Origin of the sequence: Psychrobacter sp. M13, from assembly GCF_030718935.1 — a bacterium.
Lineage (GTDB): Bacteria > Pseudomonadota > Gammaproteobacteria > Pseudomonadales > Moraxellaceae > Psychrobacter > Psychrobacter immobilis_G.
In genome coordinates this window covers 2,824,973-2,940,315 of sequence record NZ_CP132194.1, presented here as the reverse complement: position 1 = coordinate 2,940,315, position 115,343 = coordinate 2,824,973, and the positions used below count along the sequence as shown (strand labels likewise).

The window sequence follows — 115,343 nt, the reverse complement described above, 5'->3', positions numbered from 1 at the left end:
AGCAAGCGGTTGCTTATCGTCAGATATCACTGTTGCTACGTCGTCCACCAGGTCGTGAAGCTTATCCTGGAGATGTATTCTATCTTCATTCACGTTTACTTGAGCGTGCATCACGCGTCAACGCAGCGTATGTAGAGAAGTTCACTAATGGTGAAGTGGTTGGTAAAACAGGTTCTTTGACTGCATTGCCGATTATTGAAACTCAAGCGGGTGACGTATCTGCATTCGTACCAACTAACGTAATTTCAATTACTGATGGTCAGATCTTCTTAGAGTCAAGCCTATTTAACTCAGGTATCCGTCCAGCAGTTAACGCTGGTATCTCGGTATCTCGTGTTGGTGGTGCAGCGCAAACGAAGATCATTAAGAAATTATCTGGTGGTATTCGTACTGCACTGGCTCAGTATCGTGAATTAGCAGCCTTTGCTCAGTTTGCATCAGATCTTGATGATGCGACGCGCGAACAGTTGGATCATGGTGAGCGTGTGACTGAACTGATGAAACAAAAACAATATCAGCCCATGTCTATCTCTGAGCAAGCCGCTGTTATCTATGCTTCAAATGAAGGTTTCTTAGCAGACGTACCTGTCGATAAGATTGGCTCTTTTGAAGAAGCTTACTTGCGTTATATGCACGATGAGCAATCTGACTTAATGAATGAGATTGATGAAACAGCAAACTATAATGATGATATTGCTGGTCGTTTAAAATCATCTGTTGAGACTTTTAAACAAAACCACAGTTACTAGTTTAGCAGTTACTAGGTTAATAGTTACTGAGTTAACAAATACTAAGTTAGTAAATACTAAGTTAACGGGTTAAGCTAATCTAGCTGATAGTAAGGATAGTGGCACGTTTTTTAAATCCGTGTCACTACCTATAAGCAGCAGCATATAATTGCGTAGTGTTATTTAATAGTAGTTGTGTTTTTTATTTAAATAGTGCGTCAATGCTTTTTAACCCTCTTATATTGGAATCATTATGGCAAGCTTAAAAGAGATACGTGCCAAAGTCACCAGTATTAAAAGCACCCAAAAAATTACTCGTGCTATGCAAATGGTAGCGGCGAGTAAGATGCGCCGAGCTCAAGAGCGCATGAGTGTGGGTCGCCCGTATGCCGATAGTATGCGCCGGGTTATCTCGCATTTGGTGCATGCCTCATCAGACTATAAGCATCCGTATATGGTAACGCGCCCAGTTAATAAAGTGGGCTATATTGTTATCACCTCAGATCGAGGTCTAGCGGGTGGTTTGAATATTAACTTATTCAAAGCTTTATCAAAAAATATTCAACAGTATCAAGACCAGTCCGTAGACGCTGAGTTTGCCGTTATTGGTTCTAAAGGCGTCAGCTTTTTTAAGAGCTTTGGTGGTAAAGTTACTTCAGCTGTGACTGATTATGGCGATAAGCCAACCTTTGAGCAGATTAACTCGCCCGTGCAAGCAATGCTTGATGATTACAATAAAGGCAATATAGACCGTATCTATGTGGTTTATAACCAATTCATCAATGCGATGACTCAAAAGCCTACAGTTAATCAGCTGGTACCATTACCAGAGAATGCTTTAAACGGCGAAGAGAGCGGTATAAAAACCGAACTGAGCTGGGATTATATCTACGAGCCTGATGTCAAAACTTTGATTGATGAATTGCTTGGGCGCTATATCGAATCGATCGTCTATCAAGCGGTTATGGAAAACATTGCTTCAGAGCAGTCATCACGTATGGTTGCAATGAAAGCGGCAACCGATAATGCTGGCGACTTAATCAACGATTTACAACTGGTTTATAACAAGCTGCGTCAAGCGGCGATTACCCGAGAGATCTCGGAAATCGTTGGCGGTGCTGCTGCTGTTTCATAATTGATCCTCTTTATGAGATATGAAACCCCTATATATATAGAAGTTAAAGGAGAACGCAATGAGTAGCGGTCGTATTGTACAGATTATTGGCGCGGTTCTTGACGTTGAGTTCAACCGTAACGAAGTTCCACAGATTTATGATGCCCTGCAAGTTGATGGCACCGAAACCACTTTAGAAGTACAGCAGCAGTTGGGTGATGGCATCGTACGTACGATTGCTATGGGCTCAACCGAAGGCCTCAAGCGCAACCTACCGGTTACTAACACTGGTGGTCCAATTTCTGTGCCAGTAGGTGTTGGTACGCTAGGTCGTATTATGGATGTTCTTGGTCGTCCTATCGATGAAGAAGGTCCTGTCGTTGCTGATGAGCGCTGGTCTATTCACCGTGACGCGCCAAGCTATGCTGACCAATCAAACAGCACTGAGCTTTTAGAGACAGGTATCAAGGTAATTGACTTACTTTGCCCGTTTGCTAAAGGTGGTAAAGTTGGTTTGTTCGGTGGTGCGGGTGTCGGTAAAACGGTCAATATGATGGAACTGATCAACAACATCGCATTGAAACACGAAGGTCTATCAGTTTTCGCTGGTGTTGGTGAGCGTACTCGTGAAGGAAATGACTTCTATCACGAAATGCAAGACGCTGGTGTTGTCAATACCGAAGACTTTAGCAAATCTAAAGTAGCGATGGTATACGGCCAGATGAATGAGCCACCGGGTAACCGTTTACGTGTTGCACTGTCTGGTTTGACTATGGCTGAATATTTCCGTGATACGAAAGATCCTGCTACTGGTAAAGGCCGTGACGTATTGCTATTTGTTGATAATATCTATCGCTATACACTAGCCGGTACTGAAGTGTCAGCACTGCTAGGTCGTATGCCATCAGCAGTTGGTTATCAGCCAACGCTAGCGGAAGAGATGGGTATGCTTCAAGAGCGTATCACGTCAACTCAATCAGGTTCTATTACTTCAGTTCAAGCGGTCTATGTACCAGCCGATGATTTGACCGATCCATCACCTGCTACGACTTTTGCTCACTTGGATGCAACGGTTGTATTGAGCCGTGATATCGCATCACAAGGTATCTATCCTGCAGTTGATCCATTGGATTCAACCTCACGTCAGCTTGATCCACAAGTGATCGGTGAAGAGCATTATAATGTCGCTCGTGGCGTACAGGAAGTATTGCAGAGCTATAAAGAATTGAAAGATATTATCGCCATTCTCGGTATGGATGAGCTGTCAGAAGAAGATAAACTAACCGTTTATCGCGCACGTAAGATTCAGCGCTTCTTATCACAGCCATTCCACGTTGCTGAGATCTTCACCGGCGCACCTGGTAAATATGTCCCACTACGCGATACCATTGCTAGCTTTAAAGCGATCATCGCGGGTGAATATGATGATTTACCAGAGCAAGCTTTCTATATGGCAGGCGGTATCGATGAAGTGGTCGCTAAAGCTGAAAAAATGAAATCTACCGCAGCATAAGTCGTTACGACATTAAGCGAGTGCATAAATTATGATCTATGTACTCGCTTATATTGTAGATTTATAACTGCAGATTTTATAGCTGCTTTTAGAACCGTTTTTAAAACATGGAGTTTAGTATGGCAACGTTACAATGTCGCGTCGTAAGTGCCCGTGAAGAGTTATATTCAGGGGAGATTAGTATGCTGATCGCCACTGGAGTTGAAGGTGAAATCGGGATATTGCCAGGCCACACGCCACTTATTACTTTGCTAAAGCCAGGCGCAATGCGCGTACAAACAGCAAATGGTGAGGAAGAAGTTATCTATGTTTCAGGCGGTGTTTTAGAAGTTCAGCCGCAGATGGTAACTATCTTAGCAGATACGGCTATGCGTGCGCACAACCTTGATGAAAGCAAGATCGTTGAAGCTCGCCGTCAAGCGGAGCAGATGCTAGTTAATCAGTCTGATACGCTGCAAACTAATGCTGCACTAGCATCTCTTGCAGAGTCAGTAGCGCAGTTGCAAACTATCCGCAAGTACCAAAACCGCAGCTAACCTCGTTACTAAGTTAAGCTCGTTACTACTTCGGTAAAATATAACTAGCGTTTTTTATAAAAGACAGTCCACTAAGGGCTGTTTTTTTATGGTATCTCTATAACTATTATTGATATTCATCGGATGACGCTCAAGCGGTAGCAAATAAGCGTTTTTAATAAAATTTACTAGCAGTATCCTTAATATTTCGTTATATTATCAAGCAGATAATTTTGCTATAAATACTAGAAAATGACTGCTCAATCATTAATAAATTTATAATAGGGATTATTTATATTAGAATAATGTCTATATGGCAGCTTATATTGAATATATTAAAAATATTGGACGTATACTAAAGTTTTAATCTGTATTGTTTATAGGTTTTGTTAGTAACAATAGGCTATAGTATAGGAAGCCCTATGCTTTGTACTGCAACAAGTAACGATAACTTAAGCTAGTAAGTCAATACAAATACCAACATAAAGGCATGAATAGTCATAGAATAAATCGTGCTATTTTATTGTGCTGTTAATATTTATGAGTTAACTTTTTTATTTTAATTAAGATGTATTAGAGGACACCAAAATGACAACAAATGATGACGATAATACCCCTCGAATTTTGATTGTTGAGGATGATGAGCGTCTGGCCATGTTGACACAAGATTATTTGGTCAAAAACGGCTTAGAAGTGGCAATTGAGACCGATGGTAACCGCGCTATCCGTCGTATTGTAAGTGAACAACCTGATTTAGTAGTGCTCGACGTTATGCTACCTGGTAGCGATGGCTTGACGGTCTGCCGTGAAGTACGTCCTCATTATCAAAATCCTATTTTGATGTTGACGGCGCGCACCGAAGATATGGATCAAGTACTAGGTTTAGAGATGGGCGCTGATGATTATGTTGCCAAGCCTGCACAACCACGAGTATTGCTTGCTCGTATCCGTGCCTTGTTGCGTCGCTCTGAAAATGCGCCATCAGAAGATGTGCCGCAGCGTTTGGAGTTTGGTGAGCTAGTAATCGATAATGGCGGTCGCTCGGTAATGCTTGGTGAAGAGCTGGTCGACTTTACTAGTGCTGAATATGATCTATTGTGGCTATTAGCTTCTAATGCAGGTCGTATTTTGTCACGCGAAGATATCTTTGAGCGTCTACGCGGTATTGAATATGATGGTCAGGATCGCTCTATCGATGTGCGTATCTCACGTATCCGTCCAAAAATCGGCGATGATCCTGAAAATCCAAAACGCATCAAGACCGTACGTAGCAAAGGCTATCTATTTGTAAAAGAAGGTAACTAAGCCTGTTTAGCGGTTTAAAATAGATCACTGATTGTTCATTAATTAAAAAACCAGCGCTATGCTGGTTTTTTTAGGGCTAAATTTTAACTTTTTAACCTTATTATTAGTATTATATGGTTTAATTAGCTGCTATAAATAAAAAGCGCTCTATTTTTATCTCATTCACATTCAACCGTTTGGTCACGACACGTATGTCATTAGTCTCTTCGTTAAAACACAGTATCTTCGTTCGTATCTATGGTGGACTCTTGATTGTCTGTCTATGTGTGGCTTTGTTTGCACAACTTTTGATGGATACTATCAATAAAGAGCGAGTCCAATCTTATCGCGAAAATATGGCTACGGGTGCGTTTTATTTGGTGAGTGAGGGGATTTCTCGGCAAGAAAGCGAGTCTCAGCGTGAATATTGGTTATCAGATGCCAGTAGTCTTTTCGGCTCAAGCTTTCGCGTGCTACCGATTGAAGAAATAGATTTTAGCTCAAGTGAGCTGCGTCGTTTTGAAGATGGAAAGACGGTTGTACGTTATGTGGCTCAACCAACTTTCGCTGATGTTTATCATCGCCTGCCAGATGGTGAGAGTGTATTGACGGTCAGAATATCACAAGTGACCGAGCAGCAAGTACGCGCTATGGCAGTGTTTTTATTAGATGATTTATCCTACTATGCAAGAATATCGGAAAAACGTGACCGTCTGACCCAGCTATCAGAGAAATTTGCCTTTCCGCTGACATTGAAGGGTATTAATACCTTAAATTTGGATAGCGATCAGTTAGCCCGTTTGCGCCGTGATGAAGTGGTGATTTTGTTTCAAGATACCAGCAGTAGTCAAGGCAGCTCTTCGATCAAAATTATTGTGCCATCTGAGATCAATGATATGGTCGTGATGATGGGACCTGTACCGCTCTTTAATTGGTTTCCACTGAATCTCATTATCAGTATGGTACTGATCAGTATGTTCTTAATCAGTTTGGGCGTCTATGCGCTTATCTTCCCCCTTGAGCGCAAATTGCAGCTGATCCAAGTTGGCGTTAATGAGGTTAGCGAAGGCAATCTCGATATTCAGGTGCAAGTGATAGGTCAAGATGAAATTGCACGGCTGTCAGCGACTTTTAATGCCATGACATCGCATATTAAACGCTTGATTGAATCTCAGCGTGAGCTGACACGCGCGGTGTCTCATGAATTGCGTACACCCGTTGCTCGTATCCGCTTTGCCGTCGATATGCTTGCTGATACTGAGGATGAAGACTCACGGTTTCAACAGCGTGATTTTATTGACGAAGATATCGAATCTTTGAATGGTCTAATCGATGAAATCTTAACCTATGCTAAATTAGAGGAAGGCTCGCCTAAGCTTGACCTAGAGTCTGTGAATTTAAAAGAGCTGATAGAGCAGGTCGTGCGTGAGACGAATGCTTTAGGCAAAGATATTAAGATCGTGGGGAACCCGCCTAATGCAAAAGTAACGGCTATTGCTGATCGTCGCTATTTACATCGCGTCATTCAGAACTTGGCTGGTAACGCTCTGCGCTATGCAGAGACGACAATTGTTATTAGCGCTGGAGTCAAAAAAGGTGACGCTTTTGTGATGGTTGAAGATGATGGGCATGGTATTCCGGAGGCGGATCGCGAAAAGGTATTTATTCCTTTTGCCCGCTTAGATGATAGTCGTACCCGCGCTTCTGGTGGCTATGGATTGGGCTTATCGATAGTATCACGCATTGCTTTTTGGTTTAATGGTATTATGAGTGTAGACGAGAGTCCTGATCTTGGCGGTGCTCGCTTTACTATGACTTGGCCGATAAAACCTCTGACCCAAACTATTTCAGCTGATCAAATCACTCAAGATCAAAGCGAGAGAAGTTTTGAGAGCTAGTTCAAAAATTTTGCAGCTTATGCATAAAACTATAAAATAGGAGGGTAATTAATGCCTTATTTATTTGGTGCTCTAGTACTTTTGAATGCTATTACCTTAGGGTATTACTTATTTTTACAGCAGCCAAGCGCCACCGATAGCCTACAAAAGGCGCAATCTGAAATTACCCAGCCCTTGGTTTTTGCGAATAGCGCGGCTTATATTCCACCGCCTATTGGGGAAAGAGAGTAGTAAGTATCATTGCTAAGTGTACAGGTTAAGGCTGCTGAGCTAAAAGTAAGTTAGTATTTTGCTGGTAGGTTGATCTTGAGCAGCTATGTTAGCGTAAGTTTACCTTTATTCGCCTTTGATAACGTTATCAGGGTTAGGTAAGGTTTTAGTATCAATAGCTGCTGTATCATCGTCTGTGACTTTAGATATTAGAGGAATACGGACGCAGACTTGCAAGCCGCCATGCGGATGATTAGTAGCTTCGACTTTGCCATGATGTAGTTCAGCAATACGATTCACAATCGCTAGTCCCAATCCGCTACCTTGAGTGGTACGAGCCGTCTCACCGCGCTCAAAGGGCTGCATGATGCGCTCTAGCTGATCCTCTGCTACCCCATCACCGCAATCACGCACACAAATCACTAATTGCTCTTGCGCTTCTTTGTTCATATCGCTCTCGCTAATTACATCTTCATCTACTACGATTTCAGTTTCAATAAATGTCGGGACGATAGTCGCAGATAGATAAATCGGTGGTTTACCGTAGCGATTGGCATTATTGACTAAGTTTATGATTAGGCGCTTGATTGACAAGGGGCGTATCGGTACTGCTTTATCGCAATCAGACTGATAAACAAACTTCATCGGCGCAAACTGCACCATAATCTCTTTAAATATCGTATCTAAATTGGTTAGACGAACAGGCTCATCAGAACCATCTTTCATAAAAGAGATGAACTGCTCAAGGATCGCATCCATATCTTCAATGTCGTAAATAAGACCTTCACGAAAAAAGTCATCAGGCAACATCTCTGCAGTCAGACGCATCCGTGTCAATGGCGTACGTAAGTCATGAGAGATACCTGCCAACATAATAGTGCGCTCTTTTTGTGCTTGATTGAGCGTCGTAAATAGCCTATTGAACGCAGTATTGACTTGACGGATTTCGGTTGGCCCATTATCAATCGGTAAAGTTGTTGCATGCCCCAAACGAATATAGTTAGTTGCCGCACGTTGCAAGTGCCGCAGCGGTCGATTGAGCTGACGCGCCAATAAAATAATAGTTAACAGCGTCAATATTGGTAGCCCAAGTAAGAATAAGAATAATAGTACAGGACTATATTGGGAGTAGTAAACAACAGATTCACGTATCCAAAAGCTAGTGTCACGGCTATCTTGTATCCAAATCTGCGGGGTAGGCTTGAACTTAAAGTAGACCTCTACTGGACGCCCCAGCTGCGCGCTGATCTCACGCTGTAATACATCGGTAAATAATCCTACAAAAGCCTTGTCTGAAACTTCTGGAAAGTCGTTAGGATTATTTACCACAACGACATGCGAGTGGTTATAAACCCAGCGTTGTACTTTCAAATCATCTTGCCAGTCTTGTTTTACGCTATTTATTAAGCGCAGCTCGCTCGTTAGATAACGAGCATGACTCTTTAGCTCAGGCAGATAAAGGCTTCGCCAAAAAAACCAGATGCTCAAGCCAACACTGATAATGACAATAAAGGCGACCACCAAAGTCGTCTTCCAGCTGTTAGAGTAAGAGCGAGAAAATAAGCTTTGGCGACGTGTACGTGAGCTTGGAGGTGTCATATCAGTGGTGGCTCTAGCAAGTCAATAGTAGCCTAAAGTATAGTGCAATAGCCCTTATTGTGCCATGAGACATTCAAGGTTTTCATAAAGCATAAGGCATAACACAGACTTCGATAAGCTGATGTTATAAAAGCATTAAATAAACACAGTTTAGGTGTTTAATCAAAAAATACTATGTTATAATTACGCCCTTTTTGGTATACCTGCGAAAGAGAGAATTCACATGGTTGTTATTCGTTTAGCACGGGGCGGTGCCAAGAAACGCCCGTTTTATCAAGTAGTAGTTGCTGATCAACGCCGCGCGCGTGATGGCCGTTACATCGAAAACATTGGCTTTTTTAATCCGCTAGCTAAAGATTCAGAAGAGTCTGTACGCGTTAACATGGAAGCGTATCAGTCTTGGATCGACAAAGGCGCACAGCCTTCAGATCGCGTTGCATCAATAGTTAAGTCTTACACTAAAGCTGCTGCTACCACTGAAGCTACGGCTTAAGTAGTAAACGCAGAGCTTATAATATAAACAGCTGATTTAACAATGTTAACTAAGCTTTTATAGTATTTAGCTTGCATTAATACAGTTTTTGAAATACTGCGTAACTGGTTAATCCAAGTGCGCTATTAACTGTTTATTGCTGCTGTAAGCTTATTGTTGCGATAAAAATTTATTGTTTTGATAAGTAGTTGCTAGATTTTATAGTAGTCATTACTTATTGTTTATTATCATTTATAAAAAGCTAGGTTCGCCGCTATGTCATCTGCTCCAGATCCTAAAGCCTTGATGAAAATCGCTCAGCTCAAAAAGCCTTATGGCATAAAAGGCTGGGTATGGGTATTTAGTGAAACGGATAATCGCGAAGACATCTTTGCTATGCAGCCGTGGTGGATGAAAACTGCCACTGGTATGCAGCCATTGACTGTCAAAGCGTGGCGTCAGCAAGGATCGGGAATTGTTGCTCAGTTTGAGCAAGTACCTGATCGTAATGTGGCTGAGACTATGAACGGAGTTACCGTTTGGGTCGAAGACGTATTACCAGAGACGGCGGCAGATGAGTATTATTGGTCAGACTTGGTGGGCTTGAAAGTCATCAATGAACAAGACGAGTATTTGGGCGACATCACTGAAATGTTTGAAACGGGTGCTCACGATATAATGCGAGTAGCGGTTACCTCAGACAGTTTAGATAATGAAGAGCGCCTGATACCTTGGCATAAGCAAACGGTTATGCAAGTCGATATGGCTAGCAAAACGGTAGTGGCTGCTTGGCCAAGCGACTATTAATACGCATCAATATTTATCGCTATAGGATTTAGATGTATTTTGCCGTGATTAGTATTTTTCCTGAGATGTTTGCCTCGATTCGTGATTTTGGTATTACGGGACGAGCTAGCGCTCAAGGTCAGGTCACGATTGATTGCATTAACCCACGCGATTATACCGCTGATAATTATCGCCGTATCGACGAGCGCCCCTATGGTGGTGGTCCTGGTATGGTAATGATGGCAGAGCCGCTAGCACAAGCGATTGATGATGCTCGCGGCCGTGCTACTCAGCATGGTTGTCGTATTGATGCGGCGCATTGCCCAGTGATCTATATGTCCCCACAAGGACAGACGCTGAGCGAGAATAGTGTGCTTGAGATGAGCGATTACGATGGCATGATTATATTATGTGGTCGTTATGAAGGCATTGATGAGCGCCTGCTTATGCATTACGTCGATAGTGAAGTGTCTATTGGGGATTATGTCCTTACAGGCGGTGAACTACCAGCGATGGTGCTGATGGATAGTGTGATACGTCGTCTGCCTGATACTATGGGCGACGATCAGTCCGCAATACAAGATTCGTTTGTCGATGGTTTGCTGGACTGCCCACATTATACTAAGCCACATGAGTATGCTGGTATGAGCGTTCCTGATGTACTACTTTCAGGTCATCATGCTAATATCGCCAAATGGCGTTTTGGTCAGCAAGTTGCTCGAACCCAAGCGCGTCGGCCAGACTTATGGCAAGCGTTCACGCCAAATGCTCAGCAAGCGAAATGGCTAAAAGCTCTAGCGAAATCTGATAGCAATAGCCATTAAATAAATGATAGCAATAACGGCTTTAAAAGTTAATTTATAAGTTTTATATAATAACTGAACAGGTCATAAAATAATGGCCGTTTACCAAACCCTTATCCTGTATGTGACTATTTTTTAATTATACTTTTTATTATGAAGTTTAACTATAGATGATTCAGATACAATCCATTATTACAAACAGGTGATATGCGCATAGCCTCTATTATCTAATGTGAGGAGATAACTCTCATGAGCAACAAACATCCATTAGTGCAAAGTGTTGAAAACTCTCAATTGCGTGAGCATCCGAAATTTAGCCCTGGCGACACGGTTGTCGTACAAGTAAAAGTTCGTGAAGGCGAACGTGAGCGTTTACAGGCTTTTGAAGGTGTAGTAATCGCTAAGCGTAACCGTGGTCTAAACTCAGCATTCACCGTGCGTAAAATTTCAAGCGGTGTTGGTGTTGAGCGTGCATTCCAGTTGCATTCACCTATTATCGATAGCATCGAATTGAAACGCCGTGGTGCGGTTCGTCGTGCGAAACTTTACTACTTACGTGAGCGTTCTGGTAAATCAGCACGTATCCGCGAAAAGTTGGGCGCACGTCCAGCGAAGCCTAGCGCTCAGAAAAAGACTGATGCCGGCGTTCCTGATGCTGTTGATACTGCACCAGGTATCTAAGCTGAGATCTGCTACAAGCCCTTATTTATAGGTTTATTATATTAATAAGTAGGCGTACCAAAAAAGACAAAACCCCAGTTTGTGCTAATGCCAAACTGGGGTTTTTGTATCTATAACTTAAGATAGTAGACTTTAAATTACATTGAGTTTTAATCGTTCAACACGACCTAAGTAAAAATGCTCTCTAATCAATAGCCGCTATAGGGCTACTTTGATCTTTAGATTTGCTGTGATTACGCAAACGGATATAAACGGTTTTGGTTACGGTAGCGATGACTTTTTGCTGAGTATCAACAATCTCAGTTTTATAATTACGAAATACTGCTTCGCCATCCTCGGCCAGCTTGCGAATTTGAGCAATTTCATCGTTGGGTATTTTTATACGGGCAGTGACTTTGGTCTTACCTGGCGCTATAAACTCAATGTGCGAGCTTTTATCCCAGACTACATAGCTGCCACCAAGCTGATGCAATAGCATAGTCATATAAAACGGGTCGATCATCGAATATAAGCTACCACCAAACTGGGTACCGACAATGTTTTTATTAAGCGCATTTAGACCCATGCTGACCACACATAGCCCTTGATCTAAGTCAACATGCTCAACCTTAATGCCAGCGCCGACATAAGGCGCGTAGCTGTTAATACGCAGCTTCAATAAATGGGGAGATAGTAGCGGCATGATATTCTTTTTAGTTTTACGCTTAAAGGTTTCAAAATTCTTCGGTAATAGGCTCATACAGATATCCTGTGGTATTTTTATAATTATCGCAAGGGTTCAACACGCCCTGAGCTTTTGTACGCTCTAAGCTGATAAAAGAGGTCTATAATAATTAATAATGGAATTATCTACCAGTCTTAATGCGTAACTGGTTTAAAAGCAGGGAAATAATTATGTCTCATAATAATAATTTAACTACTACGCAAAGCGATATTAATACTGACAGCGCTTGTGAGTTATGTGCTCGTACTGAGTTGCCACTGACTCGCCATCATCTTATCCCACTGGCACGGCACAATAAAACTCGGACCCAGCGCCATTTTAGCCGCGTAGCAATGAAAACCGATATTGCTATGCTCTGTCGACCTTGCCACAGTCAAGTGCATCGACTGTTCGATAACCATGAACTGGCGAGCTACTATCACAGCGTTGAGCGTTTGCAAGCACATAGTGAAGTAAAAAAATTTATCAATTGGGTAAAAAAACGTCCAGCGGGTCTAAAAATAAGAGTTAGACACTAAACTATATTTTATCGGCCAGTGTTTAAGATATCCATAATGTTAGTGTTGATACATTTTGTATCTTTTTAACGGCTAATTTGGCATATGCTGCTCGAATCTGAAAACCTTGTAACTTACAATAGCTATCAATTTGTGTTGGGCGGCTCATTTGTTTACTAAAACAAATAATCGTCTGCCGCACTCAAATAGTTCTTATTTTGATAGCTTACTTTGATAAATGGTTTCAGACGTTATAAGGTGGTGTGATGAGTAGTACTCAAGATTCGGCTGTCGAGCATAGTCTCCAGCAACCCAATTCCTCTGATAGCAATCACGATGGTAACAACAACCCTAGTAATAACGATTCTAATGAACTACCTGACAGTTATCCAAATCTGCACAAACCAAGCGCTAGTTTCAAAAACCGCGATGCTTATCTAAAGCATGAATTGCAAATCATGCAGCCTAAACGCTGGCGAGTTAACCTACCTTTTCGTGACTACCGCTTTGAATATGAGGATACTATTCCTGCGATGGCAGCGACTATCGGCAAAGTCGTCATGGTTGGTGCGATTGCGGCTACTTTTGCAGGGCCACTCGGATTGAGCGAGGCCTTTGTATTAGAAAACGTTCGTTATGAATTACTGATTGTCGCTGTTTTTGTCTTTTTATTCTCAGGCTTATTATTACCGACTGCTAACTTAGCAGGGACTCATGGCCCGTTAATTCCGCTCATTCCTATTGTCGTCGCTGCCGGTGGTCATCCGATGGCCTTTGGCTTGCTCATTGGTGCATTTGGGCTGCTATTAGCCATCAGTAAAGGTGGAAGTCTGCTGGCAAATTTAACGAGTAAGGGAGTGTGCGGCGGTTTACTACTATACCTAGGCTTTATTGGCACCACCTCACAAGTTAAGAATCTATTTGCATGGGCAGAGGGCATTGGTATGTCGCATATTGCCTTTACCGTAATTTTGCTAACCATCGTGCTTTATGCGGTGTTAGAAAATTACCAGAAGCGTTGGCTTGCCGTACCGCTCAGCTGTCTACTGGGTGGCGGCGTGGCGTTTGCTATGGGTGCGCCATTCGAGTTTAAAACTGCTCCAGGCTTGCCGCATATGAGTCCTGCTTATTGGTGGGGTGAGAACACAGGCTGGATGCTAGGGTTGCCAACGGTTGAGAGCTTTATCGTAGTACTTCCTTTTGCTGTACTGGCTGTCGCTATGTGGTCGCCTGATTTTTTGGGTCATCAAGTGTTCCAAAAGATAAGTTATCCAAAACGGACTGAGCGCGTGCTAATGGATATTGATGATACGATGACCAGTGCTTCTATAAGACAAGTAGCTGGCTCAGTACTTGGTGGTGCTAACTTTGCGTCATCGTGGGGAACTTATATTGTTCCTGCGGCGATTGCTAAGCGTCCGATTCCTGCTGGTGCGGTATTAACCGCGTTGTTCTGTCTGATTGCTGGTCTTTGGGGCTATCCGATGGATTTAGCGATTTGGGAACCTGTGATGTGTGTGGCCTTAATCGTTGGCGTCTTTATTCCGCTACTAGAGGCTGGTATGGAGATGACGCGCGAAGGTAAAACCACCCAGTCAGCAGCGATTGTGGTGTTTGCTTCAGCTTTAGTTAATCCAGCATTCGGTTGGTCGATTACCTTGCTACTAGATAATTTGGGCTTAATTGGTTCCAAAGAGCGTAGTGCCAACTTATCCAAAATGAGTCGCTGGATAATACCAGCAGCCGTGTTTATTATTCTAACGGGTGTTATGGCTATCGTCGGTATGCTGCCAGGTATTCCTGCGCTAGTAGCCAGCTTCCGTCATTAGTATTCTGTTACCAAATGACGTCTCCTAACTTCTAAAAGTCAGCCTAGCGCTGGCTTTTTTGTGCTTGCAATTTAAGCAAAATTACCCCATAACTAAGCGTAACCCAGCGTTTTTATGAGTATTATTAATTATGGCCAAAGCTCCAGAAGTAACTACTGTTAATAATAACAGCGTCAATAATAGCAATAATAATGACAAAGAGGATCGGAAAGTCCGTCTAAAACATCTCATCAAACGCCTGCCTAATTTGCCAGGGGTATATAAGATGCTGGGTAAAAATGGTGATATTCTCTATGTTGGCAAGGCAAAATCACTTAAAAGTCGGGTTAATAGCTACTTTGCTAAGACCATCGACCATCCGAAAACTCGTGCATTAGTTGCCCGTATTGATAATATCGAAACGATCATTACCCGTAGCGAGACCGAAGCGCTATTACTTGAGCAAAATTTAATCAAAGAATATCGTCCGCCTTATAACGTGATGCTACGTGACGATAAGTCTTATCTCTATGTCTTTATTTCAGCAGATAAACCTTATCCACGATTGGCTTATGGACGCGGTAAAGGCAATCATCAAAAAGGCAAATTCTTCGGCCCGTTTCCCTCAGCTCATGCTGCAAAAGAGACATTAGTGCTGATGCAAAAGATGTTTCAGATGCGCCAATGTACCAATACCTTTTTTAAACAGCGTAAACGTCCTTGCCTTGAGTATCAAATCAAGCGCTGCCGTGCGCCTTGCGTCGGTCTGGTAACGCCAGAGGACTATATCGAAGATGTTAATAATACTATCCGCTTTTTAAAGGGTGATTCTAGCGACATTCATAGTACGCTGATTGAAAAGATGGAAGGCGCAGCTGAAGAGCTAGATTTTGAAAAGGCGGTGTTTTATCGCGACCAGCTATCGATGCTACGCGAAGTGCAAGCAAGACAAGCTGTCTATACCGTGCAAGGCGAGGCGGATGTGATAGCTATTGATAGTCAAGCGGGCATGACTACAGTTAATGTGCTGACAGTACGTGGCGGTCGCGTGCTAGGTGGCAAAAACTACTTCCCTGATGTCGATAGTAGCGAGCCGCTAGCAGATAACCTATCCGCCTTTATTATGTCGTTTTATTTTCAAGTGACCGACGACTTGCCTGCGGAGATTATCTTAAGTCATGAGTTACCTGATCAGTTGGCGGTTGCTGAGGCCTTGGCAACTCATTTTGGTAGCAAAGTGGTTATCAAAACCAGCGTCCGTGAGCATCGTGCCGAATGGCTGGATCTAGCGACTCTTAACGCTCATAACGCCCTAAAAACTAAATTAGGCGATTATCTGGAGCTGCATGCGCGTTTTGGCGCGCTCAAAGATGTGCTGACTACGGTAACGGATCGAGTCATCGACCGTATTGAATGTTTTGATATCTCGCACACGATGGGTGAGGCAACAATTGGTAGCTGCGTGGTGTTTGATCAGGGCGGCTCGCGTAGGCGTGATTATCGTCAATATGCGATCCATGATATCGTCGGTGGTGATGACTATGCAGCGATGAAACAAGTACTGACTCGCCGCTATAAGAAGCAGCCGTTACCCGATTTATTATTGATTGACGGTGGTAAAGGTCAGCTGAGTATGGCGAAAGAAGTGCTGATTGAGCTGGATATGCTTAACGATACTTTGCTGGTCAGTGTCGCAAAGGGAGAAGGGCGTAAAGCCGGGCTTGAGGTATTACATTTCTTGAACCACGAGCCGTTAGATCTACCGATGGATAGCAAGGCTTTGCATTTACTGATGCATATTCGTGATGAAGCGCATCGCTTTGCCATTACTGCGCATCGTAAAAAGCGTGATAAGCGTCGCTCGTCTTCAGTGTTAGAAGTGATACCAGGGCTAGGTGAAAAGCGCCGCCGTGATTTGCTTAATCACTTTGGCGGCTTGCAGCAGTTGTTAGGAGCGTCGCAGCAAGAGCTGGCAGGCGTAACAGGTATTGGGCCTGTGCTCGCCAAGACGGTTTATAAGGTGTTGCATGAGTAGGTTTTTGATTATATGACTTTTAATGAAATCTGACATTTTGTAGACTGGTGCTTTAGCCTTGAAAAACATCAAAAAATTGCACTGCAATTTCAGTTTCGCAAGGTAAACTCTTTAAATAAAGTTTCCTTAAATCGTAATAACTCACTGAAAACCAGACTACAAATATTAGGGTATAATCCGTTATTGGTGCGCAGAGCGCACCCTACGCCAAATTGTGCCGAAAATTATGATTTTAAAAAGTCGCTACTGTCGAAAGCTTAGCGACTTTTTTCTCTCTTATAACTCACAAATTTAAAGTCCAAACCACTTTTATCATCGTTCATCTGCTCAGACTCTTGAGCAGCTTTAAAGTCGCTTGGCAGCTCAGGGTAAAAAGCATCGCCATCATTGATTTCAGTAGCTACATGAGTCAGCTCAATACGGTCGGTATACATCATTGCATTGCCAAATACTTGCTCACCACCGATCACCCAAATCGTTTCCAAATGCGCGCCATGCGCAAGGCTGGCGGCTTGGGTCAAAGCATCATCCAAATTATGCACAACATAAGCATTATCGCAGTTTTCTAAACCCTTTTTCTGAGCATAATCCAACTGACTCGTGATAATGAAGCTAATGCGTTTTGGTAGCGGTTTACTGTTCATTGACTCAAAGGTTTTACGGCCCATGATGACAATACCTTTAATGTCACTATCGCTATTGGCAGTCGTCATCTTTTTAAAATGTTGCAAATCGGCTGAGATATGCCAAGGTAGGTTATTGTTTTTACCGATACAACGATTGCTACTAATAGCGGCGATTTGGGCAACTTCGGTGTTGGCATAGCTCATAAAATGTCCTTTTTGCTTATTGAAAAATCACGTCAAAACAGTGTAAAAAATAGCTTTTATACTGCAACTTTAGCCTTGATAGCAGGATGCGACTCATAGTTTTCAACGCTAATATCTTCGTATCTAAAGTCAAGAATATCTTTTACATCAGGGTTTAACTTTAAAGTAGGAAGCATCATTAGTGAGCGCGATAGTTGCAACTCTACCTGTTCGCGGTGGTTTTGATAGATATGACAATCACCACCTGTCCAGATAAACTCACCGACCTCTAAGTCACAAACCTGCGCGACCATGTGGGTGAGTAGCGCATAGCTGGCAATATTAAACGGCACACCTAAGAATAAATCGGCTGAGCGCTGATAGAGCTGACAAGACAGTTTATTATCCGCGACAAAGAATTGAAATAGGGTATGACAAGGTGGCAATGCGACCTGATTGGCCTCAGCTGGATTCCAACCTGAGACAATCAAGCGCCGCGAATTAGGATTGGTTTTTATCTGCTCAATGACGTCAGTGATTTGATCAACACCATCCTGATTGTATCCAGTAGCTGTTTTACTAGCGCCATAATTACGCCATTGATGACCATATATAGGCCCTAAATCACCTTCAACGCGATTAAAGTGCGCAGTCTGCTCACCCGTTGCCCATTCATTCCAGATACGTACGTTATTCTGTTGTAAATAATCGACATGAGTGCTACCACTCAAAAACCATAGTAGCTCATAAGCGATGGACTTAAAGTGTACCTTTTTGGTGGTCATTAGCGGAAAGCCCGCCTGTAAATCAAAGCGTAATTGTGCGCCAAAATGACTTAACGTACCTGTACCCGTACGATCGCCTTTTTCAGTACCTTCAGCTAATACTAGCCTTAATAAATCAAGGTAAGCCGCTTCATTCTTCGTAGTAATCATGACTTTTCAAATTCCATAATCTTTGGTTTTAATATGACTTACTTTCAATGTCATTTACTTTTGATGTTACTCAATTTCAAGCTACCTCAGTTTCAAAACATCTTAATAAGCCGACTGGCGACCCCAGTCATAAATATCGCGCTTGTAAGCGTAAATAATTAAGAAAATGCCGATGACAATCATTGGCGCACTTAGTATTTGCCCTTTAGTCACCCAGCCTAAAAGAATAAACCCTTGATCAGCATCGGGCTGACGGAAGAATTCGACGATGAAGCGACTAAAGCCATAACCGAGCATAAAGACACCAGTGACGGCCATACGTGGACGCGGCTTGCTTGAGTACCACCACAAGAGTAGGAACAGTAGTAGGCCTTCGGTTAGCGCTTGATAAAGCTGTGAGGGATGGCGTGGCAGTAGCGCTTGGCCATTGACCTCAGTGACTAGCTGTTGAAGCGCAGGATTGGTCTGTAGTAATGCCAAATCAGCTTGCGCCGCTTGCGGAAAATAGGTCAGCCAATTATAGCCGCCATCAGAGACACGTCCCCATAGCTCGCCATTGATATAGTTACCTATACGACCGAATAATAACCCTGTCGGTACACAAGGTACGATAAAGTCGAGCACTTGAAATGGGGTCTTTTTATATTTACGGGCAAAATACAACATGCCAAGACCAACGCCAATTAAGCCGCCGTGAAAGGACATGCCGCCTTCCCAAACTTTAAACAGATAAGCTGGGTTTTGTAATAATTCACCGAATTGATAAAATAAGACGTAGCCGATACGACCGCCTAATATCACCCCAAGCGCACCAAAAAACACTAAGTCTGAGACCATATCTGTCGACCAGTTATCGCGTTTGGTGCTGCGATACCAAGCCAAACCGTAAGCGGCTGCAAAGGCCAACAAATACATTAAACCGTACCAGTGTACTTCGACTGGGCCCATAGACAGGGCTACGGGATCGTACTGGGGATGAATGATCATAAAAGTGTCTTAAATAGGGTAGTAAAGTGCTGACTATAATAGCAAAATTCGACTTGAACGAACACTAGCATAATGCAATGAATAGCAAAGGCTATAAAAAACCGCTAGTATAGAAAAACGGCTCTTAAATTTTGAGGAAGTATTTATGCAAAAGCTTCAATCAACAAAGATTTTGACTGTAATGAATACAAAAAATCAGCCACTCATTAATGATAAACGATTGGCAGCAGTGCTCTTGTCTAGCGTTGCGCTGGCTATGATTAGCCCTAGTATCCAAGCTGCTAACAGCCAAGTTGAGCAAGTCACTATCTATCAGGGTCTTGCTAGCGTTACTAGAGCACTGCCTATCAATGGCAGCGGCGAGCAAACGCTGGTATTCTCTTGTTTATCACCATTTATAGATAAAGATAGTTTGAGCGTGCAAGCAGCTGCTAACGTCAATATCGGTGAAGTCAGTATTGAAGACTTGAGCGGGGAGCAGGCGGCGCAGTGTCAGTATCAAGGCGATGCCAAAGTACAAACTGGACAAGATAATCTAGCAGATATTAATGCCGAATTAGAAGCCGCTTATTTAACTAAAGTCTATTTGCAAAACTTAGCTAAAGTGACGCAAATCAGTATCGATGGTACGCTTGCTAATAATGTGCGCGACTTAGATACTCAGGCCACTGCTATTAATAAGAAAATATTAGATATTCAGCAGCGCCAAGCTCGGGCGCAGGATGCTCTCAATCAGCTGATGGCTGGCAGCACGACCTCTACTCGTAATAATGTGACCCAAGTCAGTGTACGTACAGCCAGTCGCAGCCCAAGTTCCGTTAAGCTACATTACCAAGTGCGCGGTGCGAGTTGGCAGCCGACCTATCAGGCGCGGCTTAACACTGAGAGTGAGCAGTTGGCTATTACCGCATCGGCTGTCATTGCTCAGCAAACGGGTGAGAACTGGATCAATGTGCCCCTGACGCTAAGCTCTGTGAATCCTAATAAAAATACCACGGGTCAATTGCCTAATGTGCCGCGATTAGGGCTGTATGAAGAAAATAATAAAACCGTTAGTGTGCAGCCGATGATGGAACCTGCTTATGCTCCCGTACCTGTTGTGGTCTCTGGACGAATGTCTGAGGCTGATGCAATGGATGCTGGTATGGCGCCGCTACCTAGCTTTACCGTAAGTAGTCAGAATAAAAATGGCATTATTGAATATAAGCTACCACAGCGTATTAGTATTCCTAGCGATGGTCGCCGCGTGCGGACTTTGCTGGATGAGCAATCAGGTCCTAGTAAGGTTTGGGTTCGTAGTACGCCAAGCGCTGAGCTGGCAGGCTATTGGTATGCGTCAGCACCGTTCTTGACCCCAGCTTGGGTGGATGGCTCCTTGCAGTTGTACCGCGACGATAACTACATCGGTCAGTCGCGCTACAGCTATCAGCTGCTAAAAGAGCAAGGGATCGGTTTTGGTATTGACCCTAATATGATCGTCAAGCAATTGGATAATGAAGACAAGCAAGGCGACCAAGGCGCATTTAATCGCACCCAGACTTTAACCAAAACCCAAGCTTATCAGTTTACCAATCAGCACACTCGCCCTATTCGCCTGCAAGTATTAGGTAGTGAGCCGATCAGTCGTGATGATGACCTCAAAGTCAATGCGACCTATACACCACCAGTGACTGAGCGCGATTGGAATGATAATAAAGGCATAGTCGCTTGGGAATTTAACTTGCCAAGTCAGCAGTCGCAAACGGTGCAAAGTACCTATCAGCTGAGTTATCCTGCTAAAAAAACGTTAACAGGCAACTATTAAAATAAACAACTAAACAAGGATAACTATGTGCATCGTCGCCATTGCTTGGCAGCTGTTTGATGAACTACCACTGGTACTATTGTCTAATCGTGATGAGTTCCTTGAGCGTCCAACTCAGGCTTTACACCAGTGGTCAGATCAACCAGTCTACGCGGGTCGTGATAGCCAAAGTGGTGGCACTTGGCTAGGCGTCTATCGACAAAAGCAGCAACAATCGTATCAACAACAACATCAAGTCACTGCTAAACAAAATGGACGTTGGGCCGCGGTATTGAACTTTCGTGATGGCGTGCAAGCAAGTGCAGATGAGCGCTCGCGCGGTGAATTAGTCACCAACTTTCTGACCAGCGATTTATCACCAATGGCTTTTGCAAGGCAAATAAATTTGCAAAATTATGCAGGGTTTAATTTGATTATTGGCAACGATAAGCAAGCGGTTATTGTCAATAATCGCGGCTATGCGCCAACAGCGCTACACTCAGGTCTGCATGTGTTCTCTAATGGTCAGCCTGATGAGGGTTGGTTTAAAACTGAAAAATTGCGCGGACGTTTAAGACAAGAAGTATTGCCGTTAATAGGTGAGGATAGCCGTTTAGATTATTGGCAAGATGCTGCCCTTGACGTGATGTCTGATAAGACATTGGCACCTGAGAATAAATTACCTAAAACAGGTGTAGCAAAGCCAATTGAGCAAGCATTATCATCAGTGTTTATCGCACCGATAGTTTTAAACGATACCGCTATAAAAATGCCAAGCTATGGCACTAGAACGCAAAGTATTTTAACTCTACGCTGTACAAAAGCTGATGAGTCAGAACTAAAAGCTCAACTTATTAGTCGTGAAACGACCGATCTTTAAATTATGTTTAGATTTATAAGATGAATCAAGCCGTAGGGTACGCTCCATCGCACCATTAATAGTAGGCGTAGCGCACCCTACAAAAGCTAAACGAGTCGAGCACTTTTAGTCATATATTTTGGGTTTGATATATAATTCTTGAATTGTGCTCTCAGCATTAGACATAAAAAAACCTCTGTTAAACGCTAAAGATGCTAGCGCCTAACAAAGGTGTTTTTACTTTATAAATCAAATCATCTATTTATTCCATCAGTAAATGATTGTCCTGTTCTGGGATAATCAGCTCTTGCTTTAGCGGTAGCTCACGTACTAGCTCCTGTAAAGCTCGGCGATATACTCCGCGTTTAAAGTGAATCACTTGTCCGAGGGGATACCAGTAGCTGACCCATTGCCAATGGTCAAATTCTGGCTTGCCTTCATCAAAGCGGATGTGTTGAGTGTTCAGCTCATCTAAGCGCAGCAAAAACCACTTCTGTTTTTGCCCAATACACAAAGGGTGTTGTCCATGGCGCACGTAACGATTGGGCAAACGGTAACGTAGCCAATCTTGGGTAACTGCCAGTAAGTCTACATGACGCGGGTGTAATCCGACCTCTTCCCAGAGCTCTCGATACATCGCATCCATTGGCGTCTCCCCACGGTCAATACCACCTTGAGGAAACTGCCAAGCGTTATGACCAATGCGTTTTGCCCATAGCACTTGTCCTTGTGTATTCGCCAAGATGATGCCGACATTGGCGCGAAAGCCGTCTGCATCTATCATAGCGTAACCTTTTAATCATTTAAAAGATCTCGTTTTTACAGGGTATAAACAGTAGTCATAATTATTATTGGGTGACTACTATAGCTACCTGATAAAAATGAGTTTCATTACTGCTATTAAACCAAGAAACCATCAAAATGTGTAACAATATTTTGCTATAAAATGTTTCACGACTATGTATGGTGATAATAATTGAATCAGGATTGCTATCTAAAAGTAGCGATTATCTAAACAGGTAATAGTAGATAATTTTAGCTATGACAATTGAGCTATAAAAACAGCTTTTAGCTTGTGCTAAACTGAACACCTAAAATTTCAGCACTAATTTTACTTTATATGAGTAGAGATTTAAAAAAAGGATAGTTAACAATGGCAGAGTCAAAAGCAAGCGTTACTTGGCAAGAGAGCAAAGCTTTTATGGGCGTATCGCCATCAGGGCATAATGTACAGATAGATGCGGATAAAGAAAAAGGCGCGAGTCCAATGGAGCTGATATTGCTCGGACTTGGCGGCTGTGCGAGTTATGATGTGGTATCGATACTACAAAAGTCACGTCAAGAGGTAACGGATGTGCGTTGTGAGTTGACCGCTGAGCGGGCCGAAACTGTTCCCGCTGTTTATACCGCTATCCATATGCATTTTGTAGTCACAGGTTCTGATATAGCAGACAAGCAAGTCGAAAGAGCGATTAGACTTTCTGCGGAAAAGTATTGCTCGGCTAGTCGTATGCTGGTGCAAGGTGGCGTAAATATCACTCATGATTATGAAGTGATTGCAGGGTAGGGGTCATTGAGATTATGAATATGCTTTTTGGATTTATCTCTGATACCGCAGCGTCAGCAATATGGGCAATGCTAGTTGCTAGTTTATTGCCGTGGTTGGTTTCTCTAGCGGCTAAGGTGTTTGGCGGATTTAAGATCAGGAACAATGCCAATCCTCGTGATTTTATGCAAAATGCCACGGGGTTAGCAGCAAGAGCTAATGCCGCTCAACAAAACAGTTATGAGACGCTGCCGATATTTCTGGCAGCAGTGTTAGTTGCGATGCTATTTTTTGTGCCACAGTCCATTATCAATATTTTAGCTTGGTTATATGTGCTGATCCGCATTGGCTACTGCGTCGCTTATATTACTAACTTGCCGATGTTTCGCTCAATACTTTGGGTATTATCGATGGTATGTAGTTTGATGTTGTTCTATCTAGCAATTCGCATTAGTGTTTAAGACTTTGGCAATCTTTTAATGCTAAAACGCTGTAATTTTAATAGTTATAGTGGCTAACGATTCAAAAAATTCTTATTATAAAAGTGATTATTGTTGCAAGCTAGTTTTCAGCGTTTCAATAATAGCTACTCTATTTCTCTCGCGCTTAATCTCATTCCATAAAGGCTGCGCTTCAACGTAGCCTTTACTCAGCATACCGAGCCACTGCTTATAGCGACCGACTAGTACCACATCGTTTTTTGCGGCGCCCTCTAAGAATTTAATCTGATGATTCAATAGCACTTGCCAAGATAACTCAGCATTATCAATCAAATTATTCCCAGTCGACTTTTCTACTTGCGCTAGTAAATCTGGGCGTGTCACTGCTCCTCGACCTAACATCAGATGCTGAGTTGCTGACTGCTGCATACAGTTTAGGGCTTGTTCGCTATTCCAAATCTCACCATTAGCGATGACAGGTATATCGAGGGCATTAAAGCTCTGAATCTTATCCCAATAAGCAGGTGGCTTATAGCCTTGGGTTTTGGTGCGTGCATGAATAGTCAGCCAATCTGTACCGCTAGCTGCGATAGCGCCGCGAATATCATCCATTCTACTAGTATCGGTATAGCCGAGACGTATCTTGGCGGAGACTGGAATATCGTTAGGCACGGCTTGACGTACCGCACTGATAATCTCGTACATTACCTCAGGTTCATCCAACAATACTGAGCCACCGCGATGGCTATTGACGGTCTTAGCGGGACAACCAAAATTAATATCGATAGCAGGGGCGCCAAGCTCACAAGCATAGGCAGCATTCTCTGCCATCAGTTGGGCTTCGCTACCAAGCAATTGGATATGAATAGGCGTACCTGATGTCGTCCTAGCATCATTATGTAATTCTGGCACGAATCGATAGAAGACATGCGCAGGCAAGACATGCTGAGTCACGCGAATAAACTCACTCACTGACCAATCATAAGGGCGACCTAAATCAGCGGCAATCTGCGTTAATATTTGCCGCATGAGAGGATCGGTCAAGCCTTCCATTGGCGCTAGGAGACGGACGGGGTTGGCGAAGAATTTATCGGAAAATGACATTGCGTTCATAGGGTGTGATATAAAAAGGTATGATAGCTTATCTCAATTTATTTGTGTTGATTTGAGTTCATAGTTTTTAATAACCTTACTTCAAACCTTGTAGTTGACTACTAACTGAATACGATATTAATCCATAAATTAAAAGGAAAAATTAAGATGAATAATTTTTTAGCAATAAATGAGTTTCTTAATGAGTGGAGAAATACGATTAACTTTAAAGTTGAACCTGTTGGTCATCTTTTTTTCTCAGCAAGAGTAACTTATGACTCTATTAAATATGGTGTTCAAAGGGAAAACTGCACAGTACGTGTACACAGAAATGGAATTAATGATGGTGATATTGAAATTTTTGAATGTGGTGATTTTCAAAGCAAATCACATCATTTAGGTTTTACGGATAATTGGCAAGACTACTCATATGACAAGATAGACGGATCAATTATTGTGGACGGAAAATCAGAGAAAATGGGTGGCAAGTATAAAGTAAGGATTTGTCCAAATGGTATCGAACCAAGATTATAATTTCCTAATAACTTTTCATAATGGAAAACCTTATGAAAAGTTACAGTTGGCGTAGGCTGGGTTTTTAACCCAGCTACAAGACTTTGCAAAGTATAAATGCTGGGTTAAAAACCCAGCCTACAAAGAATCAAGCTCAGTTTAAAGAACTTTGAATATATCTAACCAAACCTAACTCCCATAAATAACCTTTTTACCCGTCTGCAATCCTGATATCAGCGGTTGAATATTAGCAATATCTAAGTTCACTTGTGCGCGGGTACAAGCCACATATAGCAAGCGCAATTCCTCAGGACTAATCTTAATACCGTTAGTTGTGACATCATAATAAAAGTCATCATCTAATTGCACTTTACCCCATTCCAGCCCTTTAGCTTTATGCGCGGTTGAGATGACATAATCAGCATTTTCAATTTTAGTAAGACTATTTACTGCTTGAGTTAATACCTTAGTACCATGATCATCGACTAGCTTGACTAAAGTCTTAAGATCGCTACCCTCAGAGGTCTCAGAATACTCTTGTACATCTGACCAGTTATAAAAATAAGCCAGCTCAGGCACGCCATAAGCCGACTTACCATTTTTCAAATTTTCAGCCGCTTGACAGAACTTTAGCATCCGCTCGGTATCCGCTTGTAATGCCACACGATGGCCTAATTTTAGACCCGTTAATAATTGCGACATCGCCGCCGCATTGGTGCGACAGAGTATCGCGTCCTTTTTGCTATGAACCAATCCTTTTACCGTTGATGACTGTTTATTCGGATTGCCTATTAATGGCACATCTTCTTGCAAGGCTTTTAATAAAGTATTAGCAACCTCAGCAATAGGATCACCAAAACGAAACGACTGGGTTAATAAAGTCTGCGGCAGTGGCAGCTTTTTCATCGCATTGACCGCACCGCGCCATTCATAAATCTGCTGATGCGCGTCGCCAACATAAATCACTTGTTTGGACTGTTGGGTTAAGATACCCATCATCAGTGGATCAGCATCCTGCGCTTCATCAAACAGAATAAAATCAGCGGGAATACTTGGCTTAGATAATGCCCACAATTTCAGATAAATATCATGACCGATACCCGCTGGATGACGCGCATCTATCGACTGTAGCCAGCGCTGCTCAACGGCAGGATAGAGCATCTCACGCAGTTGCTCAGCATCTGACTCATCTAGCCATTTAGGAAAGTCGATATGTCTTGGCGCAGGATAGCTGGCATGGGTGCTACAAAAGTTACTCACCGCATCGCTGACAAAACGAGCCAGACGCGCTGGCGTCAAAGTAATATATTTATTAACGCCGTCCATTTGCCGCCGCACTTGCACGGGTCGCAAGCCCAAGTCATCGCCCAAGCGCTTCGGTGAAAATCGCGGTAATGATAGTTTGGCGGTGATATCGCGCGGTACATGGCGATAGGCCAAGGAGTGAAAGGTGCGACAATCCACATGACCTGGAAATTTTGAGCGCGCATCATTGGAAATAGCTTTATTAAAAGCTAAGTATAATCCGCGACCGCGCAGGCGCTCACCAATAAGCTTGAGTGTGGTCGTCTTACCTGCACCTGCATACGCCACCACCTTAAACGACTTGTGATCCATCGCCATATTGAGCGCAGCAAGCTGCTCATCGGTTGGACTACTCATATAAGCGGGCATGGATGCAGACATAAAAGCTACCTAAAAATTTTGAAACATATAAGAGTTAAAAGTATTAAGCATAAAAGCTATAGCGCTAAAAAAAGCCAAGGTATAAACAATGGCTGGTAAATATTAAATAAATTAAAAGTTATGAGTTTGTGAGCCTAGTGTTTTTTAGTTCAGTATTTTCTCAGCCTAGTATAAAGGATATTAGCGGTTAATAACGTCTCAATTAACTACTCATCAGCTAAAACTGCACTGGTTTCTATCTTAGCTTTATCTTTGATTAGCAATTTTGCTAACAATAGACCCAGCTCAAACAGTAGCCACATAGGAAAGGCGAGCATCAACATCGATATCCCATCAGGCGGCGTCACAACCGCAGCGACACCAAAACAGCCGACAATGATATAACGGCGTTTATCCTCTAGGCTGTCAATGGAGACAATACCGACCAATATCAATAAAAAAGTCACTACTGGTATCTCAAAAGTCAGTCCAAACACCATAAATAGCTTGAGTGCAAAGCTTAAGTAGCTATCGATATCGGTCATTGGTAAAACATTTTGCGGGGCGAACATAATAAAGAACTTTAATACCCCTTTGAGCACAATAAAGTAAGCAAACGCAACCCCAGCATAAAACAGCATTATCGAGGATAGCAGCACAGGTACGGCTATTTTCTTCTCTTTTTTATACAGGCCAGGCGCGACAAACGACCATATCTGATACAAAATATAAGGCATCGCCACAAATGCCGCGACAAATATAGTTAGGCGAATAGGCGCCATAAAGTTAGAAGTGATATCAGTGGCGATCATCGTGGAGTTAGCGGGTAATTGCGCTACTAATGGATTGGATAAAAAGTCATATAGCTCACGCGAAAAGCCTACTAATGCCAAAAATATAATTAATACCGCGATACATATTTTGACTAAATGTGCGCGTAGCTCAATCAAATGCTGAGTAATCGGCATATCACCTAGTGTATCTAACATCTCTTTGGGTTGCTCACTAGGCGCAGAGCTTTCTGACTTTTCTAGCTTTTGCTGGCGGCTTTTTTGGCGTTTAAATAGACTCATTTCTCAGCCTGCTGTGTCTCTAAAGTAGTCTTGCTACGAGTGCTATCGGCAGTATCATTAGTGTACAACAGTATATCCGCTTTATAGTTGGGTAAATAGGGCGCTGCTGGCAGACGACGTACTTGATCATAAGCGCCTAGTCGAAACCACATGTTCTCCCAAGGACGTGTCATTAGTGGTGGTTTATCGATAACGACAGTTTGGCCATTAATTTTATTTTCATTTTGATGGCTGTCTTTTGTAGCAGTTTGATCATTAGCTTGATTGTCAGCCTGATCATTTGCTTGACTGCCAGACAGTAACGACTCTGATGTCTTCTCTAGGTCATCAGGAGCATCGCTATCATAAGCATAGGAGAATTCTGCAGGCGAGTTTTGCTGCTCTTTATTCAGCGTAGTAAACTGATCCGCTTTAATACTATCGTTTTGCGAGTTTTCAAAAGACTTGAGACTGCCACGCATTTGGGCCATCTCATTAGCCATATCGGATCGAGTCTTGCGAATACTGGCCAACTCATCTTGCATCTGCTGCCTAGTCTCGGCTAGATCCAATTCAGCTTCTATCTCAGACTGAATCGTCGTAACAGTACGACGCAATTTGGCATACCATTGCCCAGCAGTACGCGCTGCTTGTGGCAATTTCTCAGGGCCCAAGACAATCAAGGCAATAACACCGAATAAGAAAATCTCAGAAAAGCCAATATCAAACATAAGGGTTAAGCATCACTATTTATGACAGTCGCAAACAGCTTACACTCTGTGCTGATCATCAGTAGGCGCAGGGCTGATTTCGATATCATCAGTGGTATGAGCAGGCGTAGCGTGAGGGTCAGTAGGTATGCCAGCATCATGATCGAGGACACGGTGTTTTTTGGCGTGTTCAACCTCTTCATCTTTTACCGCTTCTTTAAAGCCTTTTACCGCGCCGCCCAGATCTTTGCCAGCATTTTTCAGTTTAGAGGTGCCAAAGACTACAACGACGACGACTAACAGAATTAACCAATGTGTAATGGAGAAACTACCCATAACGTTGTCCTTATTATCTTGATAAAACCAGTAACCAAAACTTCAGGTCAGTAGTCCTATATTATAACGCGTACTGACCATAAAAAGGCAAAAACAACGTTACGGTTGTTGGGTTGACTGAATCAATAGCTTAGATGATCGATTAACCCTAAGTAGTTTAATGGATTAATTAGACACTTTAATGATTAGCGAGCCGCTTTTTCATCAATACCTGAGAGACCAAAACGGCGTCCTAACTCATTCAATACTGCATCAGATTCGATATCGAACCAAGCTAAGCTCACTAGAGTATGAAACCAGACGTCCGCGACTTCATAGATAAGCTCATCACGCGCGGCATCATAGTCAGCTTTATCGGCTTGCTCATTGCTATGTGCAAAGTCCTTGGCGGCAATAATACTTTCCGTCGCTTCCTCGCCTACTTTTTCTAGGATTTTATTGAGACCTTTAGCATAGAGACTGGCCACATAAGAGCTATCGCTATCGGCTTGTTTGCGTTCAGCCAAAACGGTATCGAGCTGTTGAAGGACTGAGCGATTGATAAGCGCTTTGGTTTTATCATCTACCGTTTTATTATCTACAGATTGTCCAATAGTGCTTTTATTATCGTCGGCATCATCCTTACTACCATAAATGTCGCTGGGATCTTTTAAGACCGCATCAACCGTTTGCCATTTTGGCGTAGACCCTGATAGATCTAGGCGCTGATAAAAACAGGACTCACGACCCGTATGACAGGCGATACCACCTATTTGAGTCACGCTAAGCACGATCACATCAGCGTCGCAGTCTAAGCGAATATCATGAACTTGTTGTGTGTGTCCAGAGGTCTCTCCCTTATGCCAAAGCTTAGCTCGCGAGCGTGAATAATAAACAGCAGTCTGAGTCTGCGCGGTCAATTGTAGTGCCTCGGCATTCATCCATGCCATCATCAGAATGCGCCCTGACGCGTGATCTTGGGCAATGGCAGGAATTAAACCGTCTTGATTAAAAGTGATAGTAGTGAGCCAATCAGGAGTAGCGAGAATAGAGGAAGTCATAAAAATAATCTTATAAGAATTATGAAATAGGGGTGGTTTATATAACGATGATACTGTGAAAACCAACTGAAAGCGAGACCGGAGCAGCGCCTCATTAAACAAAACTAATACTAAATGTGCATATCGTTGGCGCAGGTATAAAATTCAAAACTAGCGGTGGCAAAATCACAACACTTCTGCTAAAATAGCGCCTCCCACCTCGAGGCAAATAGAGGTTTGGTAGTTATCGATATAATTACTAACTTAATCAACTATTTGACGACCAGGTTCTAACACAGAAAAAGAGGCAACTCATCATGAAAAATAAGATGAAAACTAGAAGCGGTGCAGCTAAACGCTTCAAAAAAACAGCAAATGGCTTCAAGCGTAAGCAAGCATTTAAGAGCCACATTTTGACCAAGAAATCAGCTAAGCGTATTCGCCAGTTGCGTGGTCTTAAGATGGTGGACAAGTCTGACGAAGCAGCAGTTCGTCGTATGTGCCCATACATCTAATTGACTAAAGTCACTTTTGGGCTATTATCATTTTTATCTAATATAAAAGTAGTAGTACAAAAGTTATCTGACTTTGCAATCTATCGCCTAACAGCAATTAATATCGCTTACTGTATTTAAAGAATCTTGGAGTAAATTATGGCCCGTGTAAAACGTGGTGTACAGGCAAATCGCCGTCACAAAAAAATCTTAAAACGCGCTAAAGGTTATTATGGTGCTCGCTCACGTGTTTATCGCGTAGCAGTACAGGCAGTTACTAAAGCTGGTCAATATGCTTATCGTGACCGTCGCAACAAAAAACGTACTTTCCGTCGTCTTTGGATTGCACGTATCAATGCTGGTGCACGCTTAAACGGTTTAAGCTATAGCCGCTTTATCAATGGCATGAAATTGGCTAACATCGATATCGATCGTCGCGTACTTGCTGACATCGCTATGCATGATGCAGCGACTTTCACTGCACTCGTTGAAAAAGCAAAAGCGGAACTGGCATAAATATTAATCTTTTTTGATGCTCCGTTGATGAGTGTTAAAGACGAGATTGATATTGATTAATACTCTACTATTAATAAAAGCTACCGCTAGTCGGTGGCTTTTTTTATAGTTATTGTTTGAATATTCAAATTATTTCTAAGTAGATAATTTGCCATATTCACTCAAACCCTCAATACGTTGTTTAAATCAGGAATAATGCGTCTTATGACTACCCCTGCTGCTACCGATTTGTCGGCGTTACCGACTCTACCATTAGAGCTCAATCAGCTGACTGAAGCTCAGCTAATCGAGTTTGCAAGTCACGCCCAAATGCTTATCAATCAAGCAGATGATGTGCCCGCATTACAAGAGCTGCGTGTGCAGTTTACGGGTAAAAAGAGCCTATTAACGGGCTTCTCAAAGCAGATGGGTAAGCTTGGCGCTGACGACAAAAAGACTTATGGCGGTTGGTTGCACGGGGCCCGCACTAGTATCCAAGAAGCATTGACTGAGCAGCAGCAACAGGTAGAGACTCAAGCGCTAAACGCTAAGCTTGCCAGCGAGAGCATTGATATTACCTTGCCAGCTCGCGGTAGTGCGAAAGGTCATTTGCATCCTGTCACTATGATCACTCAGCGTATGCAGCAGTTTTTTGTACAGGCGGGTTTTAACGTAGCGACAGGTCCTGAGGTTGAGAGCGACTATTATAATTTTGAAGCACTAAATATTCCCTCGCATCATCCTGCGCGCGCGATGCACGATACTTTTTATTTTGATGCGCATTATCTACTACGTACGCACACCAGTCCTGTACAGATACGGACTATGGAGCAAAGCGCTCCGCCGATTCGCATTATCTGCCCAGGTCGCGTGTATCGTAATGATTCAGACCAGACTCATTCGCCAATGTTTCATCAGTTAGAAGGCTTGATGGTAACCGAGTCGAGCACCTTTGCTGAATTAAAAGGTTTGATTAGTGAATTTCTAGAAGCGTTCTTCGCCAAAGAGTTGACCGTTCGTTTCCGTCCGTCTTTCTTCCCATTTACTGAGCCATCCGCTGAGGTTGATATCTTAGATGACAATGGTAAGTGGTTAGAGGTGATGGGCTGCGGCATGGTGCACCCACAAGTGCTAACCAACTGTGGTATCGATGCTGAAAAATATACTGGATTCGCTTTTGGTATGGGTATTGAGCGCTTTGCGATGCTGTATTACGGTATAGATGACTTGCGTTTATTCTTCCAAAATGACGTACGATTTTTAAAGCAGTTTGGCTAGATTTTTGTTTTTAATATTAATACGTCTACCTTTATTCTAAAATTCTGATCCGAGATACTTATGAAAATTAGCGAACAGTGGCTACGTCAATGGGTGAACCCCACGAATACTAGCGAAGCGTTGGCCGAACAATTAACGATGGCAGGACTAGAGATTGATGATCGTTATGCGGTTGCTCGTGCCTTTAACGGCGTTGTCGTCGGTGAAGTCATCAGCGTCGAGCAACACCCTGATGCTGATAAGCTGAGAGTAACGCAAGTGAATGTTGGAGGAGATGAGCTTCTTCAAATCGTTTGTGGTGCTCCAAATGTAGCGGTTGGTATGAAAGCGCCTGTCGCCACTATCGGTGCAGTATTGCCTACCAGCGATGGCAGTAATGGTAAAGCGGGTTTTCATATCAAAGCCAGCGAGCTGCGCGGCGTCGCCTCAAATGGTATGCTTTGCGGCGCCTCTGAGATTGACCTAGTAGACGATATTGATGGTCTATTAGCACTGCCTAGCGACGCTCCTGTTGGTACCGATATCCGCGAGTATTTAGGCTTAGATAACCAAATACTTGATATCTCAATCACCCCTAATCGCGGTGATTGCTTTAGCGTCCGTGGTATCGCGCGTGAGATTGCAGTCACCAATAGTATGACTATGCAGCCACCAGAGATTACTATGGCCAATGATGATGCCGCTAATAGTAGCTTTGCTACACCTACTGTCGTTATTGATGCTATAGAGCAATGCCCACGCTACTTATTGCAGGCTATTAGCGATATCGATCGTAGTATAGCTACCCCAAAATGGCTGGCGGATAGACTAGTGCAGTCGGGCCTACGTAGCCATAATTTTTTAGTCGATGTGACCAACTATGTGCTGATGGAATTGGGTCAGCCCTTGCATGCTTTTGATGCCGATACGATCAAAGGTAGCATAATAGTGCGTTTGGCTGAGTCTCAAGAGAGCCTTACCTTACTCAATGATCAGACTGTGACCTTAAATGGTGATGAGCTGGTGATTGCTGATGATGAAGGGGTGTTGGCACTAGCAGGTATCATGGGTGGCAAACGCAGTAGTGTCACTGATAGCACGACTAATATTGTGCTTGAGAGCGCTTTTTTTAGTCCGCTTGCTATCGCCGCACGCGCGCGCCGCTTTGGTCTGCATACCGATGCCTCGCAGCGTTTTGAGCGTGGGGTTGACTTTGAGTTGCCAGCTTTAGCGCTAGCACGCGCTACTGATTTAATTACAACTATTGCAGCTGGTAAAGCTGGCAAAATTGTAACAGTTGAGCAACTCGATCAGTTGCCTGCGCGCAAGGCTATTATCTTACCTATTACCAAAGTAGCAGAGGTGCTAGGTATTGAGATTGCAGTAGATACTATGGTGCGTATCTTGACGCAATTAGGATTTGCAGTGGCGCAGCAAGATAATACGCTGATCTGCACGCCGCCATCGTATCGTTTTGATATGAGTATAAGCGAAGATCTAATCGAAGAGTTGGCGCGTATCTATGGCTATGACAATATACCTAGCGTGCTACCTCATCTACAAGTCAGTATGAACTATGACGATACGGCAGATTTGACCCATGAGATGAAATTGGCGTTAGTCGATATTGGTTATATGGAAGCGATTAGCTTTAGTTTTAGCGATGCTAAATTAGAAGCTATGATAGATGATGAAGCGTTAGGGGCAGTATTACCACTCGCTAATCCGATCTCCAGTGATCTAGCGGTGATGCGTCGTACGCTTTTATCAAGCTTGCTACCTTGTGTGCAATATAACCTTAATCGTCAGCAGTCTCGTATTCGATTCTTTGAGACGGGTTTAAGCTTTGTTGGGCAAAACATCAGCGAGTTAGTGCAGACGCCTAGTATCGCTCTGGTTGCTGTTGGCAATGTTTGGGATGAGCAAGCTTATCAAAACCGTGCTACCGACTTCTATGATCTAAAACACGATATTGAGCAGCTGCTACCAGTGCAGACAGATAGCGCTCGCATCCGCTATGAGCGTAGTGATTTAGACTTTTTACACCCAGGGCAGGGCGCGAAGCTCTACATAGATGATCATTATATTGGCTGGCTTGGGCAGCTACACCCTAATACCGCAAAGCAGCTGGATCTACCAGTGACTTGGGTAGCACAATTGGCCTTAGCACCATTATTGGCGTTGGCACGCGAACAGCAGCTGATTGCGACGCCGAGCAAATTCCCACAGGTTCGCCGTGATATCGCAATCTTAGTCAATAGTGATATTAGTGTGCAAGCCTTGCAAGCTACGATACGTAGCGTGGCAGGCGAACTACTAAAAGATATGTGGCTGTTTGATGTATATCAGGGCGACAAGGTACCAGAAGGCCAACGTTCATTAGCCTTTGCTTTAACGTGGCAGGACCCTACGCAAACTTTATCTGATGAATCAATCAAAGCCGCTACTGATAAAGTAGTGACAGCTTTAAGCTCAAAACATAATGCACAATTGCGCGATAGCTAAAGTTGATTTTAGCAAATTTATCATTAGCTTTAGCGTTATAAAAGTCTTATCTGTTACAGGATAAAATCATAAAGGCGCTAAGTGATAACAGTAACTTGTTATTAATAAAAGGTTTTATTGTATCTTTTATTAAAAACTAGGCAAAAATCATTTATAATAGCCAAGCTGTATTTAATAATACGCCAGCTTACTCACATAAATTAGTTATAGCAGATATTAGCCACACTATAGCAAAACAGCATAGGAGTCATACTGTGAGCACTTTAACCAAATCCGATATGATCGAGCATTTGATGAGCCGTCTGAACATCACTCGTCAAGAAGGACGTTGCTTGGTAGAGAATTTTTTTGAGGAATTATCAGAGAGTTTAATCAAAGGTAAAGAGGTCAAGCTTTCGGGTTTTGGTAACTTTGAGCTCAAGGACAAAAACAGTCGTCCAGGTCGCAATCCTAAAACGGGCGAAGCGGTTGCAGTATCCGCTCGTCGCGTGGTTACTTTTAAGACAGGACAAAAATTCCGTCAAAAGGTAGACGAGCGTTTGCTTGATGAGTAGCTATTACTGCTAGTCTATAAGATTGCTATTATAAAAAAAGTAATAAAAACTAACGAGGTGTTAAGCTATATATTAAAGCTTAACGCCTCGTTTTTTATGAAGCTATCAAAACCTCTATGAAAAGTAGTTTCAATACTTTAGTATTAAAACTATGTTAGACAAATAGTTAAGAAGTATCGAACTAACTAGCCGAATTGGGTCCACAAATGAATAATAGCCAAGTATTTCAAAAAAGTGCTCTAGGACGTGAAAAGATCAAAAATAAAGAATTAGATATATTGCCACGTCAGGCTCGAACTTTGCTGTTTTTAATTGACGGGGAAAGTCACTATGACAGCTATCTTAAGTCTTTGGATAGCAGTGAGATATTTGCCGAGTCGGGCGGAGTAGCCGTACTTTTTGAGCTATTGCAAGATTTGCAATATATAGAGGTTGCGTCCAGTGATCAAGGTGAGCCTACAGAGACAAGCTTATTCGCAGCATCTGAAACAGCGACACTCTCAGATGAGGATGCGCAACGCGTGCAGAATATAGAAGTAAATGTAGCGGCAGGCTTTGAGACTGAGATTGAGACAGAACCTAAAGAGTTATCAGACGATGAAAAGCATTATTATGATAAAAATTTTAATGCCGATTTTGAAAGTAAAAGAGCAGAATTAGCTGCTTACATTGAACAAAAAGCACCAGGTCAAGAAGCTTGGGTGTATATGCTCAGTTTAGAAAAATGCGATAATATTTTACAACTGCAAGCCTTGGTACAACATATGCAAAGCTCTGCTAATGATAATTTGGCTGATGGTATACAAAAGTTTTATGAGACCTTAAATTGATAGTTGGACTCTACCGTATTGGTATACTTAGATATAACATATAAAACAGCCTTTATATAAGAGATAGAACATGAGCCAAAATAATATCGATGCCCATATCTTAATAAGTATGACTTACGCCAGTCGCGCAAACTCCGATGTATCTGCCGAAGACTTTAATGAAATCCTCAAACAAGCTCAAGAAAATAATGCTGCCAATGGTATAACGGGCATGCTTACTTTCAATAAAGATTATTTTTTGCAGACTATTGAGGGGCCAAGAGCACAGATCAATAGATTGCTGTATGGACTGATTGCTGATCAGCGCCATTATGATTTACAGCTACTAGAAACCCGCGAGATAAAACATCGTGAATGGGCAAAATGGTCAATGAACTATGCCTCGCCAACCGAGCAAAATGCTGCCGTTTATCTCAAATATTCGACCACAGTCAATTTTAACCCGTACCTATTGAATGCTGAATCAGCAAATAATCTAATGCGTGAGTTAAGTTCGATATAGGTATTAGGGTCTGTTGAACATTTGATCATGGCACTGACAGAGACTATTTTTTAGGCGATTCTAGATTAAAAATATCTAGTTTAGCATTCTAATCGGATCTTTTTGATGACGAATCGACAAAAAAGAGTTCTGTCCTTGCAGGCTGATGCTAAAATCGCTTTATTCGTTGTAAAAATCTAGCCAAGGCATCTGCATTACCTGCGATTTTTACCTAGAATAGACCTATTTTAGCTATCAGCAGTGCTCATTTATGAATGTTCAACAGACCCTAGGCAGTACTCATGAATATCAGGCATAAAAAAAGAGAGCGTAAGCTCTCTTTTTTATAAAACTTTTATAAGTAGTAACTTATTGAGCAGGCTCAACAACTACAACTTCGTCAGCTGCGTTAGCGGCTTCAGTATTGCTAGCCATATCTACGCTAGTAGTAGTGCCGTCCATAGGAACTTCAGCATCCATCTCGTCAGTTGCAGTAGCAACTTGTGCGTCAGCAATATCAGCTTCAGCAGCCATAGCAGCTTCAGCAGCAGCAGGATCTACAGCTTCACCGTCAGCTGAGCCTTCAGCTAATTCTTCTTGCGCGTCTTGTACTTCTTCTTGTGCGTCAGATAAATCTTCAGCAGCGTTTTCAGTATTGCTATCACAAGCTGTTAAGCCCATAGAAGCAGCCATGATACCAGCAAGTGCAAGTAGTTTAATATCCATAATATTCTCCAAAAAATGAAATGATAAGTAGACATAACTAAAGGTTGAGCCTTCAATTTATTTTGAAGATCAACTACTCTTAGTCACAGCTACTCAGCTTGCACGCATTCTATATGTTTTTTATGAAAATGAAAAGACTTTATATTAAAAATTAACAGTATAAATGTAACTGAATTGTACTAACTGTAGATAGGTCAAAATTTATTACAGTTTTATCAACTAATATAAGTATAATCCAGTAAAATTAGTTAGTTATATAGCTAACTTGTACTTTGATTTATAAATTGAGAACTGATTTAAAATAGAGTTATAACTATACTCAACATATAGTAGCAACATTAGAGGGTAATATTATGAAATGGCAAGGTAGAAGGGGTAGCTCTAACGTTCGCACCAGTCGTGGTGGCGGTAAGATGATAGGTGGTGGTATCGGTGGCATTATCATTGCAGGCATTCTGTGGCTAGTATTTGGCATCAACCCGATGACAGCGCTACAGACAGGGCAAGTCGTTGCTGGTGGCGGTAGTAACACTTCCACTGAGCCTGCAACTAGCGATGATCGTGATACGCAGTTCGTAAAAGTAGTATTGGCTGATACCGAAGCGGTATGGGGTCAAATATTTCAAGAGGGTGGGCAGACTTATAAAGAGCCTGAACTGATCTTGTTTGATGGTCAAGTCAATTCAGCTTGTGGCAGTGCAACCTCTGCAACAGGACCCTTTTATTGTCCTGGTGATCAAACCGTTTATCTTGATACTTCCTTTTTTGTAGAGATGCGTCGCAACTTGGGCATTAGTGGTGATCAGCAAGGCTCAGGCGATCAAGAAAATAGCGGTAAAGCAGGGGATTTTGCGCAGGCTTATGTGATCTCGCACGAAGTCGGTCATCATGTACAGACTTTACTAGGTATTAGTCAGCAGGTGGCTGAAGCTAGTCGGCAAGTGACTCGTGCGCAAGCGAATAAGCTATCGGTATTGCAAGAGCTACAAGCAGATTGTTTTGCTGGGGTTTGGGCGAATCGTAATCAGGAGCGAGTGCAGTTCTTGGAAGCAGGGGATATCGATGAAGCTATTAATGCGGCAGGTCAAATCGGTGATGATCGTCTAGCGCAAGCGGGTGGCGGAGCAGTTGTGCCTGACAATTTCACTCATGGCACCAGTCAGCAACGGGTGCAGTGGTTTAGCCGAGGGCTTGATAGCGGTGATATTCAATCCTGTGATACGTTTAGTGGTGCGCTGTAGTTATCTTTACTGATACTCGATAAATAAGTTAGCGCTAGTTTTTTCGAGCTTAGCTGTCGTCTATACAATAAAAATCTTATAAAAAATAACCCCGCTATATTGATAGCGGGGTTATTTTTTATGAGGATTAAAGATTAGTTCTTAGTTTTGTCATAGATGTAACCACCAGCACCACCAATAGCAGCACCACCTAACGCGCCACGAGCGATATCTTTACTATCGCCACCACTTTTAATCAAAGCACCAGCAACAGCACCAGCAGTAGCTGCTTTAGTCGTATTACTTACGCCACTATTATAACCACCAGTAGAGTTACAACCCGTCATGATTAAAGCTGAGCTTGCAATGGTTGCCATTGCGATAGATTGAGCTAATTTCATATTATCACCTATAAGTTTTGTCAAATATTTAATTTAGAGTATCACATATTGAGCATGCGAGTATCTTCTTAGCGCTTATAGTAGCCTTTATATATGCATCTGGTCGTAGTAGAAACGCTAAGCTTTGCAAATAGACTGTTAACGATGTTTCCCTACTGTGACGTCAGTAGGGTATTCACTTATTCATCTTGTATTTGTATTGATAATACGCTAATTGATTCTATGATGTCATAAAAATCGTTTTAATAAAAAAGACTGCAATAATGCAGTCTTAGATATAGGTTAAGTCAAGTGTAAAGGAATTAGTTCTGTGATTTGCGCTTCATTTGCTCAAAGAACTCATCATTTGTTTTCGCCTCTTTTAGACGATCTAATAAGAATTCAGTCGCTTGTACACCATCCATCGGCTGCAATAGCTTGCGCAGGATCCAGACTTTACGTAACTTGTCTTCACTGAGCAAACGCTCTTCGCGACGAGTACCTGATCGCTTGATATTGATCGCCGGGAAAACGCGCTTTTCTGCCAAATCACGCTCAAGAGTAATCTCTTGGTTCCCTGTGCCTTTGAACTCTTCAAAGATTACGCTATCCATCTTACTACCCGTATCAATCAGAGCGCTGGCAATAATCGTCAGGCTGCCCCCTTCCTCAATGTTACGTGCGGCACCAAAAAAGCGTTTTGGCCGCTCAAGCGCATTGGCGTCAAGACCACCTGTCAGTACTTTGCCTGATGATGGGATGACCGTGTTATAAGCACGAGCCAGACGAGTAATAGAGTCGAGCAAAATAACCACATCTTGCTTATGCTCAACAAGACGTTTGGCCTTTTCAATGACCATTTCAGCGACTTGTACATGGCGCTGCGGCGGCTCATCAAACGTTGAAGCGACGACTTCACCACGAACGGTACGCACCATCTCAGTAACTTCTTCTGGGCGCTCATCAATCAAGAGCACGATCAAATAACACTCAGGGTTGTTGCGGGTAATGGCTTGAGCGATGGTCTGCAAGAGGACGGTCTTACCCGCTTTAGGCGGCGCAACAATGATCGAGCGCTGACCTTTACCGATAGGTGCGATTAAATCAATGATTCGACCGGTTAGATCTTCACTAGTACCGTTACCAGATTCAAGCTTAAGATGCTCAGTGGGAAATAATGGGGTCAAATTCTCAAAGATAAGCTTGTGACGCGAGCGATCTGGAGTATCAAAGTTGATCTCACCCACTTTGAGCAGCGCAAAATAACGCTCAGAATCTTTTGGCGGGCGAATAGTGCCCGCGATGCTATCACCTGTCTTAAGACTAAAACGGCGAATCTGACTTGGGCTGACATAGATATCATCAGGACCTGCCAAATATGAGCCTTCAGATGAGCGCAAAAAGCCAAAGCCATCAGGGAGTACTTCTAATACGCCATCACCATAAATGGCTTCACCGTTACGGGCGTGAGTTTTTAGAATAGCAAATATGATGTCTTGCTTACGGCTACGCGCCATATTGTCAAGACCCATCTCTTTGGCAATGGTCAATAGCTCAGCGATTGATTTTTTCTTTAATTCAGTTAAATTCATAGATAAGTCGTTAGCAGGTGATCAGGCGCGAGAGGCCATTGAAAGCACAACCTATGACATTGTTTGGGACAACATTAGTATGATAATAGGAGGTGTGCACAAAGTTGATCTTTAGGTAGAACCAGATTTTATACATCGAGTCATTACTTGCACTATTAAAAAGAGCAAAGAAATGATGACGATAAGAAAGGCCACATAAAGGGATATGATAAGTATTTAATACTTATTATCGTAGTTATTTATTTATTCAGTAATGACGACTAGTTACAATATTTAGTAATGATAGCTAGTTACGGTATCTAATAATTATATTTGTATTCAATGATAATAAACACAAGGTAACCAGCGACAGGACGCTTATAACATATATTAGATTTTTCTTGAGACACGACTATACGGTTTTCAAGATAGCCTTGTCAATTATTTTTGCTAAAAAAATTGGATAATTAATTTTTTTAGCTCAAACGGTAGCAAAAAGCCGTTATCTGGATGAGATAACGGCTTTTTTTATTCTCGATCAGGTTAGCGTTGATCAAGTCTGGTTAGTGCAAAACGCTTAAATATGTTTGTCTAATACTTTAGCCAGCTCAGACTTTGGTTGTAGACCCATAACAGAATCTACTTTTTCGCCGTTTTTGAAGACAAACAAAGTAGGAATGTTACGAATACCAAAACGGCTCGCCGCTTGTGGGTTGCTATCGACATCGACTTTGACGATTTTGACTTTACCTTCGTACTCGCTCGCTAAATCTTCTAAGATAGGCGCAATAGATTTACATGGGCCACACCACGTTGCCCAAAAATCAACCAAAACAGGAACATCTGCTTGCAAGACATCTTGATCAAAGTTGTCATCAGTAGTATTTACGATAAGATCTGACATAATTTTCTCTCTTTTTTATGATTTCTTTAATTCAGCCATTAACATTAAGCAGTTAAAGCCCGATTAAAGAAAATTGAGGATGAATAAAAATATGCCGTTATACTAGCATGCTTGATAGTACATAGCTGGTTGAAATAGCTAACCATTACTATTAATACAATAAATCGACACCCAAATTGACATATCAAACAACACTTAACTTCCTCAAGTACTTATAGTTTACTGTTGAGTAAATTGTAAATATTCAAACAACTTTAACTTGCCCTATATAAGTAGTAATTTTATGCTCTACAATGACGACACTACAACCGCTCTTAATCTACAAGAAGCTCAACAGGATGCTCGATTTTTTAGAGATTTTGCAGAGCAAGTGACTGTCTATGAAGATGATGATATTTGGCTGATTGATAAGCCAGCAGGTCTGCTTAGTGTCGATGGTAAGACGCTTAAAGTGAGCTTACTCGCTAGGCTTGAGCGCGTCAATCCACAGGTCAAATTGATTCATCGTTTGGATATGGATACCTCAGGGCTACTAATATTTGCCAAAAATGCTGCTGCGCAAACCCATATCAGTAAGCAATTTATTGAGCGCTTGCCGCAAAAAACTTATCAAGCGCGAGTATTCGGCGAGTGGGAAGCTGTCGGTACAAGAGGTAAAATATCTATCCCTGTACGCTACGAGCCTACGACTAAACCGCGTCATGTGGTAGATCTCGACTGGCATAAAAATGCGCTGACTAAATATGAAATACTAGGTTTTGAGGACTGTGCGGGGCAAACGGTGACTAGGGTTGCGCTGCAGCCAGTGACGGGTCGTAGCCATCAGCTGCGGGTGCATATGGTGCATGCCGGTCATGTGATCATTGGTGACCCTATCTATGCTGAGGATGCCGCCTTGACTATCGCACCAAGGCTGAACTTGCACGCGCAGCAATTGCGCCTTAAGCATCCTGTGCTGGGTGCTTGGATGGATTGGCAAAGTCCGTGTCCTTTTTGAATGAATAGGCGTTAAGTGGTTACAAACGCTAAAATTTTTGAATGGCTAAGCTTTTAAACGCTGCACTTTTATATTGTTAGGGGCATGACAAGGTAGCGGTGTACAGATGTGAACTATAGAGTCGAGTATTCTCAATAAACTACTAGCTTATTCATAATAAGATAGTGATAAGTTATACAAGGATAATATTATGCTCGATATTAGCACAGCCAAACAAGCTATTAAAAATGGCGTCAGTAGCCGATTTGCAAATAGTCAGTCGCCATCAACGGCGCGCGCAGATTATGAAGTGTTGGTTATTGGCGCAGGTGTCGCTGGCATCGGTATGGCCTGCCATTTACAACAAAGTAAGCAGCAAAGCTATTTTGGTAATAATCTTTTTGATCGTAAAAGTTTCACTAAAAAAAAGCGCTATAGGCCAAAAAAACAGAATAGAAAGCAGTCCTCAACTCAGCGTTTTGTAGTGTTAGAGAAACGCGCAGACCTAGGCGGTACTTGGGATTTATTTAATTATCCAGGGATTCGTTCAGACTCAGACGCGCTCACTTTTGGTTACAGCTTTCGCCCTTGGGTCAATGTCAGAATGCTCGCCAGCGGCAGCGACATCAAGAGTTATATCACCGATACTGCCCGCGAGTACAAGGTTATCCAGCACATTCGCTATCGTCATGAAGTCCAGCAATTGTCATGGTCAACTAGCCAACAGCTATGGACGGCGACCGTAAAAAATCATAATAGCGGCGAGATGTTTACTTTATCAGCAAACTTTGTGGTTGGCGCGACAGGCTATTATGATTACGAAGCAGGCTATCGACCGCACTTTGAAGGTGAAGAGGACTTTGCAGGGCAAATCGTGCATCCCCAGCTTTGGCAAGATGTAGATTATAGCGATAAAAAGGTGGTGATTATCGGTAGTGGCGCAACAGCGATGACTTTATTGCCAGCGCTAGTCGATAAAGATGCCGAGCAGTGCGCGCGCCATGTGACGATGCTACAACGTAGACCGACTTATGTCGCCAGCGTTGCAGGTGATGACGCTGCGCTGACATGGTTGTCTGCCAAATATTCACCATTATCCGAGCAGCAAGCTTATACTTTGCTACGCGTACGTAATGTGCTTAGACAACAAGGCGTCTATCAATTAGCTGTACATGCGCCAAAGGTGATGCGTGGTCTACTCAAGCATTGGGCCAAGCAAGATCTGAAGGGTAGCGGAGTGGATGTTAAGCACTTTTTACCCGATTATAATCCTTGGGATGAGCGCCTGTGCGCTATACCTGATAGTGACTTATTTCTAGCTTTGCATGGCGAGCGGGCAGAAATAGTCACTGACCAGATCAGCCACTTTACCCAGACAGGTATTCAGCTGCACTCAGGTCAACACCTTGATGCTGATATTATCGTTACGGCAACGGGGCTGAAATTACAAATGCTGGGCGGAGCAAAGGTATATGTCGATGGGATAGCGACTACTATTGGCACACGTATGACTTACAAAGCGGTGTTGGTTGAGGGTATTCCTAATATGGCGGTTATCTTTGGTTATACCAATGCCTCATGGACGCTCAAAGTCGATCTGGCCTGTAGCTACTTGATAAGGCTATTGAGTCATATGAAAAAGCATCGCTATTATACAGCTGTGCCGCAAGCTGAGATTGAAGGCGAAAATGTGCAGCGCCAAGCAGATACGATCATGGGTTCACTATCAGCAGGCTATATTAGCCGCGCTAAAGATGAGCTACCCAAGCAAGGCGACCGCTATCCATGGAAAGTCACTAGCAATTACTTAAGTGATCGTATCATACTCAAACATCGACGGATAAAGGACAAGTGGCTCAGCTTTAGTCGCTAGACTTTTTGCTAGTTGTAATAGGTCGCTTTTCACGCATCAATCGTGCTTATCGCCCTAGCATTAGCTATTCTCAATAAACTCAGCCACTTGCTTGCTTAAAATATTCCACAAAGTGATTTGCGCACTTTCGCTACCCCAAGCATTATGCGGGCTAAATATCACCCGTGGATGCTTGCTAAGACTGTGCAGTGGGTCGTCAGCAGCGATTGGCTCTTGTTCAAAGACATCGCTACCATAACCGATAATTTGCTCACTGTTGATGGCATCGGTTAGCGCTTGCGAATCGACGATACCGCCGCGTGCGACATTGATGATCAAGGGCTGCTTGTGCATTTTGGCAAGCGTTTCTTTATCAATGAGATGTTCAGTTTGCTCAGTTAATGGGCAATGCAAGCTAATGACATCTGAGCTCGCAAGCACTTCGTCGAATGCCGTATAGTCGCCGTTGCGCGGCTCGCGACCTTGGTGTTCCGCCCATAATACTGTCATGCCAAAAGCACGGGCAATGTCGGTGACGCGTTTACCGATAGTACCCACACCGATAATACCTAAGGTTTTATCCTCTAGATCTATCAGGGGTACATCGAGCAGACACCAGTTGCCATTGTCTTGCCATGAGCCGTCGATGACTTTGTTATGATAATAGACACCTGCACGCATCGCATTAAGCATGAGCATAAAGGTATGTTCAGGTACGCTCTTGACTGCATAGCCTGCAACATTTAATAGGGTGACATTATGGGTTTTGCAGGCATCTTGATCGACATTATTCATACCTGTAGCCGTTAGCTGAATGAGCTTCAGCTTGGGCAGCTTGGCAATCGCTGCTGCGCTGATCTTAACTTTATTAGTGATAATAATATCGGCATCACTACAGCGCTCGATGATAATCTCGTCGCTATGTTCAGTATCTTCATAAGTGACGTAATCAGTGATACCCGCTGGTACTGGTAAGTCTAAGTCTTGAGAAAATGTTCCTCTATCTAAAAATACAGCTTTCATGGTTATTCCTTAAATATTTATTTTCGGTAAACATCAGCTCATGCTATAAACAGTGTTGTGAGTTTTGTAGTCAATGTAGCATAAGAAGGCACGAACGAGAACCGCTGACTATTACACTTATCATTTAACAGCGCTTATAATTTGGCAGCACTTATGAATTGATAGCATTTAGACTTAATGGCGCTCAGAACTTGGTAAATAGATAGTCTCTTGAAAAGTGAGAATAACGCACTCATCTAACCGCTAACGTTATATAATGGTTCGGCTTTTGCGCTGATTAACTTTACACTTATTAGTTTTGCGTTTATTAAATAGAAATAGCCCAAACGTATCATTATTACGACTTATCTTCTTCTTAACTGAGTACAAAAAGACACTGCCCTATGACTATTACTGCCGCCTCTCTGCACAGCTCCGAATTCGCCGTTGGTCAACGTTATTTATCTGATACTGAGTCTGAACTTGGCTTAGGTGTGGTCATCGATGTCGATGATCGCTGTGTACATATCTTATTTCCACAGAGCGAAGAGATGCGCGTCTACGCCAAGATGTCCGCGCCTTTATCACGAGTCATATTCAAAGTTGGCGATAGTATCTGTGATCAACAAGGTCACAATTATACCGTCACTGATGTTGATGAGGTGATGGGTGTGCTCAAATATAGTGTCGAAGATGATGAGCAAGGCACTGCTATAAAGCCTATCATGGAGACCCGTCTTGCCGCTAATATTACCCTAGCAAAGCCGCTTGAGCGCTTGCTGGCAGGACGTATTGAGCGCAGCGACTGGTATGATTTGCGCCAAGATATTTTGCGTATGCAAACCGCGCTGGCAGGACATCCGCTCAAGGGTTTTATGGGCGCGCGTGTTGATATTATTGAGCATCAGCTGTATATCGCTCATGAAGTCGGCAAACGTATCGCGCCACGCGTATTACTCGCGGATGAGGTCGGCCTTGGCAAAACTATCGAAGCAGGTTTGATCATTCATCAGCAGCTCCTCACAGGTAAAGCTGAGCGGGTGCTGATCTTAGTACCTGATAGCTTGCAGTATCAGTGGATGATCGAGCTACGTCGACGCTTTAATCTCAACTTTGCGCTGTTTGATCTAGTGCGCACCGCCGCGATTAAAGAGCATGATCCTGAGCAAAACGTCTTTGCAACCGAGCAGTGTATTATCGCAGGTATGGACTTGTTGCTTGATCATCATGATCTGTACGATCAAGCGATGGAGGCAGGTTTTGATCTGTTAGTCGTTGATGAAGCGCATCATCTGCATTGGAATGAGGCTTCAGGCGGTAATGAGAAATATGATTTAGTTGCTGATTTTGCGGAAGAAACGGCGGGTGTATTATTGCTAACAGCGACGCCCGAACAGCTTGGGGTTGAGAGCCACTTTGCTCGTTTGCGCCTGCTCGATGCCGATCGCTTCGATGACTTAGAAGAGTTTATCGATGGTCAAGAGGCTTTTGCTCAGACGGCTTTGGTAGCTAGTACCTTAATAGAAGATGAGCCGTTAAGCGTTAATCAAATAGCCGCGTTGACCCACCTGCTTGAGGTTAGTGACTATGAGCTAGCGGCGATCAACGAAGACGAGAAACTGCGCACTTATGCGCTCAATGAATTGCTGGATCGCCATGGTACGGGCCGAGTGTTATTCCGTAATACTCGTGAGAGCGTTAAAGGCTTTTATGGGCGCACAAGCCGAGCACATCCGCTACCACTGCCAGATACTTGGATAGGCAGCTATCAGACCGTTGGCAAGTTGCGCGAGCAGTTATGGGGTGAAGAAAACCAACCCGATGGTAGCTGGCTTGAGGATGAGCCACGCGTCCCGTGGTTGATTGATATTCTAAAGGGCGAACTGCGTCAGAAAAAGGTGCTACTCATAGCGCGTAGTGGTGCGACCGTTGAGAGCCTGGAGGCGGTATTACGTCTACATGCTGGTATCAAAACTGCGATCTTTACCGAACAGATGACGCTACTTGAGCGTGACCAAGCGTCGGCCTACTTTGCTGATACCGAGGGCGCGCAGATATTACTGTGCTCGGAGATTGGCTCGGAAGGGCGTAATTTTCAGTTTGCCAGCCAGTTGATACTTTGGGATCTACCTGCCAATCCCGATACTCTAGAGCAGCGTATCGGTCGCTTAGATCGTATCGGACAGACTGAGCAAATTACTTTGCATGTGCCTTATATTGAAGGCACCGCGCAAGAGCGTCTGTATCACTGGTACAATAGTGCGCTCAATATCTTTAACCAGATATCTCCAACCGCGCAAAGCGTACAAGAGCAATATATTGCAGAGTTAAAGCCGCTGCTAGAAGGCATAAAAATAGAATGTGCGGATACGTCTGATAACCAAGTTATTTTGCAAGATCTTATTGCGGATGCCAAGCAAACCCGCTTAGGTCTTGAGTCGCAACTGCAAATGGGTCGTGACCGTCTCTTAGAATATAACTCGTGTCGTCCAAGAGTGGCAGGACGTATCGCGAACGCCATGCATGACTTTGATGCTAATAATCTATTGCCGCAATTCGTTGAGCGTTTTTTGGCATCAGCTAATATCGATTATAGCGTGCAGCGTGATGGCTCGTGGGTTATCTCACCGGTCGATAGCACTGAGATTAGTGACTATATCGAAGGTCTACCACTGGGCGACGAGGACGGTATGACCTTGACCTTTGAGCGTGAACTGGCTCTACAGCGTGAAGAGATCGACTTCGTTACTCATGAGCATCCATTGATGCGTGCGATCTATGAGCTGGCGAGTACCAGCACCTTTGGTAATACGACGGTCGGTATGCTCAAAAGCAATGCTATGCCACAAGGTATGGTTATGTTAGAAGTGAACTTTCGCGTAGAGGCTATCGCGCCCAAGCTACTGAATCTACCTGCGACACTACCTACGCAAAACATCCGTGTATTCATTAGCGAGCAAGGAAGCGACTTATCGAGTCGTATCAGTAGCGATATGATCATGCCGCACATTGAGCGCTTGGATAAAAACCGCGCGCGTCAAGTCATCAAAGCGCGTAGTGATGTGATAGAGCAGCGCTATTACGAGGCTGAGGCCATCGCCCGTGCGCAATTGCTAGATATTGGCGAGCAGGCGAATACTCGCTTTAGCCAGCAATGGTCACGCGAGGTCAAACGCCTCAAGCATCTGCAAACGATCAATCCCAATGTGCGAGATACCGAGATTGAGCGCTTAGAGCAATTGCAACTGCAAGGTGAGCAGGCGCTGGCGACTTTATCTTTAGTGCCTGATTCAATCCGCGTGCTGGTATCAGTAAAGCCTTAAAATAGTCTAAAAATAAAAAAGAGATACTAGCTAAGTATCTCTTTTTTATTGCTATGGCTTTTTATTAAAGTTACTAGTACGTTTTATAGTTTGGCTATTTTGCAGTATAAAATAAAACCCAAACGGTCAGGTTTATTTGCCCTTTTGATCATTCAATAACTGGCTAACCGTGTCAATATTGGGTAAGATGTCCGGCTTTAAAACTAAGCTTAGCGCTAGCAAGACTTATAGTGGATAAGCTATAAAATACGAGTTAAGTTATTAAAATAAAAGTTATTATTTATTGATTACCCCTATTATAGTGATCGCTTTGAGTATCGTTATAATCAAATCATTGCGAATGTTATCTATGTATAAGCGAGCAGTATTCATTGAACGTAAGGAAGTTTTATGCCCAACCATGCGCAACTGATCTCAGAGCTACTGGCGACTGTAACGCTTATCGAAGTCAGCCCTGATGTATTCGAAGGTAAAAGCCACGACTATGTCGGTGCGCGTATCTTTGGTGGTCAAGTATTGGCGCAAGCGATAATGGCCGCAGCTCATACGCTTGATGAAGATAAGCCTTGTCACTCCCTGCATGGTTATTTTTTGCGCGGTGGCGATATCGATCAGCCAGTAATTTATCAAGTGCGTCGCTTACGTGATGGTCGTAGCCTATCAGCGCGTCAAGTCACTGCCATTCAGTACAAGCAAGCTCGCGGTAAGCCGCCTGTTGAGCAGGTGATATTCTCGATGATTACCTCGTTTTCCTCGATGGAGGAGGGCTTAGAGTATCAAGAGGATATGCCAGCTTATCCACCGCCTGAAGATCTGGCAACTGAGCAAGAGCTCAAAGAAGACTATGTTGGCAAAGTACCAGATGCTCTAAAATCGCGTTTTATGCGTCATCGTCATGTTGAGATCAAGCCCGTCAAATCGCGTGATCCTATCCACCCAGAGCCAATGAAACCTAAACAGGCCAACTGGTTACGCATTCTTGAATTGGGCAAACAGCCGATCGCTATTCAGCAAGCGCTACTGGCGTTTTCCTCTGATTATTATCTGGTTGGCACAGGACTTATGTCACATGGTATTAGCTTTATGACCAGTGGTCTGCAAGCGGCTAGTATCGATCATTCGATGCACTTTCATCGTGATTTTGATCTAAATGAGTGGCTGCTATATGATATGTGGAGCGATACCACATCCAATGCGATGGGGCTTAATCACGGTCAGTTTTGGCAAGACGGTCATCTGGTTGCAACCGTACAACAGCAAGGCTTAATGCGGCTTAGAGTGCCAAAGTCTTGATTTAAATGCTTTATCTTTGAAAATACTCATGGTTTTAAAGTAGGTTGGTGTGGAGCTTGCGACACCCAACTATTTTCAATCTATGATAGAAAATTCTATTTAAAGAATTTTCCTTGCGAGCCTAATGAAACAGTGCTTCATTTTTACGGCTCTCAGGGTCTCATCCCTCGACGCTAACCTACGGTAGTCCATAATAAATTGAGAGTTAAGAGTGGAATTTTATTTTTAGCCCTCGATAATCTTCACCATAGCCCGTGGCAATCCTAAAGTCTCTTGAGCTTCACTAGCATTTAACCAATTCACATTGATCTCAGCGGCTTGTAATATCTTAGTTATTTCTTGAGCCTGATGATCATTCAGGGTTAATTGCTGCGGGGTTAAGTACCAATGAAAATGGGTTAGCGAATGCTTAATAGGTGCAGGGGCATCGGCAAATAAATCATGAGTCACTGACTTTGTGACCAGCTCATTCTTCGCTAACCATTCATCAATAATTTGCTCAGCGGTAGTAAATTCTGTCTCATAAACTTGCTCATACGCTTTAACATTGCTCGCCACTTTTGACGGCTTATCTTCGGCAACTGTATTAGCCGTCTTGACAGCACCTTCAATCTTTTTTATAAACGCTAATGGTAAGCTCCATAACCCACCCCAAATACCGTTATCAGGACGCTGTAGCCATAATACCTCACCATTGCTGTTTTGAATCATTAAAGCATTACTAAACTTGCTAGGCTTGGGTTGTTTTTTTGCTTTGACAGGATAATCCATCTCGCGACCTTGCGCATGAGCTAGACAATCCGCTTGTAATGGACAGGCCGCGCAGTTTGGATTACGACGCACACATAAGGTTGCGCCCATATCCATCATGGCTTGTGCAAATAATCCAGAATGCTCAACAGGCGTTAAACGTATAGCTAGTGCCCATAATTCTTTGGTGGTCGCCGACTTCATAATATCGCCATCGATAGCCGCCCAGCGTGTCAGCACTCGCTTGACATTACCATCACAGATGACGCCGTAACCATGTAACCCCATCGCTACAATCGCGCCAGCGGTCGAAGGCCCAACCCCTGATATTGCCTCCCAACCTTCTAATGTCTGCGGAAAGTCACCAGTGTCATCAATAATCTCAACGAGTTGCTTTGCGCCTTTATGCAAATTACGCGCTCGCGCATAATAGCCCATGCCTGCCCAATGCTCGGCGATCACATCCCACTCTGCCGCTGCTAAATCCTGTACGGTCGGAAATGAGGTCATAAAACGAGCAAAGTAGGGCAGTACGGTGGTGACTTGGGTTTGCTGGAGCATGACTTCTGATAGCCAAACAATATAAGGATTAGGCATGTCGGTTTGGTGCTGTTGCCAAGGCAGATCATGGCGACCGTTGGTGGCGAACCATGCTAGTAGGCGTGGGGCAAAGGTATTGAGAGATTGGGTAGAATGAGCAAAGCTCTCTTCTGAAGATTTGTATTTTTCGCTAGGTTTTGTTTTGGTCATAGATTCGGTCTTGGCAGGTAAGGTGCGCCCTGCGCACCGATAAGAAGATGTTTGCTGATATTTATACTTTTTCTATTAGTTTATATTAGGTTTGTTAGACAGCATATAAAGTCGTTTTATTATCAGCGAAAGCTATCTAGGGTATGAGCATATATAGCTAACTAAACAGTGCGCTGGGCGCATCCTACGCACTAAGTAATACTAATGGGCTTTAATATCCAGTGCTGAGATTAAACCGAGATGTTTTACAAAAGGAGTAAAATCTTTATCACTAAAAAGCAGAGGAATTTGGCTGTCGATACAAAACCCAGCAATCATAACATCATTAGATTTACGAATAGTTATGCCTTTTTTGCGAAGCTCTCGATAATAAGACACATAACGGATAGCATTATTCTTACCTAAGATATCATAACAGGTGAGCGTATTTAGCGCTGAAAAAGCCTGCGAGTAATGCTTATCTTCTCTAAATCCTTGCAAGACTTCCATCAAAATAATGTCTGTAATACCGATTTTTGATTGCGACAACAGGCTATCTAAAAGGTCGGTATGTACGGTTACGATACCATTAAAGTAATCTATCCAAACGCTAGAATCCACGATAATTGTAGGCGTGATGTTCGGTCTCATAGAGAGGACTCAGTCGTATTGATACCTTGACGCATTTGGTCTAAATCACTATCCCACTGTAGTTTGCCACGTAGCTGTCTAATGCTCTGTTGTTCATGCATTTGCACTAGTAACTTTAGTCCTTGCTCAACGGCTTCTCTCTTGGTTTTTGCACCAGATAAGCGCTGAGCGTCAGATATTAGATTATCGTCAATATGTATATTAGTACGCATAAGGATACTCCTTTAACGAATGTGTATGATTTATATTTATTATACACATAAACAGATATTTTTGATAAAACTAGGCAGAGTATTTTTGTAAAATTGGAAGAGGTAGCGACTGGTTTTTTTTGAGTCATAGATTTAGTCTTGGCAGGTAGGGTGCGTTCCACGCACCGATGACGAAAGCGTTTGCTAAAATCTAGAGTTATATAAGTGTTCTGTATAAGGTTAATTAGATTAAATATAAAGTCGATTTATTCATAGTGAAAGCTATTTAAGGTATGAGCATATATAGCTAAATAAACGGTGCGCTGGGCACACCCTACAAATGGTTTGCTTTAGATATTTTCTCTATGTATAAGGGCTGCATAACGTCTTCAAGATTATCAAGCTCAAAGACTACTTCGTTTTTTCTATATTTATAGAAAGTAAAAGTAGCAAACTGTCCAATCTCATCGTCTTGGAAGCTTATTAATATAGTACAACTGATGTGAGGAAATTCAGCAATCCATTTTTCTTTGAATTTTCCAGAAAATATAATAGATTGAATGAATGGGTCTTGGTCGGTAAAATCTTCGATATGAAATTTATTAGTCGAATACTCATAACCTGAGAAATCAACAAACTGCTCTTTGATATCTTCCTCTTTTATTATAAGCCTATCGTAATTAGAAGGATAAATACTTTTTAAGAAAATGCAATCACCTACAAGTATAAAACCATTTTCTAAAACAGTATTTAATTTTTTATCTAGTTTAGTTTTTTTAATTTTAGCTTCGTTAAAGTCTAAATAGTCTGACATAAGTATATTTGTATATATCAAAACTTAACCTCCTTATAGCAAGTAGGATGCGTTTCAGCCAATTATAAACATGGTGCAATGCCGTAGGGTGAAATTAGCGCAGCGTAACCCGCCTACTAACCAATGCTATCAACGGCGGGTTACGCTTTATCAAAATTCTTGCTAAAAATTTTATAAAACTAACCACACCCTACGTATAAAATTTCTAATTAGATGTAGCAGCTAACTTTATTCCTAAACTAGCAAATATTGTTCCTACAGCTCTATTCAACCAAAGACTAATCTTTTTACTACTTCGAACTTTAGAAGATATTTTATCTGCTGCAAACACGTAGGCAAACTCTACAATAATGGCAACAGTAATAACCATCAATCCTAAGTAAAAAAGCTGAAATGACGGTGAGCCTGCACCTTCACGAATAAACTGGGGTAAAAATGCCATAAAGAATATTGCTACTTTAGGGTTCAAGATATCGATATATACTCCCTGTTTAAAAGCTTTGAATGCAGTCTCTTTGCTCTGGTTAAGACTCAACTTATCATTATTTAGCTCAAAACCTGATGACTTAAAAGATTCATAAGCAAGATATAAAAGGTAAGCTGCACCAGCATATTTTACGATACTAAAAGCTAATGCTGAGGAAACTAAGATAGCTGATAGACCAATAGAAGCAATAAATACATGAAATAATGCCCCTGTACATACCCCGATTGCTGAGGCTAGTCCCACTTTTTTGCCATGTCTAATAGTTTTAGTCAGGATATATAAAAGATCTGGTCCTGGAGCAATGTTTAATGCGAAGGCAGCGGTTAGAAACAATAACCAAAAATTTAAATCAGACATATTTTCACCCTATTCTTAAAATTCTTACTTCCGATTCTTGCGCGCCCGCAATTTACGTTGATGCTTTTCCTCAAGCTTAGCTTTTTTACGCTCTGCATCGGCGAGTCGTTGCTCAGCGACGACCGCTTCTTCCGCCTCACGCATTTCAGGGGTTTCTAGACTGATGCGACCTATCGTGCCACTACGTAACTCGTTGACCAGAATTTCTGACATCCGATAAGTATCGACTTGATTACCTGCACGAATACAGCCACGATTGCGACCAGCGATTTCAAAAAATTGCCAATCGGTCTTAGGTAGCTCGTCAATTTTATAGCGCGTTTTTAGCAGTTCAGGATAAGCCTTCAATAGATATTCTGCGGTATAACCCGCCACATCATCGAAGTCAAAGGCGGTATCACGAATACCACCAGTAGCGGCTAAGCGATAGCCTGAATTAGCATTTTCAACTTTTGGCCAGAGCATACCAGGCGTGTCATAGAGCATAATGCCACCGTCTAGTTTGATGAGCTGCTGAGACTTGGTGACGGCAGGCTCATTACCTGTTTTGGCAACGGCACGCCCTGCTAGGGTATTGATAAGGGTGGATTTGCCAACGTTGGGAATACCCAATATCATTGCTTTAATTTGGCGACCTGACTCGGCTTTATTTGGCATAAGGCGCTTGCATAGCTCAACAATACGATGGACGTGATCGGCTTTATTATCATCAAAGGCGAGCGCTTTGACACCGTTTTCTTGCTCAAAATAATCCATCCACGCTTGAGTCATCTCAGGATCAGCCAAATCGGCTTTGTTTAAAATCTTGATGACAGGTTTTTCACCACGTAATGAGGCTACCATTGGGTTTTCACTGCTATACGGAATACGCGCGTCAAGCACCTCGATGATGATATCCATCTGTGGCATGACTTCTTTGACTTCGTTACGCGCCTTATTCATATGTCCTGGGAACCACTGAATATTTGCTTTCTTATCCATCTGCTTTTACTGCCTTTTTAATAAATAATTTGCTAGTCATAGACAATGCGTCCAGAGTAGCTGTGGTGCCCAGTTTACTACAGAACCCAAGCTGTCACGTTATAATTTCTCCATGAAGTCTGCTTATGGCTTGTCACTTGTTCTGTTGTTCAATATCGTCCATTATTTCACTCTCTTTTTCATGCTCAGGTGGCAGTGGCGCAAGATAACCAATCAATAATATCAAGCTACCTGCTACTAAGAAGGAGATGACGCGCAAAATAGCGCCTGTCTGTGATAAGTCGACTAGCACCAGTTTGAGTACTACTACACCGAGTAAGCCAATACCCATAAACCACCAAAAGCGCTTACCGTTTCGGCTCGACATAAAGGTGGCGACAAGGGCGGTCAGCGTCCATAGTATCGTCAAACTGGTTTGTACTTTATCATCACTCCAAGCGCCATCATTCCACAGCGGCGTGCCATTAAAGGCGTGCAGCGTACGTATTAGCATACTTGAGAGTACCCAAAAACCAATGATACCAATCACTCTAAGCAGGAGATTTTTAAAAATAGTTTTGTGTTGATGAGCGTGCGCAGTACTTTGTAAAGCGCTATTATTTTGCGATAAAGCATATACTTTTAGACCATAAGCCATTGCCAGTAGCACTGCGATATCATACAGGTTTAGCACAGGAATATAAGGTAAGTCCCAGACGATACCATCGTGATACCAGTTAGTAATAACGACCCAGATGAGCAATAGTGGTACGAATAGAGCGCTACATCCCGCTAAGGCTTTATGCCAATCAAACCAAGGCAGCATGCCTGCCAAGTGACGCTCAGCAAATTGCATCAATACAATCAAGCACAGACTAATGATAGCGACGGTCACCACCCCATCTGCGTCCGACCAACTATAATAGACGGCTGCCGCTAATAGTAAGATACCAGTCGCCAGCCAGCCGGCGTATTGATATGCAGCGCTATTTTTAGTATTTGTCTCATTACTAACATTATCAACATCAGCAATAGTACTAGCATCAGCATCTTTATTGATGACAAGCTTGCTATACCACGTTTTTAGCCATAGCTGAGCGATAATTAGCCAGCCGAGCAAAAGGACGGTAAAAACTGCCCAGTTTATAGCGCTCCATTGATGGTCAAACTCGAACTTTTGCGGTAATTGCAGTACCAGCGCTAGATAAAATAAGCTCAGTAAGGCGTGGCTAAAATAGCGAACCTCCGCCCAAGTGCGATAACGATTGATTAGCCAATAAATACTCAAACTAAGCAAAGTCGCTAGTGCTATTAAAGTCGTTGTTGCTAATTGCCAATGCTCAAACCACTTGTTAAAGTCGTTGATTAAAACGTAAAGTGACCAAACGATAGCTATAGCAGTTAAAAAGCTTATAAAGGCAGGACTGCGCCATACCACATTGAAGGCAGTGGTTTGACGGTTGATACTCATAAGCCACTGCCGAGCGGCTTGAGGGCTGATACCTAGAGCACTTGCGTATTTGGTTACCTCACTATTGATGTCATCTAGATTATTATTATCAATAGTATTGGTGGTATGAAGAATATTGGCATCTGCTTGCGAGTTGGCATTGAACAAGACATTAGGCGAATTGCTGGCTCGCAAAATAAACACCACACTAAGGCTGGCGATAGCGGAGAGTGACATAGCTAAAGTGGTCGCATCGCCAAAAAAGGCGTATAAGAATAACAATCCGACACTGGCTATCTGTAATAATAGACCAAAGATCACGAGCCACGCGCGCAGCGAGCGCCGTCCAAACCAAACCAGCGCTACGCCCTGAATCGACCAGCCAACTGCAATCCACTCAGCATCAAAAGCTAAGGGTATAACTAAGGCCAAAAAGCCAAACCCTAACGCCAGCATTCCCTCAGTAATGAGCGCATAGCGCTGACTGCGACGAATGAGCGACCAGCCCAAGCCCAAATAAATAATCCCTAGAATGGCACTAGTCATGGTTAGCGCATGCTCAATATCGTGCAATAGAGCAGCAAATAGTCCAAAGGCTAATACGGGTACTGAAAACAACAATCCTACATCTATTGGGTAGAGATAGAGGTTATTGCTATGGCTATGCACAGGTTTTGAATTGGTGTTGAAGGCAGTTGCAGCCGTTATAGAATTAGCGGCTTCATAATTAACGTTATAGATAATAATCTGCTGAGTATAGCGTATCGCTATAAATAGATAGAGTGCCAGATGCATTGCAACCAATAGCACCAGTGACCAACGCTGCGCATCAATCTCGCTACTTACACTGGCAAAACCACCGAAGTAATAAGCCAGACCAAAAGTCACGGCAACGCCCAAGATATTCAACACTTTCCAAGTACGGTAATGAGCGATGATGGCGACGGCGACGTTTAACAGCAGATAATAGCTAAATAATGCCGTCAAGCTACCTGTATCAGTTGCCGTCAATAGAGGCGCAAAAAAACCACCGCCCAAGGCTAACAGCGCTAAAGGAAAAGCGTTTTGACGGATGGCTAAGCCGATAGTGAGCGCCGATATCAGCCCTAAAGCAATAAAGCTAGGTACGCTGGCAAGTACCTCATAGACATCGTAAGCAAAAAAGGTCGTCAGGTAAGCGATGGCCAAGCCTGCTCCTTGCAAAGTGATACCGTAGGCAAAGCGCTTGATCGCTAATTTCAGACCCAAACCTGCCAGCGCTAATCCTGTGACACCGATAGCGATAAGTTTGGACTCTATAGAAATCTCGACATAATCGCTGACTAAGCGTAGCAATAAAACCACACCGATAAGTAATACTAAAACGCCAACACGCACGACTAAGTTACCCCCTAAGAACCAGTTTTTCAGCGAGTTAAATAGGGAGGTGACGATAGGGAGCGAGTGCTCATCTGGCTCCATGATTGGCGTAGCAGAGGCTAGTTGACTTGGTACTGGCTTTTGATCAGCGAGTGATGTTTTTATATCAGTAGTATTATCTACGAAGTGCTCACTTAGCACAGGGTTGGTCTGCTCGTCAGCACTAATCCTAGTCGGCAGTGGCGGTGGTAATATTGGTTGTGGCGCTGCTGTGCTGGATGAGGTCAATGGGGTGGTATGATTAGCAATGGAATCTGGGGACTTTAAAGCTTTAGCATTATCTTTGTGCTGTTGCAGCTCAATTTGTAGCTTCGTTATATCACCGCGTAGTTGCTTAAGCTGTGCATTTAGCTTTTTATAAAAGACACTAGCGATGATCAGCAAAATAATAATCGAAAACCAATCCATTGTAGACCTCAATATGTTCTTAATACTTATTATCAAGTATTCTATCTTACAATGCGGTGACGATGTTATTTAAGAAAGACGTAAGTCCAGCTACGCTTAGCACATAAAAAAGCAGAATATAATTAATATACTCTGCTTAGTTTTTGTAGGGTGTGCCCAGCGCACCAGTGCGATAATATAAAAAATAATTAGTGCGATAGAGTGCACCCTACGCCTTTAAGACAGGATGAAAAAGATAGAACAAACTAGCCCAAGTTAGCTTTCATAAAGTCCATCATTTTATCCCAGCTTTGCTTGGCAGCGGCCTCGTTGTAACCTAAATCGGCATCATTATCTGCCGCGCGTTTATCGGCTTGTGGATTGGTAAAGCCATGCTTAGCATCGTCATAGACATCGACGGTATAATCGACACCTGCTGCCTCCATCTCTTTTTTGAAGCCCTCTACTGCATCCATCGTTACCATAGAATCAGCACCACCATGCGCAACTAATACTTTGGCGGCAAAGTTTTTATCCGCAGGCTGCTTTGGTGATAAGTTACCATGGAAAGTCGCGACAGCTTTGAGAGGCATACCCTCGCGCGCCATATCTAACACGACTTTACCACCGAAACAAAAGCCAATCGCGCCAACATTATCACCATTGACACCCATCTGATCGCTAAAGTCATTTAAGATCAGCTGACAACGTGCCATCAGCATATCTTGGTCAGCGAGCACTTGCTCCATCCACATATTCGCCATTGCCGCGTCGGTGGTGAGTTTACCTTCGCCAAACACATCCATAGCGACAGCCGCATAGCCCGCTTTTGCTAAGCGCTCAGTGACTGATTTTGGATGCTCGACCACGCCCCACCATTCTGGCGCTACTAAAATACCCGTGACTGGATTGTCATTGCTGGCGCTCTCAGGTAGTGCGACATAGCTGATTAGCTGTACGCCATTTTCAGTGGTACTGATTAATTCAAAAGTCTTGATAGACATATTATTATCCTTTTTTTAGTGCAGTTTTTAGTAAGGTATTAACAGATGATTCTATATATTAATACCTTACCTTTTATTCAACCGTTCTACCTTAACGCCCAAATCACGTAAAAACAGCTATAATACTGTAACGCTCGTTATCAAAATGGTTGCTACTTATCCCATTGTTTCCTACAAGCCACCTATTAAAAGCTGATCCTATGAATTTAAATTTTTTATCATCCGCCAGCAAGCCAAAAGCTAGCTCATCGTCTGCACCTGAAAAACCTAAAGTAGAGATTTCAGGTCCCAAAAGTACTGAGTTAGAAAGTACTGAGTTAGTCAGTACAGAACCAAAAAGCACAGAGCTGCGTCTACAATTTTGGACGCGCTTTGCACTCAATGAGCTAAATCATAGCGAGTGGGAGGCTCTATGTGATGGCTGCGGTAGTTGCTGTCTGATTAAATACGTTGATGAGGATGAAGAAGGCAATGTCGATGAGGCTTTAGTTGAGTATACCGATGTCGCCTGTCAGCTGATGAACTGCGAGACGGGATACTGTCAGCATTACGCCACGCGCCAAGAGTATGTACCTGACTGCATTCAGCTTACTATCGGCAAGCTGCCCTCTATGATGTGGCTGCCTGCACACTGTGCCTATAAGCGCTTATATAAAGGTCAATCCTTGCCAGCGTGGCATCTATTATTGACTGGAGATGCGGTAGCGACTCAGCAGCAAATGCGCGCGGCAAATGTTGGTATCGCTGGGCGCTGTGTCTCTGAGGTCGGTATGAGTGATGAAGAGATGGAGCCGCGAGTGGTGAATTGGGTGACGCCTTGAAAGCTAAGGTTAGAGTATGAGCAAAAGCTATTTGATAAACCAGCTGCTAAAACTGTGGAAACTATGACTATAGATTGGCAAAAAATAGAGGCACTAGCGGATAAATTATACAAAGATGAGCCATTGCCCGATTGCTATTTTAATATTTTAACCGAGTCAGGGATAAATGCAGCGCCTTGGTTTTATGCGCAAAATTTTGACGTCTCTATTAAAGAGGCGCAGCGCCGATTATTATTGCAAGGGATTAGCTCGCCACTGATCAAAGCAATTGCAGAGCACTTAGGAGAGTCGGTGGCAGCAATTTATTATGATAATAACGATCCCAATGAGTATGCTATTAAGGTGACTACATTAACTACAATCAAAGCCGTATCGCCAAAATACATTTATCATTTTAAGCAAGATGCATTCAAACAATATTCGATAGCTATTTATATTCAAACTAGTAGGTAAAAATTCAGGGGCAAATCTTTATATTGAAATAAAAATTGAAACCTGAGATCAAAATCGTATCATTACGCTTTAATCACACATTCTATTCAACAGTCATCTTAGCCTGCGCAAGAGCCTTATCCTCAGCTTCAACTTGCGTATCAGCCAGTGGCGGAATTGGAATACCTTGGCGAATCTGCCTAGAAAACTCAGCGCTGTTATTACTGACGTCTAAATTAGCGCTATTATCAAAGCCGCGCACTTTTGGATTGATATGCGCACGCTCATACCATTGCTCCATCGACCACGGCTCAGTGCTTTCTTGGTTATCATTTTGCTCAGAATTAGCGTCAGTGCCAGCATCATTAGAACTAATATCAGCATCTAGCATGCCGATATCGTACAGATAATTGGGCAGCCAGCCCGACACCCAAATACGATAATCCCAAGGCAGGCGCTCACCGCTGACGATCCGCGCCATATAAAAAATAATATTAGTACAGTTACTGGTAAAAGTATTATACCAAGACGGCTGTGCCTTTAAGCCATCGACCGCGATAAGATAAGACTCAAATAGCGACTGAACCTCGCTTTGCTGCAAGTGACTAACAGGGAATAGATACACTTGCTCGCCGCGCGCATTAGTACGAGTATAAATAATATCACGCTCCTCGCTAGCAATCAGGCTCAGCTCAAAGCGGCGAAAAAACCCAGCTAATGCCGAAAATGTCTCATCGTCCTCTTTGCGAATCTCAAAGGAGAAAGCGAGCGGCCGATCATCTTCAAAGCGAAAACTAACTAAGGTGTGCGCAATCAATGGCCCCATCCAATACGAATTAAATATATCGACGCCTGACAGCTTGGACATATCGACCGTACGAGTCTCCCAGCGCGCATCGGAGGTAATCTCGCCATCACCGCGCGGCGCATGCCAGTCGAAGTTACGCACGTTAGTAAAGGTTATCAAGTTAGGATTATTAGCGTCGCGAGTATAGCTGACTACTTCACTGACATCAGGCTGCCAGTTGCGCTCCTGTTTGGCTTCAATAGAGAAAAACCAGCCAAGACCGAGCAGCCAAACGCTGGTATAGCCTGCCAGTAAGACCCTTGAGTATCGGCGTCGATTGTGGGTAGTAAGCGCGGGTTTATTCATCAGCTTATAAGCTAGCTTATCAGTTAGCTTTGGTAGATAGCGCGAAGTAATTAATGCCGCTAATAAACCTACTACTATGACTGCTGCCAGCCAAGTGATGGCTGATAGAGCGCCAAACTGATACCAAATAGCCAGCAACAGCCAGATTGCCGAGAGTATCAAGGTAATCAAAATAAGCAAACGTATGAGTAATCGCCACCAGCTAAGCGGCTTATGCTTAGTAGGCTCAATGCTTGGTGGTCGGTTTAGAGCCTGTTTGTTTGCAGTACGCTTTGATAACCATGATTTAAGAGAGGAGCTGAGCGACATAGGATTGCGTTACTTAAGTAGTTGTTGAAGTAAGTGGTGAAATCAATGTTAAGATGTATATTAAAATGAATAATGAAATCAATGTTTTGACCATAGCAAAATTTATATCACACTGACAATACAATTTGCATAAATTTATCGTTGAATGTGATAAAGGCTTGCGATAAAGTGAAACTAATTTGCTACCCGTTTGATGTTAGCTATTTTATCCCCATCTAACGGTTTATACTTTATCTATATCTACCAACCAAAGAGGTTAACTCACGTTACCATGTCTGAAGACACTCCCAGCCCGAGTAGCTGGTCGATGCGCGGCTTAAAACGCTGGCTATCGACCGCCCCCGAAACCCGTGATGAGCTAATCAATCTGGTGCAGGAATCGCGCCGGTTTTTAGAGCCTGATACGGTTGATATGCTCGAGGGCGTATTGGACTTGCCCGCCACCCAAGTGCGGGAGATCATGACCCCGCGCCCACAAGTTATCAGCCTGCACGAAAGTACTAGTCTGGCTGAGGTCATGGATATCATCTTAGAGACCACGCACTCACGCTATCCTGTATTTGACAGCCAAGATGACGATGCAGTGATCGGTATTTTACTGGCAAAAGACTTGATTCCGCTGCTCGTCTATATGGTGCGCGATCAAGACGAAAAAATCGATAGCAAACGTCTTAAAGACTTAGTGCGCCAGCCATTGTATATCAGTGAAAATGCACGTTCCGATACCCTTTTACGCTCACTGCAACGCACCCAAGTGCATATGGCAATCGTCGTTGACGAGTTCGGTAACTTTGCAGGTGTGGTGACGATGGAGGATTTATTAGAAGAAATCGTCGGTGATATCGTCGATGAGCATGATGACTTTGATGAAGACAGCGATATCAATAATATTGTCATCCATCCTGAAAAGCCTAATACTTGGTGCGTGCAAGCCTCGACGGTGATTGAAGACTGTAACGATGAGCTAGGCAGCCATTTTGATGATACCGATGTCGATACGATGGGCGGTTTAGTCATGCAGGCGCTCGGTTATGTCAGTGACTTAGAGGGCGAGAGCGTCGAGATAGATGACTGGAAAATCACTATTACTGATGTAGAAGGGCGCTCTATTAACGATCTTGAGCTGACCAATATAAAAGCGGATAATCAGGTATTGATTGGTAGTCATTAATTTTATTGATAAATTAGTCTTAGACATAAATAAAAAAACACGGCTACGGCCGTGTTTTTTATGGTTAGCAGTCTAACCTAACTACGCAAATTTACCCCTTTATTGGCGCAGGCTGGTATCATAGTCGCATTTAATTTGAGCGGATGCGTAAACAGCCTCTTTACATTAAAAACACTAAAAATTTGTCGTTCGGTTCTAAGTTTAAGGTTTTAGGTAATAACTATGCGTCTGTCTACTGATGATTTGCAAAAGCGTCTCAATGCGAACAAGTCGAAAAAAAGACCGTTAGGTCTGCTGATTGTGCTGGCTGGGCTTGCAGGGGCGTCATTTACTTTAGCGCTAGCGCCTTATGGGTTCTGGCCATTGGCTTTGATATCGCCTGCGATTTTATATGCGCTGTTATTGCCCGAGATGAGCGGCAAGCGCGCTTTTATTATTGGTGAAGCTTATGGTACAGGGCTGTGGTGCGTTGGCGCTTTTTGGCTTTATACCTCTATTCATGATTACGGCGATACGCCAGCGTGGCTTGCGCTGATTTTGATCGCCATCATGGGTCTGATTATGGGGCTGTTTCATGGCTTTATGGCGCTATTATTCAATCGGGTAGTTGGCAAGCAGCCTTTCGCTTTTGCCGCGCTTTGGGTATTTCAAGAGTGGCTTAAGACATGGCTGTTCACAGGATTTCCTTGGTTGTTTATTGGTTATGCCTTTACTGAGCAGTATTGGCTATCGTCACTTGCGCCTGTGGCGGGTATATTTGCCGTGACTTTTGTGGCGGTATTACTCGCAGCTAGTGTGGTTGAGCAGATGCGCAATCGTGGCGGCTATCTATTGGCCTCATTTGCCCTGCTAGTCGTTAGCACCTCGCTGTGGCTGGCTGATCCGCAGTGGACGAAGCCCAAGGGTACGCCAGATCTTTCGGTATCGCTCATCCAAGGCAATATCCCGCAAGACTTAAAATGGCTCACTGAGTTCCAAGTGGAGACGCTCAAGATATATGCAACCCTCACTCGTAGCGAGTGGGGCCGTGACATTGTGCTATGGCCTGAGTCATCCATTCCGATGTTTCAGACGGAGGCAGTCGGCTTTATCGGTGAAATGGTCGAGATAGCCAAGGAGACGGATACCACTTGGGTCACGGGTATTCCCTATAAGGATGAGGCAGCGTTCGATCCGAGCACTGATAAATACGCACCCTTCTATAATAGCGTCATAGCGCTCGGTGCACAGGCAGAGGGTCTGTATAAAAAGCAGCGCTTGGTGCCGTATGGGGAGTATATTCCTTTTCAAGGCACGCTAGATCTATTGCCTGGTCTGGCAGGTAGTCAAGAGATGCTCAGCTATAGCCGTGGTGATGATCAACAGTCGCCATTGCGCGTGCGCGGTCATAATCTAGGCTCAGCGATTTGTTATGAAGTGGCGTATCCCGATACCACGCGCAAAAACGCCATCGATACCGACTTTTTATTAACGATATCGAATGATGCTTGGTTTGGCACTTCGGCAGGTCCTCTGCAACATCTGCAAATGGTACAGATGCGTGCGCTTGAGAACGGACGCTGGTTCATGCGTGCGACCAATACTGGGGTAACGGCAATCATTGATCATAGAGGTCAGATCGTTAAGCGTGCGCCGCAGTTTGAGCGTACGGTATTGCGCGGTACTATTCAGGCGCGAGTCGGCCATACGCCGTATACGACTTTTGGTAATGCGCCTATTTTGATCTTTATCAGCTTACTGCTATTGCTCAGTTATTTGGGCAAAAACAGTATTGCAAGAGCGCGGTTGGGTAAGTAGCTATTGAATAAGCTCGTAAACCATTGTGGCTAACATAATAATTCCTTTAAATAGGTGAGGGATTTAACAAATCGCTATAAATTGCGATATAATAGCTCAATATTTAAAATATTCTTTGTTGTAAGGGTGATAGGCTATGTCAGAACATGTTGTCAATAACAGTCCAAAAAAAGAGTTTTTACTTGCCTTAGTTGGCGTCGGCTTATTTTTAGGCATCGTGTTGCTTATTGGCATTTCAGCCTTTTTGCGTCCAGCAGGCGAGCATATCAGTGCTGAGCCTACGGCTGAGTCGATAGCCGCTGATGAAGCTGCGGTTATCGCGGCTGAGCCAGCTGCTGCGCCAGCGGCCGCAGCTGTAGAGGCTGATCCAGTAGAGTCGGATATAGGAGCAGGGGAGCCTGCCGCAGAAGATATGGTAGGTGCTGCTACGGTAACGCCTGACCCTAGTACGGGTGATGCAGTAGTAGCGACGGGTGCTGCTAGCGCCACTGCCGATGGCACGGTAAATCAAGCTGCTGTGCAAGAGACTGAATTGGTCGGGCCATCGGATCAGGTTGAGGGTACGGTCAATCCACCAGTAGCTGCACAATAAGTTATTGGTTCGGTTGTTCAATAAACTCTAATAAGTCTCGATAAGAAAAAACTCGCTCTCTATAATGGAGGGCGAGTTTTTTTGATTAATAGTTAATAGTGGGAAGGATTTTCGCGTAGGCTGGTGCTTTTAGCCCAGTATTATATTAGTGCAAGAGAAAGTTTATAATTTTCTAACAGTGAAGCTTTTTAACGTTTATCAGGTGTAGGGTACGTTTTACGCACTGATAATGAAGCTATTGCTAACCATCGGTGCGTGGAACGCACCCTACAAAAACTCATAATTATGAATTCTTTAGAACCTACGTAGGGTGCTTTTTAAGCACCATTATCGTCACTCTAAACCTTCTATAAAATCTGCTGAAAACTCAATGACACTCTCGTCCCAATCTACTGAATAAAAACCACTTTGTACATAACGACGAAAGCTAGAATAATTCCAATCAGCTGCTCTTTCAGCCAGCCCCTGTTTTACGGGATTGTAATGTATATAGTCGATGTGCTTTATAAAGTCTTCTTCGCTGTTTATTTGGTGTTCATGAAAACGACGCTGCCATAGGCCTTATTGTGTAAGATTCTCATATTGAGCGTCGGATATTTTGGAGTAATAATTATTAATTTTGATAATCTTAAGGGTGCATGAAATGCACTCTACAAAATCTAACCCTCTAACCACTCACTATCCGCAATACGCTTTAATAAAAACTCAACCCGACTCGCATCATCGCCTTTACCTTTATAGCCATAAGCTTTGTCCACCGCTTTATCGAGGGCGGTATGCGCTGCCGTAAGCTTGGGATAAGAATAGCGAGCTACTACACAAATGACAAATGATTGTTCAGCTTTTATATAATTTATCACTGCTAACAGCCTCTGGCTTGGAATATGGGTAGTGCGCTCCATATAGAATAGCAACCTGACCATTTATATATCCAAACCAATAAAAAAGAGATCTTATGACCAGCCAAAATATTCCTTCCAAAGCCGATATCCAACAGCGCATTGCTGACTTACGCGCGCAACTCGCTAAGCAAGATTTGACCGCCATTATCGTGCCATCAGCCGATCCGCATTTGTCCGAGTATCTGCCAGAGTATTGGCAAACCCGCGAATGGCTATCAGGGTTTACGGGTTCAGCAGGCACGCTAGTTGTGAGCGCTGACTTTGCAGGACTTTGGGCGGATAGCCGCTATTGGGTACATGCGGCGGATGAGCTAGCAGAGACAGGTATTGAGCTGCAAAAGCTCGGTGCTGCTAATCAGCTCAATCATATTGACTGGCTCGCTGAGCATTTAAGCGAGGGCGATAGCGTCGCTGTCGATGGCAATGTGTTGTCTATTAGCGAACAAGATAAATTGCTCGATGCTTTTGAGGCCAATGATATAACCTTGATTACCGATCGAGATATTATCTCTCAGATTTGGGCGGAGCGTCCAGCATTACCGAACGCCAAGCTATATCAGCATGATGCGCAATTCTTGGCTCAATCAGCGGCCTCAAAGCTTGCCGCAGTACGTGCTGGCATGACGGAGTCAGGTGCGAGTCATCATTTATTATCGAGCTTAGATGATATCGCTTGGCTGACTAATTTGCGTGGTGCTGATGTCGATTACAATCCTGTGTTTTTGGCGCATATGCTGATTGATGCCGATACTGCTATTTTGTTTATTGATAATAATAAAGTCAGCAGTGAAATTGCGCAAAGCTTAGCAGATAGCGGTATTGATTTAGCAGATTATGAGGCGATACAAGGTGCTTTAGGTCAATTAACCCCTGATGATTTATTGCTATTGGATCCCAGTAAAGTTGCCGTTGGTACTTTGTCTGAGATAGTCGATAATGTCGGTTTTATTGAGCAAATAGCACCGAGCACGATGCTCAAATCTGTCAAGTCAGATGCTGATATTGAGCATGTTCGCGAAGCCATGCGTCAAGATGGCGCGGCATTATGCCAGTTCTTCGCAGAGTTTGAACAGCGCTTAGACAAAGGCGAGCGCCTCAGCGAGCTGGACGTCGATAGTATGTTGATAGCCGTGCGTAGTCAGCAGCCAAACTATGTCTCGCCAAGCTTTCCGACCATTGCAGGCTTTAATGAAAACGGGGCATTGCCGCATTATCGGGCGACACCGCAAAAGTTTAGCTATCTAGACGTCGAGAAAGGCGCGGGCGGACTATTACTGATAGATTCAGGCGCGCAATATCAAAACGGTACGACGGATATCACTCGCGTCGTCGGTATTGGGCAAGTCACTAGCGAGCATAAGCGCGACTTTACTACCGTGCTCCGCGCGCATATTGCCTTGGCCAATGCTTATTTCCCTGAGGGTATCTCATCGCCTGCTATCGATGCGATCTGCCGTGCGCCGTTATGGCAAGCGCAGATGGATTATGGACATGGCACAGGTCATGGTGTTGGTTATTTTTTAAATGTACACGAAGGCCCACAAGGTATCTCTTATAACGCGCCTAATACTAAAGAGCGCGCCATGAGAGCCAATATGATTACCAGTAATGAGCCAGGTCTATATCGCGAAGGCAAATGGGGTATTCGTATTGAGAATTTAGTCGTTAGCCGAGCGGTCGCTAATCCGATTGAGACTGAGTTTGGTGAGTTTTTATACTTTGAAACAGTAACCTATTGTCCGATTGATACGCGCCTGATTGATAAGTCACTGCTTAACCAAGTCGAGATTGACTGGCTTAACAATTATCATAGCCAAGTCTATACTGAGCTAAAGAGCCGAGTATCAGGCGCAGCGTTGGAGTGGTTAACTGAGCGTACCCAAGCGATATAAAAGCAGTTTGTTTTAAAGGGCAATTTTCAAAGCCAATAGAAAAGCGCTCAGTAAGTAATTACTGAGCGCTTTTCTATAACACGAGGAAAAGATGCTGGGCTAAAAGCACCAGCCTACGGCATAGCCCAAATTATTAATAGAAATTACTTTTTGTAATAACCTATAAGATATATATAAACTTTGAGTTAGCAAAAATGTAGTTAATGTCGCGTAGGCTGTGGCTTTAGCCCAGCAAAAGACTTTTAAAGTAAGAATACCTAATAACAAAAAATAGGTTTTAACTTTAGTTAAGAGTAGCTTTTTTATTCTAAACAATCCCTATTTTGACTAGAACAATATTTAAAATTTTACTCTTTATCCGCCAATTGACGACTGATCTCAGCACGTAGCCAAGATTTTAAGTTTTCAGACATCTGTAGCATCTGCTCGGTAAGATAATCATCGATCTGACCTTCAAGCTCGCTGAATAATGCCTCATGCTCAACGTTTAGCTTAGTGTTCTTTAGCTTCAGATCAATAGCTGACTCTATATTTAGATTGTCCGTAACCGCTTTTACGGGAGTAGTAAGAGTAGTGGCTTTTTTGTTCGGTGTACCTTTGCTATTTGGCTGCTTAGAGTCTTCGTTTTTGATATCAGTATTTTCTACAGCATTTTCTGTATAGGCTAATGCTTCTATTTGTTGCCGTTCAGCTTGCTGCTGCTTTTCTTTGGCTTCATTCTCAAGCGCTTCAAGCTGTCTTTGCTCTTCTAATTTTTGTTGTTCGGCCGCTTGCTCGTCAGCTTGTCTTTGCGCCGCTGCTTGTTGTAGATCATAGACACAATATAAGTCATCGAGGTGCGCATCGAGATCATGAGTGGTAAAGACAAATTTTTCAAACGGAATCTCAGTTTGCAGTAAATCAGTAATATCGGTCAGCTCTTGTACGATCGCTGCCCGTACTGGCTTGGGCGCGCCCGTCCAGTGCTGATAAAATTGATGGGAAAACGAATAGCTTGACATAGTGGCTTCCAGAATGAAAAATACCCCTTATCATACCCAAGGTCGATAAGAGGCTGCAAGGGTGCAAACGTAGCAAAATTAATATAAACCTTATTCTACTAGGATAGCATCGGGTGAAATATAAAAGCTAAGCCTGCCAACGGGCGAATACTAAGGAGCCATTGGTACCACCAAAGCCAAAGCTATTCGACACTGCATAATTTAAATCATCAACTTTGCGTGATTGATTGGCGACATAATCAAGATTACAGTTATCCTCAAGATTATCCAGATTGATCGTCGGCGGTACTTGCTGATGTTGCAATGCTAGCACTGTAAATATCGCCTCGATGCCACCTGCCGCGCCCAGCAAATGACCGGTCATAGACTTCGTTGAGCTGACTAATATACTGTCTTTTACCGCAGAAAATACCGTCTCGATCGCAATTGACTCAGCCACGTCGCCCGCTGGCGTACTCGTACCATGAGCGTTGACATAACCGACTTGCGAGGCATCAATCCCTGCGTCATTAACTGCGTTTTGCATAGCTCGCGCTGCACCGCGACCGTCTTCAGGCGGCGAGGTGATATGACTGGCATCATCGCTCATGCCAAAGCCCACCATCTCAGCCAATATAGTTGCGCCGCGAGCTTTAGCATGAGCTAAGCTCTCAAGAACCATCATGCCTGAACCATCTCCAAGCACAAAGCCATCGCGATCTTTGTCGAACGGACGCGAGGCACGAGTGGGCTCGTCATTACGTGTCGATAGGGCGTGCATCGCGGCAAAGCCTGACATACCAAGCGGGCTTGAGCCTTTCTCACTGCCGCCTGCTACCATCACATCGGCATCACCATAAGCGATAAGCCGTGCGGCTAAGCCGATAGCATGGGTCGCAGTGGTGCAAGCAGTCGCAGTCGCCAAGTTAGGGCCTTGCAAGTTGTGCTTTATCGCCACTAGCCCAGCTGCCATATTCACAATAGAACCTGGAATAATAAAGGGTGAGACTTTGCGAGGGCCTTTACTATTGAGCATCGCAGAGCTGTCTTCTATAGTCTGAATACCACCAATACCTGAGCCTAAGATTACCCCAAAACGTTCTGGATCGACATTTTGTACAGGTGCTTCATCTGCACTAACCTCACTGATAAACCCTGCATCTTTTAGCGCCATAGAGGTCGCTGCTATACCATACTGCATAAACTTATCATAGCGTCGCGCGTCTTTGACATTCATATACTGCTTGGCGTCAAAATCTTTAATTGTACCCGCAATTTGAGTACGGTAATCTGTGGCGTCAAAATGCTCAATCGTTGAGATACCGCTTTCACCAGCCAGCAACCGCGTCCAAGTGCTCTCTACATCCAAGCCTAGTGGAGTGATCGCGCCCATCCCAGTGACGACTACGCGCGTCTCATCAGAGCGCTCAAAATGTGGCGATTTACGATGTTTTTGTGATGATGAGTTTGAATGACTGTGTTGACTCATATAATAAATCCTTAATGATTCAAAAGGGTTCTGCCATTTATACTATTGATGATTGCATGGCTGCTACAACTTATCTACTAACGCTTTACTATTTATAGCGCTATCTCGGTATTTTAGCAACCATTATAGGCTAGATAAGTTTACGCTTGTAAACTTAAAGCCCTTTATATAAAAGACGTTAGGATAACAGGCCAATGGAATACAAGCTAAGCAAAACAAACTTGTCCTAGCACCACACTTTTATTCGCGCCTGTGACCGCAGGCAGGTTGCCCGTTTCGCCCATTAGCGTTTGCCGTGCCAGCCAAGCAAAAGCGACTGCTTCTACCCACGTCGGCTCAAGACCTAAGCTGGCAGTAGTGGTCACTTTGCAATGTGGCAGATGCGCTTGCAAGCGAGCCATCAGATAGCTATTTAATGCGCCACCACCGCAGACATACACTTCAGCTGTTTCATTTTCTATAGCAGTATCTTCAGACTTGGTGAATTGTCTAATTTGATTGCTAGCCGTTACCGCTGTCAGCTCCGTCAGTGTCGCCTGTACGTCCGCTGATGAATAGCGAGTATCGGAGGAGTGTGTGTCAAATGTTTGCAGCTCCTCTTGCAGCCAAGCCAAATTGAAGTCTTCACGACCTGTACTTTTTGGGTAGTCTTTAGCAAAGAACGCATGACTCAACAGCTGATTCAATAGTGGTGCGATGACGCGGCCTGATTGCGCCCATGCGCCTGCGGTATCGTAATGCTTACCGGTATGTAGCAGCGTCCAAGCATCTAGCAATAAATTAGCAGGGCCAGTATCGTAGCCAACCACTTGCTGCTCAGTTCGTCCATCTGCATTAATATTAGTCGCTGGCAAGACAGCAATATTAGCGATACCGCCTAAATTGAGCATAATCCGAGTAGTGTTAGCATCAGTAAATAACGCTTGATGGAAGGCAGGTACTAACGGCGCACCTTGACCACCAACGGCCATATCGCGACGGCGAAAGTCACTGACCACGCTGATACCTGTGCGTTCAGCGATCATATTGGCATCGAGTAATTGTAGAGTATATCCCATGTGCGGACGATGGCGTACGGTCTGTCCATGACAGCCAATAGCTAATACATTCTCTGCATCGATATCGGCTTGCTGCAATAATTTATTAACCACCTCGCTGGCAAACTCACCATAAACCCGACTTGCCCAACCGAACCAGTCCAATTCGCTCTTTGGTTCGCTAGATGGTTCATTGCTTTGAGGTTTTAGATGCTTTATTCCATTAGGCTGACATAGTGCCAATAGCACCTCACGCAGACGCAGTGGGAAGTCTTGGCTATAAGTTGCTAATAATGTCATAGGCGCTGAGGTGTTGTTTTCATCATTATTAAACCGACACAACACCGCATCCATACCATCGAGGCTGGTACCCGACATCATGCCGACATACAGACCATCGTCGAAGTTTTCGAATAGGGTTTGTTCTAAAGCATCGGTAAGGGTGGCATAATTTAGATTATCGTCATCTGACAAAGTATCTTGTTGAGCGTTATTAATAACTGGTGCAGGCTTACTCATGGCAATTTATCCTAAAAAACGCTAATATATCTGCCAAATTCTACCATTTTTTGCACCGCCTCAAAGGTTTAAACCTTGATTACGACTTAAACATTTAAAAAGACAATAAAGAGAGCACCATGACTGAATCATCATATACTGTAGAAGAACAGCTGGCCCTTATCCAACGCGGTACTCAAGAGATTTTATCTACTGAGGATTTAGTGGCGAAGTTAAAGCAAAACCGTCCGCTACGTATCAAGGCAGGCTTTGATCCTACTGCGCCTGATCTACATTTGGGTCATACTGTATTAATCAACAAGCTTAAGCATTTTCAAGATCTGGGTCATGAGATTTATTTCTTAATCGGGGATTATACTGCCAAGATTGGCGACCCTTCGGGCAAAAACAGTACCCGTCCGCCACTGACTGATGAGCAAATTCAGGCCAATGCTCAGACTTATGCAGAGCAAGTTTTTAAGATTTTGGATAAAGAAAAAACCCGTATTGTCTTTAACTCAGAATGGTTTAAGGACATGTCAGCCGCTGATATGATTCAATTATCTAGCCAGCTCACGGTATCACGGATGCTAGAGCGTGATGATTTCTCTAAGCGTTATGCCGCGCAAACCCCAATTGCTATTCATGAGTTTCTCTACCCATTGGTACAAGGTTATGATTCTATTGCGTTGAAAGCCGACGTCGAGCTTGGCGGTACCGATCAGACTTTTAATTTGCTGATGGGTCGTACTCTGCAAAGTCGCTACGGTCAAGAGCCACAAGTTTGTATCACTGTGCCGATTCTAGAAGGCTTAGACGGTGTCAATAAAATGTCCAAGTCTTTGAATAACTATGTCGGCATTTATGATGCGCCAGGCACGATGTATCAAAAAATTCTGTCTATGCCAGATACACTGATTCGCCGCTACTTTGAGTTCTTAAGCTTTAAGCCAATGGAAGAAGTCGAAGGATTGATGAATGAGATGGAAAAAGGTCGTAATCCACAAGAAATCAAACGCATTCTTGCCGAAGAGTTAATCGAGCGTTTCCACGATGCTGACGCGGCAGCTAATGCGCACAAGTCTGCGGGTAATGTACTAGCAGATGGCGAATTGCCCGTTGATTTACCAGAAGTAACTTTAGATCTAGAAGGTGCGGATGCGCTATTTATTACTCAAATACTGAATCAAGCTGGACTTACTAAGAACAACTCAGCCGCTAAAGACATGGTAAAACGTGGCGCAGTAAAAGTCGATGGTGAAGTGGTTGATGGTGGTTTTAGCTTAACGTCTGGGCAGACCGTAGTTATTCAGGCGGGTAAAAAGGGATTTGCTAAAGTGACGGTGGGTTAAAATATCGTTATCTTTAAATTTATCCGTTTTAAGGACTTATTAATGCTGAATTCACCTACACTATCAAGCAATGGTATCACCCTTGAGTCTTTAACATTCAAGCATGCAGCAGACTTAAGAGAAGCTTGCCAAGATGGTGAGCTGTGGTTAATTACCACGACTTCTGTACCAGAGCCAGATAAGGTGGTTGATTATATTAATATCGCAGAGTCTATGTCTAATCGCAGCGCTTTTGCAGTGATTGACGAGAAGACAGGAAAATCCATAGGCACAACTAGCTATCATGATATTTTACCTTTGGCGAAGCGCTTAGAGATTGGTTACACTTGGTACGCACAGTCTCATTGGCGTACTCATATTAATACCACTTGTAAGCTTATGCTGCTAAGTTATGCGTTTGAAAATTTGCAATACCAAACCGTAGGATGGCGCACCGATATCGAAAATGCACGCTCGCAACAAGCCATTGAACGCTTAGGCGCAAAAAAAGACGGTGTTATTCGTGGCAATCGAGTCCGACGTGATGGCGCTATAGCAGATACGGTAATGTATAGTTTGTTGGCCGATGAATGGCCTGAAGTAAAAGCTATACTGATGAAAAAATTGAACCAAGCTTACTGATAAAGGTAGACGTATAATGACCAAACGAACCATTCCCCAAGGCATCTACCGCCATTATAAAGGCAATCTGTATCAAGTATTGCATACCGCGCAGCACTCTGAAACCGAAGAGGCGCTAGTGGTTTATCGCTGTCTTTATGGTGAGTATAACATTTGGGTACGACCGCTTTCGATGTTTAGCGAGACGATTACCCGTGATGGTCAGCAAATCCCACGATTTGAATTGATTAAAGCTTTGGCGGATTAATTTGACATTATGACCTAACTGTAAATTTTGGTTCTTCTGTAGGGTGCGCCTCGCGCACCGATTAATTATTGTAACTCAGTTGATGGTGCGCAAAGCGCACCCTACGCCAACTTAGCAAGCAAATAAAAAAGCGACTTTTGGAGTCGATTTTTTTATATCTTAAAACTAACTTCCTAAAAATTCTTTTAATACTTGATAAAACTCAATAGGCGCATCCATCGGTACGGCATGTCCTGACTTTGCTAATATCTCTACTTTTGCATTCGGTAGCATATCAGCTAATTTCAATTGCCACTCTGCACTATATAACTGCGAGCGCCCACCAATCAGTAAGGTAGTCGGAATATTGACCGTTGGCAACACATCGCGATAATCGTAGGGCAATTGCACATAAGCATTTAGACAACGCAGTTTATGCTGCCAAGTGCTATGAGTCATTAACGCCACTTTGTGCGGTGCGCGATGGCTCAAAGTCTTTACTAATAGTTGTGAGTGCTGACGACTGACCGATAGCAATGAAAACGCGCGCTCCATAGCTAATAAACCTAATTTTAACTCATAAGGTAAATGACGAAAGCTACTTAGCTGCATATAAGGCTCAGTTTTACTAATTAATGACTCAAACTGAGCAAACAACTCATCTTGTCGTGCTCCAAATACGCCACCTTGCCAGTTAGGCTGATTACGAATAATAGGTGCTTGGTCGATATTTAAGTAACGACTGACTTCATTAGTCCCAAAGCGCTTAAAGTATGCCCACATCACCAGCGCACCCATCGAAATGCCAGCGACAGATATTTTGTTAACGCCTGTTTCTTCAATAATATATTTAATAATCTGCTGAGTATCTGCCGCGTACTGCTCAATAAAGTCAAACTGCGGCAACTGTAGATTATCCGCCAAACCAAACCCACGAAAATGTGGCAAATAAAACTGATACTGATTAATCAGAGGTAAAATAAACGGCAAAAACTGCCGTGCATCCATACCAAAGGCATGTAGCATTAACACAGGTTGACCGCGACCAATCACTGAGATTGGTAACAACGTACCATCAGAGCCAGCAACGCTGATAGTTTGCAAGTGGTAAGGTTTAGGCTTTTTTACAATGTTATTGATCACAACGATTCTTCCGCTATTACCATAGTTTGGCATATTGCGCGTCACTAACGGCAGCGATATCTAGCTTCGTTAGCATATCACGCAGTGCTAACCAACGCGCGTTATCTGGTTTAATAGGAGTAATCAAACGCTTCAATGTGTCATTGATAATGTCATCCATCAAAGCAGACGGTTCCTCACCAGTGTAGCCATAATAAATCTCGCGCGCCTGCTCTGGATTATTAATACATAATTGACCCATCTCAGTGCTGACTTGCACAAACTGCTCTATAGCTGCCTGCTTGTCATTGAAAGTCTTATGTGTTGTCATTAGCTCCAATGCCGAAAAATTAGGATAAGGCGACAAGTTTTGATCGATAAAGGTGTAATCAAGCCCGATATGATTGGCTTCTATACCCTCAAAGTTATAAAAGCATAACCACGCGCCATCAAAGCCGCCATGCGCATCACCTTTTTGCAAATTTTCTAAATGCTGAAAGTCAGTTTCTACAAACTCGACATTATCACGATCTAATTCAAAACCATTTTGCTCGGCATAACGATGCAATATCTCAAAGCCAATTTTATTAGTGACCGAATTAGCCGCTGGCGTAGTAATACGAATAGGCTGATTAGCATGCAGTTTCTCCATACTGCTTTGCTTCATCATCACGCCGCCATCGGTCACGAAAAAACAGCCTAGCGCTTTTAGATCATCAAAATGATGCTCAAACAGATGAATAGGCTCGTTAACATGCAAATCAATATGACCTGCCTGCAACTCGCTAAAGCCATCGTAATGTTCCGTCGGCTCTATCATCTCAATATCCAAACCTGACTTTTTATAAGCGCCCGTATGAATGCCTGCGATAAAAGGCAGGTGATCAGGATTCAAAAACCATTCCAATGTTAAAGTTAGCGGCGTTAAAACAGGTGTATTATTCGTCATAAAATATCCTTATCTTATTATCAAGAGCTTGTTATAGTAAAAGTGTTGATGTCATAACCATAGAAATAGTAAATGACCTTAGCATAAAATAGAATCGTAAAATGCTTTGTTCGTTATCATCTGATAAAAGGATATTGCTTGATGAGTATAAAGACGCTACCTGATCTTGATAACAGCCTTTATCCGCAAGTTTGGGAACAGCAGAGTTTCGAGAGTCCGCAAGCGTTACTGATGGCGTTATTGACTCAGCGCACAACTATAGAGCCGCTAGCCTTTACTAAGCAGTTGCAAAATAATGAGGCTTATCAAGAATGGATCAATACCTCAGTGTTTGGCCGCTATATTCAGCGCAGTTTTGCCGCGATTTATCATCAAAGTGAAGACAGCTTTAATCTGGATATACCCGTACTGTTTCGTCGTGAGCTGATGCGCCATGCGCAGTATTTACCGCCCAGCCAAGTACTGTTTGTAGCAGGTGATATGCCAAAAAAGGCTCGACAAGAAAAGTTACTTACTACGACGCTCAATCCCGCGACGGTAATAGTTGGCGCAAAAAAACTAATGTCTGCACAGACAGTAGTCAATCAAATACGAGTGACCAGTAAGCAAGTATTAGGATTTCCGATACGTCATAATAAGCGCACCAGCGAGCGTACCCGCAATGAAGTATTACTGTTGGGGTTCGATGATTTGCGTTTAGTCGATGAGCAGAGTATTGATAAATGCTTTGAAAAAAGCAGTGAAAGTAGCAGTACGGATCGCCCTATACTGCTACGTAGCTATGAATTGCGTTAAGTTTGATGTGTTGTTTAGGGACTGCCTAAACCTTTTAAAAACAGTTAGTCTTTAGCAATCGTCAGGCCATTGTAAGTTTGTGCTACTGGCATGACCTCTAAGCGATTGACATTGATGTGTGCAGGAGTCTCGATAAGCCATAACAAGATATCGCCAACATCATCACCCGTCATGTTTTTAAAGCCTTCGTATACCTTATCTGCCTTACTATCATCACCATGATAGCGCACGTTTGAGAATTCAGTACCTGCCACGGCACCTGGTTCAAGGTTGGTCACGCGCACTTGTGTACCTAATAGATCGGCACGTAAGTTTAAGCTAAATTGCTTGACGAAGGCTTTGGTTGCACCATAGACATTGCCACCATAATACGGCCAACTGCCAGCAATAGAGCCCACATTGATAATATAACCGCTATTACGCTCAACCATCGCAGGCAGGACAGCATGAGTGAGTGCTATTAGCCCTTTGATATTGGTATCGGCCATCTGCATCCAATCATTGAGATCAGCTTTATAGGCAGGTTCAGTACCCAGTGCGAGTCCTGCATTATTTACTAACACATCTATTTGACTGAACTCAGTAGGCAAGTCAGCGATAATTTGCGGCAGAGATGCCGTATCACTAACATCCATTTTAACGGGTAAAAACAATTCGCCAAGCTCATTAGCTATAGTCTCAAGTTTCTCAAGGCGGCGAGCAGCGCCGATTACTTTATGACCTTTCGCTACTAGACGCCTAGCTAACGCTTCACCAAATCCAGCGCTCGCCCCTGTGATTAATACATTCATTATATGTACTCCCTATTTTCACAAAACTTTATAGTGATTAATTATTGACCCAACTGCTTACCAAATATCTTATCACCAGCATCACCCAGACCTGGAATAATGTAGCCGTGCTCATCCAAATGACTATCGAGCGCTGCGGTATAAATAGTCACGTCAGGATGCGCCTCGTTGACTAAGCGTACGCCTTCAGGCGCGGCTACTAATACCAAAGCCTTGATGTTTTTGCAGCCATGACGTTTGAGCATATCGATAGTGGCGACCATTGAACCACCAGTAGCAAGCATCGGATCAATAATAAGCGCAGGGCGTTTATCCATATGACTGACGAACTTCTCAAAGAACGGCACAGGTTGTAAGGTTTCCTCGTCGCGCTGTAGACCAACCACAGATATTTTGGCAGTAGGAATCAAATCGAGCACCCCGTCTAACATGCCGATACCAGCGCGCAAGATAGGCACAATCGTTGCGGTTTTACCGACGATTTGCTCACCTTCAATCTCCCCGCACCAGCCTTGCATTGGAAATTTTTCAATCTCAAAATCGCGACTCGCTTCATAAGCCATCAAACGCGCTAGCTCTTTGGTGAGCGTACGAAATTTATAAGTACTACAATCCTTTTCGCGCATTAGACTGAGTTTATGACGTACTAATGGATGATCAATGACAGTAATATCTAATTTGTCATCTGGGTTGCGGTTTTGGTCGCTCATAAGGTCTCTCTTGTCTTTTAGTTTTGGCGTTTAGCCTTAGTTTAATTTTGAATTTTAATCGTATGCTATGATAACAAAAAATCGCTTTTCTAATGAAGAATGTTATGACAAATAAAACATCTGTTATCAAAACTAATAATGATCAATCTGAGCAAGCTACAGATAACTCGTACAATATAGGACAAGAAATCGAAGATCATCCTTTCGAGCCTGTTCTACCATCTGATGCTACAGTGATGATGATGGGAACATTCCCACCGACTAGCGATAAATGGGCGATGCGTTTTCATTATCCCAACTTCTATAATGATATGTGGCGTATTTATGGCAAAGTGTTCTTTGATGATGTCGACTACTTTAGAGTAGGGGACGAGAAGCGTTTTGACCCTGAGCGTATTCGCGCTTTTATGTTTGAGCGTGGTATTGCTTCTTGCCCTACCGTTAAGCAAGCGATTCGCGAAACAGGCAACGCTTCTGATAAGAATCTAACCGTAGTCACCCCTGTCAATTTGGATCTGATTCTGCCACAGGTGCCAAAAGTCGCCGCGCTATTTACTACAGGTGGTAAAGCTACGGAGGTATTACTTGATCTATTACAGACTCCACCGATCAAGTCAAAACATCCAAAGACCAATCAAAGTATCGATTACCCTTATCAGTGGCATGATGAACAGAATCAGTGGCATGATGAACAGAAGCTAGAGGATAATAAGGTGAATGGGCTCACTCTATATAGACTGCCTTCTACCTCACGTGCCTATCCATTGGCACTAGAGAAAAAGGCAGCGGCTTATAAAGTATTCTTTGAGAAGATGGGAAAGTTGTAGCATGGCTAAATGCTGAGCTTCACAGGGTGCGCCCCGCGCACCAATTTAATAACCTATCTATATAGAACCTATCTTTAGCTATATATTTGAGCACGAGTAGCGTAAGTGGTAATCCACAGACTGTATTTTCTTTAATACTTTATAATTAATATTGATTCTAACCCATTGATAAATAGACACTAATAAAGCGCATTTAAATTAAATAAAAATAAACCTTAAACTAAGCTTGACCCTCATTCAGAACTGCGTATAATGCCACCCAGTCGAGAGGGAAGGCGGATTGGGAAAGTGGTTTACCACTTACTATTAATAGCGAAGCTATTAACCAATCAGCCGATAGATTGAATGTTAAAACCAACTATCTAGGTAGCATGATAAAAACATTCAAACTAAATAAAATAAACTCTTGACAACATAATTAAAGCGTCTATAATACGCACCTCATCAAGACGAGCTAGAAGTTAAACACTAAGAGATATTAGTGATAATGACAGCAAATCGGATGAAACAAATTATAAAGAAATAAAATAAAAGCTTGACAGACTTATCGATTGTGTTATGATAGTCAGCTCGCTAAACAGCATAAGCCACATGGTTTAGAGCCGAATAGCCAGACAAGAATACTGATACAAACTACTTACTGGACGACAGAAGTGGTTACTATTTAAAAGCTTAACTAAAGAACAACTTGTGTGGATTTTTGCTGAGTCAGGATGCATAAATAAAGTTGGTTGAGACTTCTTTTCGGAGTTGATTCTAACTATAAAAATTTATCATCTAAGACAGCAGAAAAACTCAAAGTTAATTCATTACGAACATAATTTTTAGCGATTTTGCCAGAATAGATGAGCCAAGTTTAGTGACCTCTTTAAAGGGTTACATAGCAAGATTAAACTGAAGAGTTTGATCATGGCTCAGATTGAACGCTGGCGGCAGGCTTAACACATGCAAGTCGAGCGGAAACGATACTAGCTTGCTAGTAGGCGTCGAGCGGCGGACGGGTGAGTAATACTTAGGAATCTACCTAGTAGTGGGGGATAGCACGGGGAAACTCGTATTAATACCGCATACGACCTACGGGAGAAAGGGGGCAACTTGTTGCTCTCGCTATTAGATGAGCCTAAGTCGGATTAGCTAGATGGTGGGGTAAAGGCCTACCATGGCGACGATCTGTAGCTGGTCTGAGAGGATGATCAGCCACACCGGGACTGAGACACGGCCCGGACTCCTACGGGAGGCAGCAGTGGGGAATATTGGACAATGGGGGCAACCCTGATCCAGCCATGCCGCGTGTGTGAAGAAGGCCTTTTGGTTGTAAAGCACTTTAAGCAGTGAAGAAGACCATATGGTTAATACCCATATGCGATGACATTAGCTGCAGAATAAGCACCGGCTAACTCTGTGCCAGCAGCCGCGGTAATACAGAGGGTGCAAGCGTTAATCGGAATTACTGGGCGTAAAGGGAGCGTAGGTGGCTCGATAAGTCAGATGTGAAATCCCCGGGCTCAACCTGGGAACTGCATCTGAAACTGTCGTGCTAGAGTATGTGAGAGGAAGGTAGAATTCCAGGTGTAGCGGTGAAATGCGTAGAGATCTGGAGGAATACCGATGGCGAAGGCAGCCTTCTGGCATAATACTGACACTGAGGCTCGAAAGCGTGGGTAGCAAACAGGATTAGATACCCTGGTAGTCCACGCCGTAAACGATGTCTACTAGTCGTTGGGTCCCTTGAGGACTTAGTGACGCAGCTAACGCAATAAGTAGACCGCCTGGGGAGTACGGCCGCAAGGTTAAAACTCAAATGAATTGACGGGGGCCCGCACAAGCGGTGGAGCATGTGGTTTAATTCGATGCAACGCGAAGAACCTTACCTGGTCTTGACATATCTAGAATCCTGCAGAGATGCGGGAGTGCCTTCGGGAATTAGAATACAGGTGCTGCATGGCTGTCGTCAGCTCGTGTCGTGAGATGTTGGGTTAAGTCCCGCAACGAGCGCAACCCTTGTCCTTAGTTACCAGCGGGTTAAGCCGGGAACTCTAAGGATACTGCCAGTGACAAACTGGAGGAAGGCGGGGACGACGTCAAGTCATCATGGCCCTTACGACCAGGGCTACACACGTGCTACAATGGTAGGTACAGAGGGCAGCTACACAGCGATGTGATGCGAATCTCAAAAAGCCTATCGTAGTCCAGATTGGAGTCTGCAACTCGACTCCATGAAGTAGGAATCGCTAGTAATCGCGGATCAGAATGCCGCGGTGAATACGTTCCCGGGCCTTGTACACACCGCCCGTCACACCATGGGAGTTGATTGCACCAGAAGTGGGTAGCCTAACCTTAGGGGAGGCGCTCACCACGGTGTGGTTGATGACTGGGGTGAAGTCGTAACAAGGTAGCCGTAGGGGAACCTGCGGCTGGATCACCTCCTTATAGACGCATCCACTTGGCAAGAATTCACAACAAGTTGTTCTTTAGTTAGCTTAAATATTAGCATGAGGTATATGCCTCTTACAGGCCTGTAGCTCAGCTGGTTAGAGCACCGTGTTGATAACGCGGGGGTCGGCAGTTCAAGTCTGCCCAGGCCTACCATTTTATTACGGGGCCATAGCTCAGTTGGTAGAGCGCCTGCCTTGCACGCAGGAGGTCAACGGTTCGACTCCGTTTGGCTCCACCATACATTAATAAATGCTAATATAGACAATGAGTATAAATAGAAACAAATGATTCACCTTACCTGAGGGTAAGATTGATTATTTCTTTCTGTTTTATACAGAGCTTACGACTCGACGAGAGCGTAGGAACTATTTAAAAACATAGATATGAGTCTGGGTTAGAAAGAGCGTGTTCACGCGTTTCTTTCTAACCTTAATAACTCACCTCTTAACGACATCAGTTGTTATCCCAGGGGTGGGTTATTAAAAAAGTAAAGAGAACTGAATCAAGCGTATAAATTAGGTGATATCGTTATAATTGCTGACAAAGACCCTTTGGGGTTGTATGGTCAAGTAATTAAGCGCACATGGTGGATGCCTTGGCAGTCAGAGGCGATGAAAGACGTGACAGCCTGCGATAAGCTTCGGGGAGGCGGCAATATCCTGTGATCCGGAGATTTCTGAATGGGGAAACCCACCTATCATAAGATAGGTATTCCATACTTGTATGGGAAGCGAACGAGGGGAAGTGAAACATCTCAGTACCCTTAGGAAAAGACATCAAATGAGATTCCCCAAGTAGCGGCGAGCGAACGGGGAGAAGCCGATTGTTTCTAGAATAGAAGAACAGCGTGGGAAAGCTGACCGTAGTAGGTGATAGTCCTGTATTTTAAATTCTAGAGATGACATATTAAGTAGAGCGGGACACGAGAAATCCTGTTTGAAGATGGGGGGACCATCCTCCAAGGCTAAATACTCCTGACTGACCGATAGTGAACCAGTACCGTGAGGGAAAGGCGAAAAGAACCCCTGTGAGGGGAGTGAAATAGAACCTGAAACCGTGTGCGTACAAGCAGTAGGAGCTTCAATTTATTGGAGTGACTGCGTACCTTTTGTATAATGGGTCAGCGACTTATGTTCTGTAGCGAGGTTAACCATTTAGGGGAGCCGTAGGGAAACCGAGTCTTAATAGGGCGAATTAGTTGCAGGGCATAGACCCGAAACCGAGTGATCTATCCATGAGCAGGTTGAAAGTGTCGTAACAGACACCGGAGGACCGAACCCACTGTCGTTGAAAAGCCAGGGGATGACTTGTGGATAGGGGTGAAAGGCTAATCAAACTCGGTGATAGCTGGTTCTCCCCGAAAGCTATTTAGGTAGCGCCTCGGACGAACACCATTGGGGGTAGAGCACTGTTTCGGCTAGGGGGTCATACCGACTTACCAAACCGATGCAAACTCCGAATACCGATGAGTGATATCCGGGAGACACACAGTGGGTGCTAACGTCCATTGTGGAGAGGGAAACAACCCAGACCGCCAGCTAAGGCCCCAAATTCCTAGTTAAGTGGGAAACGAGGTGGGAAGGCATAGACAGCTAGGAGGTTGGCTTAGAAGCAGCCATCCTTTAAAGAAAGCGTAATAGCTCACTAGTCGAGTCGGCCCGCGCGGAAGATGTAACGGGGCTCAAACTAGGAGCCGAAGCTGCGGATTTGAATTTGTTTTCAAGTGGTAGGGGAGCGTTGTGTAAGCCTGTGAAGGTGTGTCGTAAGGCATGCTGGAGGTATCACAAGAGCGAATGCTGACGTGAGTAACGATAATGCGAGTGAAAAGCTCGCACGCCGGAAGATCAAGGGTTCCAGTCCAACGTTAATCGGGGCTGGGTGAGTCGACCCCTAAGGCGAGGCCGAAAGGCGTAGTCGATGGGAAATCGGTTAATATTCCGATACTTGTTTATAATGCGATGGAGGGACGGAGAAGGTTATGTCAGCCTGGCGTTGGTTGTCCAGGTGAAAGGATGTAGGCTTGTGGCTTAGGTAAATCCGGGCTACAACAAGGCTGAGATCTGATAGCAAGCTGTACTTGTACAGTGAAGTGGCAAATACCATGCTTCCAGGAAAAGCTTCTAAGCAATAGTTATAAACGAATCGTACCCTAAACCGACACAGGTGATCAGGTAGAGAATACCAAGGCGCTTGAGAGAACTCTGCTGAAGGAACTAGGCAAAATGGTACCGTAACTTCGGGAGAAGGTACGCTGCTGATGGTGATAGGACACGCTCCTTGAGCTGTTGGCAGTCGCAGATACCAGGCTGCTGCAACTGTTTATTAAAAACACAGCACTCTGCAAACACGAAAGTGGACGTATAGGGTGTGATGCCTGCCCGGTGCTGGAAGGTTAATTGATGGGGTTAGCGTAAGCGAAGCTCTTGATCGAAGCCCCAGTAAACGGCGGCCGTAACTATAACGGTCCTAAGGTAGCGAAATTCCTTGTCGGGTAAGTTCCGACCTGCACGAATGGCATAATGATGGCAGCGCTGTCTCCAGCAGAGACTCAGTGAAATCGAAATCGCAGTGAAGATGCTGTGTACCCGCGGCTAGACGGAAAGACCCCGTGAACCTTTACTACAGCTTTACATTGAACTTTGACCTGACTTGTGCAGGATAGGTGGGAGGCTTTGAAGCCAGCACGCTAGTGTTGGTGGAGCCAATCTTGAAATACCACCCTGGTCATGTTGGGGTTCTAACTCAGGTATAACAGTACCGAGGACAATGTATGGTGGGTAGTTTGACTGGGGCGGTCTCCTCCTAAAGAGTAACGGAGGAGTACGAAGGTGCGCTCAGACCGGTCGGAAATCGGTCGTAGAGTATAAAGGCAAAAGCGCGCTTAACTGCGAGACCCACAAGTCGAGCAGGTACGAAAGTAGGTCTTAGTGATCCGGTGGTTCTGTATGGAAGGGCCATCGCTCAACGGATAAAAGGTACTCTGGGGATAACAGGCTGATACCGCCCAAGAGTTCATATCGACGGCGGTGTTTGGCACCTCGATGTCGGCTCATCTCATCCTAGGGCTGAAGCAGGTCCTAAGGGTATGGCTGTTCGCCATTTAAAGAGGTACGCGAGCTGGGTTTAGAACGTCGTGAGACAGTTCGGTCCCTATCTACCGTGGGCGTTGGAAATTTGAGAGGAGCTGCTCCTAGTACGAGAGGACCAGAGTGGACGAACCACTGGTGTTCGGGTTGTCATGCCAATGGCATTGCCCGGTAGCTACGTTCGGATGGGATAACCGCTGAAAGCATCTAAGCGGGAAGCCCACCTCAAGATAAGATTTCCCTAAAGAGCCGTTGAAGACTACGACGTTGATAGGCAGGGTGTGGAAGCACAGCGATGTGTGTAGCTAACCTGTACTAATTGCTCGTTTGGCTTGACCATACAACACCCAAGTGGTTTTGTATATAAAGCATTATATCGATATCACCTTATCCTTGATTCAGTTAGGATAGTGATACTTAGTCAAATAAGTAAAACAAACAGACTCATATCTAACCCCCTTTGCTGACGACAATAGCAAGACGGAACCACCTGATCCCTTCTCGAACTCAGAAGTGAAACGTCTTAGCGCCAATGGTAGTGTGGCTCCGGCCATGTGAGAGTAGGTCATCGTCAGCTCTCTATTCTTAGACTTGCCCCCTCCGACTAACGTCGGAGGGGGCTTTTCTTTGTATCTTAAAATAATTACTGCACATATTTACTATCTATTGCGATATCAACATATGTAGGATATTATTTGAATTAAACTTTGCTTCTGTGATCTACTCATACAGAGTCTACTAATTCAAGAATTAAATAAAAGGCTATAGTAAATGGAATTTATTGCAATAGATGTGGAAACAGCTAACGCTGACATGGCTTCAATATGTCAAATTGGATTGGCTAAATATAAGGATGGAATTCTAGAAGAAGAGTGGTCAAGTCTAATAAATCCTGAGGATTATTTTGATGGTATTAATATTAGTATTCATGGGATAGCTGAAAAAGACGTCAAAGACGCACCAACTTTTGATGAGATTGTGTCAAAACTTTCTGAGTTTATGTCTGATTCAGTATGCGTTAGTCATACACACTTTGATCGCGTATCAGTTCGTAAAGCTTTTGAAAAATATTCACTGGCTCAACTTAATATTACCTGGCTTGATTCTGCGCGTGTAGCACGTCGGACTTGGGAAGAATGTGCTTGGAGTGGTTATGGTTTGGCTAACGTTTGTAAAATTATAAACTATAAATTCAAGCACCATGATGCATTAGAGGACGCCAAGGCTGCAGGTCAAGTTATATTGTCAGCGATGGATAAATCTGGACTTGATATAAATGAGTGGCTTTATCGTATTAGTAAACCTATAAGTAATGACAGCAATGGTTCAATCCGGAGAGAAGGAAATTCTGAGGGAGAGTTCTACGGTGAAACATTAGTATTTACAGGATCTCTTTTGATCCCCAGAGCTGAAGCAGCAAAGTTAGCAGCAAGCGTTGGTTTTACAATCGGTGCAGGAGTTACGAAGAAAACAACATTAATTGTTGTGGGTGATCAAGACATAACTAAACTTGCAGGAAAGAAAAAAAGTTCAAAGCATATTAAGGCAGAGGATTTGATCTCAAAAGGACAAAATATACGTATTCTGCAAGAGAGTGATTTTAAAGAGTTAGTAGCTCAATCGCATGAAGTTGTATAATGAATTTCCTAAAACAAAAAATATTTGTTTTTAATCTATGTAGAAATGCATAAGGAACTATATGCTCAAATCTTTCACAGTAAATGATATCGGAGAACTTAAGCAACTTGAGCAAAAACTGTATGAATCAATGGGTAAGACTTTATCTCAGATTAGCTCTGAGATTACCTCAAACTCTTCACAAGCGCTCTTTTCAAAGATGAAGTTTGGTGGTATAGGTTACGATCCGTTAAATTCTAAGCGTGAACTCAATATAATTGAGCAAATTAACCAGTCTTTCACTTATTTAGCATCGTTCTATGCGTTAGAAGTTCTTTTTACTGAATATACAGAGCTAGCCCCTTTTCGTCTTAATCTTGGAACTGCACCAGGTTCTGATATTGAGTCGGAGTGTGGTGGCTTAGCTGCTGAAGTGTTTGCTGCAGTGGCTCCCACAAGCAATCAAAAGCTTAAGAAGGATATAATTAAGGTGCTAGAGACTAACGCCAATTTAAAATTCGTGTTTTTCATGTGTCCCAATTTTGAGTTGGGACGTCAGCCTAAATTAGAAAGAGAGGGCGTAATGATTTGGGCGTTGAAAGGTGCGAATAAGATATAAATTTTATATATTTAAAACAACTCCCCAACCTCAACTACTTGCTCAAAATCAAATCCCAATTGCTGCCCTTTAAGCATTTGCATTTGCTCTATGCGCTGTTTGCGTCCTGCAATTAATCTCAGTACTTCACGACGCTGCTCATTAGTCATGCTGAGCCATAGCTGACGTTCGGTACGACTGCGCAAGCAGCCAAAGCAATAGCCTTTTTTATTGACCTCGCACACACTAACGCAGAGATTGTGAATGTCTAATTATTAATACTATTGCTTTACATTATTTACGATTATACGAATGATATATCCTACATAAAAATAACAGTTAAGCCTTATTTATATAGCTAAATATCGTTATGATAATATTGAGCTATTTAATTTGTGCAGGATTGCAACGATAGGTGGCTCAGCATTCAAATTTCATAACACAAGGAAGCGTAAATTATGACTATTGCAAAGAATATTGAAGTGAGTAGTACTTCTGAGACCAGCTTTGAAGATGCTATTCAAAAAGGCGTCGCGCGTATCGCTAAGACGGTTAAAAATGTCCAAGGGGCTTGGGTTAAAGAGCAAAAAGTTGGTATTACTGATGGTAAAATCAGTAAATATCATGTCATTATGATTGTTAGCTTTGTGATTAATGAAGATTCAGATATAGGTTAGTATTTTCATATTAGAGATAAATTTAGTATCACAAAAGAGACCGCATTTGCGGTCTTTTTTTATAATAATAATTTGAAAGCTAAAGCATGCTAGTAGAATTACAAAGCTGGGACGCGCTCTTAACTTATTTACTTATCAAAAAATCTTGTTATACAGTAAACTTAATAAATCAAAATATTAATATCAAAAGTAGAAAATTATGGCCGTTGATCTTACCAATACGCTAATCGTTGCTATATCGGCAACGGCATTGTTTGATTTGTCTGAATCTGAGAATCATTTGCTTGATTTGATTAAACAACGTCCAGATAGTGCAATAAAAGAATTTCGCGATTACATGGCAGAACGTGAAGATGATCCCTTAGCTATCGGTGCAGGTTATCCGCTCATCCAGGCTTTGCTAAACTTAAATAATTATTGTGACAGCTGCGAGCCGTCAGATTCAACTCTTCAAACGCCATTAGTAGAAGTGGTTATTGTCTCTAAGAGCAGCCCAGATACAGGCATACAAGTACTGAATGCTATTCGTGAAAAAGGACTTAATATTTCGCGCTCAGCGTTTATATCAGGCAGCTCAGTTGCGCCTTATATTAATGATTTTAAGGTAGACCTGTTTTTGACAACCAACAGAGAAGATGCTCAGCAAGTAGCGGATGCCAATATTTGTGCCTGCGCTATCTTAGATGCGACACCTGTCAATACTTATAAGCTCGATACTGAGCAGCTACGTATCGCTTTTGACGGTGATGCAGTGCTATTTGACGATTCAGGAGAGCTATTATACAAGCAAAAAGGTTTAAAGGCTTTTCATGATCGTGAAGCGCAATTGCGTGATTTGCCAATTGACAAAGGCCCTTACGCTGAATTACTTATTAAGCTGTCCAAGTTGCAAGCACGATTGCCCGCGCGGATGCAGCATCGTCCGATCAATATCGCTTTGGTCACCGCACGTAATGCGCCAGCGGATCTACGTGCTATAAAGACTTTGCGTCAGTGGGGCGTAGATGTAGACATGGCGTTCTTCTTGGGCGGTCTTGATAAAACAGCGGTACTCAAAACCTTTGCGCCTCATATCTTTTTTGATGATTCTATCAAACATATTAATGCCGCTCGTAACTATGTACCGACAGCTTTAGTACCTTATCAGTCTACTTCTTTACTACATGCTAATAATTATTCAATAGCAGATAAGCAAGCTTCATTATTATCGTTTACTCCTACTAAATGCGAACCGCGCTCTATAAAGTATTGAGCTTCACTGCACAACACTAGAGGTTAACTATGAACTGGCAATCCATGCTTGCTTTGATCTTGACCCGCCTAAAGCAAGTGATAGGGTTATATGCTTTTGTTTTAGTCCCTATGTGGGTACTGTTTTTTATTAATAATACTTTCTTTTTTGGGCTGTGGAATATATTTGGTATAGCACCGCGCACTGTAGATCTGCGTAGTATGATAGGGATATTTGCCTCATGGACTATGCATGGTGATATCACTCATATCATAGGTAATAGCTTTATATTATTGCAGATATTATTTTTATTTGGTTTGTTTGAAAGTAATGCTTATCGCACTATTCTTAAATTGATTATTGCTTCAGGGGTTATGACTTGGCTGTTAGGCTCGCCACTATCGATACATATTGGTGCTTCAGGGTTATGTTTTGCGATGCTAGGCTATATGATAGGTGGGGCTATTTTTGCGCGGCGTTGGGGCTATTTATTAGCCTGTATCGTTATGGGAGCTGGATTTTGGTTTACTATTAAACAAGGCTTGATGCCGCAGCAAGGTATATCCTTTGCAGCGCACTTTGGTGGTCTATGCGCCGGTCTGCTGTTAGGAGCCAACTCTAAACATGATTACTCAATGCTTTTTAAGCGTCATTCAAACAAATAGTAGTATATAAAGGATCGTCCTTTGCTAAAGAGCGCCAAGCAGTCGTTTGCTTCACATGCTCATCAATGGTCATTGTGCTATCTTTCTCTTGTAACACATAATCTGCCCGAGCCGGGGTTGTACAGTCGATAACTTGTGTAATCTGTTGCACACTTCTACGACGCTCAAATAAATATAAATTAACTAAATACATGTTTTCATTATTGGCATTAGCGCGAGCGTTGCCACTGTCTGCAGCTATAAAGCGAAAAATCTGTGGTTTGATATAAGACCAAGGACGAAACCAAGTGCTCTCTTTAGCAGTCTTAACAACTTCCACGCCTTCTGGTAGTTGAGCGACTTGTTGTCCATACCATTTATACTCTTGATTAATCTGAAAACCAAAAATACCTATAGCAGCGAATAGTGGAATCAACCATTTTGGCGCCCGTTTGCCAGCCATTTTACTAAGGTGAGTAATAACTAGCGCTATCCCAGCCAAACCAAATCCAGCTGCTATAGTTGCGATAAACTCAAAAAGCATAACTTCTGTCCTTAACGCACTTGGCGCATTTAACACAACAATGACTTGTCATAAAATCTATTCTAAGAGATCTGAATTATAACAATAATAGGATAAAAAAATCACTCACAAGCAAGTAGCTGCTTGTGAGTGATAGAGTAACAAACGATACGTTCAATATCTAAGCTTATTAATCGATAGCTTAGTGATCAACAGCACCGCCAGCACCACGTGGAGAACGTACGCTCTCAACCAACTCTTGAATATGAGCAGGTGGTGGAGCAGTTGCATAAGATACCGCAAATGCTACGATGAAGTTAAGCAAGGCACCTACTGCACCAAATGATAATGGTGAGATACCAAATAACCAGTACTCTTCAGTATCAGGGAAGCTAGCCGTACCACTGATAAAGAACCAGCCTTTGAATACAAAGATGTAGACTAGGATAGTAATCAAACCGGTTAACATACCAGCGATAGCGCCAAGGTTGTTAATACGTTTTGAGAAGATACCCATCATTAGTACAGGGAACAAGGATGCACCCGCAATACCAAAGGCTAATGCTACGACCTGTGCGGCAAACCCTGGTGGGTTAATACCTAAGTAAGTCGCAATCACAATCGCTACACCCATAGTGATACGAGCATATTTCAACTCTTGCGCATCAGTAATGTTAGGGTTGAGGTTACGTTTGATCAAATCATGACTGATCGCTGATGAAATTGCGAGTAGTAGACCTGCGGCTGTTGATAGTGCTGCAGCCAAACCACCAGCGGCAATAAGACCAATAACCCAAGGCGGTAGATTAGCAATTTCTGGATTCGCCAATACCATAATATCAGCATTTACATCCAGCTCGTTACCTGCCCAACCACGAGCAGCAAGTGCACCGTCAAGTACAGAATCATTTGCAATACGAGCAGTATCAACCGCTGCAGTTGCTGCGGCAACATCGCCACCATCAGTAGTTGCAGTAGCTAAAGCCGCCTCAGCAGCACCAAGACCACCATCGCTATAGAACTGAACACGGCCATCGTTATTTAAATCGTTATACTTGATAAGACCTGTGTCTTCCCATGTTCTCATCCAGTCTGGACGTTGATCATAGTTAATAGGCTCTGCATCAACACCTTGTGGATAGATAGTGTCGACCAAGTTTAAACGCGCCATAGCCCCTACTGCTGGAGCAGTAAAGTATAATAGCGAGATAAATACTAGTGTCCAACCCGCTGTCCAACGTGCGTCGGCAACTTTAGGAACCGTGAAGAAGCGAATAATAACGTGGGGTAGACCTGCTGTACCAATCATTAATGATAAAGTAAATAGCACCATGTTTAGCTTGTTAGGTACATCAGCAGTGTAAGAAGCAAAACCTAGATCAGTAACGACTTGGTTTAGCTTAGTCAAAATAGGCACGCCTGATTCAACATGGTTTGAGAACAAGCCTAGGCCTGGAATCGGATTACCTGTTAATTCAAGTGAAATAAATACCGCAGGAATGGTATAAGCAATCATCAGAACCACATACTGCGCAACCTGTGTATAAGTAATCCCTTTCATACCACCAAGTACCGCGTAAAAGAAGACAACAACAGCGGCGATAATAAGACCTGTTGTATTTTCAACTTCTAAGAAGCGTGAAAAGGCAACACCAGCACCGGTCATCTGACCGATAACATAAGTAGTCGAAGCAATAATCAAACAAACCACAGCAATCATAGCTGCAGTCTTAGAGTAAAAACGATCACCAATAAAGTCAGGAACCGTAAACTTACCGAACTTACGTAAGTAAGGTGCTAACAACATGGCTAGTAGAACATAGCCGCCTGTCCAGCCCATTAGATAAGTCGATGCACCATAACCACTGGCGGCAATTAGACCTGCCATGGAGATGAATGACGCGGCACTCATCCAGTCAGCAGCCGTTGCCATACCGTTTACTACGGGATGGACGCCACCGCCTGCAACATAAAACTCACTAGTAGAACCGGCACGTGCCCAAATCGCGATACCAAAATATAGCGCAAAAGACAGTCCCACAAAAATAATATTAATAACAAATTGACTCATGGGGCTATTCCTCGTCTACACCATATTGTTTATCTAGCTTATTCATACGCCAAGCATAGAAGAAAATTAGGATAATAAAGATCCCTATAGATCCCTGCTGTGCAAACCAAAAACCTAAGTCAGTACCACCAATTTTTATACCTGCTATTAGTGGGCGTAATAAAATACCAAAACCATAAGAGCATACTGCCCAAATGATTAAGCTACCTATAATGAGACGGATATTGGCACTCCAATAACCAGATGGGTCGTTGTGACTTTCCATAGGACAACTCCTTTGCCTGATATAAAAACAAGATATTTGATCAAGGACGAACAAGTCATTGTGATTTAGCATCTATCGCCTAATACGATTTAATCGTTGTCTATGCTAAAGTTTTAGAATATCAATATTCTAAAACTTTACATAGGCTGCTAAAGCAGAATGACCAAATAATCATCCAATCTATTTTGTTAACCAACTGAGCAAGTTTGGTGATTACTCAATAAGATTAAACTCCTAAATTAAAGAGATAATATTTATCTTAAGAGTCACGCTTAACACTTACTGATATTATTTATAAAACAACCGTTTAAATTCAAATATTTTTAATATCAGTTTATTTGCTCATTTGTTTATGACTAGACGGAACAGTCATAAATCTATTAGGAATATATACAAAACTGCGCCAGTTAACAATAAGTAATTTAAAATTACTTTTCAGTAACTAAGTGCTTGAGTGCTAAATTGAGCAGTCTAGATTTGTCAGATAACCAGTCAAAGGCATATATACTGTACCATCAGTAACAGAGTTATCATGATAACCGAGATTATATCAACGAAATCTCTAAAATAAATGTTTGTTATTTATTTGGTGAATATCTATGTAAAAGGTAGGTCTCTTACTTATTATTATAGCCAACTTTTATCTATTATAGTTGATATGAGTGACTATACTTGATAATAATTTTATGTTATAGAGCACTAGTACACAATCTCAAGGATTAATAACAAAGAGCTGAGGCAGCAATGAGTGATTAATCGTTGATAACCCTTGGTATGGACTACTGATGTCTGTGCTTATTGGTTTGGTATTTGCTTTACAATCGCTACGCGGTTTATTTGGGTGGTTCTGATGCGGTGTTTTGGATACGGATGACCTCGATAGTTGGTATGTTCACAAGCTTTTTTTGTTGCGTGCTAGCAGACAGAGGCTGCAAAAAACCTATACTAGCAGTACTACCGTAGCGCTGGTAAGTTATGGTGACTACAAATAGAGAAGCAAAAAACTCCGTTCATAGTGAACGGAGTTTTTTATTAAAATAAGCAGTAATATTGAAATAAGCAATAATTAGCTTACATATTGGGATAGTTAGGACCGCCGCCGCCTTCTGGCGTGACCCAAGTGATATTCTGCGAAGGGTCTTTTATATCGCAGGTCTTACAATGTACACAGTTTTGCGCATTAATGACAAAATGCGCACCTTTAGCATCTTCTACCACTTCATAAACGCCAGCTGGACAATACAAACGTGCAGGCTCAGCATATAAAGGCAAGTTGATAGAAATAGGAACGGTCGCATCTGTCAGCTTTAAATGCACAGGCTGATTTTCTGCATGATTGGTATTAGAGATAAAGACTGACGATAGCTTATCAAAGGTCAATTTGCCATCAGGCTTTGGATACTCGGGCTTATAAGCATGCGCGGCACGCTCAAGCTGATCGTAATCCTTTAGATTATCATGAATAGTAAGGAACGACTGACCACCGAGCAAGTTTTGCTCAACAAAGTTATAGGCACCGCCCATCCACTGACCCATACGGTGCATTGATGGTGAGAAGTTACGGGCATGGTGATTATCTTGATATAACCACGACTCTTCAAACATAGTGGTATATTCAGTGACTTCATCATGCTGACGACCTGCTTGCAACGCTTCAAAGACAGCTTCTGCAGCTAGCATACCTGACTTCATAGCGGTATGCGTACCTTTGATTTTGGCAGGATTTAAGAAGCCAGCATCATCGCCAGCTAATACGCCACCAGGGAAGGTAAGCTTAGGTAATGAATTTAAGCCGCCTTTAGTCAAAGAGCGCGCGCCATAAGAGATGCGCTTACCACCCCCTAAAATATTGCTAATCAAAGGGTGCGTCTTTAAGCGCTGTAATTCATCAAACGGCGACATATAAGGGTTAGAGTAGGACAAATCAATCACGATACCAAAGCTGACTTGGTTGTTTTCAGCAAAATATAACCACCAGCCACCTGTTGAGCCTGTATCAGTCAAAGGCCAGCCTGAACCATGCATTACCACGCCTTCTTCGTGCTTAGCAGGGTCGATATCCCATAGCTCTTTTAGGCCAATACCGTAATGCTGTGGATCAGCGTCTTTATCTAAGCTGAAGCGACTGATTAGGCGCTTGCCTAGGTGTCCACGGCTACCTTCAGTAAAGATAGTGTATTTGGCTAATAGCTCATAACCTGGCTCAAAGCTTGGTTTAGCATCGCCATCAGCAGCCACGCCCATATCGCCCGTCAAAATACCTCTGACTGAGCCATCATCGTTATACAAGATATCAGCTGCTGGGAAGCCTGGGAACATCATGACTTCTAATTCTTCAGCTTGCTCAGCGAGCCATCGTACTACGTTGGCTAAAGAGACAATGTAATTGCCTTTATTATGCATGCTCTCTGGTATAACGGAGTCAATCAGCTTAATAGAACGTTTGGCTGAATTGAGCATATAAACGCGATCTTCAGTCGCTGGCACATTGAGGGGCGCGCCTTTTTCTTTCCAATCAGGAATGAGTTCATCCAAAGCACGCGGCTCAATGACGGCACCTGATAAAATATGAGCGCCAAATTCAGAGCCTTTTTCGACCACACAGACCATGAATTCGTCATTACCTGCGGCAATGGCTTGCTGACGCAAACGAATAGCAGCAGATAGACCAGCAGGACCACCACCGACAACGATGACATCGAACTCCATTGATTCGCGCTCAATCTCAGGCTCTTCGATAATCGGCTCTTCAACAACGACTTGTTCGACTGCTGGCTCTTCAACAATAGCTTCTTTGGCTACTGGCTTTTCGGTGACAGCTTCATTAGCTACTGATTCTTCAACGACCACTGTCGCTGCTGGCAAAGTATCAACAGTAGGTTGCTCAGTGACTTCTACTACAGACTTTTCAGTGACAACGGCTTCAGCATCGTTATCGCGAATATCGTCAGCTTTAGTCATATCTGTCTTAGCAGTATCTACTGCTAGTGGCGCATCAGTGTTGATAGTATCAATATCAGTATCAACCACTGATGTCTTACGGTCTTGCTCTTGCATACCTACTCCTAAACTTATAATGGCTTATCTAAGGATTCATTAACCTAGCAATTAAATAACCAAGCTTGCAGCGCTAATTACCTCTAGATATATAGCTGCCCGAAAAACGGCTTTTACGGAATCAATCGACAACGTTTTGTTAACGTGATGAGACAAGTGAAATAATACTTTAATGGTAGACTTATACTAATATAAGATCTGTCACAATAAAAATTATTACAAAAGTGCTATCGAGTATTGTTATGTGGGGGCTTTTGGAAAAAAGCCTAGTAGCTTTGAGCGTAAAAAAGACTATTAAAAGCATACTCATGCGTCTATTTTACGGTAACAATTACTTATTATAATAGAAATGCTCTACAAACGTGATACGCAATGATAAGTATCGATGTTAAGGTAGGGCTAAATCTACAAAATATATTTGTCCTATAATACCTGAAACTAAAATGAATAGTAATAGAAGATAGGGCAAACTTTAATGACTAGATAGCCGTAAATTAGGAGAGTTAAGTATGAATAATGCTACTAATGATAAAAACCTTAATGCCGAAACACCCAATACTAAAGTAGAAGGTACTAAAATAAAGGACAATAATCAACGAGATGGTCTTGAGACACAAGAGCATGATCTCACCACAGCTGAAGCCCTTAGTCAGTACCTAAAAGTGGATGCTGGAACTCGACAAGGGCGCTCTATTCCCCCTTTAGATAAGTGGCACCCTACACAAACTGCTGATATGGATTTAGTTATAAAAGCCAATGGCGAATGGTGGCATGAGGGTGCTCTCATGACTCGCCAGTCCTTGGTAGCTTTGTTTTCTACCGTATTATGGGCAGAGCAAAATAATGGTGAAATTGAATACTATCTAAAAACCCCAGTACAAAAACTACGAATTACTGTCGAAGATGTGCCTTTATTAATTAATGATGTCGGTATTGTGGAAGAGGTCATTGATGGTCATCAAGTAAGCTGGCTAGAATTTACTACGACTACTGGCGATATCGTGCGTTTAGATGAGACCCATCCTATTACCTTACGCGCTTATGAGCCAAAGCTTGCACCTAGCACCGATGAGTTACAAGTTAGACCTTATATGCCTGTACGTAATGGCTTGACGGCACTGATTGGCCGCAATACTTTTTATCATCTCACAGAAATCGGTGATTTATCTGAGCAACAAGGAGAAACGATATTGACGCTACATAGTGGCGGTCAGTCTTATTGTTTATCGATGCCAAAAAGTTAAAGGCATAATATCGGTTAACTATGATTTTTATTTATAATTGCTGGCAGACAGAAAATGGCTGATTTGGATAATAATACTTCTATATATAGTGCAAAGGTAGTCAATAAGCTTGAAGTTTATGAAGCAGATCGTCAGCATGATAAAAGTTATGATATGCCTATTTTTCAAGATACCCATCTTAATAGTGAAATAATCAATTATAGTAATAAGAGCGATGCGCCAATAGGATTATTTGACTCAGGCGTTGGAGGTCTGTCTGTATATAAGCATTTAGCACAACAATTACCAAGCGAGCGTTATATTTATTACGCAGATACCAAGCACGTCCCTTATGGCAACAGAGAAAGCAGGGATATTGAAAACTTAACGCTCAATGCTATAGATTGGCTTTATCATCAGGGCTGTAAGCTTATTGTCATCGCTTGCAATAGCGCCTCAGCTTATGCGTTGGAGATTGCGCGCTATCGTTACCCGCAGTTGCCTATCGTAGGCTTAGTGCCTGCCCTAAAGCCTGCAGTACTCAATAGTAAAAGTGGTAAAATTGCAGTATTAGCAACTAAGGCCACTCTACAGGGCGATCTGTTGAATCAAGTGATTACTGAGGTTGCAACTCCCAGAGGCTATACAGTCACTAAATATTTCGATCCCTATTTAGTGCCATGGGTAGAAGCTGGCATGCCTGAGAACTCTGAAACTGCCGAACGCCTAAAGCAGATGCTAAAATATTTTTGTGCTGAAGGAATAGATTATTTGGTCTTAGGCTGTACACACTATCCTTTTTTTCGCGAGTTTTTATTGAAACAAATTACTGATAATCATTTTCCAATGCAAGTGGTCGATTCAGGACAAGCTATTGCTGCTCGCGTACAACATCTATTGGTTACCAATAAAATAATGGCTTTAGATAGAAGAGATGACTTTATACAGCCTTTAACTTTTTATGCCAGTAAATATGATAGCCAGTTAATGGACATGTTACCGCGTTTGCTTGGTGCAAAGACTACTATTCATTATGAGTTTTAATTATTGATTACAAACATTATTGTTTTAACAATGATCAGCTATAGTCTAAAAATATAATAAACTAATGAGCTAAAGTCGATAATAAGAGCAAAAGACCTATTAATCAGGTTATAATTGAATATTGTTATATTATTCAATAAGAATTTTGTCAACATAGGGGTTACTTTGTCGAATAGTCGCTATCATATTCACGTCATATGCGCAGCGCATGATCAATCGCTGGTATTAGACAGCTTAGCAATTTTTTTTCAAAAAGTTGCTTTTCTGACCTATGATGTTGGCAACCAAATATCGCAAGCCTCTTTTTATAGCCGACAGAGTATCGAGGTTTGCGATTATATTATAGTAGTAGTAGGTGATGACTATGGCGCGTCTCGTAATGTAATGGTCAGTCAAATGCATTTGAGCTATTTGGGTGCTAAGGCTAAGAATAAGCCGATGATTACCCTGATTAAAACTCGTGATGAAGAGATAAAGGTAAGCTGGCAATTACAGGATTTTACTCGTTTGGTCGAACGCCAATCCAACCATATATATTATTATAATAGCAGTACTGATATCGGTCAGCTATTGAGCTATGCTAATAATGAGATGTTAGCAAGCCACAAGATAGCAGCATCTTGGGCAACGAAAAGCGATATAGACACAGGCTACTCTAATCATTCACAAAATATAGTAAATGAGAGTAGCAAGCCATTTAAATATCCTTCTAAAAATACTTCGTCTCATTCTAAATCGACTGATAAATCTGCTTCTGGGAATGCTCAAGCATCAAACAAGATAGATAATTGTACTTATGGTTACGATACTTATGACCATGATACTAATAATCATGATACTAATCGCAATGTTAACAGTCATAATGGCACGCAGGATACAGATACAGATAATCTAACCATGCCAATTTCTTTATCTGAAACTATCACTATTAAATATACTGCTCAAGCCTATGAAGGTGGTAATTTAAGCGATGTAGAGTTATCAACAGCGCTGACTTGGCAACAAATCTTAGTTGCACTAGCAAATATACCTTTGGCTTTCTCAAATTATGGTTTACAAAGCTGTTTCAACCATCTAATTGCGGACAAAGCTGAGTCTGAGATAAAGAGTTTGATGCCCAATGTACATGCGGTCTCTCGCTATAAGATATCTGAGCAGGATTTTCATCGATTACAACAATTATTAGTAGCTGCCAACTGGATTCAAATAGTTACCTCTACCTCGCGTACTACTCAGCAGTTATGGAAACTTACATTTTATGCAAAAAATCTTTTAGAGACTCAAAAACAATCGTTGTCTTGAGTTTTCTTTATCTGCTACGTTCTGTAATACAAATCGTACGCGTCTAAGGTTGTTAAAACAAAGTAGATTACCGATAATAAGTTACGATAATTTAAATTCTATTGAGGAGAATCCAATGACTAACCCTAAACATGATGACTTAAGAAAAGAGATCGATGGTCTAGAGAAAACGATGCACGATGCGGATCAATTTCATACTCTAGAGGAGCAAGTTGCCGATATGAAACGCCGTGGTATAGATCCTAGTCAAGCCTATAAGGACTTAGATAGAAAGGAAGAAGATGCTGATTGGGGCGATGCAACATGGAAAGAGAATGGCAAGTGGGAGCCAAAAACGCCAGCCGATCTTGATGAAAAAGCACGTGAGAATTGGGATGGTGACAATGGTAAACCAAATCCGCCACCGATCGTCTAATTGATTTTAGTGAACTGCATCTACTAAGTTCAAAATTTAAAGTCTAAAATTAAAAAGCCTCGCTACTACTCAAAATTAACTATGAGTAATAGCGAGGTTCTTTTATGGTTGACTATATTTATGTTTAATTATAAACCTTAATCGATACGCTCTAAACGAATACTACCATCACTAGTGGGGACACGGCGATAACGGATATTGCTAGAGGGTTGAGCAGGTGAAGGGTAGGTATTCGCAGCAGGCGTAACAGTTTGCTGTTGAATCAGCTGTCCCATACGATCAGCAGAGGCTGGAACCAAAGGACGGCTATTGTTATAGCTATTGCTGACGGCATTACCATTACCAACGATAGTGCGATAAAAATTCTGTCCTGCACGACCATCAGCAGGGAAGATGCCACGGCTGGTTTGATACTGTTGAATAGCAGTGCGCGTATTGTCACCGATAATGCCATCAACACCGCCAATATCGTAGCCTGCATTTGATAAGGCTTGTTGAATATCTTTAGACTGCTGGCGACTGATACCTGGATCATTGGTTGGCCACGCGGTAACAAAGTCAGTCTTGCTACTATTCTCACTAGTGATCAAATCAGATAAATGAGCAATCGCTAGCGCATAGCTCTCTGAAGCGTTATAAGAGTAAAAAGTATCGAAGTTCTTGCCCACTAAAAACGCAGGACCGTCTTCACCTGCTGGCAGTAATAAGCCAGCACTACTCAAATCATAGGGTAGCGGACTACCATTAGCAAGCGTCAAACCTTGACCCCGCCAATGACTGATTGACTTTTTATCTTTACGGTTGGAGGCCGCCCAATAGCCATTAGGGAGCTTGACCTCATAACCCCATGGCTCACCTGAACGATAGCCACGCTTGTCCAAGAAGTTGGCGGTAGAAGCTAGCGCATCGGGTACGCTATTGACTAAGTCGCGACGTCCATCTCCATCAAAATCAACTGCCAGCTCCAAAAAGGTACTGGGCATAAACTGCGTCTGCCCAAATGCGCCTGCCCATGAGCCCGTCATATCGCTTGGGTTAATATCGCCATTTTGCACAATTTTTAGCGCATTGGCATATTCACCTTGAAAATAGCTCTGACGACGATCAAAACAAGACAAGGTTGCTAAAGACTCAAACAAAGGCTTCTTACCTAAAGTCTGACCAAAGTTCGACTCCACACCCCATACCCCAAGCACGTGCTCAGCTTTTACACCGTAGCGAGATTCAATACTACGCAGGGTATCTGCCCACTGACGCTTAGCTTGAATACCATCCTCTACGCGCTCTTTATCAACGAGCACTGATAAATAGTCCCAAATATCTTTTTGAAATTCAGGCTGATAGTTCAGCGATTGAATAACGCTAGGATCGGGCTCACTCGGACGGTAGTTATTAAAGGTATAGCTATCAACACCGCGAAACTTGCTTGAGTTCTTGAGACCATCTAAGCATTGTTGGAATTCAGAGTTTGATAGATAAGGCGCATCAGGACGAGCGGCCTGAGCGGTGCTGGCAAGAGACAAGCCAATAGCCGCGCTAAGTAGTGATAAGGTAGACAGTTTGGTCAAACGCATGAAAATATCCTATAAGCATAAGTGATAGCAAAAACGATAATAAAAGTAGAGTTCAAGATGGTTAGAATAGTTTAGAGTAACCAATATTGATAATAAAGAAAAGGCGCAGACGTACTTAGTTACTATAAGCTGACGCAAGAGTGAGGTTGGGAGTTATATATCATAGCCGTCATCAAAAATTATAATAAGTACAATGATAAGCTTATGTCAACTGATGTCGTTTGATTGGATTAAAAGGTCGCATTATTCAATATAGCGTTGCTATACTATCAATAAATGATAATGAAGACGTAAGCGTAACTTTTAATACAGAGTATGGTTTTAATAGTGCATTTGATATTAATTTGTGTTTAAAAAATCCATATGGGCTATTCAATTGTGCTTAGAGGAAATTCATGAGTTACGATTTTTTAAATGCTGAATATGCTTTGATATGGCGTATTGTGCATTGCGACAATATGCCTTGGCTTATCCAAAATGGACTTCATTGTGCCAATACAACACTTCAATCAAATAGCTGGATAACTATTGGTGATAAAGAGTTGATAGATAAACGTAGCACAAGACAGGTGCCAATCGGTAGCGGAGGTACGCTAAATGATTACGTGCCTTTTTACTTTACGCCATTTTCACCGATGTTTTATAATATTTATACAGGGTATGGTGACATCAATAAGGTAAACAACGAAGATATTATCATTTTAGTGGCTAGTCTGCACGACCTGAAAACTGATGATGTTGACTTTGTTTTTACCGATAGACATGCTTATATGCAATACGCAAATTTTTATAAAGACTTAGCGTACTTAAATAATGTTGATTGGAATATTTTACAGAAGCGTGACTTTAGTCGAGATAATAACGATCCACAAAAAAAGGATCGGTATATGGCAGAGGCGTTGATCTATCAGCATCATCCTATTGAGCAGTTGAAGGCAATTGTGTGTTATAGCGAAGCAGTAAAAGTAAAAATTCAAGGATGGTTAAATCAACATAATTCAAATATACGAGTGGTAGTAAGAAGTGATTGGTATTTTTAGTAATATATTTCACTACGCTAGTAGTGATGTCGATCAGTATTAAAAAATAGCATGAGTCTATTTTTTGTTCGCACCCATTACGGTAGCGTGGAAGTAGAATAAACATCACCCAGAAGGTGAACGGAGAGAAGCAATGATTACCTACACGACTGGCAATTTGTTGGAAGCGGATGTCGAAGCGCTGGTAAATACTGTCAATACGGTAGGCATTATGGGCAAAGGAATCGCCTTAATGTTTAAAGAACGCTTTCCCAAAAATATGCGAGAGTATGCTAAGGCATGTGAATCAAATGAGGTACAAACAGGTAAAATGTTTGTCACTAGCACTGATGAGCTGATAGGTGTTAAATGGATTATAAACTTTCCAACTAAGCAGCATTGGCGAGCCAAGTCACAGATGAGTTGGATTGAAGAAGGTCTTCAAGATTTATGCCGTTTTATCATAGAAAATAACATTGAATCGATTGCTATTCCACCATTAGGAGCAGGTAACGGAGGATTGAATTGGTATCAAGTAAAGCCTAGGATTGAACAGGCTTTGGGTGAGTTGGAAGACGTTGATATCATCGTTTATGAACCGACTCTACAATACCAGAACGTCAAAAAGCAAGCAGGTGTCAAAAAGTTAACTCCTGCTAGAGCTTTAGTATTAGAGCTAATACGTCGTTATCTTGTTATTGGTATGGACTGTAGCCCACTTGAAGTACAAAAATTGGTATATATATTAAACCGAAGTACTGCCTCTAGAAGTTCAAAAGATCCTTTTAATTTGACTTTTGAAGTCAATAAATATGGACCTTATGCCGATGAGTTAAGGCACTTGTTGAACAGTCTTGATGGGTACTATCTGAAGTCAGATAAGCGTATTGCAGACAGTAAGGCATTCGATAGTACAATTCGTTTTAATTACGACCATAAAAATGAAGTGCAAAATTATTTAGAAAATCAAGGGAGCGAGTATTTACCCATTTTGAACGCAGTTAGTGAATTAATTGATGGGTTTGAGTCGCCTTATGGTATGGAGTTATTAGCAACAGTTGATTGGTTAGTTTATGAAGAAGATATACCCCCAACACTTAGTGATATTAAGCGAGGACTAGAAAACTGGTTTCGACAGTCTAATAGCACTCAATGGGGTGAGCGTAAAGTTAAGATATTTGATGACCAATCTGTAAATATAGCGATTGAGCGTTTAGCTGGATTTAGTTATTAGTAATTAGATGTTCGAGGCTATAAAGCAAACCCTAATCACTCTCCCAAAACCACATCCAACTCTTCAATAAAGTCATGAATCCGCTTGGCGTTTTTGCCCAAGTCGCTGGCGCCAATGCGTGATTTACTACGGATGTCGACCTCACGCTTATCTCCTTGATCATTGACTCGTATCACTATATCGTCCTTAAAGCCAAACCAAGTTGTGGTATCGGTGGCCTCAATTTTACCCTTATTAACATCAGCATCTACTAAGTCCCAACCTAGATTTTTGGTTGCTTGTTCAATAGCGATAACCAGCTCAGCTTTGGACTGACTATAAGTCAAAGTCTTAAGCTCAGGGTAAGCTTGGCGCTGTTGCTCAGCACTAGCCACACCTGCATAAGTGATCGGGTTTGGCGCATCAGCGCGCAGCGGAGCTACCGCATCAAACTCAGGTGGGTTGTCAAGATCGGTTGAGATATCATGGATAGGCGGGGCGCTTGTCCCTTGTTTTAGCATAGTTACGGGTATTATTATCGCTATAGCTGAGAATATAGCGACGGTCACTGAGCTAGTCAGAGTTATTAGTTTGCGCTTGGATACTATTTGCACCACAAGGACTAGCGCTAATAATACCAGTGCGGCAATGCCTACATATACGCCATACTTAAATCCTGTAAATGCCGTGCCCAAATTAATAACACCAAATCTATGCAAAGGCCCTGATAAGGCGACTAATAAAAAAGCAATAAAACTTATTAGCACGACCAAAATTTTCATCGACTTTCTCTATTGTTTTTTAACAGCCAAACATGCTCAGTGACGCTCATATCGGGATTAGCGTTTAGCGTTGCAGACTTATCTTCAAGCTCAGTGATATTATAATAGTTGCTATAATACTGCTGTACTTGCTCACGACTAATAGAGAATGGCGGACCTGCCCATTCGTTTTGATCGTAATTTAAGGTTAATAGTAGCTGTGGAGCATTGCCACACAGCGCTATGACTTGCTCACTATACTTAACTCGCATATCAGCTGGCATAGCGATAAGTGCGGCTCGATCATAGACAGCATCTATTTGACCGATATCATCAGCACTCAGCGAAAAGATATCGCCAACCCATAAAGATATGCTAGTCGATGGGGCTTGATCTGATAGCCGTCCTACGTAGCATTTAATAGCTGGATTATTAGCATGTTCATAAATAGTCGGCGTTATATGCTGCTCGCTGAAAAAATCTTGCACTGCTGACTCTATTAACTCAGCGCCAACCACATGATAGCCTTGCTCGGCAAGCCACAGCATATCGATAGACTTGCCACACAAAGGCGCAAAGATACAACTGCCTACAGGCAATTCAAGCTCTGCAAAGTAGTTCATCAATAAAGGATTAACAGTAGCTTGATTAAAGCCAATGCGACCTTGTTGCCAGCGCGCTTGCCAAAATTCAGCATTCATACCAGATACCTTTTTATTTAAAGTCTTTTTATTTCAAGTTTCACTATCTATTCAATAGTAACGCCAAAGCGACTAAAAAAGCCAAGCGTTTTAACACTTGGCTTATTATTAAGCTTATCATTAAAGAGGTACTATGGGTTAGCTCACCATATATTTACTAAACTCTTTGCGTAATTTGGCAAGTTTAGGTGGTATTGCAAAGTTGCAATAAGCCTGACCTGGATTACGGTTAAAGAAGTCTTGATGTGCCTCTTCTGCTTTATAAAACTCAACAGCAGGGTGCACTTCAGTAACGATGTTCAAGCCCATATCACGCAATTTATTGATCGTGCGATCGACGGTTGGTTTTTGCGCCTCATCCGTGTAATAAACGATACTGCGATACTGACTGCCGACGTCGTTACCTTGACGGTCTTTGGTCGTCGGATCATGCGTGCCAAAGAACACATCGAGTAGCACCTCTAATGGCATTACAGACTCGTCAAATTCGATTTTGATAACTTCGACATGACCGCTAGTACCGCTACAGACTGCTTGATAATTAGCTGTAGATGCCGCGCCGCCCATATAGCCTGAAACGACGGACTGGACGCCTTTTAATGATAAAAATACTGATTCGGTACACCAAAAACAGCCACCGCCTAAGATAATGGTTTGCATAATTAATCCTATTATTATTGATATTCATTATTAACAAGTGGAATTAAGCAACGTTCACTAATCGTGTTAGCTAGTTAGCTTAATTTTACTTATTTAGAATAGCAAGCAAGCTAATAAACATGGGTAACAAACAGTAATGTTATAATAGGATTTTGCTAATAGTACTGCCCTCTGAAATAGTATAAAAACATTATTAAAAAATGAGCCTTTCCATGAGCCAAACTAATCCCTTATCATCGTCTACTGTGCACACTATCACTGAGCAACCAAACGCTGAACAAAACAGTGCTGTACTACATGACACCTTGTTTACCACGCCGCTCGATAAAGCCGCGCGCTTCTCCTTTGATGAGCAAGTCGTCGCCTGCTTCCCTGATATGATTCGTCGCAGTGTGCCAGGCTACGGTCAAGTGCTGGCGATGTTGCCACTCTTTGCGCGCCGTCATTGCAAGTATCGTCAACAAAACGCTGATGGTCAACGGGTTAGCCGAGTGTATGACTTGGGCTGCTCGCTTGGCGGAGCGACGATGGCGCTAGCGGGCGAGTTTGCTGCTCATGACTTACAGATAAAAGCCGTCGATATTTCACCTGCGATGACTGATGAAGCACAGAAGTTATTGAGCGATAACTATCCTAAGCATGATATCGAAGTCATCACTGCTGATATCAGGGATATTGAGCTTGAGCCTTGCGATATGGTTATTCTTAATCTAACCCTACAGTTCTTACCCGCAGCAGATCGGGTAGCGGTATTAGAAAAGATACATGCGGCATTAAGCGAAGGCGGTATTTTGGTATTGACCGAAAAGACCCATGCCTTTGATGAGCAATACGATGCATGGCTAGTTGAGCGCTATTATGACTTTAAACGCGCCAATGGCTACAGCGAGATGGAGATCAGCGGCAAGCGCAATGCGCTGGAGAACGTGCTAATTACCGATACTTTAGATCAGCATCATGAACGGCTCTCGCAAGTTGGCTTTGCGCGACATTTAACGTGGTTTCAGTTTTTAAACTTTGTGTCGATTGTGGCGTTTAAATAGGGTTTATTTTGAGAGCTAGCAAGGCATTAATATGATTCCATCTATAGCTGAACAAAATATTCACCAAGTGCTAATCAAAAAGATGAGCATACAATCATTTGAGCGATGGTTATATGAAGATGATGTATTAGAGTCTAGCAACCCTGATTTGTATTTTGAATTGATTTCTTTTGATTATAGCTCTGAAAGTAATTTCAAAAACTTCTATGATAGTTTTACGAAATACGTCCATTTTTATAAATTTGAAGCAGACCATATAGCAGAATACTTATACTCAATTATAAATAGAGATGAAGGTTGTAGCAAAGCGATTCATGAGATGTATTATTTATATTATGACGGTTATAAATTTTTTGAAAAGCTAGGGATGATATATGGAGTCTCTCTAATAGACTTTGATACTTTAATAGCAAGTGATAACTTAGACAATATCTTAGATAAATTTTATCCTGATATTATTGACGATGCTAAAAATGTATTAAGTTGGCTAGAAGAAGACAAGATTGTTTTTAAAGATGAGAGTAGTGAGTATGGTGGCTTTGAGTATGATGATTTGCGTAGTGAAGCTGAAGTTTTGCAGGGAAAGGCGTAGAGTTCAATATCTGAAAATATATGTAGCTTGGCTTACTTTTAAGAGATAAATTTGCTCATTAATAATTCTAACTAACCACTAAAAATAAATAGCCCATGACCCGCATATTTCACGACTGTTAAATAACCCAAATCTTGAGGCCAATATTTTTATATTTATCCCTTTTAAATCTAAATTAACGAAAATTGAACTATCTATGACTAACGATACTATCACCCAAGCTGAACGCGAATTATATTTAACTTTGCTGACATTAGCGCAGACGCATCCAGCCGCTTATGAGTGGTTGACGCTATTGCCCGAGTGGCTAATCGCTATTAAAGATAAGCGCAATTATGCTCACGCGCCTGCTTATCAATCTTCTGTTGCACGCCTACCGAATATTAGCGCTGATAATGTGGACTTGAATAGTGCAGCTATTACAATTAATGCGTCAATAAACAATTCTGAGCGCAAGCAAACGTTGGCGCTACTGAAGCAGCTGATGCCTTGGCGTAAAGGACCATTTCAAATCGGTAGCGATGTTATTGAAAGCGATCAAAATGAAGATAAGCAAAGTAAGCCAATAGTTATCGATACCGAATGGCATAGCGATTGGAAGTGGGATCGAGTCGCGGCGCATTTAAGTCCGCTAAAAGGTAGACGTGTATTAGATGTCGGTGGTGGTTCTGGCTATCATGGCTGGCGTATGGCTGGAACGGGTGCAGAGACCGTCATTATCATTGATCCGTCATGTTTATTTTATCACCAGTTTATGGCGATTCGGCACTTTGTCGGGTCAGCGGATGCTTATCGTACCCATTATATCCCCGTACCATTAGAAGCCTTACCTGCGTATAGTCAGCTGTTCGATACGGTATTTAGTATGGGTGTACTCTATCATCGGCAGTCGCCGTTTGAGCATTTGCAACAGCTCAAAGGACAACTGGTAAAAGGTGGCGAGCTGGTGCTTGAAACCTTAGTGATTGATGGCGATGCCAACACGGTACTCGTGCCCCATGATCGTTATGCGCAAATGAATAATGTGTATTTTTTGCCGTCAGTCGCCGCACTAATTGGCTGGCTAGAAAAGGTAGGGTTTAGCAATGTGCGCTGTGTTGATTTGGATGTGACCAGTGTGGAGGAGCAACGTGCGACCGAATGGATGACTTATCAATCTTTAAGTGACTTTCTTGATCCCAATGATAATAGCAAAACGATAGAAGGCTATCCTGCGCCAAAACGTGCCACCTTGATTGCCACTAGATAAATTAAAATTTTAGTTTTGGAGTAGAAATAGAATGCCTAATTCGGCAATGAGCGTATAGTTAATAGATGATTACTAACCAGCGTTGAGCGTGTTCTCACTACTACAATGTTACCAAATCTTAATTCACAGGATTATCTATAAAGGATCTTTGTCATGCCAAAGTTAACCCTAAAACCAGTATCAACTACCTTAGTTAGTGCAGGAGTAATCTCGTTATTGCTGGCAATAATGGGATCGAGCACTGTGCACGCTGAGTTCGATCAAGCAGATGACCCAGACAGTCCGTTTGCAGAATGGGGCTACATGAAAGACGACTGGCAACTGGTCTGTGACAATACTTTGACTTGTCGGGCAGCAGGTTATACAGATGACATGACAAGAAGCGAGAACAATAGGGCCGCGAGCCTATTATTATCGATAAAGGCGGGCGAGAAGACAGCAATAGGGCAAGTACAATTAAATAACTGGGAGGATGCTGAGCAAGAAAAGCTGGTTAATGAGCAGTTAGCGAAGACCAATTTTATGGTTGAACTATTATTAAATGGTCGATCTCACGGCATCATACAACTATCCGCTGATAGGATGGGTAAATTAAGCCAATCGCAAACTCAGCAGCTCGTTAAACGCGCCCGACAAAATACTAGCATTAAATTTAAATCAGGCGATCTATTGTGGCAAGTTTCTGACGTTGGTATGGCAGCGGTGCTATTAAAGCTTGATGAGGTACAAGGAAGAGTTGGATCGCCGTTAGCACTCGTCAGTAAAAATAGTACCACGAGGCAACAGCTTAAACCCGCCAAGTCTATCCCTAAGATTTATGCTGTAGCACCATACCCCATTTCTGAGTATGCCAGTGCAGAAGAAAAAGGCTCAGATGGGCAAAAATATTACCAGCAGCTCAGTGAGCGTTATAGTGAGCAATGGCAAGATAAAATGAGTGCTTGGGTCGCAGCATCTTTGAGCGAATCTGATAAGGATACCTGTAATATCTTAACATCAGACACCCCATGGGTAGATGAAAAAGATAAAATCTGGCGATTTATGCCTATTGATGCTAAGCATACTTTAGCCAGCTTCCCTTGTTGGAGAGCGGCGTACAATACGGGAACGGGTTATTGGCTTATTGCTAATGACTACCCTAGCAAACCTATGCTCATTACGGCTTCTGGTTCAGAATATGGTAATGGCAAGATATTCTCAGCACAAAAGGGTCGAGGTTTAGGCGACTGCTGGTCAACGCAATCATGGGTGTGGGATGGTAAAACTTTTGCCAAAACGCTTGAGCAATCAACAGGCATGTGTCGTGGTATTCAAGCGGGTGGCGCTTGGAATATGCCGACCTACGTGAGTGAAGTTATTCAACCTAATAAGTCAACAAGATAACATCGATTTTCGTCAAAAATTGTCTAATTGGCTATTGAGAGTTTAAGCTATCGTTTTATATAAAAAATATCAGCCACTCTCTAGCCGATATACCATTTTTTGAAGGCAACCTCTAACAACAGCTTGAATATAAAACCAGCAAAGCCTGCGCCTAACGCTAAGAAAATCCAAAAAGTACCCGCACGTCCTGCATCAGATTTTTTAGAGATATCGAACATAATAAACACCAATAGAGCAATAAACATTGGTAATAAAACGTATAGTCCCCAATTGGTAACGGTACTAGCGGCAATAGCAAACATATCATTATCCTATATAGTATTAATGCGCATTATCTTATAATGATGTTTTATGGCAGCGCATTATAGTAAAGCTTTGTAGCACAATCAGCAATGGGAGCTATTATAACGTAGAACCATGTGGCTATAAATGCTTGAAATTAGTAATACGAGCTAAATAAGCGGTCATACGCGACTACTAAGTCATTCTAACCTTGCTATGCTAATATCCTCTTGTTGTTGTAAATAGTCTATACCTGAGATAATTTTGCTACAGTTAGTGCAATAACCCCCAAAGGTTGTTATATTTACAGGTTATTTATATTTTCGTATTATCTATCCGAGTTTACCTTCTTATGTCACAAGCCCAAATCGATACTCTAGCCTCCATTTTTGATGCTGCCACCCAAGTCCTAAAGACACAAGGCGTGTTGCCAGCTGATTGGCAAAATAATAGCCAAATCACTCGTACTAAAGATACTAGTCATGGTGATTTTGCCAGCAATATTGCGATGACTGCGGCCAAAGCAGCCAAGTCTAATCCACGTGCATTGGCTGAAAAAATCGTTGCCGCGCTACCAGAGAATAAAGACATCCGCCAAGTCGATATCGCAGGTCCTGGGTTTATCAATGTGTTTTTGAACACTGAAGCTAAGTTTGCAGTATTGGATGACATTTTTGCTCAGCAAGATAGCTTTGGTTTAAGTGATAAGTTCGACGGTCAAAAGCTGCAAGTGGAGTTTGTCTCTGCTAATCCGACGTCTAGTTTGCATGTCGGTCATGGACGCGGCGCGGCATTTGGCATGAGTGTCGCCAATTTGCTCGAAGCGGTTGGCTATGATGTTACGCGTGAGTACTATGTCAATGACGCTGGTCGGCAGATGGATATCTTGGCGACGAGTACTTATCTGCGCTACTTAGACGCTAATAGTGAAAAAGTAGTATTCCCAGCGAATGCTTATCAAGGGGATTATGTCCGTGACATCGCCGCGACATTAAAACAGCAACATGGCGATAGTTATGTGCATAGCTTTGAGCAAGTTGCTAAAGATGTGCCTGAGGATGCTCAGTATGAGCTCAATGCAGCTGGTGACAAAGAGCTAATATCAGGTGACAAAGAAGCGCATATCGATGGGCTGATTGCCAATAGTAAAGCCTTGCTCGGTCATGATAACTACGAGCTGTTTTTAAATGCTGCATTAAGTGGCATTTTGGCGGATATCAAAGACGATTTGAACGACTTTGGCGTAAGCTATGAGTGCTGGTTCCACGAAAAGTCCATCGATAGTGAGATTGCGCCTGTTCTGCAAGTACTAGATGACAAAGGTTATCTATACGAGAAGGATGGTAATATCTGGTTTAAATCGACGGACTTTGGTGATGAAAAAGACAGAGTCGTGCGCCGTGCAAACGGTCAGACCACTTATTTTGCCTCAGATATCGCTTATCATAAAAACAAATTCGATCGCGGCTTTGATAAAGTCATTAACGTTTGGGGCGCGGATCACCATGGCTACGTGCCACGGGTCAAAGCGGCACTAACGGCCTTGGGCATTGATGAAAACCGTCTGGATGTGGTGCTGGTGCAGTTTGTCGCTCTGTGGCGCGGCGATCAAAAAGCGCAAATGTCATCACGCTCGGGCGACTTTGTGACTTTGCGCGATTTGCGTGCTGAGGTTGGTAATGATGCGGCGCGTTTTTATTATGTCGCGCGTAAGCCCGAGGTGCATATCGATTTTGACTTAGAGCTGGCCAAATCACAAAGTAAAGACAATTTGGTTTACTACATTCAGTATGCTCATGCCCGTGTCTGCCGAGTGCTTGAAAAGCTAGAATCTTGTGGCCTTAGCGTTGATGATAGTGTGGGTGCACAGCATCAAGAGCTACTGATTGCCAATAGTGAAGAGGAGCTCATTAAGCTATTAGCCGCTTATCCTGCGACGCTAATGCGAGCTGCGACAGGCTATGAGCCACATATATTGACTAACTATCTCAAAGAGTTAGCAGCCCTGTTTCATGGTTGGTATGATGGCAATCGTATTTTGCCTATGAGTCTTACCTCAGGTGAGACCCCAAGCGCGGATGAGCTTGAGCTGATGCAAGCCCGTTTGCGTCTATCCAAGGCGGTCAGGCAAGTAGTGGCTAATGGACTTAATTTACTCGGCCTATCAGCACCTTCTAGTATGTAATTGTAATTGATAGCTATTGAAAAACACAGGCTTTAGCTCGATAAAGGGTTTTGAGGCGGCAATAGCGTTAACCTTATAAATGTTATTGCAAATCGTCTAATATCATAAATTAATAGAATGCAAAATCAACATTTTGGTAGGGAGAATCTGATCCATGTTGGCCAAAAAACCTAAAGGCGCGACTCAAAAGCGCAAGACCAGTAGTGTCTCAGGCTTATTATGGATGTTTGTAGGGGCTATCTTGACCCTTATGATCGGCGTGTTTTTGTATTTATCACCACTATTTGACTTTAGCCCCGCAGGCGAGTCTGAGACTGATCGTGATCGGCAAGTTGAGCCACGGGTCAATACTGATGTCGATAATGGTGATTATGAGTTTTATGATATCTTGCCCAATCAAGAAATGGCGACAATACCTGATGAGGCTATTGGCAATTCAAATAGCGAGCAGATAGGTAATATTGAAGCCTTTGAGCCAGATGTAGTGATTACTCAGCCTGAGAGCACTGCTAATAATAATGATCCAGGTAATTTTGGTATCTCCGAGAATACGACTATCGAGCCTACTCGAGGCGCACCAAATAATGCTGGTAGCGGCAATGCCAGCGCTGATAATGATATCGTCATTGTAGAAGAAAACACTACTTATGACGGTACTACGCCTAATAGTAACAGCAGTACCACTAACGCTGGTAGCACCGTAACTCGACCCAATAATGCGACTGCCACAGTACCAAAACCTGCCGCTGCTACTACTTATATTTTACAGATAAATAGCTTTGGCAATGCGGATGAAGCCGATCGCCGCCGTGCGCAAGTACTGATGGCTGGGGTTGATGCCAGAGTAATCAAAAATACGACAGGTAGCGGTGCGCCTATTTATCAAGTTATCTCACGTCCGATGAATAATCGGCAAGTCGTGACCAACGCCCAGCAACGCCTGCAAAATAATGGTATCGACTCAATTATCGTTGAGCAGCGTCGTTAAAATAGAATCAGGTATAAAAAGCGTCAACAAGGCGCTTTTTTTATGCTCAAATATTGATGATTATCTGTGTTATATTTTGAATTACCGAATTAGTAAATGACTAAGCGATAAGTTCTAAAACTCAAATTATTAGACAAAGAGTACTCTAATGACGACTGCTATTTCTACACCACCACCTAGACCTATTAAGGCATTTTTTCAAAAATACTTTATTGATGCTTTTACAGGTATGGCATTAGGACTATTTGTCACCTTAATTGCAGGACTTATCATCTCACAAATCGGTGGTTGGTTGAATTTGCCAGTATTGGTCTCGATTGGTAAGCTGGCATCTGTGCTCATGGGTGCAGGTATCGGTGTTGGCATCGCTTATTATCTAAAAGCACCGACGCTAGTGATGCTTAGCTGCTTAGTCGCAGGGATGCTAGGCGCGCACTCTGAAGCACTAATGGCGGGCACTTTATTTATCCCGCAAGAGGCAGGTCCAGCAACGTTTTTAGCATTGCCAGGTAACCCCATCGGTGCGTACTTAGCCGCTGTATTTGCTTATCGCGCAGGTACTTGGGTAGCGGGCAAGACTAAGCTTGATATCCTGCTAGTGCCTTTATTCGTATGCGCAGTCGCTTGGGCGGTCTGTGCGCTGCTCAATCCGCCAGTAGTCGCAGCTGTTAACGCTATTGGTATCGGTATTCAAGCCGCCACTGAGCTACAGCCCTTATTAATGGGTATAGTGATCGCAGTCGTAGTGGGTATTTTGTTGACGCTACCAACCTCTAGTGCCGCTATTTGTATCGCTATTGGTTTGGGTGGTGTAGCAGGTGGGGCAGCAGTAGTCGGCTGCGCAGCACATATGATCGGCTTTGCTGTCGCTAGTTATAAAGATAACGGCGTGAGTGGTGTCATATCCCAAGGTTTAGGCACGAGTATGCTGCAAATACCCAACGTCCTTAGAAAGCCGATAGTCCTATTGCCCGCCGTGATTGCCAGCGCTATTGTCGGACCGATTGCTACCGTCGTCTTTCAATTGGCTTGTACAGCTACTGGCGCAGGTATGGGTACGGCAGGACTAGTCGGGGTGTTCGGAGTGATTGAAGCCTCTCAAGAGCTGATGGGTGTCACTGAATTATGGACTGCGATCATATTATTGATGTTCGTACTACCTGCTATTATCGCGGGAGTAGTTGCCTATATTATGCGCCGTATGGGTTGGCTCGTCGCTGGTGATATGAAGTTGCCATAATTAGCTTATGTTCGATAAGTAAAAGCCCAGCTAACTTATATTAGCTGGGCTTTTTTATAGCTGAATTTTAATAGGTTTAATAATTAACGACGGACATCTTTCGGTGCATCACCATTTGGCCAGTCTTTATCTTTATTGGCTTTTACGGGACGTGGGAGCTGAGTGAAGTAGCCTGCAATATCGACCGCTTCTTGATCGGTCAGCGTATTACCTTGACCAAAGGGCATCTTGCCTTTAATAAAGCTGGCAGCGGTATAAGTACGTGCCATACCAGCGCCATCGTTAAAGGACTTGTCGCCAGCAACCGCTGGGAAAACGTAAGT

106 protein-coding genes, 2 tRNA genes and 3 rRNA genes (2 of these 111 running past the window's edge) are annotated in these 115,343 nt (G+C 42.8%); 66 read left to right on the top strand and 45 right to left on the bottom strand.

All coding sequences use genetic code 11. The features are described 5' to 3' along the window. The 7 genes from atpA to Q9G97_RS12430 all read left to right on the top strand — a co-directional run. Positions 1-749, top strand: the end of a protein-coding gene (gene atpA / locus Q9G97_RS12460) for a F0F1 ATP synthase subunit alpha (RefSeq protein WP_201570456.1). The gene continues 796 nt to the left of window position 1, outside the view; 749 of the gene's 1,545 nt are visible here — the last part of the coding sequence; its start codon lies beyond the left edge, outside the window; it ends in the stop codon at positions 747-749. A 232-nt stretch (positions 750-981) separates the two neighbouring features. Further along, a complete protein-coding gene (gene atpG / locus Q9G97_RS12455; protein WP_201570454.1) occupies positions 982-1,863 on the top strand; it encodes a F0F1 ATP synthase subunit gamma in 882 nt (293 codons plus the stop codon). A 58-nt stretch (positions 1,864-1,921) separates the two neighbouring features. Beyond that, positions 1,922-3,355: a F0F1 ATP synthase subunit beta gene (atpD, locus tag Q9G97_RS12450; RefSeq protein ID WP_305899068.1), complete on the top strand. Its 1,434-nt coding sequence runs from the start codon at positions 1,922-1,924 to the stop codon at positions 3,353-3,355. A 119-nt stretch (positions 3,356-3,474) separates the two neighbouring features. Continuing rightward, a complete protein-coding gene (locus tag Q9G97_RS12445) occupies positions 3,475-3,891 on the top strand; it encodes a F0F1 ATP synthase subunit epsilon (RefSeq protein ID WP_201570452.1) in 417 nt (138 codons plus the stop codon). Positions 3,892-4,458: 567 nt separating this feature from the next. Further along, positions 4,459-5,175 carry a response regulator gene (locus Q9G97_RS12440; protein ID WP_201570451.1) on the top strand — a complete coding sequence of 239 codons (717 nt, stop codon included), beginning with the start codon at positions 4,459-4,461 and terminating at the stop codon, positions 5,173-5,175. A gap of 191 nt (positions 5,176-5,366) precedes the next feature. Further along, on the top strand, positions 5,367-7,052 hold the full coding sequence (locus tag Q9G97_RS12435) for an ATP-binding protein (RefSeq protein ID WP_305899067.1): 1,686 nt from the start codon (positions 5,367-5,369) through the stop codon (positions 7,050-7,052). A gap of 51 nt (positions 7,053-7,103) precedes the next feature. Then, positions 7,104-7,283, top strand: a complete 180-nt coding sequence (locus Q9G97_RS12430; protein WP_305899066.1) for a hypothetical protein — start codon at positions 7,104-7,106, stop codon at positions 7,281-7,283. A 105-nt stretch (positions 7,284-7,388) separates the two neighbouring features. On the opposite strand, the gene Q9G97_RS12425 is transcribed toward Q9G97_RS12430, so the two are convergent. Next, positions 7,389-8,861 carry an ATP-binding protein gene (locus Q9G97_RS12425; protein ID WP_305899065.1) on the bottom strand — a complete coding sequence of 491 codons (1,473 nt, stop codon included), beginning with the start codon at positions 8,859-8,861 and terminating at the stop codon, positions 7,389-7,391. A 223-nt stretch (positions 8,862-9,084) separates the two neighbouring features. On the opposite strand from Q9G97_RS12425, the gene rpsP reads away from it, so the two are divergent. From rpsP to rplS, 4 genes are all read left to right on the top strand, one after another. Next, positions 9,085-9,354 carry a 30S ribosomal protein S16 gene (rpsP, locus tag Q9G97_RS12420; protein ID WP_305899064.1) on the top strand — a complete coding sequence of 90 codons (270 nt, stop codon included), beginning with the start codon at positions 9,085-9,087 and terminating at the stop codon, positions 9,352-9,354. Positions 9,355-9,609: 255 nt separating this feature from the next. Continuing rightward, positions 9,610-10,140 (top strand): ribosome maturation factor RimM, encoded by a 531-nt coding sequence (rimM, locus tag Q9G97_RS12415; protein ID WP_305899063.1) that lies wholly within the window; start codon positions 9,610-9,612, stop codon positions 10,138-10,140. Positions 10,141-10,172: 32 nt separating this feature from the next. Beyond that, positions 10,173-10,943 carry a tRNA (guanosine(37)-N1)-methyltransferase TrmD gene (trmD, locus tag Q9G97_RS12410; RefSeq protein ID WP_305899062.1) on the top strand — a complete coding sequence of 257 codons (771 nt, stop codon included), beginning with the start codon at positions 10,173-10,175 and terminating at the stop codon, positions 10,941-10,943. A gap of 228 nt (positions 10,944-11,171) precedes the next feature. Further along, on the top strand, positions 11,172-11,603 hold the full coding sequence (gene rplS / locus Q9G97_RS12405) for a 50S ribosomal protein L19 (protein ID WP_201570438.1): 432 nt from the start codon (positions 11,172-11,174) through the stop codon (positions 11,601-11,603). A gap of 184 nt (positions 11,604-11,787) precedes the next feature. Here rplS and Q9G97_RS12400 read toward each other — a convergent pair whose 3' ends face one another. Next, entirely contained in the window at positions 11,788-12,342 is a 555-nt protein-coding gene (locus Q9G97_RS12400) for a DUF4442 domain-containing protein (RefSeq protein WP_305899061.1), read from the bottom strand. A gap of 155 nt (positions 12,343-12,497) precedes the next feature. Here Q9G97_RS12400 and Q9G97_RS12395 point away from each other — a divergent pair, with 155 nt between their 5' ends. The 3 genes from Q9G97_RS12395 (at position 12,498) to uvrC (ending at position 16,667) form a co-directional block, all read left to right on the top strand. Next, complete coding sequence (locus tag Q9G97_RS12395; RefSeq protein WP_305899060.1) at positions 12,498-12,845, top strand: HNH endonuclease; 348 nt, start codon at positions 12,498-12,500, stop codon at positions 12,843-12,845. Between the two features lie 245 nt (positions 12,846-13,090). Next, entirely contained in the window at positions 13,091-14,653 is a 1,563-nt protein-coding gene (locus tag Q9G97_RS12390) for a DUF3360 family protein (protein ID WP_201570433.1), read from the top strand. A 130-nt stretch (positions 14,654-14,783) separates the two neighbouring features. Then, the gene (uvrC, locus tag Q9G97_RS12385) at positions 14,784-16,667 is read left to right on the top strand and encodes an excinuclease ABC subunit UvrC (protein ID WP_305899059.1); all 1,884 of its coding nucleotides are present in this window, start codon (positions 14,784-14,786) and stop codon (positions 16,665-16,667) included. Positions 16,668-16,924: 257 nt separating this feature from the next. On the opposite strand, the gene Q9G97_RS12380 is transcribed toward uvrC, so the two are convergent. From Q9G97_RS12380 to lgt, 3 genes are all read right to left on the bottom strand, one after another. Then, positions 16,925-17,497, bottom strand: coding sequence for a dihydrofolate reductase (locus tag Q9G97_RS12380; protein WP_305899058.1), 573 nt, complete (start codon positions 17,495-17,497; stop codon positions 16,925-16,927). Between the two features lie 56 nt (positions 17,498-17,553). Next, the gene (locus Q9G97_RS12375) at positions 17,554-18,411 is read right to left on the bottom strand and encodes a thymidylate synthase (protein WP_305899057.1); all 858 of its coding nucleotides are present in this window, start codon (positions 18,409-18,411) and stop codon (positions 17,554-17,556) included. A 102-nt stretch (positions 18,412-18,513) separates the two neighbouring features. Continuing rightward, positions 18,514-19,398 carry a prolipoprotein diacylglyceryl transferase gene (gene lgt, locus Q9G97_RS12370; RefSeq protein ID WP_305899056.1) on the bottom strand — a complete coding sequence of 295 codons (885 nt, stop codon included), beginning with the start codon at positions 19,396-19,398 and terminating at the stop codon, positions 18,514-18,516. A gap of 145 nt (positions 19,399-19,543) precedes the next feature. Here lgt and Q9G97_RS12365 point away from each other — a divergent pair, with 145 nt between their 5' ends. Then, positions 19,544-21,202: a DUF4139 domain-containing protein gene (locus Q9G97_RS12365; RefSeq protein ID WP_305899055.1), complete on the top strand. Its 1,659-nt coding sequence runs from the start codon at positions 19,544-19,546 to the stop codon at positions 21,200-21,202. A gap of 25 nt (positions 21,203-21,227) precedes the next feature. Next, positions 21,228-22,061 carry an NRDE family protein gene (locus Q9G97_RS12360; RefSeq protein ID WP_305899054.1) on the top strand — a complete coding sequence of 278 codons (834 nt, stop codon included), beginning with the start codon at positions 21,228-21,230 and terminating at the stop codon, positions 22,059-22,061. Between the two features lie 241 nt (positions 22,062-22,302). Here the strand turns inward: Q9G97_RS12360 and Q9G97_RS12355 are convergent, their stop codons facing one another. Continuing rightward, a complete protein-coding gene (locus Q9G97_RS12355; protein ID WP_305899053.1) occupies positions 22,303-22,824 on the bottom strand; it encodes an RNA pyrophosphohydrolase in 522 nt (173 codons plus the stop codon). 369 nt (positions 22,825-23,193) lie between these two features. Between Q9G97_RS12355 and Q9G97_RS12350 the strand changes: the two genes are divergently transcribed. Both Q9G97_RS12350 and Q9G97_RS12345 read left to right on the top strand, forming a co-directional pair. Continuing rightward, positions 23,194-23,607, top strand: coding sequence for an OsmC family protein (locus Q9G97_RS12350; RefSeq protein WP_201570410.1), 414 nt, complete (start codon positions 23,194-23,196; stop codon positions 23,605-23,607). Between the two features lie 14 nt (positions 23,608-23,621). Then, positions 23,622-24,047, top strand: coding sequence for an MAPEG family protein (locus tag Q9G97_RS12345; RefSeq protein WP_305899052.1), 426 nt, complete (start codon positions 23,622-23,624; stop codon positions 24,045-24,047). 87 nt (positions 24,048-24,134) lie between these two features. On the opposite strand, the gene Q9G97_RS12340 is transcribed toward Q9G97_RS12345, so the two are convergent. After that, positions 24,135-25,130, bottom strand: coding sequence for a tRNA-dihydrouridine synthase (locus tag Q9G97_RS12340; protein WP_305899051.1), 996 nt, complete (start codon positions 25,128-25,130; stop codon positions 24,135-24,137). 156 nt (positions 25,131-25,286) lie between these two features. On the opposite strand from Q9G97_RS12340, the gene Q9G97_RS12335 reads away from it, so the two are divergent. Then, positions 25,287-25,652 (top strand): hypothetical protein, encoded by a 366-nt coding sequence (locus Q9G97_RS12335; RefSeq protein ID WP_305899050.1) that lies wholly within the window; start codon positions 25,287-25,289, stop codon positions 25,650-25,652. A 168-nt stretch (positions 25,653-25,820) separates the two neighbouring features. Here the strand turns inward: Q9G97_RS12335 and Q9G97_RS12330 are convergent, their stop codons facing one another. From Q9G97_RS12330 to hisIE, 5 genes are all read right to left on the bottom strand, one after another. Next, positions 25,821-27,317 carry a UvrD-helicase domain-containing protein gene (locus tag Q9G97_RS12330; protein WP_305899049.1) on the bottom strand — a complete coding sequence of 499 codons (1,497 nt, stop codon included), beginning with the start codon at positions 27,315-27,317 and terminating at the stop codon, positions 25,821-25,823. Positions 27,318-27,523: 206 nt separating this feature from the next. Then, positions 27,524-28,285 carry a twin-arginine translocase subunit TatC gene (tatC, locus tag Q9G97_RS12325; RefSeq protein ID WP_371747948.1) on the bottom strand — a complete coding sequence of 254 codons (762 nt, stop codon included), beginning with the start codon at positions 28,283-28,285 and terminating at the stop codon, positions 27,524-27,526. A gap of 80 nt (positions 28,286-28,365) precedes the next feature. After that, complete coding sequence (gene tatB, locus Q9G97_RS12320) at positions 28,366-29,079, bottom strand: Sec-independent protein translocase protein TatB (protein WP_305899047.1); 714 nt, start codon at positions 29,077-29,079, stop codon at positions 28,366-28,368. Positions 29,080-29,118: 39 nt separating this feature from the next. Next, positions 29,119-29,394 carry a Sec-independent protein translocase subunit TatA gene (tatA, locus tag Q9G97_RS12315; RefSeq protein WP_201570397.1) on the bottom strand — a complete coding sequence of 92 codons (276 nt, stop codon included), beginning with the start codon at positions 29,392-29,394 and terminating at the stop codon, positions 29,119-29,121. Positions 29,395-29,579: 185 nt separating this feature from the next. Continuing rightward, positions 29,580-30,434 (bottom strand): bifunctional phosphoribosyl-AMP cyclohydrolase/phosphoribosyl-ATP diphosphatase HisIE, encoded by an 855-nt coding sequence (hisIE, locus tag Q9G97_RS12310; RefSeq protein WP_305899046.1) that lies wholly within the window; start codon positions 30,432-30,434, stop codon positions 29,580-29,582. A gap of 296 nt (positions 30,435-30,730) precedes the next feature. Between hisIE and rpmI the strand changes: the two genes are divergently transcribed. From rpmI to Q9G97_RS12275, 7 genes are all read left to right on the top strand, one after another. Beyond that, positions 30,731-30,928, top strand: a complete 198-nt coding sequence (gene rpmI, locus Q9G97_RS12305; RefSeq protein WP_201570393.1) for a 50S ribosomal protein L35 — start codon at positions 30,731-30,733, stop codon at positions 30,926-30,928. 138 nt (positions 30,929-31,066) lie between these two features. Continuing rightward, the gene (gene rplT / locus Q9G97_RS12300; RefSeq protein ID WP_201570392.1) at positions 31,067-31,423 is read left to right on the top strand and encodes a 50S ribosomal protein L20; all 357 of its coding nucleotides are present in this window, start codon (positions 31,067-31,069) and stop codon (positions 31,421-31,423) included. 204 nt (positions 31,424-31,627) lie between these two features. Beyond that, on the top strand, positions 31,628-32,680 hold the full coding sequence (gene pheS / locus Q9G97_RS12295; protein ID WP_201570391.1) for a phenylalanine--tRNA ligase subunit alpha: 1,053 nt from the start codon (positions 31,628-31,630) through the stop codon (positions 32,678-32,680). A gap of 60 nt (positions 32,681-32,740) precedes the next feature. Then, on the top strand, positions 32,741-35,164 hold the full coding sequence (pheT, locus tag Q9G97_RS12290; protein ID WP_305899045.1) for a phenylalanine--tRNA ligase subunit beta: 2,424 nt from the start codon (positions 32,741-32,743) through the stop codon (positions 35,162-35,164). Positions 35,165-35,418: 254 nt separating this feature from the next. Next, positions 35,419-35,718, top strand: coding sequence for an integration host factor subunit alpha (locus Q9G97_RS12285; RefSeq protein WP_201570389.1), 300 nt, complete (start codon positions 35,419-35,421; stop codon positions 35,716-35,718). Between the two features lie 206 nt (positions 35,719-35,924). Continuing rightward, the gene (locus Q9G97_RS12280; protein WP_305899044.1) at positions 35,925-36,548 is read left to right on the top strand and encodes a hypothetical protein; all 624 of its coding nucleotides are present in this window, start codon (positions 35,925-35,927) and stop codon (positions 36,546-36,548) included. A gap of 70 nt (positions 36,549-36,618) precedes the next feature. After that, positions 36,619-37,050 carry a BLUF domain-containing protein gene (locus tag Q9G97_RS12275; protein WP_305899043.1) on the top strand — a complete coding sequence of 144 codons (432 nt, stop codon included), beginning with the start codon at positions 36,619-36,621 and terminating at the stop codon, positions 37,048-37,050. 348 nt (positions 37,051-37,398) lie between these two features. Here the strand turns inward: Q9G97_RS12275 and Q9G97_RS12270 are convergent, their stop codons facing one another. Beyond that, a complete protein-coding gene (locus Q9G97_RS12270) occupies positions 37,399-37,755 on the bottom strand; it encodes a hypothetical protein (RefSeq protein ID WP_305899042.1) in 357 nt (118 codons plus the stop codon). Between the two features lie 353 nt (positions 37,756-38,108). On the opposite strand from Q9G97_RS12270, the gene Q9G97_RS12265 reads away from it, so the two are divergent. Next, the gene (locus Q9G97_RS12265) at positions 38,109-38,996 is read left to right on the top strand and encodes a neutral zinc metallopeptidase (RefSeq protein ID WP_305899041.1); all 888 of its coding nucleotides are present in this window, start codon (positions 38,109-38,111) and stop codon (positions 38,994-38,996) included. Positions 38,997-39,130: 134 nt separating this feature from the next. Here the strand turns inward: Q9G97_RS12265 and Q9G97_RS12260 are convergent, their stop codons facing one another. The 3 genes from Q9G97_RS12260 to trxA form a co-directional block, all read right to left on the bottom strand. After that, positions 39,131-39,376 carry a hypothetical protein gene (locus Q9G97_RS12260; protein WP_305899040.1) on the bottom strand — a complete coding sequence of 82 codons (246 nt, stop codon included), beginning with the start codon at positions 39,374-39,376 and terminating at the stop codon, positions 39,131-39,133. 302 nt (positions 39,377-39,678) lie between these two features. Continuing rightward, positions 39,679-40,947, bottom strand: coding sequence for a transcription termination factor Rho (gene rho / locus Q9G97_RS12255; RefSeq protein ID WP_305899039.1), 1,269 nt, complete (start codon positions 40,945-40,947; stop codon positions 39,679-39,681). A gap of 556 nt (positions 40,948-41,503) precedes the next feature. Continuing rightward, positions 41,504-41,830, bottom strand: a complete 327-nt coding sequence (gene trxA, locus Q9G97_RS12250; RefSeq protein WP_201570381.1) for a thioredoxin — start codon at positions 41,828-41,830, stop codon at positions 41,504-41,506. A gap of 283 nt (positions 41,831-42,113) precedes the next feature. Between trxA and Q9G97_RS12245 the strand changes: the two genes are divergently transcribed. After that, positions 42,114-42,827: an RluA family pseudouridine synthase gene (locus Q9G97_RS12245; RefSeq protein ID WP_305899038.1), complete on the top strand. Its 714-nt coding sequence runs from the start codon at positions 42,114-42,116 to the stop codon at positions 42,825-42,827. Positions 42,828-43,017: 190 nt separating this feature from the next. Next, entirely contained in the window at positions 43,018-44,679 is a 1,662-nt protein-coding gene (locus tag Q9G97_RS12240) for an NAD(P)/FAD-dependent oxidoreductase (protein ID WP_305899037.1), read from the top strand. 60 nt (positions 44,680-44,739) lie between these two features. Here Q9G97_RS12240 and Q9G97_RS12235 read toward each other — a convergent pair whose 3' ends face one another. Beyond that, positions 44,740-45,681, bottom strand: coding sequence for a D-2-hydroxyacid dehydrogenase (locus Q9G97_RS12235; RefSeq protein ID WP_305899036.1), 942 nt, complete (start codon positions 45,679-45,681; stop codon positions 44,740-44,742). A gap of 383 nt (positions 45,682-46,064) precedes the next feature. On the opposite strand from Q9G97_RS12235, the gene rapA reads away from it, so the two are divergent. Beyond that, a complete protein-coding gene (gene rapA, locus Q9G97_RS12230) occupies positions 46,065-48,983 on the top strand; it encodes an RNA polymerase-associated protein RapA (protein ID WP_305899035.1) in 2,919 nt (972 codons plus the stop codon). A 390-nt stretch (positions 48,984-49,373) separates the two neighbouring features. After that, a complete protein-coding gene (locus Q9G97_RS12225) occupies positions 49,374-50,276 on the top strand; it encodes an acyl-CoA thioesterase II (protein WP_305899034.1) in 903 nt (300 codons plus the stop codon). Positions 50,277-50,501: 225 nt separating this feature from the next. Here the strand turns inward: Q9G97_RS12225 and mutY are convergent, their stop codons facing one another. From mutY to Q9G97_RS12185, 8 genes are all read right to left on the bottom strand, one after another. Then, positions 50,502-51,776, bottom strand: coding sequence for an A/G-specific adenine glycosylase (gene mutY / locus Q9G97_RS12220; protein WP_305899033.1), 1,275 nt, complete (start codon positions 51,774-51,776; stop codon positions 50,502-50,504). 201 nt (positions 51,777-51,977) lie between these two features. Continuing rightward, positions 51,978-52,406, bottom strand: a complete 429-nt coding sequence (locus tag Q9G97_RS12215; protein WP_305899032.1) for a PIN domain nuclease — start codon at positions 52,404-52,406, stop codon at positions 51,978-51,980. Beyond that, positions 52,403-52,618, bottom strand: a complete 216-nt coding sequence (locus Q9G97_RS12210; protein ID WP_305899031.1) for a type II toxin-antitoxin system VapB family antitoxin — start codon at positions 52,616-52,618, stop codon at positions 52,403-52,405. Before Q9G97_RS12210 ends, Q9G97_RS12215 begins: the two co-directional genes overlap by 4 nt. Before the next feature lie 313 nt (positions 52,619-52,931). Beyond that, positions 52,932-53,432 carry a hypothetical protein gene (locus tag Q9G97_RS12205; RefSeq protein WP_305899030.1) on the bottom strand — a complete coding sequence of 167 codons (501 nt, stop codon included), beginning with the start codon at positions 53,430-53,432 and terminating at the stop codon, positions 52,932-52,934. A 184-nt stretch (positions 53,433-53,616) separates the two neighbouring features. Then, the gene (locus tag Q9G97_RS12200; protein WP_201570370.1) at positions 53,617-54,255 is read right to left on the bottom strand and encodes a LysE family translocator; all 639 of its coding nucleotides are present in this window, start codon (positions 54,253-54,255) and stop codon (positions 53,617-53,619) included. 24 nt (positions 54,256-54,279) lie between these two features. Beyond that, the gene (gene ylqF / locus Q9G97_RS12195) at positions 54,280-55,236 is read right to left on the bottom strand and encodes a ribosome biogenesis GTPase YlqF (RefSeq protein WP_305899029.1); all 957 of its coding nucleotides are present in this window, start codon (positions 55,234-55,236) and stop codon (positions 54,280-54,282) included. Between the two features lie 133 nt (positions 55,237-55,369). Next, the gene (locus Q9G97_RS12190; RefSeq protein WP_305899028.1) at positions 55,370-58,492 is read right to left on the bottom strand and encodes a DUF2339 domain-containing protein; all 3,123 of its coding nucleotides are present in this window, start codon (positions 58,490-58,492) and stop codon (positions 55,370-55,372) included. Positions 58,493-58,737: 245 nt separating this feature from the next. Continuing rightward, the gene (locus tag Q9G97_RS12185; RefSeq protein ID WP_305899027.1) at positions 58,738-59,475 is read right to left on the bottom strand and encodes a dienelactone hydrolase family protein; all 738 of its coding nucleotides are present in this window, start codon (positions 59,473-59,475) and stop codon (positions 58,738-58,740) included. Positions 59,476-59,822: 347 nt separating this feature from the next. Between Q9G97_RS12185 and Q9G97_RS12180 the strand changes: the two genes are divergently transcribed. Beyond that, the gene (locus Q9G97_RS12180; protein WP_305900338.1) at positions 59,823-60,296 is read left to right on the top strand and encodes a YcgN family cysteine cluster protein; all 474 of its coding nucleotides are present in this window, start codon (positions 59,823-59,825) and stop codon (positions 60,294-60,296) included. A gap of 63 nt (positions 60,297-60,359) precedes the next feature. Next, the gene (locus Q9G97_RS12175) at positions 60,360-60,749 is read left to right on the top strand and encodes a hypothetical protein (RefSeq protein ID WP_305899026.1); all 390 of its coding nucleotides are present in this window, start codon (positions 60,360-60,362) and stop codon (positions 60,747-60,749) included. An 82-nt stretch (positions 60,750-60,831) separates the two neighbouring features. Here Q9G97_RS12175 and Q9G97_RS12170 read toward each other — a convergent pair whose 3' ends face one another. Next, on the bottom strand, positions 60,832-62,190 hold the full coding sequence (locus tag Q9G97_RS12170) for a DUF4105 domain-containing protein (RefSeq protein WP_305899025.1): 1,359 nt from the start codon (positions 62,188-62,190) through the stop codon (positions 60,832-60,834). A 271-nt stretch (positions 62,191-62,461) separates the two neighbouring features. On the opposite strand from Q9G97_RS12170, the gene Q9G97_RS12165 reads away from it, so the two are divergent. The 3 genes from Q9G97_RS12165 (at position 62,462) to Q9G97_RS12155 (ending at position 65,750) form a co-directional block, all read left to right on the top strand. Further along, on the top strand, positions 62,462-63,361 hold the full coding sequence (locus tag Q9G97_RS12165; protein ID WP_201570360.1) for a CBS domain-containing protein: 900 nt from the start codon (positions 62,462-62,464) through the stop codon (positions 63,359-63,361). A 222-nt stretch (positions 63,362-63,583) separates the two neighbouring features. Next, positions 63,584-65,158: an apolipoprotein N-acyltransferase gene (lnt, locus tag Q9G97_RS12160; protein WP_305899024.1), complete on the top strand. Its 1,575-nt coding sequence runs from the start codon at positions 63,584-63,586 to the stop codon at positions 65,156-65,158. A 136-nt stretch (positions 65,159-65,294) separates the two neighbouring features. Beyond that, positions 65,295-65,750 (top strand): hypothetical protein, encoded by a 456-nt coding sequence (locus tag Q9G97_RS12155; protein ID WP_305899023.1) that lies wholly within the window; start codon positions 65,295-65,297, stop codon positions 65,748-65,750. A gap of 659 nt (positions 65,751-66,409) precedes the next feature. Here the strand turns inward: Q9G97_RS12155 and Q9G97_RS12150 are convergent. Then, complete coding sequence (locus Q9G97_RS12150) at positions 66,410-66,673, bottom strand: type IIL restriction-modification enzyme MmeI (protein ID WP_305899022.1); 264 nt, start codon at positions 66,671-66,673, stop codon at positions 66,410-66,412. 32 nt (positions 66,674-66,705) lie between these two features. On the opposite strand from Q9G97_RS12150, the gene Q9G97_RS12145 reads away from it, so the two are divergent. Further along, the gene (locus Q9G97_RS12145; RefSeq protein WP_305899021.1) at positions 66,706-68,544 is read left to right on the top strand and encodes an aminopeptidase P family protein; all 1,839 of its coding nucleotides are present in this window, start codon (positions 66,706-66,708) and stop codon (positions 68,542-68,544) included. 347 nt (positions 68,545-68,891) lie between these two features. Here the strand turns inward: Q9G97_RS12145 and Q9G97_RS12140 are convergent, their stop codons facing one another. The 3 genes from Q9G97_RS12140 to Q9G97_RS12130 all read right to left on the bottom strand — a co-directional run bounded on the left by Q9G97_RS12140 (position 68,892) and on the right by Q9G97_RS12130 (position 72,569). Further along, on the bottom strand, positions 68,892-69,545 hold the full coding sequence (locus tag Q9G97_RS12140; protein WP_227680283.1) for a hypothetical protein: 654 nt from the start codon (positions 69,543-69,545) through the stop codon (positions 68,892-68,894). Between the two features lie 127 nt (positions 69,546-69,672). Next, positions 69,673-71,013, bottom strand: coding sequence for a beta-ketoacyl-ACP synthase II (fabF, locus tag Q9G97_RS12135; protein ID WP_305899020.1), 1,341 nt, complete (start codon positions 71,011-71,013; stop codon positions 69,673-69,675). 206 nt (positions 71,014-71,219) lie between these two features. Beyond that, positions 71,220-72,569 (bottom strand): anhydro-N-acetylmuramic acid kinase, encoded by a 1,350-nt coding sequence (locus Q9G97_RS12130; RefSeq protein WP_305899019.1) that lies wholly within the window; start codon positions 72,567-72,569, stop codon positions 71,220-71,222. 119 nt (positions 72,570-72,688) lie between these two features. On the opposite strand from Q9G97_RS12130, the gene tyrS reads away from it, so the two are divergent. From tyrS to Q9G97_RS12115, 3 genes are read left to right on the top strand one after another with little or no spacing between them, the layout of a single operon-like run. Continuing rightward, positions 72,689-73,900 carry a tyrosine--tRNA ligase gene (gene tyrS / locus Q9G97_RS12125; protein ID WP_305899018.1) on the top strand — a complete coding sequence of 404 codons (1,212 nt, stop codon included), beginning with the start codon at positions 72,689-72,691 and terminating at the stop codon, positions 73,898-73,900. A 42-nt stretch (positions 73,901-73,942) separates the two neighbouring features. Then, complete coding sequence (locus tag Q9G97_RS12120; protein ID WP_305899017.1) at positions 73,943-74,521, top strand: GNAT family N-acetyltransferase; 579 nt, start codon at positions 73,943-73,945, stop codon at positions 74,519-74,521. A gap of 16 nt (positions 74,522-74,537) precedes the next feature. Next, positions 74,538-74,768, top strand: a complete 231-nt coding sequence (locus Q9G97_RS12115) for a DUF1653 domain-containing protein (protein ID WP_305899016.1) — start codon at positions 74,538-74,540, stop codon at positions 74,766-74,768. Positions 74,769-74,933: 165 nt separating this feature from the next. Here Q9G97_RS12115 and Q9G97_RS12110 read toward each other — a convergent pair whose 3' ends face one another. After that, positions 74,934-75,923: an alpha/beta fold hydrolase gene (locus Q9G97_RS12110; RefSeq protein WP_305899015.1), complete on the bottom strand. Its 990-nt coding sequence runs from the start codon at positions 75,921-75,923 to the stop codon at positions 74,934-74,936. Then, positions 75,907-76,818, bottom strand: coding sequence for an ABC transporter substrate-binding protein (locus Q9G97_RS12105; protein WP_305899014.1), 912 nt, complete (start codon positions 76,816-76,818; stop codon positions 75,907-75,909). The genes Q9G97_RS12110 and Q9G97_RS12105 overlap by 17 nt, the downstream gene beginning before the upstream one ends. Before the next feature lie 141 nt (positions 76,819-76,959). Between Q9G97_RS12105 and Q9G97_RS12100 the strand changes: the two genes are divergently transcribed. Further along, entirely contained in the window at positions 76,960-77,613 is a 654-nt protein-coding gene (locus Q9G97_RS12100; RefSeq protein WP_305899013.1) for a hypothetical protein, read from the top strand. 44 nt (positions 77,614-77,657) lie between these two features. Here Q9G97_RS12100 and Q9G97_RS12095 read toward each other — a convergent pair whose 3' ends face one another. Next, a complete protein-coding gene (locus tag Q9G97_RS12095) occupies positions 77,658-78,404 on the bottom strand; it encodes an SDR family NAD(P)-dependent oxidoreductase (RefSeq protein ID WP_305899012.1) in 747 nt (248 codons plus the stop codon). Between the two features lie 41 nt (positions 78,405-78,445). Next, complete coding sequence (upp, locus tag Q9G97_RS12090; protein WP_201570341.1) at positions 78,446-79,114, bottom strand: uracil phosphoribosyltransferase; 669 nt, start codon at positions 79,112-79,114, stop codon at positions 78,446-78,448. A gap of 104 nt (positions 79,115-79,218) precedes the next feature. Between upp and Q9G97_RS12085 the strand changes: the two genes are divergently transcribed. The 8 genes from Q9G97_RS12085 (at position 79,219) to Q9G97_RS12050 (ending at position 87,699) form a co-directional block, all read left to right on the top strand. Then, on the top strand, positions 79,219-79,941 hold the full coding sequence (locus tag Q9G97_RS12085) for a DNA glycosylase (RefSeq protein ID WP_305899011.1): 723 nt from the start codon (positions 79,219-79,221) through the stop codon (positions 79,939-79,941). An 891-nt stretch (positions 79,942-80,832) separates the two neighbouring features. Continuing rightward, positions 80,833-82,371, top strand: a 16S ribosomal RNA gene (locus Q9G97_RS12080). 82 nt (positions 82,372-82,453) lie between these two features. After that, positions 82,454-82,530: transfer RNA gene (locus Q9G97_RS12075), tRNA-Ile, on the top strand. 9 nt (positions 82,531-82,539) lie between these two features. Continuing rightward, positions 82,540-82,615 (top strand) — tRNA-Ala (locus Q9G97_RS12070). A gap of 325 nt (positions 82,616-82,940) precedes the next feature. Further along, positions 82,941-85,803, top strand: a 23S ribosomal RNA gene (locus tag Q9G97_RS12065). Between the two features lie 122 nt (positions 85,804-85,925). Beyond that, positions 85,926-86,040, top strand: a 5S ribosomal RNA gene (gene rrf / locus Q9G97_RS12060). The 16S, 23S and 5S rRNA genes sit together here with 2 tRNA genes alongside, the layout of an rRNA operon. A 194-nt stretch (positions 86,041-86,234) precedes the next feature. Next, positions 86,235-87,101, top strand: coding sequence for an exonuclease domain-containing protein (locus Q9G97_RS12055; RefSeq protein ID WP_305899010.1), 867 nt, complete (start codon positions 86,235-86,237; stop codon positions 87,099-87,101). Positions 87,102-87,162: 61 nt separating this feature from the next. Further along, the gene (locus Q9G97_RS12050) at positions 87,163-87,699 is read left to right on the top strand and encodes a hypothetical protein (RefSeq protein ID WP_305899009.1); all 537 of its coding nucleotides are present in this window, start codon (positions 87,163-87,165) and stop codon (positions 87,697-87,699) included. An 11-nt stretch (positions 87,700-87,710) separates the two neighbouring features. Here the strand turns inward: Q9G97_RS12050 and Q9G97_RS12045 are convergent, their stop codons facing one another. Beyond that, positions 87,711-87,923 (bottom strand): DUF1289 domain-containing protein, encoded by a 213-nt coding sequence (locus tag Q9G97_RS12045; protein ID WP_305899008.1) that lies wholly within the window; start codon positions 87,921-87,923, stop codon positions 87,711-87,713. Between the two features lie 213 nt (positions 87,924-88,136). Between Q9G97_RS12045 and Q9G97_RS12040 the strand changes: the two genes are divergently transcribed. From Q9G97_RS12040 to Q9G97_RS12030, 3 genes are all read left to right on the top strand, one after another. Beyond that, positions 88,137-88,355, top strand: coding sequence for a dodecin family protein (locus tag Q9G97_RS12040; protein WP_305899007.1), 219 nt, complete (start codon positions 88,137-88,139; stop codon positions 88,353-88,355). A gap of 199 nt (positions 88,356-88,554) precedes the next feature. Then, the gene (locus tag Q9G97_RS12035; RefSeq protein WP_305899006.1) at positions 88,555-89,607 is read left to right on the top strand and encodes a 5'-nucleotidase; all 1,053 of its coding nucleotides are present in this window, start codon (positions 88,555-88,557) and stop codon (positions 89,605-89,607) included. A gap of 29 nt (positions 89,608-89,636) precedes the next feature. After that, positions 89,637-90,251 (top strand): rhomboid family intramembrane serine protease, encoded by a 615-nt coding sequence (locus Q9G97_RS12030; RefSeq protein WP_305899005.1) that lies wholly within the window; start codon positions 89,637-89,639, stop codon positions 90,249-90,251. On the opposite strand, the gene Q9G97_RS12025 is transcribed toward Q9G97_RS12030, so the two are convergent. The 3 genes from Q9G97_RS12025 to Q9G97_RS12015 form a co-directional block, all read right to left on the bottom strand. Further along, complete coding sequence (locus Q9G97_RS12025) at positions 90,229-90,774, bottom strand: hypothetical protein (RefSeq protein WP_305899004.1); 546 nt, start codon at positions 90,772-90,774, stop codon at positions 90,229-90,231. The two genes, Q9G97_RS12030 and Q9G97_RS12025, sit on opposite strands and share 23 nt — an antisense overlap. A 181-nt stretch (positions 90,775-90,955) precedes the next feature. After that, the gene (locus tag Q9G97_RS12020) at positions 90,956-92,824 is read right to left on the bottom strand and encodes a sodium:solute symporter family protein (RefSeq protein ID WP_305899003.1); all 1,869 of its coding nucleotides are present in this window, start codon (positions 92,822-92,824) and stop codon (positions 90,956-90,958) included. A gap of 4 nt (positions 92,825-92,828) precedes the next feature. Beyond that, on the bottom strand, positions 92,829-93,089 hold the full coding sequence (locus Q9G97_RS12015) for a DUF4212 domain-containing protein (RefSeq protein ID WP_201570327.1): 261 nt from the start codon (positions 93,087-93,089) through the stop codon (positions 92,829-92,831). 870 nt (positions 93,090-93,959) lie between these two features. Between Q9G97_RS12015 and Q9G97_RS13590 the strand changes: the two genes are divergently transcribed. Continuing rightward, positions 93,960-94,052 (top strand): hypothetical protein, encoded by a 93-nt coding sequence (locus tag Q9G97_RS13590; protein ID WP_371747947.1) that lies wholly within the window; start codon positions 93,960-93,962, stop codon positions 94,050-94,052. Between the two features lie 108 nt (positions 94,053-94,160). On the opposite strand, the gene Q9G97_RS12010 is transcribed toward Q9G97_RS13590, so the two are convergent. After that, positions 94,161-96,146: an electron transfer flavoprotein-ubiquinone oxidoreductase gene (locus tag Q9G97_RS12010; RefSeq protein WP_371747888.1), complete on the bottom strand. Its 1,986-nt coding sequence runs from the start codon at positions 96,144-96,146 to the stop codon at positions 94,161-94,163. A gap of 509 nt (positions 96,147-96,655) precedes the next feature. Here Q9G97_RS12010 and Q9G97_RS12005 point away from each other — a divergent pair. From Q9G97_RS12005 to Q9G97_RS11990, 4 genes are all read left to right on the top strand, one after another. Further along, positions 96,656-97,390 carry a DUF1285 domain-containing protein gene (locus Q9G97_RS12005; RefSeq protein WP_201570325.1) on the top strand — a complete coding sequence of 245 codons (735 nt, stop codon included), beginning with the start codon at positions 96,656-96,658 and terminating at the stop codon, positions 97,388-97,390. A 54-nt stretch (positions 97,391-97,444) separates the two neighbouring features. Then, on the top strand, positions 97,445-98,413 hold the full coding sequence (gene murI / locus Q9G97_RS12000) for a glutamate racemase (protein WP_305899002.1): 969 nt from the start codon (positions 97,445-97,447) through the stop codon (positions 98,411-98,413). Positions 98,414-98,578: 165 nt separating this feature from the next. Then, positions 98,579-99,715: a DUF4062 domain-containing protein gene (locus Q9G97_RS11995; protein ID WP_305899001.1), complete on the top strand. Its 1,137-nt coding sequence runs from the start codon at positions 98,579-98,581 to the stop codon at positions 99,713-99,715. 115 nt (positions 99,716-99,830) lie between these two features. Next, positions 99,831-100,130 carry a hypothetical protein gene (locus Q9G97_RS11990; protein WP_201570321.1) on the top strand — a complete coding sequence of 100 codons (300 nt, stop codon included), beginning with the start codon at positions 99,831-99,833 and terminating at the stop codon, positions 100,128-100,130. A 137-nt stretch (positions 100,131-100,267) separates the two neighbouring features. Here Q9G97_RS11990 and Q9G97_RS11985 read toward each other — a convergent pair whose 3' ends face one another. Next, entirely contained in the window at positions 100,268-101,704 is a 1,437-nt protein-coding gene (locus Q9G97_RS11985) for a lytic murein transglycosylase (RefSeq protein ID WP_305899000.1), read from the bottom strand. Between the two features lie 395 nt (positions 101,705-102,099). On the opposite strand from Q9G97_RS11985, the gene Q9G97_RS11980 reads away from it, so the two are divergent. Further along, positions 102,100-102,744: a DUF4433 domain-containing protein gene (locus Q9G97_RS11980; protein ID WP_305898999.1), complete on the top strand. Its 645-nt coding sequence runs from the start codon at positions 102,100-102,102 to the stop codon at positions 102,742-102,744. A gap of 133 nt (positions 102,745-102,877) precedes the next feature. Continuing rightward, complete coding sequence (locus Q9G97_RS11975) at positions 102,878-103,957, top strand: macro domain-containing protein (protein WP_201570315.1); 1,080 nt, start codon at positions 102,878-102,880, stop codon at positions 103,955-103,957. 35 nt (positions 103,958-103,992) lie between these two features. Here Q9G97_RS11975 and Q9G97_RS11970 read toward each other — a convergent pair whose 3' ends face one another. From Q9G97_RS11970 to msrA, 3 genes are all read right to left on the bottom strand, one after another. Next, the gene (locus Q9G97_RS11970) at positions 103,993-104,718 is read right to left on the bottom strand and encodes a DUF1499 domain-containing protein (RefSeq protein ID WP_305898998.1); all 726 of its coding nucleotides are present in this window, start codon (positions 104,716-104,718) and stop codon (positions 103,993-103,995) included. Continuing rightward, complete coding sequence (tmpT, locus tag Q9G97_RS11965; RefSeq protein ID WP_305898997.1) at positions 104,715-105,398, bottom strand: thiopurine S-methyltransferase; 684 nt, start codon at positions 105,396-105,398, stop codon at positions 104,715-104,717. The genes Q9G97_RS11970 and tmpT overlap by 4 nt, the downstream gene beginning before the upstream one ends. 138 nt (positions 105,399-105,536) lie before the next feature. Continuing rightward, positions 105,537-106,058 carry a peptide-methionine (S)-S-oxide reductase MsrA gene (msrA, locus tag Q9G97_RS11960; protein ID WP_305898996.1) on the bottom strand — a complete coding sequence of 174 codons (522 nt, stop codon included), beginning with the start codon at positions 106,056-106,058 and terminating at the stop codon, positions 105,537-105,539. Positions 106,059-106,270: 212 nt separating this feature from the next. On the opposite strand from msrA, the gene cmoA reads away from it, so the two are divergent. The 4 genes from cmoA to Q9G97_RS11940 all read left to right on the top strand — a co-directional run bounded on the left by cmoA (position 106,271) and on the right by Q9G97_RS11940 (position 110,325). Then, positions 106,271-107,101 carry a carboxy-S-adenosyl-L-methionine synthase CmoA gene (gene cmoA, locus Q9G97_RS11955; protein WP_305898995.1) on the top strand — a complete coding sequence of 277 codons (831 nt, stop codon included), beginning with the start codon at positions 106,271-106,273 and terminating at the stop codon, positions 107,099-107,101. Between the two features lie 31 nt (positions 107,102-107,132). After that, positions 107,133-107,693 carry a hypothetical protein gene (locus tag Q9G97_RS11950; protein WP_305898994.1) on the top strand — a complete coding sequence of 187 codons (561 nt, stop codon included), beginning with the start codon at positions 107,133-107,135 and terminating at the stop codon, positions 107,691-107,693. 196 nt (positions 107,694-107,889) lie between these two features. Continuing rightward, complete coding sequence (gene cmoB, locus Q9G97_RS11945; RefSeq protein ID WP_305898993.1) at positions 107,890-108,942, top strand: tRNA 5-methoxyuridine(34)/uridine 5-oxyacetic acid(34) synthase CmoB; 1,053 nt, start codon at positions 107,890-107,892, stop codon at positions 108,940-108,942. A 153-nt stretch (positions 108,943-109,095) separates the two neighbouring features. After that, the gene (locus tag Q9G97_RS11940; protein WP_305898992.1) at positions 109,096-110,325 is read left to right on the top strand and encodes a DUF1176 domain-containing protein; all 1,230 of its coding nucleotides are present in this window, start codon (positions 109,096-109,098) and stop codon (positions 110,323-110,325) included. A gap of 80 nt (positions 110,326-110,405) precedes the next feature. Here Q9G97_RS11940 and Q9G97_RS11935 read toward each other — a convergent pair whose 3' ends face one another. Continuing rightward, positions 110,406-110,627, bottom strand: a complete 222-nt coding sequence (locus tag Q9G97_RS11935) for a DUF2788 domain-containing protein (RefSeq protein WP_201570305.1) — start codon at positions 110,625-110,627, stop codon at positions 110,406-110,408. 332 nt (positions 110,628-110,959) lie between these two features. Between Q9G97_RS11935 and argS the strand changes: the two genes are divergently transcribed. The 3 genes from argS (at position 110,960) to Q9G97_RS11920 (ending at position 115,020) form a co-directional block, all read left to right on the top strand. Continuing rightward, positions 110,960-112,792 carry an arginine--tRNA ligase gene (argS, locus tag Q9G97_RS11930; RefSeq protein ID WP_305898991.1) on the top strand — a complete coding sequence of 611 codons (1,833 nt, stop codon included), beginning with the start codon at positions 110,960-110,962 and terminating at the stop codon, positions 112,790-112,792. A 154-nt stretch (positions 112,793-112,946) separates the two neighbouring features. Beyond that, entirely contained in the window at positions 112,947-113,780 is an 834-nt protein-coding gene (locus tag Q9G97_RS11925; protein ID WP_201570303.1) for an SPOR domain-containing protein, read from the top strand. Positions 113,781-113,928: 148 nt separating this feature from the next. Continuing rightward, a complete protein-coding gene (locus Q9G97_RS11920; RefSeq protein ID WP_305898990.1) occupies positions 113,929-115,020 on the top strand; it encodes a PTS transporter subunit IIC in 1,092 nt (363 codons plus the stop codon). An 83-nt stretch (positions 115,021-115,103) separates the two neighbouring features. Here the strand turns inward: Q9G97_RS11920 and Q9G97_RS11915 are convergent, their stop codons facing one another. Continuing rightward, on the bottom strand, positions 115,104-115,343 hold the end of the coding sequence (locus tag Q9G97_RS11915; RefSeq protein WP_305898989.1) for a c-type cytochrome. 729 nt of this gene lie beyond the right edge of the window; 240 of the gene's 969 nt are visible here — the last part of the coding sequence; its start codon lies beyond the right edge, outside the window; its stop codon occupies positions 115,104-115,106.

Coding starts and splice junctions, on each gene's coding strand:
- Q9G97_RS12200 (WP_201570370.1), bottom strand. CDS start 54,255: ATGTCTGATTTAAATTTTTGGTTATTGTTTCTAACCGCTGCCTTCGCA.
- Q9G97_RS12240 (WP_305899037.1), top strand. CDS start 43,018: ATGCTCGATATTAGCACAGCCAAACAAGCTATTAAAAATGGCGTCAGT.
- Q9G97_RS11950 (WP_305898994.1), top strand. CDS start 107,133: ATGATTCCATCTATAGCTGAACAAAATATTCACCAAGTGCTAATCAAA.
- Q9G97_RS11925 (WP_201570303.1), top strand. CDS start 112,947: ATGTTGGCCAAAAAACCTAAAGGCGCGACTCAAAAGCGCAAGACCAGT.
- Q9G97_RS12170 (WP_305899025.1), bottom strand. CDS start 62,190: ATGTCGCTCAGCTCCTCTCTTAAATCATGGTTATCAAAGCGTACTGCA.
- Q9G97_RS12130 (WP_305899019.1), bottom strand. CDS start 72,569: ATGAGTAAGCCTGCACCAGTTATTAATAACGCTCAACAAGATACTTTG.
- Q9G97_RS12215 (WP_305899032.1), bottom strand. CDS start 52,406: ATGAGACCGAACATCACGCCTACAATTATCGTGGATTCTAGCGTTTGG.
- Q9G97_RS12400 (WP_305899061.1), bottom strand. CDS start 12,342: ATGAGCCTATTACCGAAGAATTTTGAAACCTTTAAGCGTAAAACTAAA.
- Q9G97_RS12275 (WP_305899043.1), top strand. CDS start 36,619: ATGAGCCAAAATAATATCGATGCCCATATCTTAATAAGTATGACTTAC.
- rpmI (WP_201570393.1), top strand. CDS start 30,731: ATGAAAAATAAGATGAAAACTAGAAGCGGTGCAGCTAAACGCTTCAAA.
- Q9G97_RS12440 (WP_201570451.1), top strand. CDS start 4,459: ATGACAACAAATGATGACGATAATACCCCTCGAATTTTGATTGTTGAG.
- Q9G97_RS12100 (WP_305899013.1), top strand. CDS start 76,960: ATGAGTATAAAGACGCTACCTGATCTTGATAACAGCCTTTATCCGCAA.
- Q9G97_RS12335 (WP_305899050.1), top strand. CDS start 25,287: ATGAATAATTTTTTAGCAATAAATGAGTTTCTTAATGAGTGGAGAAAT.
- uvrC (WP_305899059.1), top strand. CDS start 14,784: ATGGCCAAAGCTCCAGAAGTAACTACTGTTAATAATAACAGCGTCAAT.
- cmoB (WP_305898993.1), top strand. CDS start 107,890: ATGACTAACGATACTATCACCCAAGCTGAACGCGAATTATATTTAACT.
- Q9G97_RS12085 (WP_305899011.1), top strand. CDS start 79,219: ATGACAAATAAAACATCTGTTATCAAAACTAATAATGATCAATCTGAG.
- Q9G97_RS11940 (WP_305898992.1), top strand. CDS start 109,096: ATGCCAAAGTTAACCCTAAAACCAGTATCAACTACCTTAGTTAGTGCA.
- Q9G97_RS12435 (WP_305899067.1), top strand. CDS start 5,367: ATGTCATTAGTCTCTTCGTTAAAACACAGTATCTTCGTTCGTATCTAT.
- rpsP (WP_305899064.1), top strand. CDS start 9,085: ATGGTTGTTATTCGTTTAGCACGGGGCGGTGCCAAGAAACGCCCGTTT.
- Q9G97_RS12425 (WP_305899065.1), bottom strand. CDS start 8,861: ATGACACCTCCAAGCTCACGTACACGTCGCCAAAGCTTATTTTCTCGC.
- Q9G97_RS11935 (WP_201570305.1), bottom strand. CDS start 110,627: ATGTTTGCTATTGCCGCTAGTACCGTTACCAATTGGGGACTATACGTT.
- Q9G97_RS12190 (WP_305899028.1), bottom strand. CDS start 58,492: ATGGATTGGTTTTCGATTATTATTTTGCTGATCATCGCTAGTGTCTTT.
- Q9G97_RS12390 (WP_201570433.1), top strand. CDS start 13,091: ATGAGTAGTACTCAAGATTCGGCTGTCGAGCATAGTCTCCAGCAACCC.
- tyrS (WP_305899018.1), top strand. CDS start 72,689: ATGACTGAATCATCATATACTGTAGAAGAACAGCTGGCCCTTATCCAA.
- lgt (WP_305899056.1), bottom strand. CDS start 19,398: ATGATCATTCATCCCCAGTACGATCCCGTAGCCCTGTCTATGGGCCCA.
- fabF (WP_305899020.1), bottom strand. CDS start 71,013: ATGAGTCAACACAGTCATTCAAACTCATCATCACAAAAACATCGTAAA.
- Q9G97_RS12235 (WP_305899036.1), bottom strand. CDS start 45,681: ATGAAAGCTGTATTTTTAGATAGAGGAACATTTTCTCAAGACTTAGAC.
- Q9G97_RS12140 (WP_227680283.1), bottom strand. CDS start 69,545: ATGTCAAGCTATTCGTTTTCCCATCAATTTTATCAGCACTGGACGGGC.
- Q9G97_RS12340 (WP_305899051.1), bottom strand. CDS start 25,130: ATGTCATTTTCCGATAAATTCTTCGCCAACCCCGTCCGTCTCCTAGCG.
- Q9G97_RS11985 (WP_305899000.1), bottom strand. CDS start 101,704: ATGCGTTTGACCAAACTGTCTACCTTATCACTACTTAGCGCGGCTATT.
- upp (WP_201570341.1), bottom strand. CDS start 79,114: ATGAGCGACCAAAACCGCAACCCAGATGACAAATTAGATATTACTGTC.
- hisIE (WP_305899046.1), bottom strand. CDS start 30,434: ATGACTTCCTCTATTCTCGCTACTCCTGATTGGCTCACTACTATCACT.
- lnt (WP_305899024.1), top strand. CDS start 63,584: ATGCGTCTGTCTACTGATGATTTGCAAAAGCGTCTCAATGCGAACAAG.
- Q9G97_RS12010 (WP_371747888.1), bottom strand. CDS start 96,146: ATGCAAGAGCAAGACCGTAAGACATCAGTGGTTGATACTGATATTGAT.
- rplT (WP_201570392.1), top strand. CDS start 31,067: ATGGCCCGTGTAAAACGTGGTGTACAGGCAAATCGCCGTCACAAAAAA.
- Q9G97_RS12115 (WP_305899016.1), top strand. CDS start 74,538: ATGACCAAACGAACCATTCCCCAAGGCATCTACCGCCATTATAAAGGC.
- Q9G97_RS12020 (WP_305899003.1), bottom strand. CDS start 92,824: ATGAGTCAATTTGTTATTAATATTATTTTTGTGGGACTGTCTTTTGCG.
- rho (WP_305899039.1), bottom strand. CDS start 40,947: ATGAATTTAACTGAATTAAAGAAAAAATCAATCGCTGAGCTATTGACC.
- Q9G97_RS12380 (WP_305899058.1), bottom strand. CDS start 17,497: ATGAGCTATGCCAACACCGAAGTTGCCCAAATCGCCGCTATTAGTAGC.
- Q9G97_RS12155 (WP_305899023.1), top strand. CDS start 65,295: ATGTCAGAACATGTTGTCAATAACAGTCCAAAAAAAGAGTTTTTACTT.
- Q9G97_RS13590 (WP_371747947.1), top strand. CDS start 93,960: ATGACCTCGATAGTTGGTATGTTCACAAGCTTTTTTTGTTGCGTGCTA.
- Q9G97_RS12270 (WP_305899042.1), bottom strand. CDS start 37,755: ATGGATATTAAACTACTTGCACTTGCTGGTATCATGGCTGCTTCTATG.
- murI (WP_305899002.1), top strand. CDS start 97,445: ATGGCTGATTTGGATAATAATACTTCTATATATAGTGCAAAGGTAGTC.
- Q9G97_RS11990 (WP_201570321.1), top strand. CDS start 99,831: ATGACTAACCCTAAACATGATGACTTAAGAAAAGAGATCGATGGTCTA.
- trmD (WP_305899062.1), top strand. CDS start 10,173: ATGTATTTTGCCGTGATTAGTATTTTTCCTGAGATGTTTGCCTCGATT.
- Q9G97_RS12005 (WP_201570325.1), top strand. CDS start 96,656: ATGAATAATGCTACTAATGATAAAAACCTTAATGCCGAAACACCCAAT.
- tatB (WP_305899047.1), bottom strand. CDS start 29,079: ATGTTTGATATTGGCTTTTCTGAGATTTTCTTATTCGGTGTTATTGCC.
- Q9G97_RS11980 (WP_305898999.1), top strand. CDS start 102,100: ATGAGTTACGATTTTTTAAATGCTGAATATGCTTTGATATGGCGTATT.
- rplS (WP_201570438.1), top strand. CDS start 11,172: ATGAGCAACAAACATCCATTAGTGCAAAGTGTTGAAAACTCTCAATTG.
- tatA (WP_201570397.1), bottom strand. CDS start 29,394: ATGGGTAGTTTCTCCATTACACATTGGTTAATTCTGTTAGTCGTCGTC.
- Q9G97_RS12355 (WP_305899053.1), bottom strand. CDS start 22,824: ATGATAGATGCAGACGGCTTTCGCGCCAATGTCGGCATCATCTTGGCG.
- atpD (WP_305899068.1), top strand. CDS start 1,922: ATGAGTAGCGGTCGTATTGTACAGATTATTGGCGCGGTTCTTGACGTT.
- argS (WP_305898991.1), top strand. CDS start 110,960: ATGTCACAAGCCCAAATCGATACTCTAGCCTCCATTTTTGATGCTGCC.
- Q9G97_RS12350 (WP_201570410.1), top strand. CDS start 23,194: ATGGCAGAGTCAAAAGCAAGCGTTACTTGGCAAGAGAGCAAAGCTTTT.
- Q9G97_RS12165 (WP_201570360.1), top strand. CDS start 62,462: ATGTCTGAAGACACTCCCAGCCCGAGTAGCTGGTCGATGCGCGGCTTA.
- Q9G97_RS11970 (WP_305898998.1), bottom strand. CDS start 104,718: ATGAAAATTTTGGTCGTGCTAATAAGTTTTATTGCTTTTTTATTAGTC.
- Q9G97_RS12445 (WP_201570452.1), top strand. CDS start 3,475: ATGGCAACGTTACAATGTCGCGTCGTAAGTGCCCGTGAAGAGTTATAT.
- pheS (WP_201570391.1), top strand. CDS start 31,628: ATGACTACCCCTGCTGCTACCGATTTGTCGGCGTTACCGACTCTACCA.
- Q9G97_RS11920 (WP_305898990.1), top strand. CDS start 113,929: ATGACGACTGCTATTTCTACACCACCACCTAGACCTATTAAGGCATTT.
- Q9G97_RS12375 (WP_305899057.1), bottom strand. CDS start 18,411: ATGATTACTACGAAGAATGAAGCGGCTTACCTTGATTTATTAAGGCTA.
- Q9G97_RS12025 (WP_305899004.1), bottom strand. CDS start 90,774: ATGCTTTTTGAGTTTATCGCAACTATAGCAGCTGGATTTGGTTTGGCT.
- Q9G97_RS12145 (WP_305899021.1), top strand. CDS start 66,706: ATGACCAGCCAAAATATTCCTTCCAAAGCCGATATCCAACAGCGCATT.
- Q9G97_RS12330 (WP_305899049.1), bottom strand. CDS start 27,317: ATGTCTGCATCCATGCCCGCTTATATGAGTAGTCCAACCGATGAGCAG.
- Q9G97_RS12040 (WP_305899007.1), top strand. CDS start 88,137: ATGACTATTGCAAAGAATATTGAAGTGAGTAGTACTTCTGAGACCAGC.
- Q9G97_RS12185 (WP_305899027.1), bottom strand. CDS start 59,475: ATGTCTATCAAGACTTTTGAATTAATCAGTACCACTGAAAATGGCGTA.
- Q9G97_RS12345 (WP_305899052.1), top strand. CDS start 23,622: ATGAATATGCTTTTTGGATTTATCTCTGATACCGCAGCGTCAGCAATA.
- Q9G97_RS12280 (WP_305899044.1), top strand. CDS start 35,925: ATGAATAATAGCCAAGTATTTCAAAAAAGTGCTCTAGGACGTGAAAAG.
- Q9G97_RS12035 (WP_305899006.1), top strand. CDS start 88,555: ATGGCCGTTGATCTTACCAATACGCTAATCGTTGCTATATCGGCAACG.
- cmoA (WP_305898995.1), top strand. CDS start 106,271: ATGAGCCAAACTAATCCCTTATCATCGTCTACTGTGCACACTATCACT.
- msrA (WP_305898996.1), bottom strand. CDS start 106,058: ATGCAAACCATTATCTTAGGCGGTGGCTGTTTTTGGTGTACCGAATCA.
- Q9G97_RS12430 (WP_305899066.1), top strand. CDS start 7,104: ATGCCTTATTTATTTGGTGCTCTAGTACTTTTGAATGCTATTACCTTA.
- Q9G97_RS12260 (WP_305899040.1), bottom strand. CDS start 39,376: ATGAAATTAGCTCAATCTATCGCAATGGCAACCATTGCAAGCTCAGCT.
- Q9G97_RS12365 (WP_305899055.1), top strand. CDS start 19,544: ATGCAAAAGCTTCAATCAACAAAGATTTTGACTGTAATGAATACAAAA.
- tatC (WP_371747948.1), bottom strand. CDS start 28,285: ATGTTAGATACACTAGGTGATATGCCGATTACTCAGCATTTGATTGAG.
- Q9G97_RS12095 (WP_305899012.1), bottom strand. CDS start 78,404: ATGAATGTATTAATCACAGGGGCGAGCGCTGGATTTGGTGAAGCGTTA.
- Q9G97_RS12395 (WP_305899060.1), top strand. CDS start 12,498: ATGTCTCATAATAATAATTTAACTACTACGCAAAGCGATATTAATACT.
- Q9G97_RS12210 (WP_305899031.1), bottom strand. CDS start 52,618: ATGCGTACTAATATACATATTGACGATAATCTAATATCTGACGCTCAG.
- Q9G97_RS12120 (WP_305899017.1), top strand. CDS start 73,943: ATGCTGAATTCACCTACACTATCAAGCAATGGTATCACCCTTGAGTCT.
- mutY (WP_305899033.1), bottom strand. CDS start 51,776: ATGACCAAAACAAAACCTAGCGAAAAATACAAATCTTCAGAAGAGAGC.
- Q9G97_RS12105 (WP_305899014.1), bottom strand. CDS start 76,818: ATGACGAATAATACACCTGTTTTAACGCCGCTAACTTTAACATTGGAA.
- tmpT (WP_305898997.1), bottom strand. CDS start 105,398: ATGAATGCTGAATTTTGGCAAGCGCGCTGGCAACAAGGTCGCATTGGC.
- atpG (WP_201570454.1), top strand. CDS start 982: ATGGCAAGCTTAAAAGAGATACGTGCCAAAGTCACCAGTATTAAAAGC.
- rimM (WP_305899063.1), top strand. CDS start 9,610: ATGTCATCTGCTCCAGATCCTAAAGCCTTGATGAAAATCGCTCAGCTC.
- Q9G97_RS12015 (WP_201570327.1), bottom strand. CDS start 93,089: ATGGAAAGTCACAACGACCCATCTGGTTATTGGAGTGCCAATATCCGT.
- Q9G97_RS11975 (WP_201570315.1), top strand. CDS start 102,878: ATGATTACCTACACGACTGGCAATTTGTTGGAAGCGGATGTCGAAGCG.
- Q9G97_RS12360 (WP_305899054.1), top strand. CDS start 21,228: ATGTGCATCGTCGCCATTGCTTGGCAGCTGTTTGATGAACTACCACTG.
- ylqF (WP_305899029.1), bottom strand. CDS start 55,236: ATGGATAAGAAAGCAAATATTCAGTGGTTCCCAGGACATATGAATAAG.
- rapA (WP_305899035.1), top strand. CDS start 46,065: ATGACTATTACTGCCGCCTCTCTGCACAGCTCCGAATTCGCCGTTGGT.
- Q9G97_RS12050 (WP_305899009.1), top strand. CDS start 87,163: ATGCTCAAATCTTTCACAGTAAATGATATCGGAGAACTTAAGCAACTT.
- Q9G97_RS12265 (WP_305899041.1), top strand. CDS start 38,109: ATGAAATGGCAAGGTAGAAGGGGTAGCTCTAACGTTCGCACCAGTCGT.
- Q9G97_RS12245 (WP_305899038.1), top strand. CDS start 42,114: ATGCTCTACAATGACGACACTACAACCGCTCTTAATCTACAAGAAGCT.
- Q9G97_RS12150 (WP_305899022.1), bottom strand. CDS start 66,673: ATGGTCAGGTTGCTATTCTATATGGAGCGCACTACCCATATTCCAAGC.
- Q9G97_RS12055 (WP_305899010.1), top strand. CDS start 86,235: ATGGAATTTATTGCAATAGATGTGGAAACAGCTAACGCTGACATGGCT.
- pheT (WP_305899045.1), top strand. CDS start 32,741: ATGAAAATTAGCGAACAGTGGCTACGTCAATGGGTGAACCCCACGAAT.
- Q9G97_RS12175 (WP_305899026.1), top strand. CDS start 60,360: ATGACTATAGATTGGCAAAAAATAGAGGCACTAGCGGATAAATTATAC.
- Q9G97_RS12225 (WP_305899034.1), top strand. CDS start 49,374: ATGCCCAACCATGCGCAACTGATCTCAGAGCTACTGGCGACTGTAACG.
- Q9G97_RS12110 (WP_305899015.1), bottom strand. CDS start 75,923: ATGCCAAACTATGGTAATAGCGGAAGAATCGTTGTGATCAATAACATT.
- Q9G97_RS12030 (WP_305899005.1), top strand. CDS start 89,637: ATGAACTGGCAATCCATGCTTGCTTTGATCTTGACCCGCCTAAAGCAA.
- trxA (WP_201570381.1), bottom strand. CDS start 41,830: ATGTCAGATCTTATCGTAAATACTACTGATGACAACTTTGATCAAGAT.